This window comes from Sphingopyxis sp. (assembly GCF_035686825.1).
Lineage (GTDB): Bacteria > Pseudomonadota > Alphaproteobacteria > Sphingomonadales > Sphingomonadaceae > Sphingopyxis.
On record NZ_DASRYZ010000006.1, the window covers coordinates 57382 to 169003 of the forward strand.

The following is a 111622-nucleotide window of genomic DNA, read 5'->3' on the forward strand; positions in this document are numbered from 1 at the left end:
TGTTCGACCGGTCTTGGGATGTCGTCGTGCTTCAGGAACTCAGCACGCTCGACCGCGCGAAGCCCGGCGATCCAACCAATTATCTGCGCGACGTCGCCCGGCTGAGCGCGCTGTTCAGGGCGCGCAATCCCGCCGTCGACATCCGCCTCGTGTCGGCTTGGACGCGCGCCGACCAGACCTATAAGCCCAAGGGGCATTGGTACGGCAAGCCGGTCTCGGCGATGGCCGAAGACCTTCGCGCCGCCGCCGACCGCGCGCGCGCCGCCAACCCCGCCGTGGCGGGTGTGCTGCCGGTCGGACAGGCGTGGAACCGCGCGATGCGCGAGGACGTCGCCGATCCCAATCCCTATGACGGGATCGGCTATGGCCAACTCGACCTCTGGGCGTACGACCATTATCACGCGAGCGTCGCGGGCTATTATCTCTCGGCGCTCGTTACCTTCGGCGCCGTTACCGGCATCGATCCGACGACGCTCGGCCCGAAGGAAAAGGGCGCCGACGAGCTTGGCCTGTCGGATGCGCAGGCCGCGGCGCTGCAACGCGTCGCGCGCGACACGCTCGCGAACGCCGCCTAGATCGGACCCCGAAAGAGCGCCGCCGACCCCTGAACCTGCGGGAACGAACCACCGCGCCAAGCGTCCAATATGGGCTCTCGGCCGGTCGCGGCCGCGGCCGGGCAGGAGGATCGGATGCAGGCGCTCGAAGGATTGGAGGACGCGCGGCCCTCGCGCAGACGTTTTTGGGATCGGCACGCCAGCCCGATCTCGATCCTCCTCCTCGGCAGCCTGCTGCTCGCCGCCACGCTCGGGGTTACTGGCGGCCAGCCGAGCCCGCCGCGCACGGCCGATTTCGGCGATGCCCGCCTGACCGTCAAGACGCCGGTGGTCATCCGCAACGGCGAATTCTTCGAAACCGATGTGACGCTGACCGCCGGGGCTCCGCTCGATGATGCGGTGATCGCGGTGACGCCCGCGCTGTGGCACGACATGACGGTCAACACGATGATTCCGGCGCCCGGCGAGGAGAGCTTCAAGGACGGGCGTTTCCATTTCTCCTACGGCCCGCTTGGTGCCGGCGAGCGCCTGCACGTCAAGATCGACGGGCAGATCAACCCGCCGCTGTTCGCGGGCACGCGCGGCGAGATCGCGGTGTTCGACGGTGAGCGGCGCATCGGCGCGATGCCGCTGCGGATAAAGGTGCTTCCCTGATGGATATCGTCCTTCGCGCCACGGTGATGTTCTTCGTCCTGTTCCTGCTGATCCGCCTGCTCGGCAAGCGCGAGCTCGGCCAGATGACGCCGTTCGAATTTGTCGTGCTCGTCGTGCTCGGCGACCTCATTCAGCAGGGGGTGACGCACAATGATTTCAGCCTGACCGGCGCGACGCTCGCGATCTGCACCTTCGCCTTCTGGGCGCTGGTGCTCAGCTGGACCGCCTATCTGGTCCCGCGCGCGAAGGATCTGCTCGAAGGAACGCCGCGCGTGGTCGTGCGCGACGGTGCGATCGTTACCGAAAACCTGCGCCGCGACCGGCTGACGCGCGACGAAATCCTCTCCGAAATGCGGCTTGCGGGGATCGGCCGGATATCCGATGTCGCCTGGGCGATCCTTGAGCCGCAGGGCAAGATGAGCTTTATCAAGAAGGACGAAGGCGCCGCCCGGCAACAGGACCGTGACGATCCCGCCAACTGATCGGCGGCCGCGACAACCATTTGCTAATGCTGTATTGGGACTGTAATACGGTGCCAAGCATGACCTGGTTTCGTAAACCCGACAGCCCCGACCCCGCCCTTGCAATGACGCCTGGCGGGCCCTTTGCCGACATGGCGCCGCCTGAGCCGCCGCCCGTTCCCGAAACGCGGCGGCGCAAATGGATGCGCCGCCTTTCGCGCGGCTTCGCGATCTTCTGCGTCACATTCCTTTTGCTCGTCGGCTGGCTCGCGCTCACCGCGCCGCTGTCGAAATCGCTCGAGCCGATCGCGCCGCCACAGATCACCTTGCTCGCCTCCGACGGCACGCCGATCGCGCGCGCCGGCGCGATCGTCGATGCGCCGGTCGAGGCGAAGAAGCTTCCGAAACATGTCACCGGCGCCTTCCTCGCGATCGAGGACCGGCGTTTCTACAGCCATTGGGGAATCGACCCGCGCAGCATCGCGCGCGCGGTGTGGAGCAACGTCACCGGCGGCCGCACGCAGGGCGGCAGCACGATCACCCAGCAGCTTGCGAAATTTACCTTCCTGACGCCCAAACGCACCCTCGGGCGCAAGGCGCGCGAGGCGCTGATCGCCTTCTGGCTCGAAGCCTGGCTGACCAAGGACGAGATTCTCGAACGCTATCTCTCGAACGCCTATTTCGGCGACAATACCTATGGCCTGCGCGCCGCTTCGCTGCATTATTTCTACCGCCACCCCGAAAAGCTGACCCCCGCGCAGGCGGCGATGCTCGCCGGGCTCGTGCAGGCGCCGTCGCGCCTCGCGCCGACGCGTAATCCCGACCTTGCCGAAAAGCGCATGAAGCTCGTCGTGAACGCGATGGTCGACACAGGCTATATGACCGAGCGCGAGGCCAAGGCGATCCGCACCCCGCGTATCGACGTGCGCACGCGCAATACGCTGCCCACCGGCACCTATTTCGCCGACTGGGCACTGCCCGCCGCGCGCAAATTGAGCGACGTCGGCTATTCGCGCCAGACGATCACGACGACGCTCGACGCGCGGCTGCAATCGATCGCGCGCCGCGTGACGGGCCGTGCGGGGCTCGGCAAGGCGCAGGTCGCGCTCGTCGCGATGCGCCCGAACGGCGAAGTCGTCGCGATGATCGGCGGCAAGGATTATGCCGCATCGCCCTTCAACCGCGCGACGCAGGCGCGGCGCCAGCCCGGCTCGACCTTCAAGCTGTTCGTTTATCTCGCGGCGCTCGATGCGGGCTGGGAACCGGACGACCGGATCGACAATAGCGCGATCGAAACCGGTTCCTACCGCCCCAAAAATTCGGGCGGCGCCTATTCGACGGACATCAGTCTCGAAGACGCCTTCGCTTCGTCCAGCAACGTCGCCGCGGTGCGCCTTTTCGGCGACGTCGGCGACGAAAAGGTGATCGCGATGGCGCGCGACCTGGGCGTCACCGCGCCGCTGCCGAAGGGCGATCCCAGCCTCGCGCTCGGCACGTCGAGCATGACGCTGCTCGAACTCACCGCCGCCTATGCCGCGGTCGCGGCGAACAGCTATCCAGTCGAACCGCACGCCTTCAAGGAGGCCGAAATGGGCTGGTTCGAAAATCTGATCTCCGGACCGTCGCGGTTCGGATCGAGCGAGCATGAGGATATCGAGACGATGCTGCGCGCCGCGGTCAATCGCGGCACCGGCCGTGCCGCGCGATTGCCGCAGGCCAATTATGGCAAGACCGGCACGACGCAGGACAATCGCGACGCGCTGTTCGTCGGTTATGCGAACGACCTCGTCGTCGGCGTGTGGATCGGCAACGACGACAATACGCCGCTTCGCGGCATATCGGGCGGCGGCATGCCCGCGCGCATCTGGCGCGATTTCATGACCGAGGCATCGGGCAGGAAAGCGGCGCCGCGTCCCCGACGCGCCGATCCCGCGGGTCCGGTCGAACCGCTCGATATCCCCGATATCAGCGACATCCCGATCGGCGACCGGACGCGCGTCGGCCTCGAAGGCGGCGACGCCGTGATCTCGACCGAGATCAACGGCAGCCGCATCGACCTGCGTCTGCCGATTCAGGACCGGGAGCCCGAACCGGTCGAAGTGGAGCCGCCGCCGCCCATGACGACGCCTCCATAGGCTGTGGCATCAGTTCGGTAACAAGTCGAAGGCCGCAGTCGCCATCGTCCGGCCGTTGACGATCAACTCGACCTCATGCCGCCCCGGATGATGGCGCCGCGTGCTGAAATCGCGGATCGTCTGCCCGATACGGATGGTGGCGGCGGCGCCCGGGGCCAGCTCGAAACTCTTGAGCTTGAACACTTTCGGCGCCGTCTTCCCGCCGGCGCGGGCGTAATGAATGCGGTAATCGATTACGAGGGGCTGGTTGTCAGGCGAATCCGACACAATGTCCGCGCTGATCGAAATCCGGTCGCCCAGCCGCACCGTCGCGGGAGTGATGGCGAAATCGCGCACGAGCACCGCCGCGCCATGCCCGACGCCGATCAGTGCGAATGCGCCGGGATCGCCCTTCTTGATCAGCGTGCGCAACGCGTGGCGGACGATCCATGCGGTGCGCGGGTCGCCCTGCGGCCAGGCGGCGAGGCGCGCCAGCAGCCAGTCGGGCTGGTCCTTGGCGATGTCGTTCAGATGGTTGGCGACCGATTTGCGAACATAAAGGCTGGTATCGGCTTTGAGCGCCTCGAGGATCGCCGCCGCCAAGGTCGGATCGGCCTTGAGCGCCGGCACACGCGCCGCCCAGGGCAGACGCGGCCGGGCGCCTTCGCTCGCGAGCCGGCGCAGATGCTCGTCGTCGCTGCCGGTCCAGCGGGTCATCGCCGTCAGCGCGCGAGGAGTATCCGCCGCCAGAAAGGGGCGGATCGCGAATTCGGCGGATCCAAAGCGCGTGAGGTCGGCGAGCGCCTCCATCGACGCGTCGAAATCAACGAGGCCATGGCGCGCGACATATTCGGTGATCGCGATCGCCTGAAACCCGTGGGTCAATCGCGGCGCCATCGCCCGAAGGATATCGAGGCGGCCCCCATAATCGCCAGGCAGCGCGGGATGGAGCGCATCGGCGATATGGCGCACGCGCTCCATGATCGACAGCGCGTCGAGCCCATCCGACGCGGCGCGCAGAAAAACACCGCGGTCGAAGCGCGGCGACGCCGCCGACCCCGCATCGGCAATGGTCTCCAGCGCCCGCGGCCCCAATATGTCCTTGAGCAGGGCCGGGGTTTCGGCGCTCACGATGCCGCTCTTACCGGCGCTCGACCAGCCCGCCGCCGAGCGCGACATAGAGCGTGACCAGATTGTCGACCTGCGCGCGGCGCGTCTCGATCAGCGTCTGTTCGGCAGCGAACAGGTTGCGCTCGGCGTCGAGCACTTCGAGGTAGGTCGACACGCCTTCACGATAGCGTTTGCGCGCGAGGTCGGCGATCTGGCGGGTCGCGAGCGTGCCGCGCTCCTGCGCTTCGACCTGTTCGGCGAGGTAGCGGCGCCCGGCAAGCGCGTCGGCGACCTCGCGAAAAGCGCCTTGCACCGCGCGCTCATAGGTCGCGATCGCGATATTCTCGCGCGCTTCGGCGACGGTCAGATTGCCCTTGTTGCGCCCGAAATCGAAGATCGGCAGGCTGATCGACGGACCGAAGCTCCACGTCATGCTGTCGTCGGTGAACAGATTGTCGAGCGACAGCGACGCGAAACCGAGATTGCCGGTCAGCGAGATCGACGGGAAGAAGGCGGCGCGCGCAGCGCCGACATTGGCGCGCGCGGCGCGCAGCCGCTCTTCGGCCGCGAGAATGTCGGGCCGCGCGACGAGCAGATCCGACGGCAGCCCGGCGGTCAGCGTCGGCGATTGCGCCTGCGCGACGAGCGGCAGCGGGGCGGGCAGGGGCCCCGCGACCGGCCCGCCGGTGAGCACGGCGAGGAAATTATCGGCCTGCGCCTTGCCGAGCTTCAGGCTCGCGAGCTGCGTCTCTGCCTGCGTCAGCAGCGTCTCCGACTGGCGATAGTCGAGCGCCGAAGTCACCCCCGCGTCGAGGCGGCGCTTGGCGATGCGCAGCCCTTCCTTGCGGCTCGTCACCGTCGCTTCGGCCAGCTCGATCTGCTCCTCGGCGCCGCGCGACGAGAAATAGGTCGAGGCGACGTCGCGGACGAGCGCGAGGCGGAACGCCCGCTCGGCCGCTTCGGTCGCGAGATACTGGCTGCGCGCGGCTTCGGACAGATTCTTGACCCGCCCCCAGAAATCGAGCTCGAACGAGGTCACGCCGACGCCGACCGAATAGCGGTTGGTCGTCGCGGGGTCCGTGTTCGGGACCAGCTGGCTGCGCGTCCGCGTCGCATCGGCGCTCGCGCCCACCGTCGGCAGGCGATCGGCGTCCTGGATACGATAAAGGCCGCGCGCTTCCTCGATCTGCGCCACCGCCACCGCAAGGTCGCGGTTGCGAGCGATCGCCTGTTCGATCAGCACCTCGAGCTGCGGGTCGGCGAAGAAGTCGCGCCACGCGACGTCGGTGGCCCGCTGGCCGAGCGTCACGTCGCCGGCGAATTCGGCCGGATAGTCGGCGGCGGTCGACAGCGGCGGGCGCTCGTGCTTCGGCGCCATGTTGACGCAGCCGGCGAGCGTCGTCGCCGCGGCGAGCGCGATCAGGTTACGCATGGCCGGGCTCCTCATGATGGCCTTTCTCGGCGGGGGCAGGGGGCCGCTTGCGGCTGAGCCATTTGCGCACCGACAGATAGAAGAGCGGGATGAAGAAGATGCCGAGCAGCGTCGCGGCGATCATGCCGCCCATCACGCCCGATCCGACCGCGATGCGGCTGGCGGCGCCCGCGCCGCTCGCGATGACGAGCGGCACCATGCCGAGAATGAAGGCGAGGCTGGTCATGATGATCGGACGGAGGCGGAGCTTGACCGCTTCCATCACCGCATCGAGCGTCGACTTGCCCTCGGCTTCCTGCTCGATCGCGAATTCGACGATCAGAATCGCATTCTTCGCCGCGAGCCCGATGATCGTGATCAGGCCGACGTTGAAATAGATGTCGGCCGAAAGCCCGCGCAGCATCGAGAAGAGCACTGCGCCCAGCACGCCGAGCGGCACGACGAGCAGCACCGCGACCGGCACCGACCAGCTTTCATAGAGTGCTGCGAGCAGCAGGAAGACGACGACGAGCGACAGCCCGAGTAACATGCCGATCTGTCCCGCCGACTGCTTCTCCTCATAGGAGATGCCGGTCCATTCGAACGAGAAGCCGGCGGGAAGCTGCTGCGCGAGCCGTTCCATTTCGGCCATCGCCTCGCCGGTCGACTGGCCCGGCGCGGGCTCGCCCGAAATCGTCATCGCGGGATAGCCGTTATACCGCTGGAGCTGCGGCGCCTCGGCCGACCATTCGGCGGTGCTGAACGATCCGAAGGGCACCATGCCGCCGTTCGCGCTGCGGACGCGCAGGTCGAGCACATCCTGCGGGGTCATCCGGCTCGCGGCGTCGGCCTGGAGCAGCACGCGCAGCACGCGGCCTTCGCGGGTGAAGTCGTTGGCATAGGCGCTGCCGAAACTGATCGCGAGCGTCGCATTGACGTCGCCGATCGACAGGCCGAGCGCGCGCGCCTGGATGCGGTCGATATCGACCTTCAGCACCGGCGCATCCTCCTGGCCTTCGGGGCGGACGTTGGCGAGCAGCTTGCTCTGCATCGCGCCGCCGAGCATCTGGTTGCGCGCGGCGATCAGCGCGTCGCGCCCGTTGCCGCCGCGGTCCTGCAGCTTGAAGGTGAAGCCGCTCGACGTGCCGAGTTCGGGGATCGACGGCGGGCTCAGCGAGAAGACGAACGCCTCCTTGATCCCCATGAACACGCCCATCGCCTTGCCCGCGATCGCATCGGCGCTGTTTTCGGCGCCCTTGCGCTCGTCCCACGGCTTGAGCGGCGTGAACATGATCGCATTCGCCTGGCCCTGGCCAAAGAAGCTGAAGCCGTTGACCGACACGACATTGGCGACCTGCGGCTGTTCGGCGAAGAAGGCTTTGACCTGTTTGGTTGCCTCGCCGGTGCGCTGCGTGGTTGCGCCCGGCGGCGCCTGGATGACGGTGATCAGATAGCCTTGGTCTTCCTGCGGCAGGAAAGAACCCGGCAGGCGGAAAAAGAGCAATGCGGTCACCGCGACCATCGCGATGAAGACGCCGAGCCAGCGCAGCGGCGCTGCCAGCATCTTGCCGACGCTGCCCTGATAGCGATCGGTCGTGCGCCCGAACCAGTCGTTGAAGCGGCCGAAGAAACGATCGGCGAAGGCCCCGATACGGCCCTTGCGCTCGGTCTGGTCGTGCGGTTTCAGAAGCGTCGCGCACAGCGCCGGCGTCAGAGTGAGCGCGAGCAGCGCCGAGAAGGCGATCGAGATCGCGAGCGTCATCGAGAATTGGCGATAGATGCCGCCGGTCGAGCCGGGGAAGAAGGCCATCGGGATGAACACCGCGATAAGCACGAGCGTGATGCCGACGATCGCCGAAGTGATCTGGCCCATCGCCTTCACCGTCGCCTCATAGGGCGGCAGATGCTCCTCGTTCATGATGCGCTCGACATTCTCGATCACGACGATCGCGTCATCGACGAGGATGCCGATCGCGAGCACCATGCCGAACAGCGTCAGCACGTTGATCGAGAAACCGAACATCCAGAGCCCCAGGCACGCGCCCGCGAGCGCGATCGGCACGACGACGGTCGGGATCACCGTCGCGCGCCAGTTCTGGAGGAACAGGAACATGACGAGGAAGACGAGCAGCATCGCCTCGGCCAGCGTTTTCACCACCTCTTCGATCGACAGGCTGATGAAGGGCGTCGTGTCATAGGGGATCGACCAGGTGACATCGGGCGGGAAGCCCTTCGCCAGTTCCTCCATCTGCGCGCGAATGCCCTCGGCGGTCGACAGCGCGTTGGCGCCGGGGGTCAGCTGGACCGCGAGGCCCGCCATCGGCTTGCCATTGAGCTCGGACGAGAAGAGATAGCTCGCGGCGCCCAGCTCGACGCGGCCGACGTCGCCCAGCGTCACGGCCGACCCGTCGGGGTTGGCGCGCAGGATGATGCTTTCGAACTGCTCGGGCTTGGTGAAGCGGCCCTGCGTCGTGATCACGGCGTTGAGCTGCGCACCCTTGGCGATCGGCTGGTCACCAAGCTGGCCGCCCGGCGTCTGGCTATTCTGTTCCTGCACCGCCCCCAGCGCTTCGGCGGCGGAGAGGTTATAGGAGGCGAGCTTTTGCGGATCGAGCCAGATGCGCATCGCATATTCGGGTGCAAAGGCCTGAACATTGCCGACCCCGTTCACGCGCCGCAGCTCGTCGAGCACGCGCGTGTTGGCGAAGTTGTTGATCTCCATCGGGTCGGTGTTGCCGGTCTTCGAGGTGATCGCGACGATGAGCAGGAAGCCCGAATTGGCTTCGGTCACCGAAATGCCCTGGCGGCGGACATCTTCGGGCAGGCGCTGTTCGACGCGGCGCAGGCGGTTCTGCACCTCCATCTGCGCATTGTCGATGTCGGTCCCGGCCTCGAAGGTCAGGGTGATCGAGGCGGTGCCATTCGATTCGCTGGTCGAGGCCATGTAGAGGAAGCCCTCGACCCCGTTCAGTTCCTGCTCGATGACCTGCGTGACATTCTGTTCGAGCGTGCCCGCGTCGGCGCCTGGATAGGTGACGCTGATCGTCAGCGACGGCGGCGCGACCGACGGATATTGCTCCACGGGCAGGCCGCGCAGCGCGATGATCCCGGCGAGCAGGATGCCGATGGCGATGACCCAGGAGAAGATGGGCCGGTCGATGAAGAAGCGGGGGGTCATATCAGGTCAGCGCTTCGCCGCGGGGGCGGGCGCCGCTCCCTTGGGTTGGGCGACGCGGACCGGCGCGCCCGGCTGGACCTTTTGCAGCCCGTCGACGATCACGCGGTCGCCGGGCTTCAGCCCTTCTAGGATCGCCCACTGGCCCGCGACCATCGTGCCCAGCTTGACCGGGCGTGGCGTCGCGACATTCTTGGCGTCGAGCACCATCACGCTCGCCGCATCCTCCGCCAGTTTGACCGCGCGCTGCGGGATCAGCACGCCGTCGGCGCGATTGCCGGCAAAGATGCGCGCGCGGACGAACTGGCCGGGCAGCAGCGCCGAGTTGGGATTGGGGAATTCGGCGCGCAGCGCGGCGGTGCCCGTCGCTTCGTCGATCGACAGATCGAGGAAGTCGAGGTGGCCGGTTACCGGATAGGCGCTGCCGTCCTCGAGGATCAGCTGGACCTCGACGCGTTCGAGTTCCGGCACGCTGACCTTGCCCGAACCCATATCGCCGCGGATCGCCAGAAGATCGGAGCTCGACTGGCCGAAATTGACGTAGACGCGGTCGATCTGCTCGATCGTCGTCAGCAGCGTGCCTTGCGCTGCGCTGACCAGCGCGCCTTCGGTGACTTCGGCGCGGCGCGCGCGGCCCGAAATCGGTGCGGTGACCGACGCATAGCCCAGATTCAGGCGCGCCGATTCCAGATTGGCCTGTGCGGCGGCGACGTCGGCCTCGGCGGTGCGCTGCGCGGCGACCGCGGCGTCATATTCCTGCTTGCCGATCGCCTGGTCGGCGAGCAGCGGCTGGTACCGGCCGACGACCTGCCGGGCGTTGGCGGCGGTCGCCTGCGCGCGGGCAAGCTGGGCGCGCGCCGCATTGGCGGTCGCGATCAACTCGCGCGGATCGATCCGGAACAGCGGCGTGCCGGCGCGGACATAGCTGCCCTCGTTGAACAGCCGCCGCTCGACGATGCCATTGACGCGGGCGCGCACTTCCGACGTGCGATACGCCTGCACCCGGCCCGGGAGTTCGATGACGTTCGGCACGGCTTGCGTGCGGATCGTCACGATATTGATCTCGGGCGGCGGAGGCGCGGGGGGCGCTTCCGCCGAGCAGGCGGCCAGCAGAAAGGCCAGCGCAGCGCCGGCGGCGCAGCTGAGAGGACGGACGCGACTCATAAGGACCCCTGAAAAATCGCAGTTGTGCGGGATTGTTATATACGCAAAAGCTTGCGCTGAGGGGCCGTGTAATTTAAATTACAAAAAAGGGCAAGAGACGGGGAGCACAATTGGGCATGTCGGAATCGACTTTATGTCAAATGGATAGGTATTCAACACCACGCGAGCGGCGGCAAAGCGCCATTCTCGACGCGGCCGAGTCGCTGTTTCTGGAACAGGGCTATGAACGCACCAGCCTTGCCGAAATCGTCAAACGTTCGGGGGGGTCGCTCGCGACGCTTTATGAGTTGTTCGGCAACAAGCAGGGGCTGCTTCGCGCGATCGCGACCCGCTGGTGCGACGAAGCCATGCTCAGGTCGCTCGACGGCGACGCGATCCGGGGGCTGTCGAGCGTCGAAATCCTGAAACGTTATGCGCATCGCCAGAGCGAATTGATGGAATCGCCGCACGCCGTCGCCCTGATGCGCATGCTGATATCCGAAAGTTTGCGCGATCATGAATTCGCGATGCAGATCTACCTCGACCTTCATGTGCCCGCGCTCGAGGAACTGATCGAACTGTTCGCCGAATGGGCGGCCACCGGCAAGGCCGAGATCGATCGCCCGGACGCCGCCGCGCGCCTGTTCTTCGATATTGTCGTCGGCGATTCGATGCTGAACACGCTGATGGGGATCGAGGTCGAATGGCTGGACAGCGAGCAGATTGACTGGCGGCTCCAGCCGTTCCTCTCGCATTTCAAGATCCGGTAAGGCGTTTGCGCCGCGCATTGGTATTGACATGATTGTTAATAGCTGAAAACCTGCGGCTTCCGTTTCGGGAGCTTCGCATCTTGGCCAGTACCGCCCTGCCATCAGCCGCTGCGGCCTCTGAAACCTCGGACTTGCGGCCGCGCACTGTCGCCGCCTATGCCGCGACCGCGGGGCCGACGGTCATGCTCGGCCTGCCGTTCAGCGTCTATCTGCCGCCCTATATCGCCGAGGGCGGAGCGATTTCGGTCGCGCTGGTCGGGCTGCTCTTTTCGCTCACGACGATCTGGGACGGCGTCGTCGATCCGCTGATCGGAACGATGGTCGACCGCGTGCGCACGGGGCTCGGTGCGCACCGGCGCTGGATGCTGCTGGCGCTGCTTCCCCTGTCGCTGCTGCTGCTCGCGCTCGTCACCATCGGCAATCAGCTGCCCTTCGCGGCGCTTTTCCTGATGATGGTGCTCTTCTATTCGAGTTACAGTCTCTATGAGGTTGCTCAGCTGTCGTGGGGATCGGCGCTCGTCCGTTCACCGGCGGACAGCGCGCTCCTCTACGGCATGCGCGACTGGTTCGCGAAAATCGCGTTGATCCTCGCTTTCGCCGCGCCGGCCGCGGCGCAGCTTCTAATCCCGGGGCTCAGCCTGCAAGGGCGGATCATGGCTTATGCCAGCCTCTTCCTGCTGCTGGTGCCGATCGCGCTTTTCGCGATCCGCCGCGTGCCGCCGCGCACGGTGGTGGCCGAATCCGGCTTCGGATGGCGGCACGAAATCCGCGCGTCGCTATCCTTCCGGCCGTTGATGCTGCTGCTCGGGGTGCAGTTTCTCAACAGCTTTGCCTTCGGGTCGCTGACCTCGCTCTTCGTCTTCTTCGCCGCCGCTGTGCTCGACCTCGATGCGCAGAGCGCCGTCCTGCTGTTCGCGAGCTTCATCGGCGGGGCGCTGGCGTCGCCGCTCTGGACCTTCCTCGCGCGCCGCTTCGGCAAGCCGCCGATGATGATGGCGATGGGGCTGCTGATCGGCGGCCTGCTCGTCGCGACTCTGGCGCAGCAGCCACGCGGGCTCGGGCAGGCGGTCGGCTTCTCGCTGATGCTCGGCACCGGCTTCGTCGGGCTGCTTTTCACCTACTCGATGCTCGCCGATCTGATTCCGCGCGATAGCGAGCGTTGCGGGCGAAACCGGTCGGCCTTCCTCTTCGCGCTGTTGAACCTGATGGCCAAATTCGGCGTCGCCGCCGCGATCGCGGTCAGCTATGCGGCGCTCGATCTCGTCGGTTTCGACCCGCAGAACGGCAAGGCGGCGGCGCGCGAGCTGCATCTGATCTTCGCGCTGCAACCGACCGCGAGCTGGATGATCATGGTGGGTCTCTTGCTCTGGATGCAACGCGAACTCACCCGTGCGCCCGCGCTTGCAATCCCGGCGCCGCCCAAGTAAAGGCCGCTTCATTCGGACAGATGCGCCGTTCCCTTTCCGCCTTTCGCCGACATGCTCGGGGAGGGTGGGCGGACTATTGCCCAAAGCGCGCTTGACGCGCGGGCGGCGGCAACCCATCTGGCCCGGATCATTGACGTTGCAAGGACAGGACGATCGACATGGCCAAGACCAGCCCGGCTGAGTTCATCAATCAGGTGCGCGCCGAAGCTCGCAAGATCGTTTGGCCGACGAGCCGCGAAACGGTGCAGACGACGATCATGGTGCTGATCATGACGACGATCCTTTCGCTCTTCTTCCTTGGCGTCGACACGGTTTTCAACGCGATCGTCAGCTGGCTGACGTCGCTCGCGCGCTAACGCCCGCGGTTACAGGGACAGGATACGGATAGACATGGCGCGCTGGTACATCATTCACGCCTATTCGGGTTTCGAGAACAAGGTTCGCGATTCGGTGCTTTCCGAAGCCGAACGCATGGGCCTGACCGACTTCGTCGAAGCGGTCGAGGTGCCGGTCGAGACCGTCACCGAGGTCAAGCGCGGCAAGAAGGTCCAGGCCGAACGCAAATTCTTCCCCGGCTACGTCCTCGCCAAGCTGACGATGACCGACGATGTCTATCACCTGGTCAAGAACACGCCAAAGGTCACGGGCTTCCTCGGTTCGTCGGGCAAGCCGCAGGCGATCAGCGAAGCCGAAGCCGCGCGTATCCTCAACAGCAAGGAAGAGGCCGCAGCGCGTCCGAAGACCGAAATCCGCGTCGATTATGAAATCGGCGATCAGGTCAAGGTGCTCGACGGTCCCTTCGCCAGCTTCAACGGGCTGGTCGAGGAACTCGATTTCGAAAAGGCGCGCGTCAAGGTGTCGGTGTCGATCTTCGGACGCGCCACCCCGGTCGAACTCGACTTCGAACAGGTCGAACGCTTCAAGTAACGTCGCTGCGCCCACGCGGGCGCGGGCGGTCCCAGCCCGGGGGAATTGCGCATGAGCCTTACGCCCGAAGAGCTGCAGGCGCGCCTCGATCTTGCGCGTGAAATCAACAGCAGCACGCCCGCCGACAAGGTGGTCGGCGCGGTCGCGCGTCTGTTCGACCTCGACGCCGTTCCGGGCGTCGACGATGAATTCACCTTTCCGGCGCGGCCGACGACCTCGCGCGACCGGATTTTCGGCGGGCAGGTCATCGCGCAGGCGATGACCGCCGCGGCGCGGACGGTCGATCCCGACAAGCAGGTGCATTCGCTGCACGCCTATTTTCTACGCGGCGGCGACGAGACGAAGCCGCTGCACTTCCGACTCCACCGCGACTTCGACGGCCGCAGCTTTTCGAACCGCCGCGTCGTCGTCCGTCAGGACGGCAAGGTGATCTTCAACCTGACCGCCTCGTTCCAGATCCCGGCCGAGGGGCTGTCGCACCAGGTCGCGATGCCCGAACTGCTGCCGCCCGAGGAATGCTGGGATTTCACCGACTTCATCGCGGCGGACCCGCATATTTCGGACCGCCAGCTCGCGCATATGGCGCGCAGCCGCCCGTTCGAGGTGCGCAGCTTTCGTCCGCCGGCTTCGGACCGCGCGACGCAGCATTATCAATGGTTCCGCGTCGCATCGCCGATCGGCGACGATCCCTTGCTGCACCGCGGTTTCCTCGCCTTCGCATCCGATATGGGGCTCTTGTCGTCGGCGATGCTGCCGCACGGCGTCAGTTTCTGGACCCCGGGCCTGGTATCGACCAGCCTCGATCATGCGATGTGGTTCCACGGCGAAGTGCGCGTCGACGATTGGTTCGTCTTCGTGATGGACAGCCCGTGGACGGGCGGCGACCGGGGCCTGTGTCGCGGATCGATCTACCGCCGCGACGGCACGCTGATGGCGACCGTCGCGCAGGAAGGCCTGATCCGCTACCGCCCCCAATAAGGCTTGTTTTCCGGCGCCTTTGGCTCTAAAGGCGCCGCTTCGCATCAGACACGGTTGCGATTCCGCGCGGGAGGAAGGGGTGATGCCCTTCTGCTTGACCGCTTATTTTGAGCCCCGAGCCAAGGCCCGGGGCGACAGAAAGAAAGGAGGCCATCATGGCCAAGAAGATCAGCGGCTACATCAAGCTGCAGGTGCCCGCCGGCACCGCCAACCCGTCGCCGCCGCTCGGGCCGGCGCTCGGTCAGCGCGGCGTGAACATCATGGAATTCTGCAAGGCGTTCAACGCCGCGACCGACGGCATGGACAAGGGCACCCCGACCCCGACCATCATCACCGTCTTCGCTGACAAGAGCTTCTCGTTCGTCACCAAGACGCCCCCGGCGACCTATCTGATCAAGAAGGCCGCGAACCTGAAATCGGGTTCGAAGGAGCCCGGCAAGATCAGCGGCGGCAAGATCGCGCGCTCGAAGCTCGCCGAAATCGCCGAGATCAAGATGAAGGATCTCAACGCCAACGACATCGAACAGGCGACGAAGATCATCGAAGGCAGCGCCCGCTCGATGGGCCTCGAAGTGACGGAGGGCTGAACCCATGGCTAAGCTGACCAAGAAGCAGAAGGCCCTCGAGGGCAAGGTCGACGCGCTGAAGCTGCATGGCGTCGACGAAGCGATCAAGCTGGTGCGCGACCTCGCGACCGCCAAGTTCGACGAAACGCTCGAAATCGCGATGAACCTGGGTGTCGATCCGCGCCACGCCGACCAGATGGTCCGCGGCGTCGTGACGCTGCCCGCCGGTACCGGCAAGGACGTCAAGGTTGCCGTGTTCGCGCGCGGCGACAATGCCGACAAGGCGCTGGCCGCCGGCGCCGACAAGGTCGGTGCCGAAGACCTGATGGAAGACATGCTCGCGGGCAACCTCGACTATGGCCGCGTCATCGCGACGCCGGACATGATGGGCATCGTCGGCCGCCTCGGCAAGACGCTGGGTCCGAAGGGCCTGATGCCGAACCCGAAGCTGGGCACCGTCACCCCGAACGTCGCCGAAGCCGTGAAGGCCGCCAAGGGCGGTCAGATCGAATTCCGCGTCGAAAAGGTCGGCATCATCCACGCCGGTCTCGGCAAGCTGTCGTTCGGCGAGGAAAAGCTCCGCCAGAACTTCGACGCTTTCGTCGACGCGATCGTCAAGGCGAAGCCGGCCGGCGCGAAGGGCAAGTATGTCCGCAAGGTCGCGCTGTCGTCGTCGATGGGCCCGGGCGTGAAAATCGATACGACCGAAGTCGTCGGCGCCTGATCGGCACCATAACGATTTAAGGGAAGGGTCGGGGGAAACTCCGGCCCTTTTCTTATGGGCCGCTTTGGCGTGGTTAGCGGACAATGCTCGTCCAGCTTTCGTCATCCCGCTCCACGAAACTCGATCAAATCCCACTTGTTGCCGTAAAGGTCGAGGAACACCGCCACGGTGCCATACTCCGCCTCCATCGGCTCGCGCTCGATCCGCACGCCCTTATCGAGCAGCCGCCGATAGTCGCGCGCGAAATCGTCGGTCTGCAGGAACAGGAAGACGCGCCCGCCCGCCTGATCGCCGATAAATTCCGCCTGCTCCGCAGTCGCCGCGCGCGCGAGCAGGATCGTCGCGCCGCCCGGCGGGTTGCCCGGCGGCGCCACCAGCACCCAACGCTTGTCCTGCGCCGGCTGATGTTCGTCGGCGACGAGTGTGAAACCCAGCGTCCCGACATAGAAGTCGATCGCCTCGTCATAATCGCGCACCACGAGCGCGACATGCGCGAGCGATTGGCGCGTCATTCGCGCAGGCCCCGCAGCGCCGCACCCGCCGCGAACGGCCCGATCACGGTCAAAAGCAGGCTCGTCGCCGCGAGCAGCTTCACCGCGCCGCGCCCCGACGGGTCGAGCATCCCGGCGCCGAAGATCAGCAGCGGCACCGCGAGCGGTAGCACAAGCAGCCCGCCGATCGCGCTGCCGCCCTTGTGGTTCGCGGTCAGCGCGGCGCTCAGCACCGCGAGCGAGGCGAGCGCCGGAACCGCGATGGCAATCCCCGCCGCGAGCGTTTCGACGCGCGCCGCGTCCTGCGCGAGCAGCGCCGATGCAGGAAGAAGCGCGATCAACAAAGGCAGCCCGAAACCAATAGCATGCGCACCGATCTTCACGGCCGCGATCACCTCGTCGGCAAATCCTCGGACCGCCAATTGGTCGAGAACACCCGCATCCTTGTCGGGGCGCACGAGCCGGTCGATCGGGAGCAGCGCCGCGAGGAGCGCCGCGACCCAGACCATCCCGCCACCCGCGCGGCGCAGCAGCGGCGCATCGGGCCCGACCGCGAACGGAAACGCCGTCGCGACGAGCAGGAAGAACAGCACCGGCAGCCACAGCGCCCCGCTGCCCCACGCGCGGCGAAGATCGCGCCAGAAGAGGGCGATGAGGGCGGTCAAGCGAGTGCCCCCATGTCGAGTTCGGCTAGATCGGCAATCCCGAGCGCGAAATGCGACGCCAGCATCACCGCCCCGCCATTCGCCCGATGTTTCGCAACCGCGGCGACCAAGCGCGCCTGCGCCGCGTCGTCCATGCCGTTCGCGGGCTCGTCGAGCAGCCAGATCGGCGCACCGCTCGCGATCACCCGCACCATCGCGGCGCGCTTGCGCTGCCCGGTCGACAGCATTGCCACGGGCACCTCGGCAAGCGGCGCGAGCGCCATCGCGTCCATCGCGCGGTCGACGCTATGCCCGTCGACCGTATCGACCCGCGCCCAGAAATCGAGCGCGCGGCGCAAGGGAAGCTCGGCATCGAGCGCCGCCGCCTCGTCGATCAGCGCGACGCGTTCGCGGCGCTCGACGGTCCCGGCGGCGGGACGCAAAAGGCCAGCCGCCAGCCGGATCAGGCTCGACTTGCCCGCACCATTGGGACCGCGCAGCGACAGCGCGTCGCCGCGGTTCAGCGTCAGCGACAGGCTTTCAAAGAGCAGCCGGTCGCCGCGAATACAGGCGACGTCGCCCAGCCGCAGCAATTCAGTCACGCCATATCTTCCAGCGCGTGCATATCCTCGTCGGAAAAACCGAAATGATGGCCGATTTCGTGGATCAGCACATGGCGCACCAGCCATTCGAGCTTCTCGCCGGCCTCGATCCATTCGACGAGGATGGGGATGCGATAGAGCGTCACCCGGTCGGGCATCCCGCCGCTTTCGCCGATGCTGCGCTCGGTCAGCGGGCGGCCTTCGTAGAGGCCGGTCAGGTCATGGGGATGCTCGATGTCGAGCGACGCGAGCACCTCATCGTCGGCGAATTCCTCGATCGAAATAACCACGCCCTCGATATGCGGCTTGAACACGTCGGGCATCGTTGCCAGCGCAGCCTCGGCCATCGCGAACAGTGCGTCGGCGTCGGGGGCAGTGCCGGTCCAGCCGGCAGGTAAATCGGGAAGGGCACTCTTGTCGCTCATCGCGCCCTTCCTTATGGCGGCGACGCGATATTGACCAGCGGGAGATAAATCATGGTGCAGAAACTCGACGAAGCCGAGCGCAACGCGCTCCTCGCCCGCTTTCCCCAATGGACGCACGAACCGTCGCGCGACGCGATCACGCGCCAGTTCAAATTCGCCGATTTCGCGCAGGCCTTCGGCTTCATGACGAGCGTCGCGATCATCGCCGAAAAGATGGACCATCACCCCGAATGGTCGAACGTCTACAACCGCGTTGACATATTGCTGACGACGCACGACGCCGACGGATTGTCCGAGCGCGACGCGAAGCTGGCCGAAGCGATCGAGGCGCTAGTCTGAAGGGCGGTGGCGGCAGGTATCCGACCGATTGCAGACATCGACGATAGCGTTATGTTTGAGTGCATGACGGGCTTTGCAGACCGCGTGCGCATCAAACGCACCGAAGAGACCGAACGGCTTGGCTTGGCTGGACGTGAAGGCCAAGTATTTGGGTATACCACGCCATCCGTCACTGACGTGGCAGTGGTGGGCATTTTAGCGGATGACTATGCCGTCAACGTTCACTTCGATGAATTGGCTGAGGGATTCTGGTTTGCGGACCACCTTGTTGAACAAATTGATCATGCACCGAGAACGGTGATCTCCCTTGAGGGACAAGATACGGAGTGGGTGCGCCTGCCGAATGGAGAGTGGCAGGAAAAGTCGTCACTAGGCTAACGTCTGCTTCCCACCCCAAAGCCGACACTCGCCATCCCTATCACGCATCTTGCGCTCACCCCCCACGCCCTTACAAGCAGCCCAAACATATCCAGCGCCCAAAGGGGGAGCCCACCGCATGACCGACAGCCTGTTTCGCCGCAAACCGATCGTTCCGGAACGGCGGGAAGGGGAGCAGACGCTGGTGCGGACGCTCGGCTGGCCGCATCTGATTGCGCTCGGCGTCGGCGCGATCGTCGGCACGGGCATCCTGACGCTGATCGGCGTCGGCGCCGACAAGGCGGGGCCGGCGGTCATCCTGTCGTTCGGCATCGCGGGGCTGATCTGCGCCTGTGCCGCGCTCGCCTATGCCGAAATGGCGACAATGATCCCTGCGTCGGGCAGCGCGTACACCTACTCCTATGTCGTGATCGGCGAACTGCTCGCGTGGATCGTCGGGTGGAGCCTCATCCTCGAATATTCGCTCGTCGTCAGCGCGGTCGCGGTCGGCTGGTCGGGCTATGCCGCGCCGCTGCTCCAGGCGTGGGCGGGATTTCCGATGGCGCTGATGCAAGGCCCCGAACTCGGCGGCATCGTCAACCTGCCGGCGATCGCGATCATCGCCGTCGTCGCGGGGCTGTTGCTCATCGGTACGCGCGAGAGCGCGACGCTCAACGCGCTCCTCGTGCTGGTCAAGATCGCCGCGCTGGTGGTCTTCGTCGCGGTCGCCTTGCCCGCCTTCGACGCCGCCAATCTCGAACCGTTCAGTCCCTATGGCTTCGCCAAGCATATGGGACCCGACGGCGTCGAACGCGGGGTGATGGCGGCGGCCGCGATCATCTTTTTCGCCTTCTACGGCTTCGACGCGATCGCGACCGCGGCCGAGGAAGCGAAGAACCCCGACCGCGACCTCAAGATCGGCATCGTCGGCTCGATGATCGCCTGCGTCGCCATCTATATCGCCGTCGCGGTCGCCGCGGTCGGCGCGATCGCCTACACGCGCTTCGCCAACAGCCCCGAACCGCTCGCGCTGATCCTGCGCGAACTCGGCAGCCCGCTCGCCGCGCAATATCTCGCGGTCTCGGCGGTCATCGCGCTGCCCACCGTGATCCTCGCCTTCTTCTATGGGCAAAGCCGCATCTTCTTCACCATGGCGCGCGACGGGCTGCTGCCCGCGGGCCTGGCCAAGCTGTCGGCGCGCGGCACGCCGGTGCGCATCACCATCTTCACCGCGCTCGTCGTCGCGGTGCTCGCGGGCTTTATCCCGCTCGGCGAACTCGCCGCGCTGGCGAATGCCGGAACGCTCGCGGCGTTCACCGCGGTGTCGGTGTGCATGCTGATCATGCGCCGCCGCGCTCCCGACGCGCCGCGCACCTTCCGCACGCCGCTGCCCTGGGTCGTCGGCGGCATCGCCGTGCTCGGCTGTATCTATCTCTTCTTCAGCCTGCCGGTGCAGACGCAGCTCTGGTTCGTTGCGTGGAATATCGGCGGCCTCGGCGTCTATTTCCTCTATGCGCGCCGTAACGCGGTCGTGGGCTGACCGCTGCCGACATGATCCGTTTCGATCGGTCGCAACAGATGTTGGCAGCCGGCGTTTCGGCGCTTGCGGGCTTCGTCGACGCGATCGGCTTTGTCGAATCGGGCGGCTTTTTCGTGTCCTTCATGACCGGCAACTCGACGCGGCTCGCGGTCGGAGCGGCCGAATGGGCCGAGGCGGGGCTGATCGCGGGCGCGATCATCGCGTTGTTCCTTGCCGGAGTCGTTGCCGGATCGCTCATCGCGGCGCGCGCCGCCGACCGGCGGAGCGGGGTGATCCTCCTGTTTGTCACCGTGCTGCTCGCCATCGCGGGGACGCTTCGCCTGCTCGACCTCGTATGGCTTTCGGTCGCCTGCCTCGCGCCGGCGATGGGCATGGTCAACGCGGCGATCGAGGGGCGGGGCGGGGCTGTCGTCGGCGTGACCTATATGACGGGCACGCTTGTCCAAATGGGCCAAAAGATCGCCAACGCGCTGCGCGGAAACGGCGATGCGCGCTGGTTGCCGCATCTGGCGCTGTGGACGATGCTCGTTGTCGGCGCGATCGCCGGCGCGCGCGCGGTCATCTGGTCGCCGCCGCTGACTTATGGGTTGGCGGTCCTGTTTTCGGCGGGGCTGGCGGCGCGCGCGCCATGGACGCGGCGGGACACCTGACGGCGCCCCGCCGCCGGTTCAGTCGAACAATTCGCTGAGGAAGCTCTTCTTGTAATTCTTCTTGTACGGCTTGCCGTAATGGCGGTCGTCATAGCCGCGCTCGCGATATTCGGGCTGCGGCGGCGGGGGAGGGGCTGACGCGCGCGGCGCGGGCGCGCTCGCGGCTTCGCTGCGCTCGATGATCTTGTCGAGTTCGCCGCGATCGAGCCATACGCCGCGGCATTGCGGGCAATAATCGATCTCGATCCCCTGACGTTCTGACATCGTCAAATTCACGCGGCAGGTCGGGCACAGCAGGCCTTGGGGGTCGGACACGGATATTCCTTTCTTCACAGCGGCCGCCGGGAGGGGGCGGCACCGGTTCAACGTGCCACCGCCGACGTGCGTTCCGCAAGCGCGAAAGGCGCGCGCCGACACAAGGGTGGCGGAGCGGGCGGGGTTCAGGCGGGCGTCCAGTCGAACGCCAGCGGGGCTTCGCGAAAGGCGAAGCGGTCGAGGTGGCGCGCGACGACACCCTCCATCGCTTCGACATGCGCGTTGCTGCTCGCGTCGATGCGGACCGACAGCGCGTCGGCGCCGGCATCGAAGGTGACGAGCGCATCGCTCGCCCAGGTGGCGCCGCGCGCATCCTTGGGGAAGGTCACGGTGCCATGCTCGGGGGTGAATTCGACCGCGAGATTATGCTGCCAATGCTTGCACAATTGCTGCAGATATTTGCTCGCGTGCGCGGTCGGGACTTTTGCGATCATGCTGGTCATCACAGGCGCTCGATCTTCTGCGCCGCCTCGTCGATCAGCGCGACGATGTCGTGCAAGGTCGCGTCTTCGAGGTCGTGCTCGCCGAGCCGGTTCATCAGCACCGCCTTCAGATTGCCCATCGCGCGGCGGACCGAGGCGCTGTCGGTGCGCTGGCGCTCTTCGCCGATGTCGACCAGCCGCGCGATCAGGCGTGCGGCGCTCTCCTTGTTGGCCTCCAGCTCGGCCGTGCCCGCCTCGGTGATCGCGAACAATTTCTTCGCGCCTTCGCTCTGCTGCGCCTCGACCAGTCCCATGTCGTCGAGCAGGGTGAGGGTGGGATAGATCACCCCCGGGCTCGGCGCATAGGCGCCGCCGGTCAACTCCTCGATCTGGCGGATCAGGTCGTATCCGTGGCGCGGTTCGTCGGCGATCAGTTTGAGCAGCACGAGCCGCAGCTCGCCGCTGTCGAACATTCGCTGGCGGCGGCCGCGGCCGTCGTCGTCATGTCCGTGGCGTCCGCCGAAACCGCGGCCAAACCCGCGCCCGCCGCGACGCATGGCCTCGCGCATCGCGTGGTGCCTATCGCGGCGGTGGCCGCAACCCCGTCCGCCCATATGGCCGTAAAACATCATATATTCTCCTTCGAGCGAGTCTCGATAGAGCTAAGATATATCTTAATATATTTTATGCAAGGGGCGATGATTTAATCACCGCAGCCAAGCCCCGATCAGTTTTGTGGCTGGAAGCGGAGGTGGATCAGGGGGTAGGGGCGGCCCTGACCGTCGTGCTCCGACCGGCCGGTGGGGACGAAACCTATGCGTTTGTAGAAGCCGACCGCCTGATCGTTCTGCTCGTTCACCTCGGTGGTAATCGCGCCGTGGAGTGCAATGGCATGTTCGACGAGCGCCTTGCCGACGCCCTGTCCGCGATGGACGGGATCGACGAACAGCGCCTCCATGCTGCTGCCGTCGAGCAACATGAAGGCAAGGGGGCGATCGCCGGCATCGACAGCGAGCCATAACGGCGCCAGCGGCAGAAAGCCCTTCACCTCTTCCTCGATCGCGATCCGGTCCTCGGGCGTCAGAAAATGGTGCGTCGCATCGACCGCGGCGCGCCAGATCTCGACGGCGCGATCGCCATCGGCGGGGGTCGAGAGGCGGATCCGGATCATGCCTGGTGCCGTAGAGGCCCGGAATGTCCACGCCAAGCCCGATTTTCGGCCGCTTACAGCTTGACTCGGTGGGCTTTGTCGCTATTAGCCCGCCCGTGTTGCCGCAGGTTCGCCTACGGCAATTCCGTCCGAGACAGTTGGTGAAGGGGATTTGCCCTTCTTAATTTCCAGCCGAGACGGGGACAGTCTTTTATCGGTCGCCCGCCTGCAATGCAGGCGCAAGCGGCTTGACCGACCCCATCGGACATCGTTGCGTAAAGGACAGGCGAGCCTTGGCTCGCATGGCTTTTGCGTGTGTTAGCGGCCCGGCCGCGCACGCTTTTGTCTTTGGGCAGGGGCGCATGCGTATTCGGGCATGAGTGGAGAAACAGGCATGGATCGTGCTGAAAAGGCCGAAGCCGTATCCTCGCTGAACGCTACGCTGTCGAATGCAGCCTCGGTTGTGATTGTTCGCAACCTGGGTCTTACCGTCGCCCAGTCGACGGTGCTTCGCCAGCAGATGCGCGATGCGGGCGCGAGCTATAAGGTCGCGAAGAACCGCCTGGCCAAGATCGCGCTCGATGGCACCTCCTACACCGGTATCAGCGATCTGCTGACCGGCCCCACGGCAATCGCCGCTTCGACCGATCCGGTCGCGGCTGCGAAGATCGCGGTGGAATTTGCCAAGACCAACGACAAGCTTGAAATCGTTGGTGGTGGCATGGGGGATGTGGTCCTCGACGTGAATGGCGTGAAGGCGCTTGCATCGCTGCCGTCGCTTGACGAACTGCGTGGCAAGCTTGTCGGTCTGCTCCAGGCTCCGGCCACCAAGGTTGCGCAGATTGCGGCAGCCCCGGCTGGTCAGCTGGCGCGGGTCTTTGGTGCCTATGGCGCCAAGGAAGCGGCATAAACTTTTACCTACCGTAACAATTCACCGGGCTTTCCCGGTTCTGATGGAGAATGAAAATGGCTGATCTCGCAAAGATCGTTGAAGACCTTTCGGCGCTGACCGTTCTGGAAGCTGCTGAACTTTCGAAGCTGCTCGAAGAAAAGTGGGGCGTTTCGGCTGCCGCTGCCGTCGCCGTTGCTGGCCCGGCTGCTGCCGCTGCTGGCCCGGCTGCTGAAGAGCAGACCGAATTCGACGTCATCCTGACCGGTGACGGCGGCCAGAAGATCAACGTGATTAAGGAAGTCCGTGCGATCACCGGCCTGGGCCTGGGCGAAGCCAAGGCGCTCGTCGAAGGCGCGCCGAAGGCCGTCAAGGAAGGCGCCAGCAAGGCGGAAGCCGAAGAGCTGAAGAAGAAGCTCGAAGCTGCCGGCGCGACCGTCGAACTGAAGTAATTCGGTTCGGGGCTGCGGCCGGTTCGTCGGCCGCGTTCCAGCGAAAAAGAAAGGGCGGTGCCGCGAGGCACCGCCCTTTTTCATTTGGCGCGGGATTTCCCGTCAGTTGCGGGCAAAGCCGGGACGGAGACCGGGGTTGCCGCGGCCAGGCTCGGGACGGCGAACCTCCTGCTTTTGCTCCGGCGGGGTCGCCGGGCGCTGGGAGATTTCCCATGCGCTGACGGGCTTGCGCGTCATATCCTGCTGCTGGGCCAGCGTTTCGTCGTAAGCGGTGCGTTCCTGACGATCGAGGAAGCGCGCGCGCTTCAAGCGCTTGCTGAGCGTGGCAAAGGGATTGTCGGGCGTCGGACCCGCGAGCGCCATCGCTTCATGGCGACCCATGCTGCCGCTCGGCGCCGCAGCGAAGGCCGGGGTGGTGCGCGGCGCCTCGACACGTTCGCGGGGAACATAGGCGGGGGTAATCCACGCCTGCGCCTCGGCGGGCTGCGCTTCGGCCGCGACCGGCGTCGTAGCGATCGCCGGCTCGTCATCATAAGCGCGGTCTGCAAGCGCGCGGTCGTTGCGGCGACGGCGAGCAAAGGCCAGGCCGGCACCGCCAACGATCAGCAGCGCGGCTGCACCGCCAGCGAGCTCCCAGGGAAAATCGCTGCCGCCGGTGTTGGCGGTTTCGACGGGCGGCGGCGCGACCTCGGCTGCCGGCTCGGCAGTAGCGGTCATCGGCGCGGCGACGGGGGCGATGTCTTCCACGGGCGCGGTATCGGCGGCAGGCGTCTCGGGGGCCGGCTCCGAAGCTGTCGGAGCGGCGACCGTCCGGGCGCGCGGCGCGGCGCGTTCGCTCTTGGGCTGGGCGGGCTCGGCTCGCTCGGCCGCCTTCGGGGCGGGAGCGGCTTCGGCCGGCTCGATTTCCAGCGGTACGCGGATCACCGGCTTCGGCGCCGGCGGCTGCGTGGCCGGGGTCTGCGCGGTTTGCGGCGCGGCCACCGGGGCCGGGGCGCTCGGTTCGGGCACCGTAGGCGGGGTTTGGGGCGTGGGCGCAGCGACCGGCGGGGTCATCGTGATCGTCGGCGCTTCCTGAGCGAAGGCGGCGGGGGTGGACAGAACCAGAAACGCGGCAATCGCGCTCGTGGCGGGGCGGGAGAGGGCGATATTCTTCATCATAGTGAGAAAGGAACGAGCCACGGATTGAAAGTGCTGCCGCGAAGGGGGCGCTTCCACGACGAGCCGTGCGCCGCGAACGGCGCGGCGAAGATTCTCCAATGAGAGATCGCGGTCGGCGAACCATTTTTGAGGTGGGCGCTGGAGGTGGTCGACCGTCTGCGCGAGACAAGAAAAACCCGCTTTGCCCGGACGCTCGATAAGAGCGTGACAGTGATTTTGCGCTTTGATGTCGGTCGCGTCACCAATACGTCATTCCTGCGCAACCTTGGCATGATCAACGCCGCGCATGAAGACGACCGATCTCGCGCCCACCCGGCTGCCCGACCATCTGCGCGAAACGCAGCGCCTGCTTTTCATCGCCAAACATGCGCGCTGGACGGGCGGTCTGCATCCCGATGATGGCAACCATGCGCCCTATCACCGCGAGATGCGCGAAACGCTCGAGGGGCTTGGAATGGCCCTGTCGATTGCCGACAGCTATGCCGCGCTGTTCGACCGGCCGGCGGTCGACTTCGTCTTTCCGCTCCTCAACCGCGGCGGCTTCTTCAATTCCGAAATGCTGCTTCCCCTGCTGTGCAACCAGCATGGCTTGCCGTATCTCGGCGCCTCGCCAATCGTTCGCGGCCTGTCCGACGACAAGCATCTGACCAAGCTCGAGGCCGCGGCGCGCGGCGTGCCTACCGCGCCCTGGGCGTTGTTCCGACGCGGAGCGCCCGTCGATGTATCGCGCTGCCCGCCGGCCCGGCGCTGGGTGATCAAGCCGAACAACAGTTCGGCCTCGTGGGGCGTCCGCGATGCGCACGATCGCGCGCAACTTGCGCAGGCGGTCGTCGAGATTCACGCGCTCGATCACGACGCGATCGTCGAGCCCTTTATCGACGGCAGCGATATCGAAGTGCCGGTGATCACGCTCGATGGTGCGCCCGCGATGCTGCCGATGATGATCTTCGAGCAGGCCGACCCGACGCAACTGCGCACCTATCAGGAGAAGCGCGATCTGGTCGGCCATGTCGGATATGCGGTCAAGCGGTTCGATGATTCGTCCATCGCCGGGCGGGTCGCCGACTATACGGCGCGGATGGCGGACGTCTTTCATCCGTTCGATTATGGCCGCTTCGAATTCCGCTTCGACCATGCGACCGGCGAGGTCCGGCTGCTCGAGGTCAATCTCAATTGCAACCTGTGGTCGGAAAAGCTGTTTTCGCGCTCCGCCATACTCGCCGGCTTTACGCATGCCGAACTGATCGAGACGATCGTGACCGAAAGCATGCTCCGCCAGATCGCGCCCGCGGCGGCGCGGCGGGATGCGGCGTGAGCGGATCGATCCTGATCCTCGCCGGCCGCAGGTCTGGTGCGGAGGACCCGCTTGCGAATGCCCATGGCGTGGCGGACAAATGCCTTGTCCCCGTCGCGGGAAGGCCGATGATCGCGCATGTACTGGAAAGCGCGGCCGCCAGCGCGGCGACGCATATATTCGTCTCGACGCATCACGCCGACTTGTTGGGCGATCTCGATGACCCGGTCGTGAAATCGCTGGGCGACCGGCTGATCGTCGTGCCGGCTGCGGACAATCTGGCGGATTCGGTCGTCGCGGTCGCCGGGGTCGCGGAGTTCCCGCTTCTTGTCACGACGGCGGACAATTGCCTGCTGACACCCGCGACGATCGCCGAAATCGGCGTGGAGGCGGCGCGCCTCGGGGTCGAAGCGGGGGTGGCGCTCGCGCGGCGCGAGGATGTGCTTGCGGTCCATCCCGAAGGCCAGCGGCGCTTTTACGAGTTTTCCGACGTCGCCGTGTCGAACTGCAACGCCTATTGGATCGGCCATCCGGGTGCCTTGAAAGCGGCGAAGGCATTTCGCGGCGGGGGGCAGTTCGTCAAGAAGCCGCTTCGGGTTATGCGGGCGTTCGGTGTGCTCAACCTGCTGCGCTTCCGCTTTGGGCTAGGGCCGATCCACCATGTTTTCGCTCGTATTTCACGTCACCTGAAGGTCGGGATTGCCCCGTTACTGGTCAGCGACGGGGCGACGGCGATCGACGTCGACAATGAACGGTCGCTGCGGGTGACCGAGGCGTTGATGGCGCGCCCCGATAGCGTCAATCCGCCACCCAGTTGCCGTGGAACCCCGGAGGAACCCGGTGCGGCAGGTGAACTACAGCTTGCGCTGACCCGGTAAAGTCGTCGGCGTTCAGGATGACGAGGTCGGTGGTCTCGTCATTCATGTTGACGACGAGGCCGATCAGCCAGCCGTCGTCTTCGGCTCCATCGATGCTCCGCGGCACGAAAACGAACTCGCCGGGATGGCGGCCGGGGCCGAAGTCGTGGATCGCTGTCGACCCGTTGTCGAGATCATGTTTGAACAGGCGCGTTTCGGCGAGCGCCCATTCGGCCGTCTCTCCATCGGGGATCGCGACGCTGTAGGCGTAGCGATAGGGCCGGGTCGTCAGCCGCTCGTCATAGCGCGGGAATTCCTGCGCATGGTCGTGGATGACGGTGCGCGTCGTCATGCCCGCGGCGGGATCTATCGTCCAGCGTTCCATGCGCGATTTCTGGCTGTCGGGCCCGCGCTTCGATTCGGCGAACATCGTTTCGTGCGCGACGACGTCGACGATGACCTTGCCATCGGCGGTTTCGAACGCGTTGGCGGGATGGAAGACATAGCAGGGCTCGACCGGGACCCAGGCGATGCTGTCGCCGCTGCCATTCCTGGGAAGGAGGCCGACCCGCGCCGGGTGCGCATCGTTCCATGCGTAGGGGAAGCGATAGCCGGCGAGCAGCATCTTCATCGAGAAGGTGACGGGAAGGTCGAAGACCAGCACGTAATTTTCGGTGATCGCGCAATCGTGGATCGAAGGGCCGTCGCTCACGGCTATCGCTTCCTCGCGGATGACGTGCGCCTGGCTGTCGAGCACGACGTGCCAGACCTTGTTGGGCTCGTCGCCGCGATAGGTGATCGCGTGCATTTCGTCGGTGAAGGGGTCGTGATGTGGGTGCGCCGTATATCCGCCGAGCAGCGTGCCGTCGAACGGGTTGTGCGCGATCGTGTTCAGCTCGTAACCGAGCTCGACGGGCTTTCCGCCCGCCTCGACGATCGCGAAGGTGCGGCCCGCGAGGCCAACGACATTGGTGTTCGGCGCGTCGTTGCGGCCTTCGCGCGGGCCGGGAGGGAGTTCCTCGCCGAGCATTTCGCACGCCTCGCTGCCGCGCACCCAGCGGTTGCGATACCAGTCGGCCTTGCCGCCTTCGATGCGGATGCCGTGGACCATGCCGGCCCCGGTGAACCAGTGGTAGCTCGCGGGATCGGGCGCGGCGGCGGGGTTAGGACCGTTGCGGAGGTAACGGCCCTTGAGCTGCGCCGGGATCTCGCCGTCGACCTGCAGCTCCTCGAGCGTGAATTCCCGGGTCATCGGTTTGTGGATGCCGGTGAGGAAGGGGTGGGCGTCGGTGGGGCGGGGGAGGCGCTTGCGGTTGAAGTCGGCGACCTTGCCGATGCCTTTGGCGACCGCGCTGCGGATCAGGGTTTCGACGTTGCTTGCCATGGCGATGCTCCTTACGGAAGTTGGCGAAGGTGCCGCGGAGGGTTGCGCGGACGACTCGATATGTTTACAGTGGCAACATTATGGCGAGCAAAGATAACAGTGTCAACATAAAAAGCGGGGGCGGCGGCAAGGCCGCGCGCGCCTATCATCACGGCGACCTGCGCGCGGCGGTGATCGCGGCGGGGCTCGATCGGCTCGCGGAGGGCGACGGCGCCGAGCTGGGGCTGCGCGCGCTGGCGCGCGACGTCGGGGTCAGCGCGACCGCGCTCTACCGCCATTTCCCCGACAAGGAGGCGCTGCTCGACGCGCTCGCCGACGAGGGTTTGCGGCGATTGGGCGCGCTGCAGGCGCAGGCGTGGCTGAAGGCGGGCGGCGGCGTCGCCGGCTTCAAGGCGACGGGGATCGCCTATGTCCGCTTCGCCCACGACGAACCCGCACTCTTTCGCCTGAGCTTCACGCGCCAGATGCCCGACCGCAAGGAAGGCGGCGACGGCGGCGAGGTCGCCTATAATCTGCTGCGCGCGGGGGTCGGCGAAGCGCTGCCCGGCGTGGCGAATGTCGATACCGCCGCGACGCACGCGTGGGCGCTGGTGCACGGTCTCGCGATGCTGATCCTCGACCGGCGCATCGACTGGGACGAGGCAAGGGTCGCGGAAGTCGTCGGCCTGACTTTTGGCGGCGTCGGCTGATCGCCGCAAAGGCCCGGCCGCGGCATCGGCATATATATTAGCGGTTTATTTCCCCCTTTTGGGTTAACTGGTCGCATGACCCAATCGCTGTCCCCCAGAGTCGAAGCGGTCTTTTGGTTCCTGTTGACCGCAACGGGATATTTTCTGCTGGCGAGCCTGTCGCTGCACACGACCAAAGGTGCCGACAATATCGCCGCGGTCTGGCCGCCGAGCGGCTATTTCCTCGCGCTGTTGCTCTTGATGCCGGCGCGTGCGCGGCCGCGGATTTCCGCCTTTGCGGGCATGGCGCTGGCGAGTCTCGCGGCGAATATGTGGGGCGGCGTGCCGCCGCTGTCCTGCCTTGCCTATACTTTGGCGAACGGGTGCGAAGCCGCCATCGCGCTGCGGCTGATCCGCCGCGACCGGACGGAAGACCTGTCGTTCATGGTCCCGCGATCGGTCGTCAGCTTTTGCGGCGCGGCGCTGGGTGCGAGCGTGACGGGCGCGGCGATCGCGGGGACACTGGTCGGCGCGGGCGTCGATTTTTACCTGTCGTGGCTGACGACGGTGCTGCTGGGGATGCTGATCGTCACGCCGCCGATCGTGATGCTCGCGCGAATGGTCGAGACAAAGGCCATGGGCAACGCGCCGCCGAGGATGAAGGCCGAGGCGACCGCGATCCTGACGGCCACCGGACTGGTCACGATCGCCGCGTTCAGCCAGGCCGAATTTCCCGCCACCTTTCTGCCGTGCATGGCGGTGGTCGCGGCCGCCTATCGGCTGGGCCCCTTTGGCGCGGCGGCGGGAATATTGATCGTGACGATCATCACATCGCTGCTCAGCGGGCAGGGCTATGGCCCGATCGCCGCGATCGATGAACCCGCGAAGGTCAAAGTGCTGTTCCTGCAATTCTACCTGCTGTCGCTTTTGTTCACGACGCTGCCGCTGGCGTCGTTGCTGATCGTGCGCCAGCGGCTGGCGAAGCGGCTGGAGCAGAGCAACCGCTGGCTGCTGCAGGCCGAGGCGTCGGCGCTCGTCGGCCATTGGCGCGTCGACATCATCGGCTGGACGATCCACTGGTCCGATCAGGCCTATCGGATCCACGGGCTGGTTCCCGGCACACCGGTCGACGTCAATTACAGCGTCAAGCAATATGTCGCCGAAGACGGGGCCGCGGTCCGCAAGATATTGGAAGAGGCGGTCCGCACCGGCGAGCCTTTCGAATTCCAGGGGCGCATCGTGCGTGCCGATGGCGAGATTCGCCATGTGAAGTCGCACGGATCGATCGAGATGGGGCGCGGCGGAAAGGCGATCGCGATTTTCGGCACCGTGCAGGATGTGACCGAAACGGTCGAGAATGCGCGGATATTGGAAGCCGCGCGCAGCGCCGCCGAGCGCGTCGCGAACACCGACATGCTCACCGGGCTGCCCAACCGGCGGCACACGCTGGCCTTTCTTGAAAAGGCGCTGGCGGGCGCGCGCGAACATGGCGCGCCGCTCGCGGTGGCGATTTTCGACATCGACCATTTCAAGCGGATCAACGACGCCCACGGCCATGCGATCGGCGACCGCGTCATCCACCGCGTCGGGCAACGCGCCAAGGCGGCGCTGCGCGACGAGGATATGCTCGGCCGCATCGGCGGCGAGGAATTCGTGTGTATTTTGCAGCGATCGAGCGCGCAGGCGGCCGAAATCGTCGCCGAGCGCGTGCGCAAGGCGGTCGAAACGGGCACCGCGGCCGAAGACGGCGTGCCGCAGGCGACGATCAGCATCGGGCTGGCGGTGTTCGACGGCGAGCTCGACATCGAGGAATTGCTGCACCGGGCCGATCAGGCGCTTTACGCGGCGAAGCGCGAGGGGCGGAACCGGCTGCGGATGGCGGCGTGAGGGGAGACGGCTGAAGCTTGTCGGTTTAGGGGTGGGAAGCAAACGTTAACTAGCAGGTATGACTTCTGAACCAAGCTTCCAATCGGCTACATCTGCGACCTCGAAAACTCGGCCTGTCTCCTCTTCCACCGCATACCATCCCATCAATACGCTGCCGCATATCGCTTCGTGGCAGTATCCATTGACACGGGCTATCCGGAAACTGGGCGGATTCGAGCTATCGATTATTCCGTCGCAACCAGCGATATCTTTTGCTTGAAAATCGCCGCTGGCTACGAGCATCGTTTTTAGCCAATCGCATGTTTTGGCGTCCGCAGAGGTATCGAAATAAGCTTCGGCTTCGATAGAAGCGGCTTTTTCATGTTCTGCCATTCCGCAGCTCGGCAAGCACAACGCCAAGATGATGGTTGGAAGAATTTGAGGCTTCGACATCGTTTCAAATTAGACAAAATTACGATGTCCGCAATCGGTCGTTTCCGGTCATTCGATCCAGATCGGCGGCGAACGATCGAAACGGGTGGTGAGCTACCTTGGCATATTTTCACTTCCGTCATCCCGGGCTCGATCCGGGATCCATTCTCGCAGCGTTGAACGAATGGACCCCGGAGCAAGTCGTACGAGTCACGTGCCTCGTACGAGGATGACGAGGAAAGAAATATCCTCCCTGTGCCGTAGGCATGGGGAGGGGGACCGTCGCCGTAGGCGATGGTGGAGGGGCGGCGACCTCGCGCCATTATAGCCCCTCCGTCAGCGCTACGCGCTGCCACCTCCCCATGGCTTCGCCACAGGAGGATCGTGCGGTAACTAACGGTCTTTCCCGACGCTCGTTACAACGTGCCCGCCAAGCCACGGGCCACGGCGGGTTCGGGGCGCAAGTCTTCGCCCTTGACCGCGGCGGCGTGGCGGGCGGCGATGGCGTTGCTGCCGGCCATGGTCAGGGCGAGCAGCCCGACGACGAGCGCGTCGAGGATCAGCAGCGGCCAGTCGAGGATCGCGGGGGCGAAGATCGCGCCGAAGCTGAGCGCATAATGAACGATCATCAGCGGCAGCACGCCGGCGAGGAGGAGAAGCACGGTGCGCCAGAAGCTGCCCGCCATGATCCGGACCGAACGGATCGGGCCGATCGCGGTATTGCCGAGCGTCCAGGCGACGGTCCATGCCATGAAATAGATGCCGGCGACGCCGCCGATCAGCGCCAGCGCATAGCCGGTCCATTGCGCGGCGGTGCCCGAGAGGCCCATCAGGCCGGTGAGCGAGGGACCGAAGAGCGTCCACCATTGTTGCACGCCGTTGAGCGCGAACAGGATGAGCCACAGGCCGATCGCGGGCCATTCGATGCGCACGGCGCGCCGCGCGTCGAAACCGAAGAGGATATAGCGCGTGAACCAATAGCCGGGCAGCAGCAGCGCGAGCGTCTTCGCGAAACCGAATTGCAGGCGCAGCGGGTCGGCTTCGGCCGCCTTGGCGCCCGCGATGCCGTCGTACATGCCCGCTTGCCATTCGACGATATGCTGCGCGAGTTCGACCAGCACGGGAATGAGGAAGAGCAGCGGGCAGGCGAAAGCGAAGGCCCAGGCGCTGCGATAGACGGTAGCAATATCACTCTTCATCGGCCGGTTCCTCCGGGTCGAAGGCGATCAGGTCGCCGGGTTGGCATTCGAGCGCGCGGCAGATCGCGTCGAGCGTCGAGAAGCGGATCGCCTTGGCCTTGCCGGTCTTGAGCACCGACAGGTTGGCGACAGTGATATCGACGCGCTCGCTGAGTTCGGTCAGCGTCATCCGCCGCCGCCACAGCATGTCGTCGAGCTGGATGCGGATTGCCATCAGATCGTCTGCTCGAGCTCTTCACGCATCGCCGCGCCCTGTTCGAAGATGCGCGCGAGGATGAAGAGGAGGAGGACGGCGAGCCAGGCGGTGAGGCTGGGCTGCCAGCCGAACACCTCGCCGCTGGTGCGCGACATTTCGAACGACAGCCAGCCATAGCCCGCGTCGATGACCTGCGTCGCGAGCAGCCACCAGCCGATCGCGCGCAGCCGCCGGGCATTGTCGAGGGTGAAGGCCGCTCCCGCCTTTGTCGCATCGATCATCGCGATCAGCCGGGTGAAGATCGCATGCGCGGCGATGGCGACCGGAATGCAGAGCAGGAGGGTGATACGGAAAAGATCGAGCATATAGCCGCCGTCGATCGCGGGCTTGGCGCCGGCGATCGCGTCGAGGACCAGATCGGGCCGCAGGCTGATCGCGACCAGCGTGATCAGGAACAGCGCGAGGAAGGCCCAGTTCAGGATATTCAACCCCACGAGCAGCCGGCGGCTCCATTGCAACATCGCGAATCCCTCTTCGATACTCGATACGAGATATATCGATAATCGATAAAAAAGATATCGCAAGGCGATAATTTTGATATGATTGGCGGTCGCGGGACGCGGCGACCGCGCACGAAAAAGGGCGCGGAAGCGATGCTCCCGCGCCCTTGTCCGAAGTGCGAAGCGGCTTAGTTGGCCGGCTGTTCCGCCGCTGCGTCGGCGGCAACGGCCGCATCGGCCTGCGGTGCCGGTTCGCCCGTCGCCTGCGCGACGGCGGCGGCGAACTGCTCGGCGGTGTAGGCCGCGGCGAGGCCGGCGGGCGACATCAGGAAGGCGCTGCGCGGCAGGCTGACGTCGTCGCCGCCGGGGGTCGTCACGACGACCGCGTCGGCGCTCGCCGACTTGACCGTGCCGAGCACGGCCGCGCCCTTGAGGCTGCGGACGTCGGCGCCGGCGACGAGCGCGGCGGCGACCGCGGCGTCATCGGCGGCGGCGGCGGTGTTCACCTGCTGCATCGCGGCGGCGAACTGTTCCGCCGTGAAGCTGGTCGCGAGACCGGCCTGGCCGATGAAGAAGGCGGTGCGCGGCAGTTTCACGTCGCCGGTCGGGGTGGTGAGAACCACGCCGTCGGCGGCGACGAGCTTGACCTTGCCGAGGATGGCTTCGCCATTGACGCCGCGCACGTCGGCGCCCGGCTGGATCGCGGCGGTGAGCTTGGCTTCGTTGCCGGCTGCGGCCTGATCGACCGCGGCGACGACCTGCGCCCGCGTGGCGCCGATCGTCGGGCCCTTTTCGAGCTGGCCGAAGGAATTGGCGGGAAGGGTGACCTGCTTGCCTTCGCCGAGGTCGACGACGACGTTCGCGCCCTGCGCGCTGGTGACGGTGCCGAGTTCAGTGCCTTCGGAATCGAAAACCTTGGTGCCGACCGAGAGGTCGACGGTCGCCGCGGCGGCGTCCTGCGCCATTGCGGGGGCGGCCACGACGGCGGCCATGCCGAGAGAGAAAGTTGCAACAAAGCCTGCGAGTTTCCGCATCGCTTGGGGTCTCCTTGATGAATGATGATTGAAACGGATGAATCTTGAACGCGTATAAGCGCGCAAGGGCCACGCCAAGGCTGACGAACCGTGCAGGGGATGGGATGAGGCGTTGCTGCACGCGCGATCGGAAGAAAGTTGTGCCGTTGCGGGCTTGAAGCTGAGTCGTTCGGGGAGGCGGGTGAGCCTACATCGTCATTCCCGCGAAAGCGGGAACCCAGAGCGTGCGCAGGCTGATCCCGCTCTGGGTTCCCGCTGTCGCGGGCACACCTTTGTTATAACTCGCTCAAAGTTGTCATTTGAAGCTCGTCCAAAGGCAAAGACGACGGTTTTGCGCCGCATGCTGGCCCTTACATCGTCATTAGGAGATTCCGTAAAGCGATCAACGCGACATGGTGATTGAGACCGCTCGGCGAATCTGTTCGCCTGCCGATGATAGCAGACTATTACCCCTCATATATCTCCCGAATGGCGCGGGGTATCTGCGCGGTCGGGCAATGAGTGTATCGCGTAGTGGAACTGCCCATGCTGTCCTTTGACATGGCGGTGAAGCTGGTACGGCTGTTGATGACAATATCCGTCCTGGAAGGAACCGGGATCGGGTCGCCATTGCCATAGGATGCCTGTCCATGCAGGCGATAGCGGTTGCCGCCCAAAGCTTCCTGTCGTTTGACCGCGAGCGCCCCGAGGTAGTCGATTTTCTCATCGAGAAGCGTGAACGGTATATCGTCGGAGATGCCGTTGGGATCGGCTTCGCGGATCGCCTGCGCGCAATTCATGTCTATCGCCCAATACCCCTTCTCGATGGGCAGGGTGGCGACCGTGCCGGGCGCCGGCGCGCCGGCACCCGGCTGCGGAGCGGCGGCGCTTGCCAGTTGCGGACGGTGCTGCCGCACGGTCGCCTGCATCTGCGCAGGGAGCTGCGCAAAGGCGCATTTCTGGTAGGTGGTATCGAACACCTCCATCCGGTGGGCGCTGGGGCTGCCCTCGCGCCATATGAAGCGCCCGGGCCCGGTCGCTTTCGCGCCCTGAACCTCGCCGCCCGCATCGTCGGCCTTCCAGACGCGCATGAACCCCGTAAAATCCGCGTCCGCATCTTTGCCGCCGCGCCCCACGCGCTGGATTTTGTGGACTTCCGCGCCCATCGTCTGGCTGACGTTTCCGATATTCGTCCCGTCATAGAAGAATATATACGGGGCGTTCGCGCAGCCTCCGGATTCAACATCGGCATAGATGCCCTGTGCGATCGGCAAAGCCATCTGCGACGCGGCGGCAGGGGCAGTTTGCGCCGCCTGTGTCGGGACGGCAGCGCTTGCAGCGCTTCCTTTCGCCGGAGCGGTTGCGTCGGCGTTGTCGCTGGCGGCCGACTGCGAACCGCAGGCCGTCATCGCGAAGGCCGCAAGGCCAAAGACCGTGCCGGCACGTATTGCGTTGGATATAATAGGCATATTTCTTCCCCCTTGGGTTAGTTTGCCCGCGCCGATGCGCGCACCTCGTTTGCCGGGCACCATCGCATCGTCTCAACGCCGGTATTGGGATCGCCAACGGTGATCTTGTCTGCCGCCTGCACATGCAGGGTTTCACCCGTCATGGCGTCTACGACCCAATCCGCACCGCGCCGCCGTGCGCTTACGACAGGCTCCATGCGGTTCGCCGCGAAGGGCGACAGGTCGATCCAGCCCGCGCGCCGACCGTCGTAGTAGAAGATCATATCGCTCGTCGTGCCGCAGGCCGCTCCAACCGGTATGTAGTGGCCGGGGCGGATGTTGAAGGGCGCCACAGGAACTGGAAGCGATGCCGACCCGCCAGCGCTGCCGGCAGGGGCTGTTCCGCCCGCCAATTGTGGACGCTCTGCGCGGATCGCCGCCTGCATCCGGGGTGAAAGCTGCGCAAAGGAGCATTTCTGAAATGTCTCTTCAGAGAACATATCTCCTTTGGGCCCGCTACTAACCGCGATGCTCCTGATCCGGCCATTCCCTTCCGCTTTTATACCTAGAATATCCTCTTCGGCTCCTGCATTCTCCGTAGTCCAGACAAGGGTGTATCCACGGTAGTAGTCGTAAAAATCGCTTCCCCGTGCTGGTGGACCCACGCGAGCGATGCGATTGATCTCAAAATATGCGGTGTCGTTCCAGCCCGGTTCGGCCGGGGAGACATAACCGTAATTTGTCCCGTCATAGAAGAAGGCTCTCCTGGCGCGGACGCAGCTTCCCCGTTCGACATCGCCGTAAATACCTTGTTCGATGGGCAATGCCATAGCGGCTGGCGCGGCCTGCGGCCTGGCTGTGGGTTGCGCTGACGCAGCGGCGCTCATAGCCGCGTTCCCCTGCGCGGTGTTGGACGCAGCGGTGGACTCCGACCCACAGGCCGTCATTAACATTGCCAGGCACAGAATGGCTGCCCGACGCGGCAGGTTGAGGTGGCGCGTATAATACATGGCCTTATCTTCCTCTTTAGTCGTTACAGATCACCGCCGCATTCGGCCTGGAGACGCTCGCGCAGCGGGAAATAGGCATCCCTGAACTCGGCTTGGGCCGATTTCATCTGTTGCCGGTCCGCAGGGTCGATCCCCGCTGCGCGCAGCATCGCGCCGTTGACCGCATCCCGATCGGCGGGGTCCGGCTTTAACGGCCAGAGCAACGCGAAGAAGGCGGGTTTCAGGCGATCGGGAAATTCGGCATCAAGCTGCTTGGCGATGCAACTGCAATCCCGGCCGGGCGTGGCGCTTTCATTTCACACGGCGGCGATTTGCTGTGCGAACTCGGACTGTCCGCAGGCCGCCAAGGAGGCGGCTGCGACGATCAGGGTGATGTGACGGCCAACGCCGATACGGTTTACGTCGCGCTGCATGGAGTTACTCCTTTCCGCCTGTGGGGACGCAGTCATGCCATATCTCCCTTTGATGGCGTTGCATCGCGGACGCTGCCGCTAATGAGTTCACGCGCTTGGCGGTCTAATTCTTGGTCGAGAGCACGGAGCTTGGGCGATTCAACGAGCAGGGTGTAACCCGTATAAGCGGCGGCGATGACGAGAAATAAGGTCCATGATTGCGCAAGAATGCCGAGCGTTATGGCGAGAGCCATGACGCCAAGAAATAGCACGACATTAGGGTTGCCCCGTATCTTGCGATAAGCCGACTGCATTGTAGCTGACTTTTCCGCGTTGTGGTTATGCAGGCGCGTGAGCCACCACCAGTCGTCGCTCTGGTGTCCAGCGTAGATCGCTGTCACATAGTGGCCATCGCGGACGTTGAACGGGACATCAGCAAGTTCGATCCCAACCTCTTTGCCTCCCTCTTCGACGAGGAAGAAAGCATTGTGCGTCGTGTTGCTGCTGGAAATCTTTGCGGCCTCCACACGCCGGCCATAAGGGCCTATATGACCGCCGCCGCCCGATGAATGAACCTGCGTGGATGTCCACGTTTTCGACCCGTGCACGATGCCGGATCGAGCGTAAATTTTAATATCGGCAGGTGATTTGACAATTGTCGTGCGCTTGCTGCCCATACTCTCTGACCTCCTGACCCCATTCTTCTGGCAGGAGCTAATCTTGGCGTTTCGCAAAGTCTTGATGGATTTCTCAAGAAATTCTGAAGCTTCAGGAATGAAGCTTCAGGAAAATGCCGAAGCTCGCTGTCCCCCGCTCGAATCCGTTGCAATGCTCGCCCCGATCCATACGCCCCTCCCAGCGCGGCAGGAACGGCGGGATCGCGACGGCGATGGCGCTGGGCGGTACGATGATCGTCCCCGACAGCACCGTCTCCATCTCGTTCAACCTCGCGACCTATCGCGGCGAACAGGGTTTCTCGGGCGCCGCCGTCGTCCGCCTGACGCCCCGCGTCTATGTCAGCGGCGGCATCGCGGGTTCGACCGTCAAGGGATCGACTGGCGGGCGCGTCGGGGTCGCCTTCGGTTTTTGATCGGCCTACCGGTGCTCCGCCGCGCGCAATATCGTGGCTGCCGTCCGGCCATGTTGGCTCGCGATCGGGCAGCGATGGAGGCGACGCTGCGATCAAGGCCAGTCTGTGTCGACTTACGCATCGTTCGTCTTTCGAGTGCATGTAGAGGGATGTATCGAGGGGCACGGCAACATTGGTGGCCTCCCCTTCGCGGGAATGACGAATATTTGGTGGGTCAGCTCCCCTATCCCAAAGCCGACGCAGGCGACCGCCTCCGCTCGCGAACGGTCTGCCTCAAGCAGTGGAACATATGCGTCGGCACCTCGTTGGTTCGGCAAGAGGCGCGTCCCCTCCGCCTCTTTAAAAGCAAGGAGATACCCCATGGGTGAATTCACCGAAAAAGCCAAAGGCCTCGCGAACGAAGCCGCCGGCAATGTGAAGCAGGCGACCGGCAAGGCGACCGACAACGAGCGTCTGCGTGCCGAAGGCGAGGCGCAGGAGCGCAAGGGCGAAGCCCAGAATCTGAAGGGCAAGGTCCAGGGCGCGCTCGGCGACAAGATCTGACCGTTCAGATCGGACGGCTTGCTCGTCATGCAAGCCAGGAAAAAGGCTCCGGGAACCCTCTCCCCGGGGCCTTTTTCACGCGGTCGGAGGATTTGACCTATTTGCCGCCCGAGGCGACGAGGTCGACGTCGGTCATTCCACCATCGCGGCGCATCATCAGCACATAGGCGAGATCGCCCTTGGTGCCGCCGAGCATATGCTCGTTGCCATTGACGCGGTGGTCGCTGGTGTAGCCGGCGCGGATCGCCATCGTGTGATAATAGTCGAGCACCGCCTGCATCGAGGCGGCGGTCTGGAAATTGACGACGCGGATATTGCATTTGCCGCCGGCGATCCCGGCCGCCTCGCGCAGCGTCGCCCGCGGGTAGACCTTGAACGCGGCGGGCAGGCGGTTCGCCCAGGCGTTGCTGTAGGTCAGCTTGGCGTCGCAGCCGCCGCCCTTTTGCTGATCGCGCGCGAGGGCGCCGATGGTGACCGGGCGGGCCTCCGCCTCGCAGCCGTTGCAGCCGGCCTCCATCGGGAGCGCCCGGGGCGCGGTCAGCAGCTTGCCCGCCTTGAGCGCCGCGGCGGCTTCGGCGGCGGTCGCGGCCTTGCCGCTCCGGACGCCGGGGACGCCGCCGTCGATCGGCCGGTTGCCCGGGCCAACGGCGTTGCGGTTCGATTGGCCGGTGAGCCCCGGATCGACCATGATCTTGTCTTCGAGCGAGCCCTTGATCGCGGGGTCGGCGCTGGTCAGCCCGTCGTCGAGCGGGGCGAGATCGGCCTTGGCATCGGGGTTGTCGCGGCATCCGCCGAGCGGCGCCGCCGCGACCAGCAAACCGGCAACGAGCCATTTTCCGCGCAAGATCATCGCTAACACTCCCTTAATCCTTTACCGGGAATGCCCGATCCTGGTCAAAAAGGCCCAAATAAAATGCGTTAACGCGCGGGCTTTATTGGCCGAAACCTGTCTCGGAGCGAGACGCTTTTGCATATTCGGCCGCGGTCAGGGCTGGAATTCCCTGCGTTTGATGCGCCACGCGTCGGCGCTCTGCGTCCAGGCGTCGACGGGTGCGTCCTCGAACGGGGCGGGGAGGCGGGTCGGGCCGCTGTTGGTCGCGCCGAGGCGCTGGGCGAGCGCTTGCGAGCGGGTGTTGGCGGGGTCGATGCTGTGCATCAGTTCGGGCCATTTCAGAAATTCGACCGCGAAATCGCAGGCCGCGACGCTGCCTTCGAACGCATAACCCTTGCCGGCGAAGCGCGCGCTGACGCCATAGCCGATCTCGGGCGCCGGCCAGCCGTCGGGCTCCCACGGGCCGAGGCGGCCGACCCATAAGCCGGTGTCGCGCTCGATCACCGAGAACATCGAGAAGCCGCGGATATGCCAGGCGCCCGCGAGCGTGCACCACTGGCGCCACGCCGCCGATCGCGGGCAGGCGCCGCCGATGAACCGCATCGTCTCTTCCTCGGCGCACATCGCGGCGAAGGCGTCGAAATCCTCCGCCGCGGGCGGGCGGAGGATCAGACGCTCGGTAACGAGCAGGGGGCCGTTCAGCATGATATGTCACTTTCCCGCAGCGGTGGACGACGCTTGTGGGGCAAGAACGGCCGGGGGACAAGGCGCACACGCTTGAGGGCACCGGCGTTAACCGGTGCCCTCGCCATCAGCGCGTGCGGGTGGAGGGGTCTCGAACCCGCACTCGAGACGGTTTCTGTCTCACTTAGCGGCAGCGATATTTGTCGCGGTCGATCTCGCGACCGAGCAGCGCGCCGCCCGCGGCGCCGAGCACGGTGCCGAGCAGCTTGTCGCCGCCGCCGGCGATTTCATGGCCTGCGAGGCCGCCGACGGCGCCGCCGATCAGCAGGCCGGTCGTTCCATTGTCCTTCTTGCAGCGATAACGGCCGTCGTTGTCGCGCCAGATGCGGGTGTCGCGGCCGACGCGCTCGTCACGCGAATAATGGCGGCGATCCTTGCGCTTGCGATAGAAATCCGACGACTGTTCGAATTCATGATAGCCCGGCGCCTTGGCGGGGGTGGTCACGCCGGCGTGGAGCGGCGTGGTGCCGAGGACGCCAGCGGCGACGAACGCGCCGATCAGGCTTTTGGTGAAGATACGCATGTTAAGTCCTTTCCTGGTTCCGCGCTCCGTCCCTTGGGCAGGGCCGGGCGCTTCGAGGGGAAAACGACCCGGCTCCCGATCGCGTTGCATGAACCCAAGGCAACAAGACGAAGCGAGCGCGACCATCGACGAACCGAAAGGCTCTTGCCGCATCGCGGGCGGCGTGCGAGAACCATGTCCATGCTCAATATCGGATCGCTCATCATCGGCGCCATCGCCTTGGTTCTGGCCGTTTTTGCGTTCATTCCGCTGCTCGGCTGGGCGAACTGGGTGATCATCCCTTTCGCGGTTATCGGGCTCGCGCTCGGTGCGATGTCGGACAAGACGAGCGGGCGGAACCTCAATATCGTCGTCATCGTCATCGGCGTCATTCGCCTGATGCTCGGCGGCGGCATCATCTGATCCTTTAGCAGCCCAAATCCTTTAGAGGCTCAAAAGCCATGGCACAGACACCGGCCCCCGCGGGGAGCAACGAGGGCGGGCTGCCCTATGCGATCGCGGCCTATGGCATCTGGGGCTTCGTCCCGCTCTTCTTCAAGCTGATCGCGAGCGTCCCGCCGGTCGAGGTGCTCGCGCAGCGGATCATCTGGTCGCTGCCGCTCTGTTTCGTGATCATGCTCTTCCGGCGGCAGATCGGCGAATATCTGGCGGTGCTCAAGGATTGGCGGACGCTGCGGCTGCTGCTCGCGAGCGCGCTGCTGATCGCGGTGAATTGGCTCGTCTATATCTATTCGATCTTCACCGACCATGTGCTCGCGGCGAGCCTGGGCTATTATCTCAATCCGCTCGTCAATGTGATGCTCGGCATGATCTTCCTCGGCGAGCGGCTCTCGAAGCTGCAACTTCTGGCGGTCGTGATCGCGGGCATCGGCGTCACGATCCTGCTCGCCGGCGCGCTCGATACCTTGTGGATCAGCCTGACGCTCGCTTTCTCGTTCGGCATCTATGGCCTGATCCGCAAGGTCGTGCCGGTGGGCTCGCTTCCCGGGCTGGCAGTCGAAACGACGGTGCTGCTGGTGCCGTCGATCGTGATTTCGGCCTGGTATCTGCTGGCGGCCGACGGGCGCGGCTTCGGATCGGACGGAACGGTCAGCCTGCTGCTGATGGCGGGCGGCGTCGTCACCGCGGTGCCGCTGCTGCTCTTTGCCACCGCGGCGCGGCGGATGAGCTATGCCGCGCTCGGCTTCGTCCAGTTCCTCGCGCCGACGCTTCAGTTCCTCTTGAGCCTGTTCGTTTTTCACGAGCCGCTGAAGCCCGCGCAGCTCGCCTGCTTCGTGCTGATCTGGGCGAGCATCGCGGTGTTCAGTTTCGACATGCTGCGCAAGATGCGCGCCGAGCGGATGATCGAGGTGGCTTGATCAGCGTCGCCCCCGCGAAGGCGGGGGCCGCTTGCGGTCTGCTACCATGGCTGCGTAAAACGACAGCGGCCCCCGCCTGCACGGGGGCGACGGGTCAGACCAGCCGCCAGCCCAGCGTTTCGCCGGCGTGGAAGGGGACGACTTCGCCGATGCGGTCGGGGACGAGCGTCTCGCCGCGTTCCAAGGTCATCGTGCCTTCATTCAGCGGCAGGCCGTAGAAGCGCGGGCCATGCTCGCTGGCGAAGCCTTCGAAATGGGCGAGCGCGCCATCCTCGTCGAACGCCTTGATATAGGATTCGAGCGCATAGGGGGCGTTGAAAATGCCCGCGCAGCCGCACGAGGCTTCTTTCGTATGCACCGCGTGCGGCGCGCTGTCGGTGCCGAGGAAAAATTTGGGCGAGCCCGAGGTCGCGGCGGCGCGCACCGCGAGGCGGTGATGCTCGCGCTTCGCGACGGGCAGGCAGTAAGCGTGCGGACGAATGCCGCCGACGAGCATCGCGTTGCGGTTGATGTGGAGATGCTGCGGCGTGACCGTCGCGGCGACATTGGCGGACGCGTCGGCGACGAACTGGGCAGCCTCGGCGGTGGTGATATGTTCGAAGACGATCTTGAGGCCGGGCAGCGTCTTTACCAGCGGTGCGAGCGTGCGTTCGATGAACACCGCCTCGCGGTCGAAAATGTCGACGTGCGTGTCGGTGACTTCGCCGTGGATGAGGAGCGGCATGCCGATGTCCTGCATCCTCTCGAGCACGCCCATGATGTTCGCGACGTCGGTGACGCCGTGCGCGCTGCCGGTGGTCGCGTGCGCGGGATAGAGTTTGGCGGCGGTAAAGACGCCCTCTTCATGGCCGCGCGCCATTTCGTCGGCGTCGCTGTGATCGGTCAGATAGGCGACGATCAGCGGGGTGAAGTTGAGCCCGGCGGGCACCGCCGCGTTGATGCGGTCGCGATACGCCCGGCCTTCGTCGGCGGTGGTCACCGGCGGCGACAGGTTCGGCATGACGATCGCGCGCGCGAACTGGCGCGCGGTATATTGCGCGACATGTTCGAGCATCGCGCCGTCGCGCAGATGGACGTGCCAGTCGTCGGGGCGGCGGATCGTCAGGCGGTCGGTCATCGAAAAGACTCGTCGTAGGTGGGCTTGGCTTTGGCTGGGGCGTCCCTAAATTATCGCCATGGCTAATACCACCCTTCACGACCGCGCGCTCCTCCGTCTGTCGGGGGACGACGTCCGCGGCTTTCTGCAAGGTCTCGTTACCAACGACACGTCGGGCAATCTGCCCGTTTGGGCGGCGCTGCTCACCGCGCAGGGCAAGGCGCTGTTCGATTTCCTGATCTGGGCCGACGAAGAGGATGTGCTGATCGATTGCGAGCGCGATGCGGCAGAGGCGCTGGTCAAGCGCCTGACCCTCTATCGCCTGCGCCGGCCGATCACGATCGCGATCGAGCTCGGTCTCGCGGTGCATTGGGCGCCGGCGGGCGACCTGGGGGCGCCCGATCCGCGGCTGGCCGGGCTCGGTCAGCGCTGGCTCGCCCCGGCGGACGAAGGCGAGGGGGCCGACGCCGCGTGGCGCGCGCACCGGCTGGCGCTGGGTGTTGCCGAAGGCCGCGCCGAACTCGGCGACGGGGCGGTGCTGTGGCTCGAATGCAATGCCGCCGAACTGAACGGGGTGAGCTTTACCAAGGGCTGTTACGTCGGGCAGGAAAATACCGCGCGGATGAACTGGCGCCAGAAGGTCAATCGGCGGATCGTCGTAGTGCCGATCGCCGAGGCCGATGAGAAAAGGCAGATGGTCGCCTATCCCGAGCTCGGCTGGTCGGTCGAGCATCGGCGAGTGGAGGCGATCGACGCCGCCGCAGCGCCCGGATGGATGCGAGAGGGCCTCGCCTCGGGTTCATGACAGGTGCAGGCTTTGCTGCTAGGGTGCGGCCATGCGCGCCCTGCTGATTTCGTCGGCGCTTGCCGCCGCTTTCGCCCTGTCCGCCGCCGCTGCGGCGCCGACCTCCTTATTGCCCGTCGCGCCCGAAGCGCCCGCGCCCGCCGCCGCCCTGGCGCCGCTGGCGAAGGAGTCGGTCTGGACGCCGCGTTTCGAGGCGGCGGCCGGCGAGCTTGCCGATGCGCTGCGCTCGGGTGACGAGGCGCGGTGGGGGCCGCTGCTGGGCGGGAAATGGCTGGCCGCCGCCGATCGCGAGCGCATAAAGCGCCTGCTCGGCGACCGCGACAGCCCCTTCCGTCATGCGCTGCTGTCGAAGGGATTTCGGCATCGCGCCATCCTCGGCTGGGACGCATCCGCGTCGATGAGCGCCGCCGATCGCGCGGCGATCGAGGCGGGACAGGAGGCCGAGGCGCTCGTCTGCTGGTCGGCGGGTGGAAGCGGCGAGGGTGTGTGGCCGACGACGGCGCGCGAGGCCGACAATCGCCCCGGGCGTCCCTATGCCTGCGCGCGGATCGCCTACAGCATCCGTGGCGACGCGCCGACCTGGCGCGCCTTCATCGAGCGGCACGAACCCGCTTAACCAATCTCCAACCCGAATCTGCGACAAGTGTGCCCATGATCGGGCGTTTTCTTGGCTTGGCGATCGCCATCACGGCGGTGTCGGTCGGCGTGGCGAGCGTCGCCAGCCGTTCGGCCGGCGACGGTGACGGCGCGCGCGTGCCGGCGGAGACGCAGCACGACAGCAACTGGACGACACGAAAGCGCGAGCGCGGCGCTTGGTCGTCGGGGTCTTCGGCGCCGGGCGCAAGGGCCTCGGGCGGCGAAGTGCGCCTCGGCCGGTCGGGCGATTCGCATTTCTATGCCGATACCGAGGTCGACGGCACCAACATCCGGATGCTGGTCGACAGCGGCGCGTCGATCGTCGCGCTGACGCGCCGCGATGCCGAGGCGATCGGCATCGACGTCGACAGCCTGCCGATCGGCGGCATGGCGCGCACCGCGGGCGGCGACGTGCCGATGCGCACCGTGACGCTCGGCAGCGTCGTGGTCGAAGGGATCGAGGTGCGGCAGGTTCCGGCGGCGGTGATCGACGCCGATATGGGCGTGTCGCTGCTCGGGCAGAGCTTTCTGGCGAAGCTCGATACGGTGAATGTCGAGGGGGATACGATGACGCTGCGGTGAGGGGCGGTGGCGGTTTCTGGGTGGGCGCGGACCTCCCCTAATTCGCCATCCCGGGCTTGACTCGGGACCCGCCTTCTTCCTGCTCAACGTCGAAAAGACAGGGCAGGCCCCGGGTCAAGCCCGGGGTGACGAGGAATATGAGGGCCGCTACCGGCCCGAATGCCGCTACCCTTGCCATTCGCGCCGCTTTTCCCCACATCGAGCGCCATGAACGCTCCCAATCCTTCCCCCAATCCTCCGATGCGCGCGGCGATCGTGCCGGTCACCGCTTTCCAGCAGAATTGCACCTTGCTGTGGTGCACCGCGACCAACAAGGCGGCCTTTGTCGATCCCGGCGGCGACCTCCCCAAGCTCAAGGAAGCGGTCAAACAGACGGGGGTCGAGGTCGAGAAGATCCTCGTCACCCATGGCCATATGGACCATTGCGGGCAGGCGGGGATGCTCGCGAAGGAACTGGGCGTGCCGATCGAAGGGCCGCACGAGGACGACCGTTTCTGGATCGAGGCGTTTGCCGAGGATGGCGCGCGTTTCGGGATGGTCGGCGAGACGTTCGAACCCGACCGCTGGCTGGTCGATGGCGACACGGTGACCGTCGGCAATCTCGAGATCGACGTGATCCACTGCCCGGGGCATACGCCGGGGCATGTCGTGTTTCACCACGCGCCGTCGAAACTCGCGATCGTCGGCGACGTGATCTTTCAGGGATCGATCGGGCGCACCGATTTTCCGCGCGGCAATCATCAGCAATTGCTCGATTCGATCACCGGCAAGCTGTGGCCGCTCGGCGGCGACACGACCTTTCTGCCGGGGCACGGCGCGCACAGCAATTTCGCGCACGAACGGCGGACGAACCCGTTCGTGAGTGATATGGCGCTGGGCGGCTAGGCCCGATCAGCGCGGCGTCGCTGCCACCGTTTCGACCTCGGTCGCCGTAATGCTCACCGGCGTGAGATAGACGATCGCGAGCGCGGTGAGCGCGAGGCCGAGCTGGGTGAGCATGGTGACGACCGTGCCGACCATGCGGGCCCACATCATCCCGTCCATGCCGAGCGCGTGGAGGATGCGGCCGACGAGATAGAGCGCGCCGACGCCCCACAGCCACATCGACGAGCCGAAGCCCAATTCGACGAGCGCGAGCAGGATCAGCACGAAGGCGGTGTTTTCGACGAAATTGCTGTGCGCGCGCATCCGGCGGGTCAAAAGATCGTTGCCGCCGTCGCCAATGAAGACCTTTTCGCGGGTGCGCACGCGGCCGACGCGGAGCGCGAGCCACAGGTTGAGCAGCGCCGCGCCGGCGGCGATCGTCAGGCTGATCGGCAAGATGATCATTTACTTTCCCCCTTTGGCCGGCTGGTCCGGCGGTGGGAGAGATGTGGCATTGCCGGGGGAGCAGGGCAAGCTTGTGCCGTCGAATGAAGTCGCAGCCGTTCGTGCGCGCAATGGGCTTGCCTTTGCGGGCAAAAACGCTATAGCCGCGCCCGATCCGGCACCCGACACCATCTGGCGTTGAGGCACCTTCCGGCGGAAGATTTTTCCTGCGTCATCTGGGCGGGAATGGGCTTCGGCGCGGCGGGCGGGCCAGTCATTTCCGGCAACGGGAAGGACAAATCCGGGTAGCCGATTCGTGACACAACATTTGAGAATGCAGGAAAAATCATGGCCGTTCCCAAGCGAAAAACCTCGCCCTCGAAGCGCGGCATGCGTCGCAGCCACGACAGCCTGAAGGTCGAAGCCTTTCAGGAATGCCCGAACTGCGGCGAGCTGAAGCGCCCGCACAACCTTTGCAACGCCTGCGGTCATTATAACGGCCGCGAAGTGGTGTCGGTCGGCGCGTAATAAACAGGCCGGAGGGCATTAGATGGCAATGACACCGCGAATCGCAATCGATGCGATGGGCGGTGACGTCGGCGTGCGCATGATGCTCGCCGGCGCCGCGATGGCGCGCCACAAGCACGACGGCCTCCGCTTCATCCTCGTCGGCGACGAGGAGCAGATCAAGGCGGCGCTCGACCATCACCCGAACCTGCGCGCGGCGTCGGACATCCTCCACACCGACGGCGTGGTGTCGGGCGAGGACAAGCCGAGCCAGGCGCTGCGCAAGGCGAAGGGCACCTCGATGGGGCTCGCGATCGACGCGGTGAAGCGCGGCGACGCCGGCGGCGCCGTGTCGGCGGGCAACACCGGCGCGCTGATGGCGATGGCGAAGCTCGCGCTGCGCACCATGCCGGGGATCGACCGGCCGGCGCTCGCGGCGCTGCTGCCGACGCTCGGCGACAATGACGTCGTCATGCTCGACCTGGGCGCCAACACCGATTGCGATGCCAACAACCTGATCCAGTTCGCGGTCATGGGCGCCGCCTATGCGCGCACCGCGATGGGGCTCGAACGCCCGCGCGTCGCGTTGCTCAATATCGGCACCGAGGAGCTGAAGGGCACCGGCGAGATCCGCGACGCCGCGGCGCGGCTGCGCGAGGCACACGGGCTGCCGATGGAGTTCACCGGCTTTATCGAGGGCGACAAATTGTCGCGCGGCAATGTCGACGTGATCGTCCATGACGGGTTTTCGGGCAATATCGCGCTGAAGACGATCGAGGGGACGGCGCGCTTCGTCACCGACCTGCTCCGCCGCGCCTTCACCAGTTCGACGCGCTCGAAGATCGGTTTCCTGATCTCGCGCCCCGCAACCGAATTGCTCAAGCATCACCTCGACCCCAATAATCACAATGGCGCGGTGTTCCTCGGCCTCAACGGCGTGGTGCTCAAGAGCCATGGCAGCGCCGATGCGAAGGGGGTCGCGAACTGCGTCCACCTGTGCGCCGAGCTCATTGAAAAGGATATCACGCGCCAGGTGACCGAGGATCTCGCGAATTTCCGCAGCGGCGACGCGGCATGACGCTGCGCGCGATCCTCGCCGGCACCGGATCGGCGCTGCCGCGCACGCGCGTCTCGAACGCCGAACTCGCGAGCCGCGTCGACACCAGCGACGAATGGATCGTCGAGCGCACCGGCATCCGTTTCCGCCATATCGCCGAACCCGACGAGACGACCGCGACACTCGGCGCCGATGCGGCGAAGCAGGCGCTCGCCGCCGCGGGGCTCGAACCTTCGGACATCGGGCTGATCATCGTCGCGACCGCGACCCCCGATAACACGTTTCCGGCGAGCGCCACCAAGGTGCAGGCGTTGCTCGGGTCGCCCGACTGCATCGCCTTCGACGTCGCCGCGGTCTGCTCGGGCTTTCTCTATGCGGTGTCGGTCGCCGATTCGATGCTGCGCACCGGCGCGGCGAAGCACGCGCTGGTGATCGGCAGCGAGACGTTCAGCCGCATCCTCGACTGGGAGGACCGCACGACCTGCGTGCTGTTCGGCGACGGCGCGGGCGCGATCGTGCTGTCGGCCGAAGAGGTCGCCGACGACCGCGGTATCCTCGCGACGCGGCTCCATGCCGAGGGCAAATATTCGGACATGCTCTATGTCGACGGAGGGCCGTCGACGACGGGCACGGTCGGCCATGTCCGGATGCAGGGCCGCGAAGTGTTCCGCCACGCGGTCACCAATCTGGCGTCGGTGCTGGCCGAGGTGATGGAAGAGATCGGCCTGTCGGCCGAGCAGATCGACTGGGTCGTGCCGCATCAGGCGAACAAGCGCATCATCGACGCGACCGCGAAAAAGCTGGGTTTGCCGGCCGAACGCGTCGTGCTGACGGTCGACCAGCACGCCAATACGTCGGCCGCATCGGTGCCGCTCGCGCTCGACCTCGCGGTGCGCGACGGGCGGATCAAGCGCGGCGACCTGGTCGTGCTCGAAGCGATGGGCGGCGGCTTCACCTGGGGCGCGGCGGTGCTGCGCGTCTGAACCTTCGTTCCGGCGCGTCAACTTCTCCTTCCATCCGTTTCAGTTTGGCGGATTAATTCGGATTTGTTACATATGCGTAACGGGACTCGTGACGGTGGGGGCTGTTAGAGAACCGGCAGCATATTTTCGCTTCAGAGGGGGAAGGGATCAACATGACCGCAGGGACGCTTACGCGAGCCGATATCGCCAGCCGCATCAACCAGCAGATCGGCTTGTCGCGCAATGAATCGGCGGCGATCGTCGAATCGATTCTCGACCATATGTCGGACGCGCTCGCGGTCGGGCAGAATGTGAAGATTTCGGGCTTCGGGACTTTCGTGCTGCGCGACAAGGCGCAGCGGATCGGCCGCAATCCCAAGACGGGGATCGAGGTTCCGATCCTGCCGCGGCGCGTGATGACCTTTCGCGCCAGCCAGACGATGCGAGCGCGCGTTGCCGGCAAATAGGTTCCGCCTTATCGATGCCGCGGTCTGACATGGTCGGCGATGACGGCAAGGCGGCGGGTGCCATGCTGGCGATCGGCGAACTTGCGGTTCGCATCGGCGTGCCGACGCATGTGCTGCGATATTGGGAAACGCGTTTCCCGCAGTTGAAGCCGCTCCAGCGTTCGGGCCGCCGCCGCTATTACCGCGCCGAAGATGTCGCGCTCGCCGAGCGCATCCACCATTTGCTGCATGTACGGGGCTTTACCGTGGAGGGCGCGCGCAAGGCGCTGTCCGAACCGGCATCCGAGGCAGGCGCGGCGCCCGCGCCGCGCGCGGCCTCGATGCGCGAGACGCCCGATGCCGGTGCGCCGGCGCGGGGGGCGGGGATTCCGGTCGAGGCGCTTGTCGCGCTGCGCCAGCGGCTGGCCGCGGCGCTGGATTGAAAAAGCCCCGTCGCACGGCGATGTGGGTTCGGGGTGGGAAGCGGACAAGAAGTCAATCGCACCCTTTCACTATCGTCTGTCGGTTTGATACTGGCTCGCGGTGGCTGCGTTTATGCCTTCGGCGGCCGACACCACTTCCTTGGAAAAGATACGCCACTGCCCTCGACGGCGCTCGCAAACATATCGCGCTTTTGAAACCGTATACTCGCCGGTGTATCGGCCATCCATATCCACGCGACGGACAATCTCTTTCACCGTCACAATTTGTCGGTTTTGGATGACGTCCGATATCCGCCACTCTCGCGGCGTCGTGCTATATTTGGGGCAAGGTCCATTAAGCTTTACGGCGTTCCAGCTTTGGCGTGGGGTGGAGGTGCCTTTGGAGAAGCCATCGGCCCACGTCAGTGGGGAAATCGCCTCGCTTATCTGACAATCGACAGCCTCATTCCAGTATCGGATTGCGCTAGGGCAATTTGGGGCGGGTAGTTGCATTGCAGCCGCGTCCGCCGAGAGAAGGGCAACTACGGAAACAGTGAAGCAGACCGTCCGCATTTCGGAAGATTTGCAGATAAGATTGAAGTCCGCAATCCGGTCGAAACCGACCGTTTCGACCACGCAGGCTGCGGAATTTCCTCGGACGAATCGCCACGCCATCTTAACGCTTCGCTGCTAATCTCTTGCCGATGACGGTCCATCCCGCCTTTTCGACGAGCGCCGGCGAAGCCGCGCCGCTGACGGTGCGCGTCGTCGATCCGCTGTCGCTTTCGGGCGATCTCGCGGCGGCGTGGGACGGGCTCGCGAGCGAGGCGAGCGAACCCAATCCCTTTGCCGAACGCTGGTGCCTGCAATCGGCGCTCCACTTGCTCGATCCCGAGCGGAATGCGCGGCTGGTGCTGGTACGCGACGGCAACGACGGGCCGGTGATCGGCGTGATGCCCGTCGCGTCCGCACTCCATTACGGACGCCTGCCGCTGCGGCATGTGACCGGCTGGGCGCACCCCAATCATTTCCACGGCGCCCCGCTGGTGCGCGCCGGCTTCGAAAGCCTGTTCTGGTCGATCCTGCTCGGCTGGTGCGATGCCGCGCCCTGGGCGCGGACGCTGCTGCATGTGCCGCGCCTGACCGAGGACGGCCCGCTCCACCGCGCGCTCGTCGATGTCGCGCGGGTGCGCGGCGGCGAGGCGAGGACGGTGCACCGCGAAGAACGCGCGCTGCTCGAAAGCCCGCTGTCGCCCGACGATTATTGGGATGCGGCGGTGCGCGCGAAGAAGCGCAAGGAATTGCGGCGCCAGGCGAACCGGCTCGCCGAACAGGGCGCGGTCGGCCTTCGCCGCTGGCAGGCGGGCGAGGGGCTCGACCCGTGGATCGACGCCTTCCTCACCCTCGAGGCGCGAGGCTGGAAGGGGCGCGCCGGATCGGCGCTCGCCAGCCATGGCGAGACCGAGGCATGGTTCCGCGCGGTGCTGACCGGCGCGGCCGATGCGGGCAAGCTCGACATGCGCGCGCTCGATCTGAACGGCCGCCCGCTGGCGATGCTGGTCAACTTCCTTTGCTCGCCCGGGGGCTTTTCCTTCAAGACCGCGTTCGACGAGGATTATGCCCGCTTTTCGCCCGGGGTGCTGCTGCAGCAGGCGAATCTCGATCTGCTCGACGATCCGAAGATCGCGTGGGTCGACAGTTGCGCCGCGGCCGGCCACCCGATGATCGACAGCGTCTGGCGCGAACGCCGTTCGCTGGTCTGGGTCAATGTGCCGCTGTCGGCACCCGCCGACCGGCTGCGCTTTGCGATGCTGGACAAGGCCGAGCGCCTGTGGCGGCGCTGGAAGGGTGCCGCCGCGCCCGCAAATGAAGTAGAAAGCCCGACATGACCGCGCACCAGCCGATCGACCGCGCCGTATTCCCCGCCGAAACGCTCGAGCGGATGGCGGCGCTCTATCCGCAGCGCGCGGGATTGCTCCACCACCGTCTTCCCGACCATCCCTTGCTGTCGATCGAGGCGCTCGCGGTGCTCGGCGAAAGCCTGCCCGCAAGCGAGGTCGAATATAATCCGGGCAATGTGCCGATCGGCATCCGGCCCGAGGATGTGCCCTCGAACGGCCTGTCGATTGGCGAGACGATTCGCACGATCGACAGCAACGGCAGCTGGGCGGTGCTCAAGAATATCGAGAATGTCGCGGCCTATCGCACGCTGCTGATGGATCTGCTCGGCGAACTCGACCCCGTTGTGACCCCGCGCACCGGTGCGATGCTGACGCCGCAGGGATTCATCTTCATCTCGTCGCCGGGGTCGATCACCCCGTTCCACTTCGACCCCGAGCATAATATCCTGCTCCAGCTCAAGGGACAGAAGGTGATGAACGTCTGGCCCGCGGGCGACGAGCGCTTCGCGCACCGCCGCGAGCACGAACGCTATCACACCGGCGGGCACCGCAATTTGCCGTGGGAAGAGGCGTATAAGGACGACGCGGAGCAGGTGCCGCTCGGTCCCGGCGACGCGGTGCTGATGCCCGTGATGGCGCCGCATTTCGTCGCCAACGGCGACGCGCCGTCGATTTCGCTGTCGATCACCTGGCGCAGCGAATGGAGTTATCGCGAGTCCGAAGCGCATGCCGCCAACGCCGCGCTGCGCCGCATGGGGCTCGACCCCGCCATGCCGCCGCGCTGGCCGAGCTATGCCTGGATGAAGACCGTCGGCTGGCGCGCCGCGCGCAAGCTGCGCCTCGTCGAATGACGCCTGTGACAGATTGCTTTCAATTGCCGCAAATTGCGGTTATGGGCGCCCATCCCGATATTTCGAGCCCATAGAGGATTGATGGCGAAAGAAGAACTTCTGGAAATGCGCGGCCAAGTGGTCGAACTGCTGCCCAACGCGATGTTTCGCGTCAAACTGGAAAATGATCACGAGATTCTGGGCCACACGGCCGGCAAGATGCGCAAGAACCGCATCCGCGTTCTCGTGGGCGACGAAGTGCTCGTCGAACTCACCCCCTATGACCTGACCAAGGGTCGGATCACCTATCGCTTCAAGTGAGCGCGGCGGCATGGGTTTGAACCCTAAATCGCCCGCGCTGGTTCTGGCTTCGACTTCGCCGCGCCGGCGCGAATTGCTGGGGCGGATCGGGCTGGAGCCCGCGCGGATCGCGGCCCCCGAAATCGACGAGACGCCGCTGAAGGGCGAGCTGCCGCGCGACTATGTCGCGCGGCTCGCGCGGGGCAAGGCGCTCGCGGTCGCGCGTGCGCCGGACGAAGTTGTCCTCGCGGGCGATACGACGGTGGCGGTCGGGCGCCGCATCCTCGGAAAACCGGCCGACGAAGGCGATCTGCGGCGGATGCTCGCCTTGCTGTCGGGGCGGCGCCACCATGTCTGGTCGGGCGTCTGCGTCGTCGGCACCGATGAGCGTCCGCGCGTCCGCGTCGTCGACACGATCGTCGCCTTCAAGGCGCTGAGCGCCGCCGAGATCGACTGGTATGTCGAAACGGGCGAGGGGATGGGCAAGGCGGGCGGCTATGCGATCCAGGGGCGCGCCGAAACCTTCGTGCGCTTCCTGTCGGGCAGCCATTCGAACGTCGTCGGCCTGCCGCTCTTCGAAACGCGGGCGCTTTTGACGAGCGCGGGAATCGCGCTTGGCTGAGTGGCTCTATGAAGCCGGGATCGGCGAAGCGCGCGCGGCGCTGATCGAGGATGACGAAATCGTCGAGGCGCGGATCGAGCGCGAAGGCGAAGGGCCGCGTGTCGGCGCGATCGTCGGCGCGAAGCTGGTCGAGGCGGGCAGGAGCGGCAAGGGCGCGTTGATCGCGCTCGACTGGCCGGGCGCGCCGCAGGCGACGCTGACCGGTCTGCCGCCGTCGACCTCGACCGGGGCGCGGCTGACGGCCGAAATCACCCGCATGGCGCTGCGCGAGCGCGCCCGCGACAAGCCGGCGCGGGCGCGGATGGCGGAGATGGATGCGAAGGTCGGTGACGGTCCCGACCTTCGGACGCGCATCGCGGCGACGGGCATCGCCGTCACCGAGCTGCAACCGGCCGGCCCCGACCGGCTCGAACAGGCGGGCTGGTCCGAATTGATCGACCGTGTCCGCTCCGGGCACTGGCCCTTTGCGAGTGGTGCGCTGTGGGTCGATGCGACCCCCGCGATGCTGCTGATCGACATCGACGGCGAGGGGGACGCGCTGGCGCTTGCGCGGGCGGGTGCGCGGCAAGCGGCGGGCCTTATCCGTCGCTGCGACATCGGCGGATCGATCGGCATCGACTTCCCGTCGGTGCCCGATCGCGCGGGGCGGCAGGCGATCGACGCCGCCATCGACGCCGCGCTGCCGCAGCCTTTCGAGCGCACCGCGGTCAACGGCTTCGGCTTCATGCAGATCGTCCGCCGCCGCGAGCGGCCGTCGCTGATCGAACAGGTCCGGTTCGATCCGGTCGCGACCGATGCCGTGCTGCTGCTGCGCCAGGCGGAACGCGCGATGGGCGCGGGCGACTTGACGCTGACCGCGCGTTCCGGGGTGATCGACCATATCGTCGCACGGGCACACTGGATCGAAACATTGCAACATCGCACCGGCCGCGCGGTCCGCCTGATCGCGGATCCGGCCGTCAAAGGAGCGGGCCATGCCCAGTAAACCTCCGCGCTGCCCGCTGTGCGGCAAGCCGCGCGACCCCGAATATAAGCCCTTTTGCAGCCGCGGTTGCCGCGACCGCGATCTCCTCAACTGGTTCGGCGAGGACTATCGCGTGCCGGCCGATCAGGCGCCCGACGGCACCGCCGACGACGATCGTTTCGACGAGGGATAAATCGCCAAGAAAGATGCTGGACAGGACGCAAAGCCCTGCCTATAGCCGCCGCTCGCCAGCGCGGCCGACCGGCCGCCGCGGTTCGCCTGGGTAGCTCAGTTGGTAGAGCATGCGACTGAAAATCGCAGTGTCGGCGGTTCGATCCCGTCCCCAGGCACCACCTTCCCCTTATCGTTGTTCGGCATATTTTTGTGACGGTCCGATTACGCCTTCCGTAGCGTAAACTGTTGCTTTTGTGCCACTAATAGACGGAAAAGCCCGATGCTCACGCGCGCGCGCGTTGACGCGGCGGGGCGGTGCGTTAGACCGATCAGTCACTACCGGGCATCTCCCGATAAGCCTTTGGCTGCGCTGCGGTGGTTTTGGAGAGAGAGAGAGACATCATCATGACTTTGCGCAACATCCTGTTGGGCGCCACCATGCTGTGCGCCGCCACCACCCCCGCTTATGCTTTCGCCCAGGATGCCGCCGCGCCGGCGGATGCCGGGACGGCCGTCGACGATACCGATTATGGCAACGACATCATCGTCACCGCGAGCAAGCGGTCGCAGACCCTGCAGGACACGCCGGTCGCCGTCTCGGTGACGTCGGCGGCGCAGCTTGAAGACGCGCAGATCCGCGACCTGATCGACCTCCAGACCGCGGTGCCCAGCCTGCGCGTCTCGCAGCTCCAGTCGAGCGCGAACACCAACTTCATCATCCGCGGCTTCGGCAACGGCGCGAACAATGCGGGCATCGAGCCGTCGGTCGGCGTCTTCATCGACGGCGTCTATCGCTCGCGTTCGGCCGCGCAGATCGGCGACCTTCCGAACGTCGAGCGCATCGAAGTGCTGCGCGGCCCGCAATCGACGCTGTTCGGCAAGAACGCGTCGGCGGGCGTGATCAGCATCGTCACGCAAAAGCCGCAATATGAATTCGGCGGTTCGGCCGAAGTCACCTATGGCAATTACGACGCGATCACCGTCAAGGGCGACATCACGGGCCCGATCAGCGACACCGTCGCCTTCTCGATCGGCGGTAATTACAACCGCCGCGACGGCTATGCGCAGGATCTGAACCTCGACACCGACGTCAACGACCGCAACCGCTGGGGTGTGCGCGGCCAGCTCTTGTTCGAACCGACCGACGCACTCTCGATCCGCCTGATCGGCGACTATGACAAGATCGACGAGAATTGCTGCATCGCGGGCAATGTCATCGCCGGGCCGACGGTGGCGATCACCGACGCACTCGCCGGCGGCACCAGCGTCGATCGCGAAAACCCCTTCTCCTACGACGTCTACAATAATTTCCTGTCGTCGAATAAGATCGAGAATTACGGCGGTTCGGCGCAGATCGACTATGATCTCGGCAATCTCGCGCTGACTTCGATCACCGCCTATCGCCAGGTGCGCGCCGACACGAACCAGGATTCGGACTTCACCGCCGCCGACCTGATCGGCGAGAAGAGCGACTATGTCGACATCGACACCTTCACGCAGGAAATCCGCCTGACGTCGGACTTCGACGGCCCGATCAACTTCCTGCTCGGCGGCTATTATTTCAATGAAAAGGTCAACCAGCAGAGCGCGATCAAGTTCGGCGACGATTTCCGGCCCTATGCCGACGCGCTGATCCGTGCATCGACGGCGAATGCGCTGAACGTCAACTCGCTCGAGGCTATTCTCGGCGCGGCGAACGGGGCCGATTATACGGGCGACTTCTTCCGCGCGGGTGACGGGCTCGACGAAGCCTATAAGATGAAGAACGAGGCCTTCTCGATCTTCGGCACTGTCGATTTCGAAGTCACCGACCGCCTGACGCTGACGCTGGGCGGCAATTATACGAAGGACCGCAAGCGCTTCTCGACGAATGTCGTCAGCAGCGACACCTTCTCAGGTATCGACCTGCGCGGCAGCGGCGGCCGCGTCATTGCGGGACAGGCGCTTGCAACCGGTGTCGGTCAGGCGCTCGGCCTTCCGGCCGGCACGCTTGCGACCCCTGCCCAGATTCAGGCCTTTGCCGGTGCCCAGCCGGCGATCTTTGGCCAGATCAACGCGCAGGCGACCGCTTTTGGCCAGCTCAACGCCAATCTGACGACGGCGCAGGCCGCCGCCGACGGCAACCCGTTGACGGTCGGCAACCCCTTCCTCGCGCTGACGCCCTTCCAGTTCCTGCCGCCTTTCCTCAACGTTCCGAACGCGGTCGAGAGCGGCAAGACGAACGACGGCGACTTCTCGTACAGCGTGCGCGCCGCCTATGAACTCACCGACACGGTCAACGTCTATGCGACCTATGCGACGGGCTTCAAGGCGAGCTCGATCAACCTGTCGCGTGACAGCCGTCCGACCGCGGAAGACCTGCCGGCGATCATCTCGGGCGGCCTCGGCCTTCCGAACCTGGTTTCGGGCTCGCGCTTCGCGAATCCCGAGGAATCGACCGTCTACGAATTCGGTCTGAAGGGCCAGTGGGACGTCGCCGCGGTGAACGTCGCGGTGTTCAAGCAGTCGATCAAGGGCTTCCAGTCGAACGTCTTCACCGGCACCGGCTTCGCGCTCGCCAACGCGGGCAAGCAGTCGACCTTCGGGATCGAGTTCGACGGATCGGTGCGCCCGGTCGACGGGCTCAACCTGACGCTGGCGGCGACCTATCTCGACGCGAAGTATGACAGCTTCGTCAATTCGGCGTTCGGCGATATCTCGGGCACCACGCCCGCCGGTATTCCTGAACTGTCGCTGTCGATGGGTGGCACCTATACGCACGAGTTCGCGGGCGGGACCAAGGCGATCGCGCACGTCGACTACAGCTATGAGAGCCCGGTCCAGATCGTCGAAGGCCTGTCGGGATTCCCCGCGAGCGTCGCGCAGAACCTGAAGCGCGAAGTGAACTCGCTCAACGCGTCGTTCACGGTTCGCCTGACCAACGGGATCGACGTCGGCGTTTGGGGCCGCAACCTCACCAACGCCCAGTATCTGACGACGATCTTCCCGGCGGTCGCGCAGGCGGGCAGCGTCTCGGGCTATCCGAGCCAGCCGCGCACCTATGGCGGAACCATCCGCTACAAATTCTGATCGCGCGGCGCCGGGCGGTCAGCGCCCGGCCCCCGCGGCAGCAGGACAAAAGAAACCCCGGCCTCTCGATGAGAGGCCGGGGCTTTTTTGCGTTGCCGCCTAGGTGATCAGAATCGCACGCCCGCCGCGATGCCGTAGCGGCGCGGTTCGAGGGTGAAGATATTGGTGTAATTGCCCGACGACTGGTCGGTGATGTAGAGGCCGGTGACGCTGTTGGCATCGAAGACGTTCTGGATGAAGCCTTTGACATACCATTTGTCGTCGGGACCGTTCAGCTGCAGCTGGGCGTTGACCTGGGCATAGCCCTTGATGCGGTTGACGTTGCCGTTGAAGATGCTGCCATAGCTTTCACCGGTATAGGCAAGGTCGACGCGCGGGACGAGGCTCATGTCGCCGCCGCCCAGCCGCGCGGTATATTGGATACCGGCGCTGAACTTGTAGTTCGGCGCCTGCGGCAGCTGGTTGCCCTTGATATTGACCGGAACGCCGGCGGAGAAATATTCGATCCCGCCGAAGGCCGCCGGATCGAGCCCTGCCGGGGCGAAAGCGCCGGCGGCGGCAGCATCCATGACGGAACAGATGCTGAAGGCGCCGGTCGATGCGATGCCGCCGTCCGCCGGGAAGGTCGTCGTCGGTTGCAGGTTTGCGCCAGCGGCTACGCCGGGGACGAAGCCGCCGTTGATCACCTGCTGGACCCCGTTCACGAAGGCGTTGACCCCCGCGGCGTTGCCCGAGGTCGATGCCACGGCGCAGTTGGCGGCGTTGGTGATGTCCTTGATGATCACCGCATCGCTGCGGCCGCCGCCGAAGTCGCGCGGGTTGCTCGTGAATTTGTCGTCGGTGACCTTGCTGTGCAGATAGCTGAAGCCGAGGTTGACGACGACATCGGGGTCGGGTCGGACAATGGCTTCGGCCTCGAACCCATAGATGTCGGCGCTGACATTGTCGTTGACCGCGGTGCGTGCGACGATCTTGCTGAGCTGCAGGTCCTTGTATTTATAATAGAAGGCCGTGAGGTTCAGCTGGAGCGCGCCGTTGCCGAAGGTGTTCTTCGACCCGATTTCGAACGCGTCGACCTGTTCCGGCTTGAAGCTTTCGGGCACTTCGAAGATCGGCTGCAGCGGCGGGTTGATGCCGCCCGATTTATAGCCGCGCGAATAGGAGGCATAGAGAAGATTATCCTCGGTGACCTTGAAGTCGAGCACCGCGCGGCCGGTCAGCTTGTTGAACTTCACCGTGCGTTCCTGGATGATCTGATTGCCGGGCGTGCCGGGGTCGGCGTCGAACGAGCCGACAAACGGCGAATCGAACGCGCTGCCCGTTCCGCCATGCGGCGCGAGGAAGCTCGCCAGCGTCGAACGCGCCCTGACGCTCTTCTTGTCGTTGTTGTAACGCAGGCCGGCGGTCAGTTTGAGGCGGTCGCTGAACTCGAAATAGGCCTCGCCGAACAGGCCGTACGACGTGATCTTCAGGTCGTCGGTGTTGTTGCGGAAGAAAGGCGTCGCGAGGAACGAGGGCGGCAACGGCGCGGCGATCGTCTGCCCGGGATTGGCCGGGTCGGGCACGCGGTTGGTCGCCGCGGTAAAGGCTCCCAATACGCCGGTCAGATAGTCGATCGGAAAGGCGTTCACATAATAGCTGTTCTCGGTCAGATGATAATCGGCATAGATGCCGCCGACCAGAAAGTTGAACGGTCCATCGAGGTCGCTCGACAATATGGCTTCGGCGGACCAGCTGCTGTTATACTGGTTCGACCGGTCGAACTGGAGCGACTGATCGCTACAGATCTTGTTGCCGCCAAAGCTGCCATAGCCGCTTTCCTCGGCGAGCGAGGTGCAGAGCTGGCCGTTCGGGCCGTCGGGAATGATCGCCGCGGCGACCGGGCCGAAATAGGTGTTCGACAGGATCGGGTTGCCGCTGGAGTCCACCCCCAGCGGAATGGGGTTCGCGGCGAAGAAGGCGAGCGTGTTGAGGCCGCCCGCGTAAAGCGAGCGGTCGCCGACATTGCTGTTATAGTCCTGCGACGCGTCGAGCTTGACCTTCTGATACTGGCCCGAAACCTGCAGCGACACCGGGCCGAAATTATGCTCGATCTGGCCCTGCAGCGTCAGCTCGCTGGTGAAATAGCTTGGCGTATAGGCGGTGTTCACCGTCCGCGGATCCGACGGGATCGTCGTATTGGCATAGACGTCGGGGCCATAAAGGCTGCCGAGCGCAAAGCCCTGCGGAATGCCGCGAATGGCGAGGAATTCGCGCGAGGTCAGGGCGGCGGTGAAGGTCGCGTTGCCGTTGAAAGGTTGGTTGTCGAGGCGGCCGTTCAGACAGCCGAGGATGCCGGTGGGGTCGCGCTGGCAGAGCTGTTTCTGGATGCGCGTGCGCTTGTCCTTTTCGCGGAAATAGGACGCGAGCAGGTCGATGGTGGTATCCTCGGTCGGCTCCCAGCGGAAAGAGCCGCGGACCGAATAGAGGTCGCGGTCGTCGATGCGCGTGTCGAGGAACTCATTCTTCGTATAGCCGTCGCGGTTGAGGTAGATGCCCGCGACGCGGATGCCCGCGGTATCGCCCAAGGGGATGTTGATCATCGCCTTGCCCTTCATGGAATCATAATTTCCATATTCGGCTTCGGCGGCGGCTTCGAAGACGCCGAGCTTCGGCTTGGCGGTGATCACGTTGACCACGCCCGACGTCGCGTTGCGGCCGAACAGCGTGCCCTGCGGCCCGCGCAGCACTTCGACGCGTTCGAGGTCAAAGAATTCGGTTTCGAACAGGCGGGTCGAAAACAGCGGATCGCCGTTCAGATGGATCGCGGTCGCGCTGTCGCAGGTCGTGCCGACGCAAAGGTCGCCGATGCCGCGGATCGTGAAGCTGGCGCCGGTGAAGTTGGTCTTGGTGAAGGTGACGTTGGGCAAGGTCAGCTGAAGATCCGACGGGGTCTTGATCTGCTGCGCTTCGAGGGCCTCGGTCGAAAAGGCGCTGACCGCGATCGGCACGTCCTGCAGACGTTCCGACTGGCGCTGCGCCGTGACGACGATTTCGCCGCCGAAAGCATCGCGTTCCACTTCATCCGCCGCGTCCTGCGCATATGCCGGCGTCGCCACCGTCATCGCAAGGATCGACGTTCCGATCAGTGCCTTGAACTTCATCTATAGCCTCCCTTTTTCGACCCCGCGAGGTGCGGGGCCGCCCAACTTTCAAATTGTGGTAAGGGGAGGGGAATCGACCATACATGGCAAAGGGCACCCGGCCAAAGCGGCCATGTGCCCTCGTGTATCCCACTTGCCAGCTGCGCTGGTCATCGTCCTCTCCCACCGGCGTCGGGGAATACGCCGGCCTCTCCGGAATACGACCCGCTTGAGCGAGTTCTGTATGGCGTCAAAGGTGCGCCGAGTTGACGAAAGCGTCAAGTGACTTGTTCGGCCCAAAAAAGGACGCGAAACCGCGCCTCTCCGGAAAGAGAAAAAGTCAAGATTCCGCAACGTAAAGTTGATGAGGGAGGACAATTTCTTTTCGTCCGGCCCTTGCGTATCGCCATCGGGACGTCGAAATGTGCGACATGATGGCAACAGTGAAAGCGGGGCGATGAGCGACAAAGTCGAGTTGGGGCCGGATGGCAAGGTGGTGGTTCCGGACCATGTCGCCGACGCGGTGCGGACCTTGATCGAGTGGGCGGGCGACGATCCGGCGCGCGAAGGGCTGCGCGATACGCCGCGTCGCGTCGCGCGCGCGTGGAAGGAATATTGTTCGGGCTATGCCGACGATCCCGCGCTCCATCTGTCGCGCACCTTCGAGGAGGTCGGCGGCTATGACGAGATCGTGTTGCTGCGCGACATTCCGTTCCAGTCGCATTGCGAACATCATATGGCGCCGATCACCGGCAAGGCGTCGATCGCCTATCTGCCGAAGGACCGCGTCGTCGGCATTTCCAAGCTCGCGCGCGTGCTCAACGGCTTTTCACGGCGGCTGCAGGTTCAGGAGCGGCTCACCGCAGAAGTCGCGAAGTGCATCTGGGACAATCTCCAGCCGCACGGCGTCGCGGTGGTGATCGACGCGCAGCATGGCTGCATGACCGGGCGCGGCGTGCGCACGCCGGGCGTGGGCATGGTGACGAGCCGCCTGCTCGGCTGCTTTCTCGACGACGAGCGCAGCCGCAAGGAAGTGCTGAGCCTGATGGGCTATTGATCAGCGCCGCCACATCCTGAGCAGCTGATACTGAACCGCCTGAAGCCGCGTGAAATTCGCGGGTTCCATCTTGGCTCCCTCCAGCGCCGCCACCTCGTTGAGTTCGTACATCAGGCCCCGGTGCTGGACGTCGGGGATCAGGCTCTGGATGAAGGTGATCGCGACGAGCCGCTCGCCGCGCGTTACCGGCTCGACCTCGTGCAGCGTGTGCGAGGGATAGATGATCGCGACCCCGGGCGCTTCCTTGAAGCGCAGGTCGGCGCTGCCCAGCCGCACGTGCAGCGCGCCGCCGTCATAATCGGCGGGGTCGTTCAGGAAGACGGTGCAGCTGACGTCGGTGCGCAGCTGGCCGTCGGGGAGCGGAATATAGGCCGCGTCGGGATGCAGGCCATAGTGCATGCCCGGGGTGTAGCGCGTCAGTAGCGGCGGGGCGATGCGCGCCGGAAAGGAGAATTCCATAAAATCGGGATTCTGCACCATCGCGTCGAGCAATATCTTCGACGAGCGTTCATAGGCGCCCGCGTCGTGAAGCTGCAGATTGTTCTTCACCTTCGAATGCGGGTTGCTGATCTTGCCGTCGACGAATTTTCCGCCGGCGGCGATCTCGCGCAGTGTGCGCACCGCATTGTCGTCGAGCAACTGGACTAGCTTGAACATCTAAGGCTTCCTATCGGCCGTGATCGGCAGGTCGCCAAGGCTTGTATAGCGCGCGGCGAGTGCTTCAACCCATGCGATCGCTTCGGCGATGGCGGGCGCGTGATCGGCAGCGGCCTGCGCCTGCAATTCGCGGCGCAGGTCGGGGCTATAGCCATGCTCGGGCGCCTTCGAATATTGGCGCATGATCGGCCCGGCGAGCGCGGCGTCGATGCGGGCTCCGTCGACGGGCAAGCCGAAATGCGTCGCTTGCGCCGCGAGTGCGGCGGCGGGATCTGCCAGCATCGCTTCGAAATCGACCCACAGATAACGCGGATCGCCGGGCGGCAGCCTGCGCTGCGCGGTCGCCATTTCGCAAAGCCAGCTCATCGCGACGCGCGTGACCGGCGGCAGTTGCCACAGCGCGTGCGGAAAATCGGGAAGCAGGGCCGCGAGCCGCGCCATGCGCGCGGGCGCCTGCGCGAGCGTTTCGGCCATCGACGCCTCGCCCGCGAGGATCGTCTCGATGTAACGGGCGAGCGGGACGTAGAGGAAGAGCGCGCGGCCATCCGGACCCGTCAGATCGCCGGCGATGGCGGTGATCACGCTCGACGCCTTGATCGTCGCGCGCTGGCCGGGCGCGAAGCCGCGGCCCAGCCAGCCGAGGGTCTGCGCGAGGCGCGTGCGGTAGAGGTCGGGCGACCAGAGCGATTCGGGCCGGTCGATCCGCTCGGCGACCTGCGCCAGCGTGCGCAGCAGCATCGGTTCGCGCAGCGGCAGCGCGCCGCTCGCCTCGGCGAGCAGGCGCGACACCAGTGTCGAGCCGACATGGCCGATATGAAAGATGAAATCGGGGCGCGGCGCCGAGGCGCCGAGGTCGGGCAGCGCGCTCCATGCCATCCACTCGCGCCCGATGCGATCGGTGAGCAGCCGCTGGTCGAGGAAGCTCGCGGCGCGATAATCGGCTTCGCCGAGCAGCGCGATCAGCACCCGGTCGTTCGCGAGGTCCGCCATATGCGGCAGCAGGCTCGCATCGGCGGCGAAGCGGGACTGGAAGCGATCATCGGCCATCGTCCGCCGCCATAGGCGGGGCGGGGCGGGTTGGCCAGACGGGATGGGGGCGGCGATCCCGACGTGACGCCGGGGATGGCTCAATCGTCGTCCATCGCCGGGGCGAGCGTGGGGTCGAGGTCGCGGGGGCGGATGAAGTCCGCGAAGCGCGCCATGTTCACGTCGAGATCGTGCCAGTCGGTGATGTCGAGATCGAGGCGAGCGAGGGCGGAGGTCGGGAGCTTTTCCTCGACCTTGGTGCGCAGCTCGTCGCCCGCCGTTTCGGGAACGAGCATCAGGATCAGGTCTTCGAGGCCGGGGTTGTGGCCCGAGATCAGCAGATGCTGCGCGTCGCGGCCGGTGTCGCGGATCACGTCGATCAGCGTCGCGGCCGAGGCGAGATAGATGCGGCGGTCCCAATGCGGTTCGAGCGCGTCGAGGCCGGCGGCGGGCTGGAAGATGTCGAGCGTTTCGGTCACGCGCACCGCGGGCGAGGCGATGATACGGTCGACCGGCAGTTTCCGCCGTTTCAGCCACTGGCCGATCAGTTCGGCGCCGCGCTGGCCCCTTTTATTAATCGGGCGGTCGAAGTCGCGCTCGACGGCCACGTCCCAACCCGACTTGGCGTGGCGCAGGATGGTCAAAGTTTTCAAAATATCTCCCCGCGATCCCGCGCTTATGCCCTCGTTCGCGGGCCTTGTGCCGCAAACTTATGACGGTGAAAAGGCGGGAAAGGCGCTTTTTCGCCTTTCGACATTCGCCGCGGCGACATGGTTGACCGCTTCGTCGAGCGGCAGGCGGCGGATGGGGGTGCCTTCGGGGAAAGCGCCGAGCAGCCGCGAGGGAAAGCTGGGCGAGAGCATCACGAACTGGCCGAAATCGTCGGCGCGGCGGATCAGGCGGCCGAACGCCTGCCCGATGCGCGCGCGGATCACCATGTCGTCATAGGCGCTGCCGCCCTGCGCCGCGCGCCGCGCCGCGTGAAGGATCGTCGGGCGCGGCCATGGCACGCCCTCCATCACCACCAGCCGGAGCGAATCGCCGGGGACGTCGACGCCGTCGCGCAAGGCATCGGTGCCGAGCAGCGAGGCATGCGGATCGGCGCGAAAGATGTCGACGAGCGTGCCGGTGTCGAGCGGGTCGACATGCTGCGCGAAGAGCGGCAGCCCGGCACGCGCGAGCCGGTCGGCGATGCGCGAATGGACGATGCGCAGTCGCCGGATCGCGCTGAACAGGCCGAGCGCGCCGCCGCCCGCGGCCTCGATCAACCGGCTGTACGCGCCGGCGAGCGCGGGCAGGTCGCCGCGCGCGATGTCGGTGACGATCAGCACTTCGGACTGGCGCGCATAGTCGAACGGGCTCGGCACCGCGAAATGCTGGACGCCGCCGTCCATGTGGCGCGCGCCGGTGCGGATGTCGGCGTCGGTCCAGCCGCCGTTTCCTTTGGCGCCCCGGCCATGCCCGCCGCCGCGCAAGGTCGCCGAGGTGACGAGCACGCCTTGCGCCGGGCGATAGACGACCTCGGCGATCGGGCGTGCGGGGTCGAGCCAGTGGCGGTGGAGGCCGCAATCATATTCGCGCCCGTCGTAGCGGTCGACCGCGAGCCAGTCGACGAAGTCGGGGTCGGCGGGACCGCCGACGCGCCCGAGCAGCGACAGCCAGCCGCCCAATGTGTCGATCCGCGTGCCGAGGCTGTGGCGCGCGCCGTCGACCCTTGCCCGCGCTTGCCCGTCGAGCCAGTCGGGCGGGTCCTCGATCAACGCCTCGAGCCGTTTGCCGAGCGCCATCAGCGGACGGAGCAGCGCCTCGATCGCGTCGCCCGCGCTCGCGGCGGCGGTGACGAGTTCGGGGTCTGGATCGGCGAGTTCGGTTTCGAGGCCATAGCCGGTGTCGGCGGTGCGGCTGTCGATGCCGCGCGCATAGACCATGGCGCGCACCGCGACGAGCAGCCGTTCGATCGCGCCCCACGGCTCATTCTCGGAAAGACGGCCGAGCCAGCCGTCGCCGGGGAGTTCGGCGGCGGCGTGGATCGCCGCCTGAATCGCCTTGTCGCCGGCCTCGTCATAGCTTGCCACATCGGCGAGACGCGCGGCGAGCCCGCGCCGCCGTCCACGCGACTTGCCCTCGGGCCCGAGCACCCAGCGGCGGATTTCGACCGCTTCCTGTCCGGTGAGCGCGGCGGCGAACATGCTGTCGGCGGCGTCCCACAGATGATGGCCCTCGTCGAAGATCAGGCGGGTGGCGGGGGCGCCACCGTCGCGCGGACGCGCCGCCTGCACCATCGTCAGCGCATGATTGGCGATGACGATGTCGGCCTGCGTCGCGGCGCGCGCCGAATGTTCGATGAAACATTTCCGGAAATGCGGGCAGCCCGCATAGATGCACTCGCCGCGCCGGTCGGTGAGCGCGGTGGTGCCGTTGCGGCGAAAGAGCGCGGGGAGCCAGCCGGGCAGGTCGCCGCCGACCATGTCGCCGTCGCGGCTGTAGGCGGCCCAGCGCGCGACGAGTTGCGCGAGGATCGCGGCGCGGCCCGAAAAGCCGCCCTGCAGCGCATCCTCCAGGTTGAGCAGGCAGAGATAATTTTCGCGGCCCTTGCGCACGACGACTTTTTCGCGGTGGGTCGCGGCGTCGGGGTAGAGCCGTTCGGTCTCGCGCGACAATTGGCGCTGCAGCGCCTTGGTGAAGGTCGAGATGCAGACGCTGCCCGCCGACTGGTCGATCCATTGCTTGGCGGGGGCGAGGTAGCCGAGCGTCTTGCCGATGCCGGTGCCGGCCTCGGCGACGAGCATCTGGGGCGCGTCCTTGCGCTCGCGCGGGGCGAAGATCGCGGCGGTCGCGCGCGCATAGTCCTGCTGTCCCGGGCGGCGTTCGGCGCCGTCGCCGGTCAGCTGATCCAGCCGCGCGGCGACGTCGGCTTCGTCGATCGTCACCTGGCGCGGGGCGCCGCGCGGCGATTGCTCCTCCCATTCGGGGAGGCGCGCGAAGAGCCACCGATCATTGGCGTCGGGGCGGGCGAGGCGCGGCTGGACGAGCGGCGCCCACGACCAGCGCTGGCGCGACAGTGCCTCGACGCCGTGCCACGCGCCTTCGCGTTCGGGCCAGTCGGGATCGTTCAGGCTCGCGAGCATCGCCGTGGCGGCCTGGGGCAGGAAGGCGGCGATATCTTCCTCGGCCTTGGGCGGCGTCAGTCCAACGGCAGCGGCGATTCCCGCCGGGGTCGGCACCGCGAAGCGTGCGGGATAGAGGAAGGCGAACAGTTCGAGCAGGTCGAGCCCCGAGAGTTCGGGATAGCCGAGCCGGTCGCCGGTCAGCGTCGCGTTCAGCAGCAAATGCGGGGTCGCCGCGACCGCTGCGATCGCCTCGCCGCGCCCGACGCGCTGGATGCGGCCGTGCGTGTCGGCGATCCAGATGCCGATGTGGCTCGCGTGGATCGCGGGCAGGGTGAGCGGATCGGGCGCCATCCTCCCTAGCTAGGGACAAAAGAGGAACGCGGCAAGGCGGATGGGAGCCCGGCTAGGCTCAGCTCAATCCGCGGCGCCCGAATACCGCCGGGCGGTTGCGGTGGAAAATCTGCGCGGGTTCGATCATCGCCGCGCTCCGTGCGCTCTGGAGCGCCTTGTGGAGCGCGCCATGCGTCAGTTCATAGGGAAAGCGCACGCCCATGCGGTCGAATTCGGACCACATGACGACGGCGTAGGTGACTTCGCCGCCATAATGGATTTCGCAGCGCGAGCGCGCCGGCATGCTCGCCCCGTCGACGCGTGCGCCGCCCTCCGACAGGTCGGTGATCCGGCCGTCGACGAAGTTGAGGATGCCGTTGACGGTGACGTCGATCGACACCGGGGTGCGTTTGTGGCCGCGGGGTGCGGGAAGGCGGAAATTGTCCATGGCCGGGACATTATGGCTTCATGGTAAATTTTCCGGTAACGATGTTGGGCCGCGGCGGGACAATTTTGCCTTTCGATTTGGCCTCGCTTGCCGCTATGGGCGCGGCATGACCGACTTGCACCTTCACCCTTCGCTGCGCGAGCCCGCGCAAACGTCCAAGGCCTGGCCGTTCGAGGAAGCGCGCAAGCTGGTCAAACGCTATCCGGAGGGCAAGCCGGGAGGCGACCCTGTATTGTTCGAGACTGGCTATGGCCCGTCGGGGCTGCCGCATATCGGCACCTTCAACGAAGTGCTGCGCACGACGATGGTGCGGCGTGCCTATGAGGCGCTGACCGGTGGCGCGGCGACGCGGCTCGTCGCGTTCAGCGACGACATGGACGGCCTCCGCAAGGTTCCCGACAATGTGCCCAACGGCGACATGCTGCGCGAATATCTGGGCAAGCCGCTGACCGCGATCCCCGATCCGTTCGGCAAGTTCGAAAGTTTCGCGCACCATAACAATGCGATGCTGCGCGAGTTTCTCGACCGTTTCGGCTTCGAATATGAATTCGTGAGCTCGACCGAACAATATAAGGCGGGGGCGTTCGACGACGCGCTGAAGAATGTGCTGCGCCACAATCAGGATATCCTCGACATCATGCTGCCGACGCTGCGCGCCGAGCGCGCCGCGACCTATTCGCCGATCCTGCCGGTCAGCCCCAAGTCGGGGATCGTGCTGCAGGTGCCGGTGACGGTCGTCGATGCCGATGCCGGCCTCGTCTCGTTCGAGGATGAGGGCGAGACGATCACGCACAGCATCCTTGGCGGCGGTGCGAAGCTGCAGTGGAAGGTCGACTGGGCGATGCGCTGGGTCGCGCTCGGCGTCGATTACGAGATGTACGGCAAGGACCTGACCGACAGCGGTGTCCAGTCGGGCAAGATCGCCAAGGCGCTCGGCGGGCGCAAGCCCGAGGGGCTGATCTATGAGATGTTCCTCGACGAGAAGGGCGAGAAGATTTCGAAGTCGAAGGGCAATGGCCTGTCGATCGAGGAATGGCTGAGCTATGGCAGCGAGGAAAGCCTCGCTTTCTTTGCGTTTCGCGAGCCCAAGGCGGCGAAGCAGCTCCATATCGGAGTCGTGCCGAAGGCGGTCGACGAATATCTGCAGATGCGCGGCAATTATCCGGCGCAGGACGGCGACAAGAAGCTCGGCAATCCGGTGCATCACGTCCATGTCGCGCGCGGGCAGGATGTGCCGGGTGCCGAGCTGCCGGTGACCTTCGGGCTGCTGCTCAATCTCGTCGGGGTGATGGGCGCCGATGCGTCGAAGGAACAGATCTGGCGCTACCTCGGCCAATATGTCGACGGTGCCGATGCCACGACTTATCCCGAGCTCGACCGGCTGATCGACAATGCGATGGCGTATAACCGCGACTATGTCGCGCCGACGCTGAAGCGCCGCAAGCCGGCGGGTGGCGAGGGCGCGGCGCTCAAGGAACTCGACGCCAAGCTCGCGGCGCTGCCCGCCGATGCGTCGGCCGACGATATCCAGAATATCGTTTACGAGATCGGCAAGAATGAGGCCTATGGCTTTGAAAACCTGCGCGATTGGTTCAAGGCGCTCTACGAGACCTTGCTCGGATCGAGTGCCGGGCCGCGCATGGGCAGCTTCATCGCCCTGTTCGGGATCGACAACACGCGGCGGCTGATCGCCGAGGCTTTGGCATGAGCGATGTCATCGACATTTTCACGACCGGCGGGACGATCGACAAGGTCTATTTCGACGCCTTGAGCGAGTTCCAGATCGGCCCCGCGGCGATCCCTGACATGCTGCGCGAGCACAATGTTCATGTTCCGCACCGGGTGACGCAGCTGATGCGCAAGGACAGCCTCGAATTGGACGATGCCGACCGCGAGGCGATCCGCGCCGCGGTCGCGGCGAGCGACGCGTCGCGTATCCTCGTCACGCATGGCACCGACACGATGGTCGTCACCGGGCGCGTGCTCGCGGGGATCACCGGCAAGACGATCGTGATGACGGGGGCGATGCAGCCCGCCTCGGTGCGCGCGAGCGATGCCGAGTTCAACGTCGGATTCGCTTTAGCCGCTGTGCAGACGCTGCCGCCCGGCGTTTATGTGGCGATGAACGGGATGATTTTCGACCCAGAAAAGACGGTCAAGGATCGCGCCGGGTCGCGCTTCGTGCAGGAAGGCTGATCAGCCGGCGGCCGTGACCCGCTGCAGCACCGCGGCGTAATTCGGCGCGATCGTCATCGCATCGTGCTTGCCCGCGCGGCCGAGCGCGGCGTGGACCTGCGGCAGGCGGTAGCAGGGCACGCCCATGAACAGATGATGTTCGGCGTGATAATTCACCCAATATGGAGCAACCGTCGCGCGCGCGAGCCAGCCCGCGTGGGTGGTGCGCGCATGGGTGAACGGATCCTCGCTGCCCGTCGTCGTGCAGGCATGTTCGGCGATGTTGCGGATGCGAAGGTAAAGCTGGAAGGTCGTCGCGAGCCCGGCGAGCCAGAGCAGGTAAGGCGTCCAGCCATAGAGCGCGAGCGACAGCGCGAGCAGCACCGCCTGGACGATCAGGAAACGCCCGACCGCGCGCGTCACCGCCATCGCGCCGGCGACGTCGATCGTCGGTGACGTCATGCCGTCGTCCGATTGCTTGTTGAACGGCGTTCCGGCCTTGGTGCTCGCGCGGCTTTTCTGCGCCTGCTCGCCGCGCAGCATCGCCTTGAGGCCGGCCAGCGCGAAGGCGAATTGCGCCATGCGCTGCTTGAAGAAGGTCTGCCCGGTGAGGTCGCGCAGCATCTTGCGGCGCAGGCTGGCGCGCGTCGTGGGGAAAGGCTTCGACAGCGACAGGTCGGGGTCCTCGGGCTGCTGGGTGAATTTGTGATGCTGGAGGTGATAGGTGCGGTAGGCGATCAGGTCCGACCCGACCGCCGCGCCGGTCAGCCATTGGCCGAGGAAATTGTTGATTTTGCGGTTCGGGTGGAGCGCGCCGTGCGCCGCGTCGTGCATCAGGATCGCGAGCCCGAGCTGGCGTCCGCCGACGAAGATCACCGCGAGCAGCCATGCGAGCGGGTTCTGCGACCAGGCGGCGAGGCCGACGAGCGCGATGCTGACGATCCACGCATGCGCCACCAGCCAGATGCCGCGCCACGACGAGGCGCGCGTGATCGCCGACCATTCGGCGCGGTCGAAAAAGCGGTCGGGCGGAAAAAGGCGGACGGCGGGCATGGCCCATCTATAACAAGTTGCGAACCGAAACGTAACCCCTTCCGTTTTGGCACAATATCGGCGGAAATCAGCGCGTCGCGGTAAGGATTTGGTTACCCCTTCCGGCCAGTGAAAACGGCGATCACAGAAGCGGGGAACGAGGGAAAGTTGGGGATAAGGCGCGCCACCATCGGACCGGGAGCGGGCGATCCGGCGACGGGCGAATCGCTGTTCGATTCGCCCGAGTTCGTCACCGCCGTCATGCGCGTCGCGAAGCTGTGGCATTATGTGCTGATCGGCCGCGTCCTCGCTTTTCTGAGCTTTGCCTTCCTGCCGGGCGCCGCCGGCTTCCTCGACCATCTCTCGCACTGGCTGGTGATGGCGGCCGGGCTGCCGTGCGACGTCGCGCTGATGGTGATCGGCCAGGCGATGCGCCGGCCGCGACCGATCACGCACCAGCGCGTGCGGACGATGGCGATGCTGTGCATGGCGCTGATCGCGCTCGGTTCCTTGCTCAACGCGGCGGCGATGTTCGCCGCGATCGCGGTTCCCGACGAGGGCAGCTATTTCGACGCCTTCACCGCGATCCATGTCGGGTCGCTGCTGGTCGCGGCCTCGGCGGCGGCGATCGTGCGGCCGGCCTTCTTCACCTTTGCCGGGGCGACGGTGCTCGGCGGCGCGATCGGGGTCGCGTCATGGCCGTTCGGGGTCGCCGGTTTCATCTTCCTTGGCTTGCTCATCGCGATGATGCGCGAGGATGTCCGCCATCAACGGCGCGCGACGCGCGCGGCGCGCCTCGCGATCGGCGACCAGCAGCGCGCTCTCAACCTGATGCGCGATTTCGAGCGCGCGGGGCGCGGCTGGTTCTGGGAAACCGATCGCGACGGGCGGCTCGTCTATATCTCGCCGACCGTCGCGGCGCGCCTAGACCGGCCGCTCGCCCACCTGCTCGGCCATCCCTTTACCGACATCATCCGCAAGCGCGTCGGCAAGGACGAAAGCGAGGAACGCACGCTGGGGTTCAGCCTGTCGTCGCGAACCCCGTTCAAGGAGCTGACGGTGCAGGCGGCGGTGCCCGGCGAGGAACGCTGGTGGTCGATCTCGGGCCAGCCGATCAGCAACGAGTTCGGCAATTTCCAGGGGTTTCGCGGCAGCGGGACGGACCTGACCGACCAGAAGAGGTCGGAGCGCGAGATCAACCAGCTCGCGCGTTATGACACGCTGACCGGCCTCGCCAACCGGCGCCACATCACCGACCTGCTCGAACGCGCGCTGAAAAGCCACAGCGGCCAGCCGCAGCCGTGCGCGCTGCTGCTGATGGACCTCGACCGGTTCAAGGCGGTGAACGACACGCTGGGACACCCGGTCGGCGACCAGCTGTTGCAGCAGGTCGCGGGCCGGCTGACCCAGATCATCGGCGACAAGGGGCAGGTCGGTCGCCTCGGCGGCGACGAGTTCCAGATCGTCGTGCCGCAGATGAGCCAGCCCGAAAAGCTGGCGGGCATCGCCAATGCGATCATCCTGAGCCTCGCCAAGCCCTTCGCGATCGAGGGCGAGCAGGTGCGGATCGGATCGTCGATCGGTATCGCGGTTTCGGACGGGCAGGGGGTGAGCGCATCGGCGCTCGTCCGCAACGCCGACCTCGCGCTCTATGCCGCGAAGGATGCGGGGCGCGGTGTCTATCGCTTCTATGCCGATGCGATGCACAATCAGGCGAGCGAGCGCAAGGCGATCGAGGACGCGCTACGCGACGCGCTGGCGAAGGACGAGCTGCAACTGCTCTATCAACCGATCGTCGACGTCACGAGCGAGCGCATTTCGGGGTTCGAGGCGCTGATCCGCTGGCATCATGCGACCGCGGGCACGATCAGCCCGTCGAAGTTCATCCCCATCGCCGAGGAATCGAACCTGATCGTCCCGATCGGCGAATGGATCATCCGCTCGGCCTGCGCCGCGATCGCAGAGCTCGGCCCGGGCTACCGCGTCGCGGTGAATGTCTCGCCGCGCCAGTTCGCCAACGAAAAGTTGCCCGCGACGATCGTGAACGCGGTGTCGGCGGCGGGCATCCGGCCCGAGCAGCTCGAGCTCGAGATCACCGAGGGGGTCTTCCTCGACGAAAGCGCCGAGAATCTGGGGATGTTCCAGAAATTGAAGCGTACCGGGGTGCGGCTGGCGCTCGATGATTTCGGCACCGGCTATTCGGCGCTCGGCTATCTGAAGAAAGCGCCGTTCGACAAGATCAAGATCGATCAGAGCTTCGTTCTGGGCGCCGCCGACAAGAACAGCATGAACGCCGCGATCATCTCCTCGATCGTCGGCCTTGCGACCGCGCTCGACATGGAGACGACCGCCGAGGGGGTCGAGACGCACGACGATCTCGCGCTCGTCCGCGGCCTCGGGTGCAGCCATGTCCAGGGCTATATCTATGGGCGGCCGATGGACCTCGCCGAAGTGCTCGAAATGCTCCGCGAGGGCGGCGGACGCGTCGAGGCCAAGGGGTTCAAGAGCGCGCGCGAGGCGCGGCTGACGGTCTTCCGCACGATCCAGATCGAAAGCGGCGGACATCGTTACGAGGCGATCGTCCGCAACATGTCGTCGCGCGGCGCACTGATCGAGGGACTGTGGAACGTGCCTGCGGGAACGCCACTGACGCTCGAATTCGGGCCTGGCCAGCCGGTCGATGCGACGGCGCGCTGGTCGGCGGGCAACCGCGTCGGCGTCCAGTTCGCCGACGCGGTCGAGATCGAGGCGCTGATCGGGCCGAAGACCACCGCGCCGGCGCGCGGACGGGTCCGCCGCGCCGCTTGACCCCTGCCGCGCGCCGCAGCAGTCAGGCCGCGAGGCCGCGCCGCAGATCGAGCCCGCTCGGTTCCTGGAAAGCACGGAGGCCGAATTCGGGCAGGATCGCCAGCAGATGGTCGAAGATGTCCGACTGGATATCCTCATAGGCGTTCCACGCGGTCGTGTTGGTGAAGCAATAAATTTCGATGGGCAGCCCCTGCGGGGTCGGTGCGAGCTGGCGCACGATCATCGACATGCCCTTGGCGATGTGTGAATTGGCGCGGAGATACTCGACGATATAGGCGCGCAGCGTCCCGATGTTGGTGACGCGGCGGATGTTGACGGGGTCGCGTCCGGCCCGTTCCGCGGCGGCGTTCCATTCGCCGAGTTCGGCCTGCTTGTGCCCGAGATACTCGTCGAGCAACTGGAAGCGGCGCAGCGCCTGCTTTTCGTCGGGTGTCAGAAAGCGGATGCCGTTCTGGTCGATGAACAGCGAGCGCTTGATCCGCCGCCCGCCCGATTCGGACATGCCGCGCCAATTCTTGAAGCTTTCCGAAATCAGCCGGTGGGTGGGGATGGTGGTGATCGTCTTGTCCCAATTCTGTACCTTGATCGTGTGGAGCGCGATGTCGATCACGTCGCCGTCGGCATTGAGCGCCGGCATTTCGATCCAGTCGCCGACGCGCAGCATGTCGTTCGACGTGAGCTGCACCGAGGCGACGAGCGACAGGATGGTGTCCTTGAACACCAAGAGCAGCACCGCCGCCATTGCGCCGATGCCCGACAGGAGGAGGAGGGGCGACTGGTCCATCAGTGCGGCGATGATGAGGATCGCCGCGCCGCCATAGAGGATGATCTTCAACAGCTGGACATAGCCCTTGATCGGCCGGCTCGCCGCATCGGGGCGGTGGTCGTAAATCTGGTTGCCGAGGCTGAGCGCGCGGCTGATCGCCATCGCGACGAACAGGATGATCGACGCGGCGGCGACATTGCTGATGACGGTGACGACGGCGAGCGGCAGGTGCGGAACCGCAGCGATGCCGTTCGATATGATGAACGCCGGGACGATATGGGCAAGCCGCGCCGCGACGGGCAGCGGGGTGAGCCCCTCGTGCGGCAGCCACCGGGTGACGATGCGCAGCACGATATGCTTGACGATGAAATTGGCGACCCAGGCAAGAAACAACAGGATGCCGAGGCCGATCAGCGTTTCGGCCCAGGGCGGGAGGTCGGCGAGGAAGGGGATGGAATTGGCGGTCGAAAGGCTTTCAATCGTGAATTGGCGCATAGCGTCATGCCCGCAAGGCGGCGGGTCGATCTCCTTTGGCTGTGAGTGAAGGCGCGAGGGTGGACGACGCGGCCCGCCGTGTCAAACGACCTAGCGCGAGGCGCGGGCGCGACGGCCGATGATCAGTCGGCGATGCGGCCGCGCGCCATTACCCAGTCGACCTTTTCGAGCGTCGTGACATCGGCGAGCGGGTCGCCGCTGACCGCGATCATGTCGGCCGACATGCCCGGCGCGATCCGGCCGATCTCGTTTTCCATCGACAGCAGCTTCGCGGCGACCGTCGTCGCGCTGGCCAGCGCTTCGCGCGGGGTCAGGCCATATTTGACGAGCAGCGCGAACTCGCCGCCGTTGCGGCCATGTTCGAACACGCCGGCGTCGGTGCCGAAGGCGACCGGGACGCCGAGCGCCTTGGCGCGCGTCACCGCCTTGCCGACATCGTTCAGCGTCATGCGCACCTTGTCTTCGACCGTCGGGGTGTAGATGCCCTTGCCGAGCCGCTCGCGGATCCCCTCGAACGCCATGAGGGTGGGGACGAGATAGGTGCCCTTGGCCTTCATCACCTTCAGCGTCGCATCGTCGGCGAAGGTGCCATGCTCGATGCTGTCGATGCCCGCGGCGGCCGAGGCGGTGATGCCGCCGGCGCCATGCGCGTGCGCCATGACTTTCAGCCCGAGCGAATGGGCGGTGTCGGCGATGCTTTGCAGCTCGGCGCTGGTGAAGTGGCCTTCGAGCCCGCGCGCCTGTTGCGACAGGACGCCGCCGGTCGCGGTGATCTTGATGACGTCGGCGCCGGCGCGCGACGCCTTGCGGACCTTTTCGGCGCATTCGAGCGCGCCGGTGCAGGTGTAGCCCATGTCGAGCACGTCGTGGACATCCTCGCGAAAGCCGGTGACGTCGCCGTGGCCGCCGATAATCGACAGCGCCGGGCCCGCGGCGACGATGCGCGGCCCTTCGATAAAGCCGTTCGCGGTGCCGCGGCGCAGCGCATAGGCGGTATATTGCGCCGACCCCGCCTCGCGCACCGTGGTGAAGCCCGCGCGCAAGGTGATCGCGGCGTTTTTCGCGCCGACGACGACGCCCCATTCGTCGGGGTCGACCGCCGCGGCGCGGTAATCGTCGCCGGGATCGCCGGTCAGGTGGACGTGGAGGTCGACGAGGCCGGGGAGCAAAATCTTGTCGCCGAGATCGACGATTTCGGCGCCCGCGGGGGCATCGGCGCGCCCGGGGGCGATCGAGGTGATGCGGCCGTCGGTGACGATGACGGTTGAGGGGCCCTGCGCGGGCTTGCTGGCGTCGGTGATGACGCGAGCCGCATAGACCACCGTGGTTTTCGCGTGCGCCGTCGTTCCGAGCAGCGCCAGCGTCGCTGCCGCGACCATTCCCAGTTTACGCATGAAGTCTCCCCCTGTCTGATCCCGCCATCGTGGCGGAGCGGGCGGGGGAGGGCAAGGGGGAACGCAGCGTCGGCATTGGGGTGGGGAGCGGACGGCAAACTACCCTCGCTTCGTCATCCCGGACTTGATCCGGGATCCACGACGACGGCGCAGCTATGGATCCCGGATCAAGTCCGGGATGACGATGAAGGAACGTCCGCTCCCAGTCGAAAAGCAGCCATGCAAAAAAAGGGGCCGGTCAAGCCGGCCCCTCAGTTTGTCATCTGATAACCGAAAGGAATATTACCAGAAGAAATCGTAGATCACGTCGACCACTTCGCCCGAATAGGTATCGACCAGAAGCGCGTCGTCATAATAGCGGACCCAGCGATAGCCCCCGTAAGCAGGCGGCAGGCGGTAATAGCCCGGATCGTTGATCCAGTAGCGCTGGCTGTAGAAGAGCGAACCGAGCGTGAAGCCGATGCTGAACCGCGAATAGCCGCGCCCGCGATACGGGTTGTAATAGCGCGGCAGGCGGTAATAGCTGCGGTTCCGGTCGCGCCAGCTGCGCCAGTCGTAGCGGCGGTCGCTGCGCCAGTCGCGGTTCCAGCGATTGTGGCCCCGATCCCAGCGATCGTTGCGGCCATCGCGATAGCGCCGGTCTACGCGGTCGTTGTTGTTGCGGTCGTACCGCCGATCGATCTGGCCGTCGCGGTTGCGATCGTAACGCCGGTCGCGCTGGTCGATGCGGTTGTTGTTGTTGCGATCCCAGCGGCGATCGAGGTCGCCGTTGCGATTGCGGTCATAACGCCGGTCGACGCGATTATTGTCGTTGCGGTCGTACCGCCGATCGACCTGACCATTGCGATTACGGTCCCACCGGCGATCGATGCGGCCGTCGTTGTTGCGGTCGTAGACTCCGCTACGCTGGCGCTGAGCCTGGCGCTGCTGATCATTGCCGCGCTGTCGCCATTGCTGGCGCTGCTCATTATCGCCGCGCTGTCGCCACTGCTGGCGTTGCGCCTGACGCTGCTGATCATTGCCGCGCTGACGCATTTCGCTGCGCTGCTGACGCTGGACCTGCCGTTGCTCGCTGCGCTGGCGCTGCGGGCGGGCTTCGCCGCCGCGGTTGCCGCCGCGCCGCACTTCGGGGCCTCGCGGGCCCCGGTCGCCACGCTGCGCGATCTGGATCCTCTCGCCAGACGCCTGCGCGGCGGCCGGGGCAATGGGGGTCAAAATCGTTGCTGCGATCAGCAACCCTCCGAACATCTTCTTCATCTCGCCATTCTCCAACTCATGTCCCGTTTGCTGGAGACGCCAGCCGGGATGATGAAGCGATTCTTACCATTGGCAAGATGATCGATGGCTGACCGCGCCGTTGCCTATTGTTCAGCTAGATGAACGGGGGCGTTCAGCTGCCGCGCGGCGGGCGCAGCGCGGGGACGGCGCGCGCGGCGTCCTCGGGGCGGATGCCGGGGGGCGGCGCGGCGGCGATGCGCTCCTCGCCGCGGATCACCCGGCCGGCGAGGCGGATCGCGGTGCGGATACGCGGATAGGTGCCGCAGCGGCAGATTCCCGTCATCGCGCCGTCGATCTCGGCATCGCTCGGGTTGCTGTTCGCGCGCAGCAGCGCCGCCGCCGACATGATCATCCCCGACTGGCAAAACCCGCATTGCGGCACCTGCTCGGCGACCCACGCCTGCTGCACCGGATGGCTGCGGTCGCGCGACAGGCCTTCGATCGTCGTGACGAAGCGGCCTTCGCATTCGGCAATGGTGACGAGGCAGCTGCGAATCGCTTCGCCGTCGATGTCGACGGTGCAGGCGCCGCAATCGCCGGTGCCGCAGCCATATTTGGTCCCCGTCAGGTTCGACGCGTCGCGCAGCGCCCACAAGAGGGGCGTTTCGGGGTCCATGCGATATTCGACCGGGCGGTCGTTGACCGAGAATCGCGTCATGCCGCCCCTGTTAGCGCGTCGGCGCGATTAGTCACGCCAGCTCGTGTCGATCTTGTCGACCTTGCGTACCATCGCGTCGAATTCGGCTTTGCCCGCCTGGCCGGGGATCGAGGCCATGAACAGGTCGCGCTGGTGGACCGCGATCACCTCCTGCGGCACGGTGATCGGCTTGCCCATGCTCATCGTCGCGAGCTGGATTTCGCACGCGCGCTGGAGCGCCCAATATTTGATGAAGGCCTCGGTCAGCGTCTTGCCCATCACGACCGGGCCGTGGTTCTTGAGCATCAGGATGCGCTTGTCGCCGAGGTTCTGGACGAGGCGCTCGCCTTCCTCCTCGCGCACCGTCACGCCCTCGAAATCATGGTAGGCGAGCTGGCCAGCGAAGTTGCAGGCGTAGAAATTGACCGGCTGGAGTCCGCCTTCGAGCGCGCAGACCGCCACCGTCGCGGTGGTGTGGGTGTGGATGATCGCGTGCGCGTCGGGAAGGACGCGGTGGAACAGGCTGTGCTGGACGAAGCCCGCCTTGTTGACGTGCCAGGGATTGTCCTCGTCGACCTTGTTGCCGTCGATGTCGATCTTGATCAGGCTCGACGCGGTCACTTCGCTGAAGTGCATGCCATAGGGGTTGATGAGGTAGCTGCCCTCCTCGTCGGGGACCTTCACCGTGATGTGGTTGAAGATCATCTCGTCCCAGCCCATCATCGCGAAGATGCGATAGCAGGCGGCAAGCTCCTGCCGCGCCGTCCATTCGGCTTCGCTATATTTGCTGTTGCGCTTGAGCTGGGTCGCCATGGCCTGTCCCTCATTATGATGTTAGTTTCGTCCTGCTACCTATGCCATAAGGATGGGGCGCGGCACAATCCCGGGGAGGGCAGGGCGGTCCGACAGCGCGGCGGGCGCGGCTCGCCGCGCAGGGGCTTGCATTTTGGCGCGAATCTCTCTAGTTGGCGCTTCATCGGAACGTCGCGTCATCGCGGCGCTCTTTTTATTGCCCGAATATCGGCGATTTACGGCAAACCGGCTTCCCGGTGCCCAAATCGTTTTGACGAACAGGAGACGACACGGCGTATGCAGATCATCGTTCGCGACAATAATGTCGACCAGGCCCTTCGCGCGCTCAAGAAGAAGCTGCAGCGTGAGGGCGTGTATCGCGAAATGAAGCTGCGCCGTCATTACGAGAAGCCCAGCGAAAAGCGTGCCCGCGAGCACGCCGCCGCCGTCCGCCGCGCCCGCAAGATGGAGCGCAAGCGGATGGAGCGCGACGGTATCAAGTAAGACCGTCTCCCGTTCGGGATCCTGATCGAGAAAAGGGCGCCGCGGCAACGCGGCGCCCTTTTTCGTTATGCGTGGATGCATATTGTCTATGGACCGTTCTGCGCCGCTCCGCCTATAGGCCTCGCCAGCATTTTCGCCCCGGCCGGGGCAGCGGAAGGATTAGCCAAGATGAGCGTAACGACGGTTCCATTGCGTCCGGTGAGCAAGGGTGGGCTGTGGCTGATGTGGTTCGGCCTCGCGGCGCTGCTGGTCGCGGGCGCGGCCTTTGCCTGGCATATGACCCCGCGCATCGGGTTCGAGGTCGTCAAGGAAGGCACCGGGCCCAGCCCAACCAAGGCCGATGTCGTGCTGGTCAAATATGAAGGCAAGCTCGACGACGGCACGGTCTTCGATTCCAACGAACAGGCGCCGATGCAGGTTGCGCAGGTCGTCCCCGGCTTTTCCGAAGCCCTGACCCGCATGAAGAAGGGCGGCGAATACAAGATCAGCATTCCGCCGCAGCTCGGCTATGGCGACCGCGCCGTGGGCCCGATCCCCGCGAACAGCACGCTGCACTTTGCCGTCACTTTGCTCGACTTCCGCTCGGAAGCCGAGGTTCGCGCGATGCAGCAGCAGATGCAGCAAATGCAGCAGCAACAGATGATGCAGCAGCAGGGCGGTCCGGCCGGCCCGCCGCCGGGCGTGCCGCAGCCGTAACCGGCAAACAGGTTTAGCCAAAGCGGCGGTGGGCTTAGGGGCCCGCCGCCGTTTTCGTTTTGGCGGCGCCGGCGTTGCGCTCGGCCTCGCGTTCGAGCGCGACCTTGATCATCGCGACGATCGGGTCGGCGAGGAACAGTCCCATCAGGCCCAGCAGCGCGCCGAACAATATCTGCGCGCCGAGGACGAGCGCGGGGGCGAGGTCGACGGTCTTTTTCGCGACCATCGGGACGATCAGATAGCCGTCGACCGTCTGGACCACGAAATAGATGGCGATCGCCCAGAGGCCGGTGTCCATCCCCGCCGAAAAGCCGACGAGGACGAGCAGTACGCCCGAGACGATCGCACCGATATTGGGGATGAAGGCGAGCAGGCCGGTGAGCAGCCCCATCAGCGCCGCCATCGGAATGCCGACCGCGAGGCAGGCGAGCCAAGTGCCGATTCCCTCGACGAGCATGCCAAGCAGGCGCCCCGCCATCAGCCGCCGCAGCGTGAAGCCCATGCGCGCGGTGGTGATGTAGAAATTCTCGCGGCTTTTCATCGGCAGCATCCACGCGACGCCGCGTTCGTAAAGCCGCGGTTCGATCGCGATGAAGATGCCGAGGACGATGATCATCACGAGGCTGGTGAGCCCGCCGAGCACGGTGCCGACCGCGGCGGTGACGCGGCCGACGGTGCCCGCGATATTGTCGGTGATCGTCTTGGTATCGAGCTGGAAATTGCCCATGCCATGATTGCTCGCCCAGGCGGCGATGCGCTCGATCTGTGCCATCACGACGGTCTGCAGCGTCGCGGCCTGATCGGCGATCTGCGAGCCCGCGAACATGATCGTCCAGCCGAGGAAGGCGAGGAGCGAGAGGCAGACGATCAGCAATCGCCAGCCGCGTCCGATCGGCAGGATGCGGCCGAGCAGGCGCGTGCCGCCGTCGAGCATCGACGCCATGACGATGGCCGCGAAGATCAGCAGGATGGGCTGGATCAGGACGATGCACACGCCGATGAGGAGCGCGAGGCCGAGCCACACGCCCGCCTTCAAAAGCTCGGAGCGGACGAGATGGCTGCGGATTTCGGTGGGGCCGGGGGCTTCGCGGTGCGCCTCGGCCTTGGCGGCGGCGGAGGCGGCGGTGCGCGTTGCTGCTGGTTTTCGTGTCGCCGCCATGCCTGTTCCCCGTTGTGCTTAGTCTAGTTGCCCTGACGCTCGGGCCGCAGGTCGGTTCCGGCGCGTCCCGACCGGAGGGCGATAAACCAGCTCAATGGGTTATACCACTCGGCGGTTCCATCGGTCGAAAAACTGACGATCTCCGCGCGCCCGGCGATCGCGTCGAAGGGGACGGGGCCGCCGAGCCCCTTCTGGCTGGTGTCGACGCGGCTGTCGGCGCTGCCGTCGCGGTTGTCGCCCATCAGGAAAACATGGTTCGCGGGCACCGTGACGGGACCATAATCGTCGGTCGCATAGCCCGGGCCCATATCGATCGTGTCGAAAGTGGCGCCGCCGGGCAGCGTTTCGCGCACGATCGGCAGTTCGAGCACTCGCTTGCCGCCCGCGTCGCGGTTCACGAAACGGTACAGGCTGCTGTCGGGGCCGGGCAGGTTGGGATCGACCGGAATCGACAGCATCGGCTGGACCTCGCGCTTCACCGGCTTGCCGTTGATGCTGAGTTCGCCGTTGCGGAGCGCGATCGTGTCGCCGGGCAGGCCGATCACGCGCTTGATATAGTCGATGCGCGTCACCGGATGTTCGAGCACGACGATGTCGCCGCGTTCGGGCAGCTTGCCGAAGATCCGCCCCTCCACCTTGGGCGCGAGGTGGAAGCTGACCGACGAATAGGACCAGCCATAGGGATATTTGCTGACGATCAGCCGGTCGCCGTTGCGCAGGATGGGCATCATCGAATCGGACGGGATATAGAAGGGCTTGGCGACGCAGCTGTGGATGCCGAGCACGAGCAGCAGGATCACCACGACATCGCGGATCAGCTTGCCCCAGCCGTCGTCCTTCGCCCTGTTTTTCGAGCCACGCTTCGCCATGAAAATGTCAGTCCTTGATTGCTTCGATGATGACGAAAGCCTGCGCCCAGGGATGGTCGTCGGTCAGCGTCAGATGGATGTGCGCGCTGTAACCCGGCGGGATCATCTGCGCGAGGCGCTCGGCGGCGCCGCCGGTGAGCGCGAGCGTGGGGGCGCCCGAAGGGGCGTTGACCACGCCGATGTCCTTCATGAACACGCCGCGCTTGAAGCCGGTGCCGACGGCTTTCGAGAAAGCCTCCTTGGCGGCGAAGCGCTTGGCATAGGTTCCTGCGCGGGTGTAGGGGCGCCGCGCCGCCTTGGCGCGCTCGACGTCGGTGAAGACGCGATTTTCGAAGCGGGTGCCGAAACGGTCGAGCGACGCCTGGATGCGCTCGATATTGCAGAGGTCGGAGCCGAGGCCGATGATCACGCGCCGCGCGCCTCGTCCATCAGCGCGCGCATCCGGCGCACCGCATCTTCGAGCCCGGTGAAGATCGCCTCGCCGATCAGATAATGGCCGATGTTGAGTTCGGCGAGCTGCGGGATCGCGGCGACGGGAACGACATTCTCATAAGTCAGGCCGTGGCCGGCGTGCGGTTCGATGCCGTTCTTCCACGCGAGCGCGGCGGCGTCGGCGAGGCGGCGGAGTTCGGCGGCGCGTTCCTCGCCCTCGACATGCGCATAGCGGCCGGTGTGGAATTCGACGACGGGGGCGCGGAGGCGCATCGCGGCCTCGATCTGGCGGGGGTCGGGTTCGATGAACAGGCTGACGCGGATGCCCGCGTCATTGAGGCGCGTGACGATCGGCGCGAGATGGTTGTGCTGGCCCGCGGCGTCGAGCCCGCCCTCGGTCGTGCGCTCCTCGCGCTTTTCGGGGACGATGCACGCGGCGTGCGGTTTGTGGCGCAGCGCGATCTCGAGCATTTCGTCGGTCGCCGCCATTTCGAGATTGAGCGGCAGGTCGGTCGCGGCCTGGATGCGCGCGAGGTCGTCGTCGCGGATATGGCGCCGGTCCTCGCGCAGATGCGCGGTGATGCCGTCGCCGCCAACCGCCGCGACGATCTCGGCCGCGCGCACCGGATCGGGATGTTCGCCCCCGCGCGCGTTGCGGATCGTCGCGACATGGTCGATGTTGACGCCGAGCCGCAGGCGCGAAGGGGGGTTATCGGTCAAGCCGCGACGCTCCGGCTGCCGGGCTTGATCGCTTCGGTTCCGGCGAGCGTCTCGGGCAGTTCATCCTCGGCATAGGTCGGGAAGTTAATCGCGACGAGCGGATAGAAAGGCACGCCGAGGTCGATGTTGCTGCCCGCCGAGCGGTCGACGAGCGCGGCTTCGGCGATCACCTCGCCGCCCGCGGCGCGCACCGCGTCCATCGCTTCGCGCGACGAGAGGCCGGTGGTGACGACATCCTCGACCATCAGTACCTTGGCGCCGGGATCGATGTCGAAGCCGCGGCGCAGTTCGAAGGTGCCGGTCGGGCGCTCGACGAAGATCGCGGGCTTGCCGAGCGCGCGGCCCATTTCATGGCCGATGATGACGCCTCCCATCGCGGGCGAGACGACGATGTCGATCGTCTGGCGCAGATCGCGCGGCAGCTTCGCGGCGAGCGCGGCGGCGAGCCGCCCGGCGCGCTCGGTGTCCATCAGTACGCGCGCGCACTGCAGATAATATTCGCTGTGGCGGCCGGAGGAGAGAAGGAAATGCCCTTGGAGCAAGGCGTCGGCGGCACGGAATTCGGCCAGAATTTCATCGTCGGTCATGAAGGATTATTCTTTTGTCCTGTGCGCCGCCCATGGCGGGCGAGCGGGTTTGCGCGGCGAAGATTTGCCAGCCGCAAAATAGTGTTAGAGATGCTTGAGGCAAGCGGCAAGCGGGTCTATAGCGCCCGCGAGATTCAGCCTGTCCGAATGGCTGCGCGGGCGCATGTCCGGCAGCGGGGAGGGTAGGCTGGGGCATCATAAATACAACAGGCAACGGGCGGCACTATCCTTATGAAGAGCTTGAAAACCCTTGTAATTGCGGCGGCTTTGTCGCTCGGCGCGGTGGGCGCCGGTCATGCCCAAACGCCGGCAACGCCGGCTGCGGCGCCGGCCGAAGCCCCCGCCGCAACGGCTCCGGCGAATCCGGCTCCGGCCGCCACTGACGCAGCCGCTCCGGCGGCGGCGACCGCCGCGGCTCCGGCGGGTGACGCGACTTATGTCCCGATGAAGCCGACCCCCGGCGTCGGCCAGCCCGTCGACGCGGGCATCGACTTCCAGCCGCAGGTCAGCCCGATCGGCGAGCAGGCCTATTGGTTCAACCATGTCATCCTGCTGCCTGTCATCACGGTGATCACGCTGATCGTTCTCGGTCTCATGCTCTGGGCGATGTTCCGCTATCGCGCCAAGGCGAATCCGGTGCCGTCGAAGACGACGCACAACACCTTCATCGAGATCATCTGGACCGCGATTCCGGTGCTGATCCTCGCGGTGATCGCGGTGCCGTCGATCCGCCTGCTCGCGGCGCAATATGAGCCGCCGTCGAAGGACGCGCTGACGATCAAGGTCACCGGCTATCAATGGTATTGGGGCTATGCCTATCCCGATCAGGGCATCGGCGAATATGTCTCGAAGATCCTGCCCGAAGATCAGGCGAAGGCGCGCGGCGAACCCTATCACCTCGCCGTCGACAACCGCATGGTCGTTCCCGTCGGCCGCCAGGTGAAGCTGATCATCACCGGCGCCGACGTCATCCACAGCTTCGCGGTTCCGGCCTTCTGGACCAAGATGGACGCGGTCCCCGGCCGCGCCAACGAAACGACCTTCACCGCGAACAAGGTCGGCGTCTATTACGGCCAATGTTCGGAACTGTGCGGCGTCGATCACGGCTATATGCCGATCGCCGTCGAAGTGCTTCCGGTCGACAAGTGGGAAGCCTGGGTCCGCTCGAAGGGTGGAAACCCGGCCGGTCCGGTGGTCGCGGCGCCTGCCGTCGCGCCCGCCACGACCACGACGGCGCCTGCCGTCGCGCCGGCCGCGGCGCCGGCCGCGACCACGACCGAAGCTGCGCCCGCAGCGGCTCCCGCCGCCGCGCCGGCCGCCAAGAATTAACAAGGGGTCCGACAGATGACCGATATCGCAGCGACTGCACCCGCGCACGGCCATGCCGATCACGCGCATGACGACCACGACACGCCGAGCTTTTTCGTCCGCTGGTTCATGTCGACGAACCACAAGGACATCGGCACCCTCTACCTGATCTTCGCGATCATCGCCGGCATCGTCGGCGGCGTGATTTCGGGCATGATGCGCTGGGAGCTGGCGGAGCCCGGCATCCAGCATCTGGCCGGCTGGGCGCAATGGTTCGACGCTTCGGCGGGCGAGGTGCAGGCCAAGCATTTCTGGAACGTGATGATCACCGCGCACGGCCTGATCATGGTGTTCTTCATGGTCATGCCCGCGATGATCGGCGGCTTCGGCAACTGGTTCGTGCCGCTGATGATCGGCGCCCCCGACATGGCGTTCCCGCGCATGAACAACGTCTCCTTCTGGCTGACGGCGGTTGCGTTCGTGATGCTCGTCGGATCGATGTTCGTCCCCGGCGGCAGCGGCCTTGGCGCCGGCACCGGCTGGACGGTCTATGCGCCGCTGTCGACCAGCGGTTCGCCCGGACCCGCGGTCGACATGGCGATCTTCTCGCTCCACCTTGCGGGCGCGGCGTCGATCCTCGGTGCGATCAACTTCATCACCACCATCTTCAACATGCGCGCGCCGGGCATGACGCTGCACAAGATGCCGCTGTTCGTGTGGTCGGTGCTCGTCACCGCCTTCCTGCTGCTGCTCGCGCTGCCGGTGCTTGCCGCGGCGATCACGATGCTGCTGACCGACCGCAACTTCGGCACTACCTTCTATGATGCGGCCGGCGGCGGCGACCCCGTCCTCTATCAGCATCTTTTCTGGTTCTTCGGCCACCCCGAAGTGTACATCATGATCCTGCCGGGCTTCGGCATCGTCAGCCAGATCATCTCGACCTTCAGCCGCAAGCCGGTCTTCGGCTATCTCGGCATGGCATATGCCATGGTCGCGATCGGCGTCGTCGGTTTCATCGTGTGGGCGCACCACATGTTCACGGTCGGCATGAGCGTGAACCTGAAGATGTATTTCACCGCCGCAACGATGGTCATCGCGGTCCCGACGGGGATCAAGATCTTCAGCTGGATCGCGACGATGTGGGGCGGTTCGATGAGCTTCAAGACCCCGATGGTCTGGTCCTTGGGCTTCATCTTCATGTTCACCGTCGGCGGCGTGACCGGCGTCGTGCTCGCCAATGGCGGTGTCGATACGAACCTGCACGACACCTATTATGTCGTCGCGCACTTCCACTATGTGCTGTCGCTGGGCGCGGTCTTCTCGCTCTTCGCCGGCTTCTATTACTGGTTCCCGAAGATGTCGGGCCGGATGTACAGCGAGTTCCTGGGCCAACTGCACTTCTGGATCTTCTTCATCGGCGTGAACGTCCTGTTCTTCCCCCAGCACTTCCTGGGCCAGCAGGGCATGCCGCGCCGTTATCCCGATTATGCGGAAGCCTATGCCTTCTGGCACCTGATCTCGTCCTATGGTTATGTGATCATGGGCGTGGGCGTGCTGATCTTCTTCGCGAACATCCTCTACTCGCTGTTCGCGGGCAAGCGCGCCGCCGACAATCCGTGGGGCGAAGGCGCGACGACGCTCGAATGGACGCTGTCGAGCCCGCCGCCGTTCCACCAGTTCAACGAACTGCCCCGGATCGCGTAACGTTATCGCCTGATCGGTTATGCCCCCTGCTGACAATCGGCAGGGGGCGTTTCCCTGACGGCCGGAGTGACCATGGCGCAGAGCCTGACCCACGGCGAAACGGCCTTACCCGCCGACTGGCGCGACCTGTTCGCGCTGACCAAGCCGCGCGTCATGTCGCTGGTGGTGTTCACCGCGCTGTGCGGGCTGCTCGCGGCGCCAGGCGAGGTGCATCCGGTGCTCGCCTTCTCGTCGATCCTCGCGATCGCGCTGGGGGCAGGGGCGTCGGGCGCGCTCAACCAATGGTATGAGGCGGGGCTCGACGCGAAGATGAAGCGCACCGCCGGGCGGCCGCTTCCCGCGGGACGCCTCGATCCGCAGACCGCGCTGCAGTTCGGCGTCGGGCTCGCGGCCTTTTCGCTGTTCCTGATGCTGTTCGCGTCGAACTGGCAGGCGACGCTGCTGCTCGCCGTCTCGATCCTTTTCTATGTCTTCGTCTACACGATGTGGCTGAAGCCGCGGACGCCGCAGAATATCGTCATCGGCGGTGCGGCGGGCGCCTTTCCGCCGCTGATCGGCTGGGTTGCGGCTACAGGGTCGATCGCGCCGCTGCCGGTGCTGCTGTTCCTGCTTATCTTCCTGTGGACCCCGCCGCATTTCTGGGCGCTCGCGCTGTTCGTCCGCTCGGACTATGCCGCCGCGGGCATTCCGATGATGCCCGTCGTCGCGGGCGAGCAGTCGACGCGGCGCCAGATCCTTTTCTATGCGCTGATCATGGCGGCGGCGGCGATCGCGCCCTGGCCGCTCGGCTATACCGGCGCGCTCTATGGCTGGACCGCGGTTGTCTTGTCGGCTGTGTTCGTGTTGCTGTCGATCCAGGTCGGCACGCGCCGCACCGGCGAGGGCGATACGATGCAACCCGAAAAGCGGCTGTTCGCTTATTCGATCGCCTATCTTTTCATCCTGTTCGGCGCTGTCGTCGCCGACCATTGGTGGCCGCTATGACCGACGAACCCAATCTTGAGCCCTTCGACGAAGCCGAATATCGGCGCCGCCAGCGCAGCCGCGCCAATCTGATGGCGTGGATGCTCGGCGCGCTCGCGATCCTCTTTTTCTTCATCACCATCGCCAAGATGCAGATTTTCGCATGATGGACCGGCTGTCCCCGAACGCGAAGACCGCGAGCCTCGCCTCGCTGATGGCGCTCGCGATGACCGGGCTCGGGTTCGCGGCGGTCCCGCTCTACGATCTTTTCTGCCGCGTGACCGGTTTCGGCGGCACGACGCAGCGGTACGACCCCGTCGCCGCCGCCGCCGAGCCGCAGATCCTGTCCGACACGATCTCGGTGCGCTTCGACGCCAATGTCTCGCCGAACCTGCCGTGGAAATTCTATCCCGAGCATCCGACCGACACCGTCAGCGTCGGCGCGCGCGACATGGCGATCTTCATCGCCGAGAATAATTCGTCGCAGCCGGTGGTCGGCACCGCGAGCTTCAACGTCACGCCCACCCAGGCGGGCCAGTATTTCACCAAGATCCAGTGTTTCTGCTTCACGCAGCAGCGGCTGGAGCCGGGGCAGCAGATGCGGATGCCGGTCCTGTTCTTCGTCGATCCGAAGATCAAGGACGATCCCGACGCGCGCGACGTGCAGGAAATCACCCTCAGCTACACCTTCCACCCTGTAGACGGGGATAAAAACGCGAGCTAAGGCCGCATCCGAGAGTCAATCAAAGACCGGCGGACGATGGGGAATCGTCATGCTGGGGCTGCAAAAAAACGGGAAACACGCCATGTCCGGTGCCAAACATCATGACTATCACCTCGTAAATCCCAGCGTCTGGCCGCTGATCGGTTCGGTCGCTGCGCTCGTGATGTTCTTCGGACTCGTCATGGCGATGCACGCCGACCATTTCGGCGGCGTCGGTAAATGGGTGCTCGGCCTCGGCTTCATGGGCGTGATCGCGACCTTCTTCAGCTGGTGGTCGGACGTCATCAATGAAGCCCACGCCGGCGACCACACCCCGGTCGTCCAGCTCCACCTGCGCTACGGCATGATCCTGTTCATCGCGTCCGAGGTGATGTTCTTCGTCGGCTGGTTCTGGGCGTGGTTCGACTTCTCGCTCTTCCCGGTTCCGATCGAATATGCCGAAGGCGCGGTGACCTCCTTCTTCGGCCAGGATGGCGCCGACGCGATCACCATGTGGCCGCCGAAGGGTATCGAAGTCATCGATCCCTTCTCGCTGCCGTTGCTCAACACGTTGATCCTGCTCTGCTCGGGCACGACGATCACCTGGGCACACCACGCGCTGATCCACGGCGACCGCGAGGGTCTCAAGAAGGGCCTGTGGCTGACGATCATCCTCGGCGCGGTCTTCTCGATGATCCAGGCCTATGAATATATGCACGCGCCGTGGGGTTTCGGGCAGAGCAACTATAGCTCGGCCTTCTATATGGCGACCGGCTTCCACGGCTTTCACGTTCTGGTTGGCACGATCTTCCTGATCGTCTGCCTCGTGCGCACCTATAAGGGTCATTTCACCCCGACCCAGCATTTCGGTTTCGAAGCCGCGGCGTGGTATTGGCACTTCGTCGACGTGGTGTGGCTGTTCCTCTTCATCATCGTCTATGTCTGGGGCGGCTGGGGCGCGCCGATCGCCGCGCACTAAATTGTCCACGGACAATCAACCGCAAAAGGGGCAGCCGCCGGTCTGGCGCGCTGCCCTTTTCGGTCTCTGCCCGCAGTGCGGCGCGCAGACGCTGTTCGAGGGGCCGGTGAAGTTCGCGCCGCGCTGTCGCGTCTGCGCGCTCGATTTCGAGGGCTATAATGTCGGCGACGGGCCCGCGGCGTTCCTGACGCTGATCATCGGCGCGCTGCTGATCGCGATCGCATTGACGCTCGATAGTCTGGTTCGGCCGCCCTTCTGGGTGCATGTCTTGCTGTGGGTGCCGCTGACCGCCGCCGCGGTCGTTTACGGCCTGCGCGTCGGCAAGGGTGCGTTGCTCGCGAGCGAGCATCAGCGCCAGGCCGGCGAGGGGCGCAAGGTGGAGAACAAGGATGACTGATCCCACCCGACCCGCGGACGTTGCCGCGTCTGCACGGCGCTGGCCGCTGATCCCGACCCTGCTCGTGCTTGCCGCGGTCGCGGTGATGATCGCGCTCGGCGTGTGGCAGCTCCAGCGCAAGGCCGACAAGGAAGCACTGATCGCGCTTTACCAGCGCAACATGGCGATGTCGTCGCTGGTGTCCTATCCCGAGCTGCCGCCGGTCGGGGACCGGTTCCTTTATCGCAAGAGCAGCGTCGTGTGCCTCGAACCGGTGCGCTGGGACCAGCGGAGTGGCACCGACCGCGAGGGCCGGTCGGGCATCCGCATGATCGCCGACTGTCGCACCGGCGCCGAGGGACCGGGCGTGCTCGTCGATGTCGGGATCGGTGACGATTTCGCTCCGCCCAAATGGATGGGCGGCACGGTGCAGGGGACGATCGTTCCGGGACCCGAGCAGCCGACGGTGATTGCGCGCATGACGGGCAAGGCGATACCCGCGCGCGCGATGCTGATCGCAGATACGCCGGTCGCGGGGCTGCGCGCGAGCGGGGTGCCCTCGGCCGACGATACGCCGAACAACCATCTCGCCTATGCGGTGCAATGGTTCCTGTTCGCCGCCGCGGCGCTCGTCATCTATATTTTGGCGGTGCGTCGCCGCTTGCGGCCTTGACCTTCGCCCGAAGATATTTTTCCGCGATTTCCGAGCCGCGAAATGTTCCATTTCGCTTGAAATCGCTCTAGGCGCTGGGCCGCCATGGAATATATCAGCACCCGCGGCTCTGCGCCGACCCTCGACTTTCGTGCCGCGACGCTTGCTGGGCTTGCCAGCGACGGCGGGCTTTATGTGCCCGCGAAATGGCCGCAGCTGAGCCGCGACGAAATTCGCGCGCTTGCCGAGCTCGACTATGTCGAAACCGCGGTGCGAGTGATGGCGCCGTTCGTCGCGGGCGCGCTGAGCGAGGACGAGCTGCGCGGGCTGTGCAAGGCCGCCTACGGCCGCTTCAGCCACGACGCGGTGACGCCGCTCGTCCAGCTCGACCATCGCCACTGGCTGCTCGAACTCTTCCATGGGCCGACACTGGCGTTCAAGGACGTCGCGCTGCAATTGCTCGGCCAGCTGTTCGAGAAGTTCCTCGCGGGCGGCGATACCGACATCACGATCGTCGGCGCGACCTCCGGCGACACCGGATCGGCGGCGATCGAGGCGGTCGCGGGGCGCGAACATATCCGCATCTTCATGCTCCACCCCGAAGGGCGCGTCAGCGACGTCCAGCGGCGCCAGATGACGACGGTGCTCGCGCCCAACGTCCACAATATCGCGATCGACGGCAGCTTCGACGACGCGCAGGCGATGGTGAAACGGCTGTTCGGCGACGAAGAGGCGCGGAGCCAGGTGACGCTGTCGGCGGTGAACAGCATCAACTGGGCGCGGCTGATGGCGCAAATCGTCTATTATTTCTACGCCGCGGTCCGGCTCGGCGGGCCCGACCGGCCGGTGGCGTTCAGCGTGCCGACGGGCAATTTCGGCGACGTGTTCGCGGGCTATGTCGCGGCGCAGATGGGTTTGCCGATCGCAAAGCTCGTCGTCGCGACCAACGTTAACGACATTCTCCACCGCGCGCTGACCAGCGGCGATTACAGCGCGGGCACGGTGACGCCGACCGCGACGCCGAGCATGGACATTCAGGTCAGCAGCAATTTCGAGCGGCTGCTTTTCGACCTCGCGGGCCGCGATGGCGCCGCGATCACCGGCATGATGGGCGAGTTCGACGCGAACCGCGCGATGACGATCCCCGCCGACATGCTCGCGGGGGCGCGCGACCTGTTCGCGAGCGCGAGCATCGACGGCGACACGATGGCGCTCGCGCTGCGCTGGGCGCAGGAACGCGGCGGGCAGGTCATCGACCCGCACAGCGCGGTCGGCCTCGCCGCGGCGCGGGCGCTCGAGATCGATGCCGACATTCCGGTCGTGACGCTCGCGACGGCGCATCCGGCGAAGTTCCGCGAGGCGGTCGAGCGCGCGACCGGCGTGCGCCCGCCGCTGCCCGCGCGGCTCGGCAATCTGTTCGAGCGCGAGGAACGTTATACGAAGCTTCCCGGCGACTATGACGCGGTGAAGGCGTTCATCCTCGCGGAAGCCGCGCGTGGCTGAGCTGCTGCCTCTCGTCACGCTCGTCGGCGAGGCGTGGGACGATTATGGGCTGGTCGACAGCGGCAATGGGCGCAAGCTCGAACGCTATGGCCGCTATCGCTTCATCCGCCCCGAGCCGCAGGCGATGTGGGCGCCCGCGCTGCCGCAAAGCGAATGGGACAAGGCCGATGGCGAGTTCATCCCGGCTTCGGACGACGATGGCGGGGGGCGCTGGTATTACAACAAGCCGGTTCCCGCCGAAGGCTGGCCGCTCGCGTGGCGCGAGGCGCGTTTCACCGCGCAATGCACGCCCTTTCGCCATCTCGGCTTCTTTCCCGACATGGCGCCGGTGTGGGACTGGCTGCGCGGCCAGGTCGCCGACAAGGCCGACCCCGCTTTCCTCAACCTCTTCGGCTACACCGGCGTCGGCAGCCAGGCGCTCGCCGCCGCGGGCGCGTCGGTTACCCATGTCGATGCGTCGAAGAAGTCGGTGGGGCAGGCGCGCGAAAATGCCGCGCTCGCCGGCATGGGCGACAAGCCGGTGCGCTGGATCGTCGACGATGCGGGCAAATTTACCGCGCGCGAAGTGCGGCGCGAACGGCGTTACGATGCGATCCTGCTCGATCCGCCGAAGTTCGGGCGCGGTCCGGGGGGCGAACGGTGGCAGATCGAGGAGGGGCTCGCGCCTTTGCTCGCCGACTGCCGCCAGCTCCTCGACGCGGACAGCCGCGCGCTGTTCCTCACCGTCTATGCGGTGCGCATGTCGGCGCTGGCGATCGGCGAGTTGCTCGCGCAGCTCTTTGCCGACCTGCCCGGCAAGATCGAGTGCGGGGAACTCGCGGTGCGCGAGGAAGCGCGGGAGCTGCTGCTGCCGACCGCGATTTTTGCGCGCTGGAGCCGCTGAAACCGCGATCGACGCGCCTGTTATGCTGCATACGTTTGCGGCACAAATTCTGTAATATTGTGACCGAAATGCCACGCTCGACGCGTTGACAATGAGAACGTTCCCATTTAGATAACGTTCACATAACGGGAATGCCGCCACCAAAAGAGAGCGGCTATGTGGGAGGAAGTGGGATGCGGGCGTCTCAAAAGCAGTGGCTTGCCAAATTTCTGGCCGGGACTTCGGCGCTGTCGATGATGGGCATGGCGCAGGTCGCGGTCGCGCAGGAAGCGCCGGCCGACAGCGAGGTCGGCGGCGACGAGATCGTCGTGACCGGCATCCGCGCCTCGCTCGCCGCATCGGCGGACATCAAGCGCGAGGCGCAGGGCGTCGTCGACGCGATCTCGGCCGAAGACATCGGCAAATTCCCGGACACCAACCTCGCCGAATCGCTCCAGCGCATCACTGGCGTGTCGATCGACCGCCAGAATGGCGAAGGACAGCTGGTCACCGTTCGCGGCTTCGGCCCCGAATTCAACCTGGTCACGGTCAATGGCCGCCAGGTGCCGACCGCGAACATCGGTGGCGGTGATGGCGCGCCGTCGTCGCGTTCGTTCGATTTCGCCAACCTCGCGTCCGAAGGCGTTGCATCGGTCGAGGTGTACAAGAGCGGCCGCGCTACGGTCGAGTCGGGCGGCATCGGTTCGACGATTAACATTCGCACGCCGCGCCCGCTCGACAATCCGGGGCTGCGTGGCAGCCTGGCGGTCAAGGGCGTCTATGACACGTCACGCAACGCAGGCGATACGATCACGCCCGAAGTGTCGGGCATCCTCAGCACGACCTTTGTCGACGACCGCGTCGGCATCATGATCGCGGGGTCGTACCAAAAGCGCAAATCGAGCACCAACAGGGCGAACGTCGGCTGGCGCGACGGCTATCTGGGCAGCGAGAACAACTGGGGTTCGCTGGCGCAGCCGGGCACGCCCCGCGCGGATAACATCACCAACCGGCCGGGACCGGACGATGTCTATCAGGTGCCGCAAAATGCGTCCTACGACCTCAATGACATCAACCGCGAGCGCATCAACGGGCAAGCGGTGCTGCAGTTCCGGCCGACGGACGAGCTAACCGCGACGGTCGACTATATCTATTCGCGCAACACCGTCCAAACGCGGAACAGCAATGTCGGCGTGTGGTTCAACCACGAAAACACGTCGAGTGCGTGGACCGACGGTCCGATCGCCGGGCCGATTTTCTATAGCGAGGAATTTGCGGCGCCGACCGGGACGCCCGGACCCGACGCGCTCTATGGCGGCAAGGATTTGTCGTACAGCGGCGCGCTGACCGAGAATCGGGCGGAGAACAAGTCGCTCGGCTTCAACCTCGAATGGAAGGGCGCGGACGGCGTGACCTTCGAGCTCGACGCCCATCATTCGACCGCCGAGGTCAATCCGGTCAATCGCTTCGGGTCGAGCGTGTCGCTGGGCAACGCGGTGTTCGGCGTGCGCACGCAGCGGATCGATTTCGAGAATGACCTGCCGGTCATCTCCTATGACATGTATCCGGGCATCGATCCGCTCGACGCATCGCTGATCACGCCGACGGGCAATGCCTTCCGCAACGCCTTTTTCCGCAACCGGATCAACCAGGTGCAGCTGCGCGGCCAATATGACCACGAGGGCGGCTTCCTCGACAGCATCGATTTCGGCGTGTCCTATGTCGACAGCAAGGTGCGTTCGGCCTTCGGCACGATCCAGAATGACGACACCTGGGGCGGTGCGGGTCCGGCGTCGGATATCCCCGACGATATTTTCAAGCTGGTCACGCTGCCGGACAAATTCCCGGGTCTCGCCCAACCGGGGATGATCGGAAGTTTCTATACCTTCGATTTCGAACGGCTGGCCGATCTGAACGAGCAGAATTATCAGGTGTGCAGCAACCCCGCAACGGGCGCCGCGCAGCCGGGCACTTGCCTGGCCGTGTTCAATACCGACCGGCGGATCACCGAAAAAACGCTGGCACCCTATTTGCAGGTGGGGACCGTTTTCGACCTGTTCGAGAATCCGGCGCACCTCACCGCTGGCGTCCGGTACGAAACGACCGACATTTCGTCGGCGGCGCTGGTGCCCGTGCCCGTTACCACGCGCTGGATCGGCGACAATGAACTCAACGTCGTCTTTTCGGGCGAGAGCGATTTCACCCGGTTCAAGGGCTCGTACGACAATTGGCTGCCCGCGGTCGATTTCGACATCTCACCGATGCAGGACGTCAAGCTGCGCGCATCCTACAGCCACACGATCACGCGCCCCGACTATGCAAGCATGCAGGGCGGACGGACGATCGATACGCTGTTCCGCGTCGGCGGCGGTACGGGCGCGCAGGGCAATCCGGGGCTGATCCCCTACAAGTCGAAGAATATCGACCTGTCGGCGGAGTGGTATTACGGCCGCGATTCCTATGTGTCGGTGGGCTATTTCCACAAGGATGTGAAAAACTTCATCTCCTCGACGCGGATCGACTCGAACGCCTTCGGGCTGACGACGCCGATCGGCGGGCCGCGCTGGAACGCCGCGATCGCCGCGCTCGGGGCGGACGCGACAGTGGCCGACATCCGCGAATATATCATCGACAACTTCCCCGATACGGTGACGGGCAACATCATCAACGCCGCGCCGGGCGATCCGCTGGTCAATTTCGAGATCACCACACCGGTGAACAGCGACCAGACCGCGTCGCTCAATGGCTGGGAGTTCGCGCTTCAGCATAGCTTTTGGGACACCGGCTTCGGCGTCATTTTGAACTATACGATCGTCAACGGCGATGCGACTTATGACAATACGCAGCCGTCGTCGGTGCCACAGTTCGCGCTGACCGGCCTCAGCGATAGCGCCAATGCGGTGGCCTATTATGACAAGAACGGGCTCCAAGCGCGCGTCGCGTGGAACTGGCGTGACGAATTCCTGACCGGAACGGGCCCCAATCCCTTCTATATTGAGGAATATTGGCAGATCGACGCGAGTGCGAGCTATGAGTTCATCCCTGGGCTCACGGGTTTTGTCGAGGCGATCAACCTGACGGGCGAGGGGCGCCGCGGGCACCTTCGCCACAAGAACAACGTCAACTTCGTCGAGCCGGGCTTCGCGCGCTATGCGGCAGGGGTCAGGTTCAGCTTTTAGGACGGTGGGCCATTTCCGCCGGGTCGCAGGCAAGAGGGTCGCGCCTTTCGGGGCGCGGCTCTTTTGCGTGACGGCGATGGAAGCTTGGCTTAGGATCGACGGCAATGAATAGCGCGATCGAGAGGGTTGTCATCGTGGGCGGCGGCACCGCCGGCTGGCTGACGGCGTCGCGCCTCGCCAGTTCGCCGCGGGCGAGGGCAGGCCGGCTTTCGGTCACGCTGATCGAAGCGCCCGATATTCCAACGATCGGCGTTGGCGAGGGCACTTGGCCGACGATGCGCGCGACCCTCGCGGCGATCGGCATCGGCGAGAGCGAATTCCTCGCCGCGTGCGACGGATCGTTCAAGCAGGGATCGCGGTTTGACGGCTGGGTCACCGGCGCGGCGGACGATCGCTATCTGCATCCCTTCACGCCGCCGCCCGCGGTGCCGACGGCCGAACTACTCGCGGCATGGCGGTCGGGCGCCCCCGACCTGTCCTTTGCCGCGGCGATGACGCCGCAGGCGCATGTCTGCGATTTGGGCCTTGCGCCCCGGCAGCGGGCGATGCCCGATTATCAGGGCGCGGCGAACTATGCCTATCACCTCGATGCCGGGAAATTCGCGGCGCTGCTCGCGCGCCACGCGGTGCAGCAGCTTGGCGTGCGGCATATTCCGGATCATGTCACGGGCGTCGATCCCGACGGCGCCGGCGGGATCGCGTCGGTCGCGACACGGCAGAACGGCGCGATCGCGGGCGAGCTGTTCATCGACTGCACCGGCCATGCGTCGCTGCTGATCGGCGGGCATCTGGGCGTCGACTGGATCGATCGTGGCGACATATTGTTCAACGACCGTGCGCTCGCGGCGCAGGTGCCGGTGACGCCCGGCAGCCCGGTCGCGTCGCAGACGGTATCGACCGCGCATGAAGCGGGCTGGATCTGGGACATTGGCCTCCCGGAACGTCGCGGCATCGGCTGCGTCTATGCGAGCCGGTTTATGGACGACGACAGGGCGGAGGCGGTGCTGCGCGCCTATATCGCGCGCGCGTTGCCGGACGCGCCGGAGGTTCCGGCGCGGCGGCTGAGCTTCCCGACCGGGCATCGTGCCCGCTTCTGGGAGGGCAATTGCATCGCGATCGGCCTGTCGGCGGGCTTCATCGAGCCGCTCGAAGCGTCGGCGATCGTGATGATCGAATTGTCGCTGAATGCGCTGATCGACAATTTTCCCGCGAGCCGCGCGGCGCTACCGATCCACGCCGCGCGCTTCAACGAGCTGTTCCGCTATCGCTGGGACCGCATCGTCGAATTTCTCAAGCTGCATTACGCGCTCAGCCGGCGCGAGGAGCCCTATTGGCTGGCGCAGCGCGAGGCGGCGCATATCCCGCCGCGACTGGCCGAGATGCTGGCGCTCTGGCGCGATCAGCCGCCATCGGCGTGGGACTTCCCACGCGTCGACGAGATTTTCTCCGCCGAGAGCCACCAATATATTCTCTATGGCATGGGCTTTCCGGTTCCCGCCGAACTGCCGACGGTGGGCGTGCGTGCGGAAGGCCTGCTTGCCGATACCCGCCAGCGCGCGCGTTCGCTTGCGGCTGCGCTCCCCGCCAATCGCGATTATCTCGACGCGCTGCGACCCGGCCCCCATGCCGCCGCGATGCGATAGGAAGGAATTTGATGACCCGCCACGCCGTCCTCGACAACATGACCCATCGCGAATTGCGTGTGCGCACCGACGCGGGGGCCGAACTGGGCGACGACATCATGGCGACGCTGACCGTGCCGAGCGAATTCCGGCGCGTGCAGGCGCATTTCCCGATCCTGTTCCGCCGCGAAACGGGGCGCGACGATTTCACCGCGCTGGCGATGTTCGGATTCCAGAATGGCGAGAATCTGTTCCTCGAAGGCGGGCGCTGGGACGCGCGCTATCGCCCGCTGTCGCTGGCGATCGGGCCGTTCCTGATCGGGCGTCCGGCGGGCGGCGAGGGGGTGGGGCAAGTTCATATCGACCTCGACCATCCGCGGATCGCCGATGCGAGCGAGGGGGTGCGGCTGTTCGACGGCGAAGGGAAGGCGACACCCTATCTGGACGAGATCGCCGAGCGGCTTGGCGACCTTGACGAAGGCTATCGCGAGAGCCGCGCCTTCTACGATGCGCTGCTGGTTTATGACCTGCTCGAACCCTTCAGCCTCGAGGTCACGCTCGACGACGGTTCGGTCCACTCGCTCGTCGGTTTCCACATCATCGACGAGGCGAAGCTGCGCGCGCTCGACGCCGAGGCACTCGGCGCGCTGCACGCGGCGGGGCATCTGATGCCGATGTTCATGGCGCTCGCGTCGCTGTCGCAGCTGTCGGCGCTCGTCGCGCGCAAGAACCGCAGGCTCGGCGGTGGCTGAACAGCCCGGCGCCTTTACCGACCGCCTCGCGCGGGTGCCCGAGCGTGACTGGGATAAGGGGGCGGGGCTCGACGCGTTGCTCGAAGGCGCGCGCGAGCCCTTTGTCCTTCGCGGGCTCGTCGCCGGCTGGCCGCTCGTCGAAGCGGGCAAAGGGTCGGCGCGCGATGCGCGGCGCTATCTGCTGGGTCATGCGCGCGACCGCCCGTTCAAGGTGTCGATCGGCCCGCCGGGGCACGACGGGCGCCTCTTCTACGACGACGAAATGCAAATGAATTTCCGCGTCGGGACGGGCAAGCTCGCCGATATTTTCGCCGGTATCGATACCGCCGAGGAACGCGGCGAGGCGCGCACCGTCTATCTGGCATCGATCGATATTCCGTCGCATTTCGACGGGCTCGACGAAGCGAACGGGGTCGAGCTTGGCGACCGCGATCCTTTGAAGAGCATCTGGATCGGCACGCGGACCAAGATCGCGGCGCACAACGACTTTCCCGACAATCTGGCGTGCTGCGCGGTCGGGCGCCGCCGCTTCACGCTGTTTCCGCCGGGCGCGTTCCGCGACCTTTATCTGGGGCCGATCGACAATACGCCCGCGGGGCGCGTCGTCAGCATGGTCGATTTCGACGCGCCCGACCTCGCGAAGCATCCGCGCTTTGTCGACGCAATGGCCGAGGCGCTGACGGTGGAGCTCGAGCCCGGCGATGCGATCTTCATCCCGTCGATGTGGTGGCACCATGTCGAGGGGCTCGCGGAGTTCAACATCCTCGTCAATTACTGGTGGCGCCGCACCCCCGCCTGGCTCGGCCAGCCGCAGGCTGCGCTCAACCATGCGATCCTCGCGATCCGCGACCTGCCGGCGGAAGACAAGGCGATCTGGCGCGAACAGTTCGACCATTATGTCTTCGAAAACGACACCAGCGTCACCGACCATATCCCCGAAACCGCGCGCAGCATCCTCGCCCCGCTCACGTCCGAGACGGCGGGACGGCTGCGCGCCTTCTTGCTGAGGGCCTTGAGTAAATGAGCGACAGAAAACCGGTTCAGCGCGTCGTAATCGCGGGTGGCGGCACCGCGGGTTGGATGATGGCCGCGGCGATCGCGCGCACGATGGGGCATACGGTCGATCTGACGCTCGTCGAGTCCGAAGCGATCGGGACGATCGGCGTCGGCGAATCGACAATCCCGCCGCTCGTCAATTTCAACCGCATCCTCGGCATAGCCGAAACCGAGTTCATGCGCGCGGCGCAGGCGACCTTCAAGCTCGGCATATTGTTCGATAACTGGAAGCATGACGGCGACAGCTATTTCCACAGCTTCGGCCTCAGCGGGAAGGATCACTGGTCGGCGGGCTTCCAGCATTTCTGGCTCAATGCGCGCGAGCGCGGGCACGAGCAGCCCTATGCCGATTATTGCCTCGAGCTCGTCGCGGGGATGCAGGGCAAGTTCGCCCACCTTCCCGAAGAGCGCATGAACTATGCCTATCATGTCGATGCGACGCTCTATGGCCGCTATCTGCGCAAACTGGCCGAGGCCGACGGCTGCAAACGTGTCGAGGGCAAGATCGCGCGCGTCGAACTCGATGGGGAGAGCGGTGACATCGCGGCGCTGCACCTCGACGGCGAGCGGCGGATCGAGGGTGATATGTTCGTCGACTGCACGGGCTTTCGCGGCCTGCTGATCGACGGGGCGCTGCACGCCGGGTTCGAGGATTGGGGGCACTGGCTGCCCAACGACAGCGCGATCGCGGTGCAGGCGAAGCATCAGGGGCCGCCGATGCCCTATACGCAGGCGATCGCGCACGACGCGGGCTGGCAATGGCGCATCCCGCTGCAGCATCGCATGGGCGCGGGGATCGTCTATTCGAGCGGCTATCTGTCGCGCGACGCCGCCCATGACCGGTTGATGAGCAGCGTCGGCGAGCCGCTGATCGAACCCTTCGATATCAAGTTCCGGGGCGGGGTGCGGCGCAAGCAATGGTTCCGCAACTGCGTCGCGGTGGGCCTCGCCGGCGGCTTCGTCGAGCCGCTCGAGGCGACGACGGTGCATCTGATCCAGCGCGCGGTGCTACGCTTCATCCGGCTGATGCCGAACGGCCGCGTCAGCGAGCGCGACGCGATGGAGTTCAACGACCAGCAGCGGCTCGACATCGAGCAGATCCGCGACTTCGTCGTCCTGCACTATAAAGCGACCAACCGGCGCGACAGCCCCTTCTGGCGCCATGTCGCCGCGATGCCGATCCCCGATTCGCTGCAGCAGAAGATCGAGCTGTTCCGCGAAACCGGCCGCGTCTTCCGCAAGAATGAGGAGCTGTTCGCCGAGAATAGCTGGGTGCAGGTGATGATGGGGCAGGGGATCGAGCCGCAGACCTATCACCCGATCGCCGCCAAGCTGCGCGACGACGAGGTCGAGCGCCTGTTCCAGACGCTGCGCGACAATATCGAGCAGACGGTCGCGACACTGCCCGAGCATCATGCCTATGTCGCGCGCTATTGCGGCGCCGAGGAGCCGAAGGCGGCCTGATGCGCGCCGCGGCGATCCTGATGCTGGCGGCCGCGCCGGCCGCCGCCGCGGCGCAGCAGCCCGCGGACGCCGGATGGCGGCTCGTCTGGTCGGACGAGTTCGACGGCGGCGCGATCGATCGCGGCAAATGGGATTTCGACGTCGATTGCTGGGGCGGCGGCAACGACGAGCGCCAATGCTATACCGACCGGCCGCGCAACGCCGCGGTCAGGGACGGCAGGCTGGTCATCACCGCGCGCAAGGAGGCGATGACCGGGCCCCGCTTTCCGCTCTCGCAGCGCGGCGACCCAGAAAAGGCGGCGGCAGAGGCGACGAAGCCCTTTACCTCCGCGCGGCTCGTGACGCGCGGCAAGGCGGCGTGGACCTATGGCCGGATCGAGGTGCGCGCGAAGCTGCCGCAGGGGCAGGGGACGTGGCCCGCGATCTGGATGCTGCCCGAGACCAATCATTATGGCGGCTGGGCGGCGTCGGGCGAGATCGACATATTGGAGGCGGTGAACCTCGGCGTGCGATGCGACGAATGCGCGGGCGGGGTAGAGAACCGCATCCTCGGCACGCTGCATTTCGGCGGCCAGTGGCCGGGCAACAAGCATAAGGGCGACGAGACCGCGCTCCCGGCGCCGCTCGATGGCTTTCACGTCTTTGGCATCGTCTGGGAAAAGGGGAAGATCGTCTGGACCGTCGACGGCAAGCCCTATGCGACGCGCGTCGCGAGCGAGTGGTCGACGAGCGGATCGAACGATCCTGCGGCGCCGTTCGACCGGCCCTTTCACCTGATCCTCAACCTCGCGGTCGGCGGCGGGCTCGCCGAGGGACGCGGGCTGAAGGGAGTCGACGAAAGCGGATATCCGAAAATTATGGAAATAGATTGGGTTCGCGTCTGGCAATGTGGCGATGATGCCGTTAGCGATTGCCGCACCACGGGGGATCAAGAAGAATAATGGGGCGTCGGCGGCAGTCGGTCACGATCAAGCATGTTGCAGCCGACGCGGGGGTGTCGCTGCAGACGGTGAGCCGCGTCATCAACGACGAGCCCAATGTCCGTCCCGAAATGAAGGAGCGCGTCCAGGCGTCGATCGACAAGCTTGGCTATGTGCCGTCGATCGCGGCGCAGCGGATGAGCGGTTCCAGATCCTATCTCATCCTCGCGATCAACGACCGCGAACGCACGATCGCCGACTGGCAGGGTCGGCAGGGCATCGACTGGGTCGACCAGATGCTGCTCGGCGGAATGCTGAAATGCGCCGAATATGGCTATCGCATGATCTTCGAGCTGGTCGACACGCATAACGACCATGTCGAGCGCGAGCTGCGTGCGGCGATCGCGGCGCTCCAGCCCGACGGCGTGATCCTGACACCGCCGCATTCGGACAATCCGCTGATCGTCGGCCTGCTCGACCAGCAGAAGATTCCGTTCGCGCGCATCGGGTCGCGCGGCGGCTCGGCCGGGATCGCGCTGACGATGGACGACGAGGGGTCGGCGCGGCGCGCGGCGCGCCACCTGATCGACCTCGGGCACCAGCGCATCGGCTTTATCGCGGGGTCGCCCGAATATAGCCTCAGCCGCTGGCGTATCGACGGCTGGATGGGCGAAATGGCGGAGGCCGGGCTGGCGACCGAAGGCCTGCTCGTGGAGGGCGATTTCACCTATGCCTCGGGCGCCGCCGCCGCGCGGCGGCTGCTCGATGGTGCGAGCCCGCCGACCGCGATTATCGCGAGCAGCGACCAGATGGCGCTCGCGACGCTGGAGGTCGCGCGCGAAAGGGGGCTCGACGTGCCCGGGCAGCTTTCGATCGTCAGCTTCGACAATACCCCCGTGGTGCGCTTCACCCAGCCGGCGCTGACCGCGGTCGACCAGCCGGTCGCCGAGACCGCATCGCGCGCGGTCGAGCTGATCATCGCGGCGCAGCGCGGCGCCCCGCGCCCGACCGAGCCGACGCGCGTGCAGGGCGGGCTGGTTCCGCGCGGGTCGACCGCCGCGCCGGCCGCCGTTCATGGCTGACGCCGGCCCGGTTCGCCGCCAGTCTCTCCCGTTCCTGCTTCTCTATGCGCTCGCCGCGGCGGGCGGCGCGATCGCCTATGTGCCGTTCCTGACGATCTGGCTGCCGTCGCGCATGACCGAGCTGGCCGGGCCGGCGGACGTCCAGACGCTAGGCTATGTCACCTTCTTCGGCGCGATCGCCGCGAGTGTCGGCGGAATCCTGTTTGGCTGGCTCAGCGATCGCACGCGCAGCCGCCGCGCGTGGGTGCTCGCCGGGCTGATCCTCAGCATCACCTTGCTGCTCCTCGTTCCGCTGGCGGAGGATGTCTGGACGCTGGTCGGCATCATCATCGCGTGGCAGCTGACGCTCAACATGATGCTCGGGCCGCTCGCCGCCTGGGCGGGCGACTGCGTTCCCGATGCGCAGAAGGGGCTGCTCGGCGGGCTGCTCGCTTTCTCGCCCGCGCTTGGCGCCTGGTCGGGCGCGCTCGTGACCTGGCCGGGGCTGGTGTCGGGCGAGAACCGCCTGATCGTCATCGCGCTGCTCGTCGCGGGCGCGGTGCTTCCCGTGCTGCTGCTCGGCCGGCCGCGTGCCTTTCCCGAACTGACCGCACCCCCGGCGCGCGCTGCCGATGCGCCTCGGCAGCGCCCGAGCGGGCCGGCGGTGCGGATGTGGCTCGCGCGCCTGCTCGTACAGATCGCCGAGGCGGCGCTTTTCGCCTATCTCTATTTCTGGTTCCGGTCGATCGATCCCGATATGCAGGACAATGAAAAGGCGCGTATCTTCGGGGTCGCGCTGACGCTTGCGATCCCGATCGCGCTGGCGAGCGGCCGCTGGGCCGACCGCAACGACCGGCCCTTCCTGCCGCTGGTCGCCAGCGCGGCGGTATCGGCGGCGGGAATGATCGGCATGGCCTTTGCGACCGAGCTCGACACGGCAAAGGCGAGCTATCTTGTGTTCGGCGTCGCGACGACGGTGTTCCTGTCGCTCCATGCCAGCCAGACCTTGCGCATATTGCCGCGTTCGGACCGGCGCGGACGCGACCTCGGCATCTTCAACCTGACCAATACGATGCCGTCGCTGATCATGCCCTGGCTGACCATTTCGCTTGTCCCCGGCTTCGGATTCGATGCGCTTTTCCTGTTGCTTGCGGGGCTCACCGCGATCGCGGTGCTCCTGCTCGCGACGATGCCGCGTCCGCGCTGATCCAGCTTTCAAAACATCCCGAACTGAGTGCTTGATTTCATTCGGTCGCTATGCGACATCAAATCTTGATAACGTTCACATATGAGGGATGGGAGAGACGATGCGCCGACAGGCAATGGTGATCGCGACTGCGCTGCTTCTGACGGGAACCGCAATGGCAGCAACGCAGGACGCAGGTGAGGCCGCGGCCGTCCATCCCGAACTCTGGCCCGCGGCGAAGAGCCCCGCCGCGATCACCGACGCCGCCACCGAGGCGCGCATCGATGCGCTGCTGAAGAAGATGACGATCGAGCAGAAGGTTGGCCAGCTGATTCAGGGCGACATCAGCACGATCACGCCCAAGGATCTCGAAACCTATCCGCTCGGATCGATCCTCGCGGGCGGTAACAGCGGGCCGAACGGCAACGAACGATCGAGCGCGGCCGACTGGGCGAAGCTCGTCGGCGAATTTCGCGCCGTCTCGATGAAACCGCAGGCGAACGGCGTCGCGATCCCGATCATTTTCGGTGTCGATGCGGTCCACGGACATAATAATATCCCGGGCGCGACGCTGTTCCCGCACAATATCGGGCTCGGCGCGGCGCGCGATCCCGAATTGATCCAGCGCATCGGCGCGGTCACCGCGGCCGAAATCGCGGGCAGCGGCATCGAATGGACCTTCGCGCCGACGCTCGCCGTGCCGCAGGATCTGCGCTGGGGCCGCAGCTATGAAGGCTATGCCGCCGACCCACAGCTCGTCGCCGAATATGCGAAAGCGATGGTGCTGGGGCTGCAGGGGCCGCTCTTGGCAGGTAAGACCATCGATGCAAGCCATGTCGCCGCGACCGCCAAGCATTTCCTCGCCGACGGCGGGACGTTCGAGGGCAAGGATCAGGGCGATGCGAAGATCGATGAAAAGGAACTGATCGCGAAGCATGGACAAGGCTATCCCGCCGCGATCGACGCCGGCGCGCTGACCGTGATGGCGAGCTTTTCGAGCTGGCAGGGGATCAAGCACCACGGCAACAAGGGGCTGCTCACCGACGCCCTCAAGAAGAAGATGGGCTTCGAAGGCTTCGTCGTCGGCGACTGGAACGGCCATGGGCAGGTCGCGGGGTGCAGCGTCACCGATTGCGCGCAGTCGATCAACGCCGGGCTCGACATGTTCATGGCGCCCGACAGCTGGAAGGGTCTTTACGAAACGACGCTGAAACAGGCGAAGGACGGCACGATCCCCGCCGCGCGCCTCGACGATGCGGTGCGCCGTATCCTGCGGGTGAAATACAAGCTCGGCCTGTTTCCCGAGGGCCATGTCGACCGCAGCGTCGTGAAGGCGGTCGGCACGCCCGAGCATCTGGCGGTGGCGCGCGAAGCGGTCGCCAAGTCGCTGGTGCTGTTGAAAAACAACGGCAGCGTCCTGCCGGTGAAGCCCGGCGCGCGGGTGCTCGTCACCGGGCCCGGTGCCGACAATATGGCGATGCAGTCGGGTGGCTGGACGATCAGCTGGCAGGGCACCGACGTCGTGCGCTCCGATTTCCCGAACGGGCAGACGATCTGGGAAGCACTGAACAAATCGGTGCGCGATGCGGGCGGGGTCGCCACGCTGTCGGAGGATGGCGTTTTCAAGGAAAAGCCCGACGTCGCGATCGTCGTGTTCGGAGAGGCGCCCTATGCCGAGTTCCAGGGCGACGTCGCGACGCTCGATTATCAGCCGACCGAAGCCAGTGATCTGGCGACGCTCAAGAAGCTGAAGGCCGCGGGTATTCCGGTCGTCGCGCTCTTCCTGTCGGGGCGGCCGATGTTCACCAATCCCGAAATCAACGCCGCCGACGCCTTCGTCGCGGGCTGGTTGCCGGGCTCGCAGGGCGCCGGTGTCGCCGACGTGCTCGTCGCGGGCAAGGACGGCAAGACGGTGCGCAGCTTTACCGGCACCTTGCCTTTTGCCTGGCCCTCCGACGCGCGCTCGCCGGTCGAAAAGCCGCAGTTCGCAGTCGGCTACGGGCTGAAATATGGCGATACGACGACGGTGCCGCAGCTTTCCGAAGAGCTGGGCGTCGACATTTCGGCGGCGCTGAACGTCGAGAATTTCTTCTCGGGTGGCCGCGCGCGGGCGCCGTGGGCACTTTCGATCACCGACGCGGGCGGCAAGCGCCCCGTCGAGTCCGCACCGATCGCGAGCCCCGGCGGCATGCTCGCGGCGCGCTCGGTCGACGTGCGCGCGCAGGAGGACGGCAAGAGCTTCACCTGGACCGGCCCCGCGACGCTCGAATTGACCGGACCCTATGCCGACCTGTCGCGCCAGCTGAACAACAGCTTCGCGCTGCGCGTCGACTGGCGGATCGATGCCGCCGGCAGCGCGCCGGTCAGCCTCGCGCTCGGCGGCAGAGCATTCGACGTTTCGGCGGCGGTCAAGGCGGCGCAGGGACAGGTTTCGACGATCAAGATACCGCTGCGCTGCTTCGCCGATGCGGGGGCCAATTTGCGGCAGGTCGACAATGCGGTGACGGTCAAGGCGGACAAGGGCTTTGCCGCGACGCTGCTGAATACGAATGTCGAGGCGGTCGGCGAGAATCTGCCTTGCCCGCCCGCCGCAAAATGACAAGACCGGGCGCGGGTTAGCCTGAAAAAAAGGTTGGGGAGAGTGAAATGGCACTAGTGCCGAATGTCGCAACGAGTGCGGAACCGAACGCGGCCGGACAGCCGGGCAGGAGCGGTGGCAGCACCCGGGTGGTGCTGATCCTCGCTTTCGCGGTGTTTTTCCTGCTGGGCGGGGTGACGAATATCAACGACCTGCTCGTCGGTAAATTCAAGCCGATGTTCCACCTGACGCATGCCGAGGCGAACCTCGTGCAGATGGCGTTCTTTATCGCTTATGGCGCTTTTTCGATCCCCGCCGGCATCATCATGTCGAAGCTCGGCTATATCCGCACCTTCGTGCTCGGATTCATCATCGTGGCCGCGGCCGCTTTCCTGTTCATCCCGGCTTCGGCGGCGGCGTCCTATCCCGGTTTCCTCGCGGCGCTCTTTTGCATCGGTGCGGGGATCACGGTCCTGCAGGTTGCGATGAATCCGGTGATCACGACGCTGGGACCTGTCGAGACCTCGCACAGCCGGCTGACCTTTGCGCAGGCATTCAATTCGATCGGCGTGTTCCTGATGGTCTATGGCGGCGCGGCCTTCCTGCTCGGCGATGAGCAGCCGATCGACGCCGAGACCTCCACCGAGGCGCAAATTCAGGCCTATCGCGTCGCGGAGGGAGCTTCGATCGGGACCGCCTATATGTGGCTCGGCGTGCTGATGCTGGCGATCGCGGCGGTGTTCTGGATGTATCGTTCGGCGATCGACCACGCCAAGACCGACGCGGTGAAGCTCGAGGGCACCTGGGGCCTCTTGACCCACAACCGCCGCGTCCAGTTCGGCGCGCTGTGCATCTTCGTCTATGTCGGCGCCGAAGTGGCGATCGGTTCGAACCTGATGGCCTATCTCGCCGAGCCGAGCGTGATGGGGCTGGGGCTCCAGGCGGCGGGCAAGCTGGTTGCGATGTACTGGCTGGGCGCGCTGGTCGGCCGGTTGCTCGGCGGCTTCATCCTGCGACTGGCGAAGCCGGGGCGGGTGCTCACGACCTTTGCGGCCGGCGCGATTTCGCTGATCATCCTGTCGGCGGTGACCACGGGAGCGCTGTCGGGCTGGGCGCTGATTCTGGTAGGCTTCTGCAATTCGCTGATGTTCCCGACGATCTTCAGCCTCGCAACCGAGGGATTGGGCGAACGGACGCCGCAGGGATCGGGCATCATGTGCACCGCGATCATCGGCGGCGCGATCGTCCCGTTTCTGTTCGGCACGGTGGCCGATCTTAGCGGCGACATCCGTCTCGCGCTGGCGGTTCCGCTGATCTGCTATGCGATCATTGCGAGTTTCGGGGTGTGGACGACGACGCGTCCGGCGACGACGGCGTAACAACTGCCACGGGCGGCCGGCTCTGGTGCCGACCGCCCGCGGGCTCCCGCCCCCTCGCGGGAATAGGTGTTTCAGGCCGGGTCGGCGATGCGGATGCAGTTCCGGCCCGCGGCCTTGGCCTTGTAGAGCGCCTCGTCCGCGGCCTTGAGCGCGGCGCGCGTGTCGCCATAGCCGAAGACGTCGGCGACGCCGCCCGAGAAAGTGATCTGGCCGAAGGGCTCGTCGGTCTTGCGGTTGATCAGCCGCCGGTCTGCGAGCGCCTCGCGCGCGTCGTCGAGCTTCGCGGCGGCCTCGGTCGGGGTCAGGCCGCGAAACAGCATGACGAATTCCTCGCCGCCGTGGCGCGCGACATGGCAATGATCGTTCGAGATCCGCGCCAGCGTGTCGGCGATCGCCTTGATCACGCGGTCGCCCGCCTCGTGGCCGTGGATGTCGTTGACCTTCTTGAACTCGTCGATGTCGCAAAAGGCGACGCTCAGCGGTTCGACCGCGGCACGCGCTTCCTTGTGGTGGCGATCGAGCAGGACCTCGAAGGCGCGGCGATTGGGCAGGCCGGTCAGATAATCGAGCTCGGCGTCGCGCTTGGCGCGTTCGAGGCTCCGGCGCAGCGCTTTCGCCTCGTCCTCGCTCTTGCGCATGTCATCCTCGGCCTTGCGCGTGCGGTCGAGCATCACTTTCGCGAGGTCGGCGAGGCTGGAAACGATGCGGCCGGTCTTTTCGAGCTGTTCGAGGTCGGTGACATGCTGTTCGAGCTCGGTCCCATAGTCGCTCGTGACGGACCGGGCTTCCTTGGTGTTCGCCTGAAAGGCCTCGATATTGGTTTCGAGCCGCGTCATCAGCCGGTCGAGTTCGACGCGGTCGGGCTGGCCCGCTTCCTGATCATCGAGTTCGTTGAGCCATTTCTGGCTGATACCCTCGGCGGTCTGCGCCTGCGCGACGATCTGGCGGGCGAGCCGCGGGTTGCGCCCCGAAAAGGCGCCGTGCGCGATCAGGAGGTTCGTCGGCGAGACGTCGAGGTCGTTGTCGACGAGGAAGGAGGTGATCGAAGCGGCGAGCTCGTAACGCGCCTCGCGCGCGAGATGGCGCGGGCCGCCGGGGTCGGGGGGCGCAAGGCCTCCATCGGGGGCGCTGCCGCGTGGGTGGCGAAGCCCCAGCCAACCCAGGAGCCGCCCTACCGGCTCGTTCGATGCTGTCGCTTTGGTGGTCATGCGACATTTAACGAGCGTCGCCGAACAGGTTTAAGGCCGACACACCTCGTGGCAGCGGGATTTTCCAACCGAATCGGACCTGTTCCGGCGACGATCCGTGCAATCGGCGCGTCAAAACAGCGGTTTAGCGCGCGAGGTCGCGTGAATGATTGCGCGGGCGGCGCATTTTCTGGCACTTAGCGGGGCGATTTTCGAAGGAGCGAGCTTTGCTGGGCTGGATTTTATTCGCGCGCGACCTCGACCCCGCCTTGCCCGAGGTGCCCGAGATTCTGCGCTTTCAGGAAAGCGCCGCGGCGCGCGGAATCGAGCTCCACGTCCTGAAGCCGCACAATTTCGATATCGTCGCGGCGCCGGTCGACGGCTGGTCGGTCCATTATGAGGGCCATTCGCTCGAACGGCCCGACTTCATCCTGTGCCGGACGGGGGCGGAAACCGACTATTTCACGCTCGCAGTGCTTCGCCACTTCGAGCGTCGCGGCGTGCGGCTCATCAACGGCCCCGAGGCGATCGACCTTGTCGCCGACAAGCTGCACACGATGCAGCGGCTCGCGCGCGCCGGGCTGCCGATCCCCGCGACGATCCTCGGCAAATTCCCGATCGGGGTCGATGTGGTCGAGGAGGAACTGGGTTTTCCGGTGATCGTCAAGACGCTGCGCGGCACCCGCGGGACGGGCGTCCTGAAATGCGAGGATCGCAGCCAGTTCGAAGATCTTGCGGGGCTGCTCGAAAGCGCCGAAGCCAAGGCCGATTTCCTGTTCCAGCATTATGTCCGGTCGAGCCACGGCCGCGATGTGCGCGTGCTCGTGATCGGCGGGCGGGTGATCGCCGCCATGGAGCGGCGCTCGCCTGCGGGTCATTTCAAATCGAACGTCTCGCTGGGCGGTATGGGGGTCGCATACACGCCGACGGGCGAGATGGCCGATCTTGCCGCGCATGCCGCCGACACGCTGGGGCTGGAGGTCGCCGGGATCGACATTTTGTTCGACGACGAAGGGTACCGGATCTGCGAGGCAAACAGCGCGCCGGGGTTTCAGGGGCTCGAGCGCGCGTGCGGGATCGACGTCCCCGATGCGATCTTCGACTGGATCGAGGCGAGTCATGCGGCCGAGGCGCGGCCGATCAGGGGGGTGACCGGCGACGCGCTGATCGACCTCGTCTTCGGCGGCCGGCTCAGCCTGCGCTCGATCGGCGACCGGCTCGACGAGCCGCGCGCCTTTGCGCGCGCGGTCGGCGTCCGGCTCGTTGGCGCGGGGCTGGGGTCGGTCGTCTCGTCGCTGACGCCGGGGCGCCGCGCGACGCCGCACAGCCCCGTCGCACGGCGGCTCGAGGCGTTGCGCGCCGATGCGCGCGGCGTGCCGCTCGGGCTCGATAGCGACATCGATCAGGAGCAGACGCTGCTCACCATACTCGGCGTTTCGATCTGGGCGGCCGTACTGCCATGGCTGGCGGGCGCCGAGCCGGTGTTCGCGGGGGTGCTGTCGCTGATCGCGCTCGGCTTTCCCGGGGCGTTCCTCCTGACGCGCAGGACCGGCAAGGCGGCGCGCCGGCGGAAAGCCGCGCCATGACCGTCTTCGACGGGCTGACGCTCTGGGTGT

The 111622-nt window shown here is 65.7% G+C and carries 115 protein-coding genes and 1 tRNA gene (2 of these 116 running past the window's edge); 70 read left to right on the forward strand and 46 right to left on the reverse strand.

Annotated elements, in window-relative coordinates; genetic code table 11:
• The 4 genes from VFG17_RS13660 to VFG17_RS13675 all read left to right on the forward strand — a co-directional run.
• Positions 1-575: the 3' portion of a DUF4886 domain-containing protein gene (locus tag VFG17_RS13660; protein ID WP_414712954.1), read on the forward strand. Its footprint begins 334 nt before the window's first position; 575 of the gene's 909 nt are visible here — the last part of the coding sequence; the start codon falls outside the window, past its left edge; its stop codon occupies positions 573-575.
• 69 nt (positions 576-644) lie between these two features.
• Entirely contained in the window at positions 645-1208 is a 564-nt protein-coding gene (locus VFG17_RS13665) for a hypothetical protein (RefSeq protein WP_325029940.1), read from the forward strand.
• Positions 1208-1690 (forward strand): DUF421 domain-containing protein, encoded by a 483-nt coding sequence (locus VFG17_RS13670; RefSeq protein ID WP_325029941.1) that lies wholly within the window; start codon positions 1208-1210, stop codon positions 1688-1690. Before VFG17_RS13665 ends, VFG17_RS13670 begins: the two co-directional genes overlap by 1 nt.
• Positions 1691-1749: 59 nt before the next feature.
• Positions 1750-3804 (forward strand): transglycosylase domain-containing protein, encoded by a 2055-nt coding sequence (locus VFG17_RS13675; RefSeq protein ID WP_325029942.1) that lies wholly within the window; start codon positions 1750-1752, stop codon positions 3802-3804.
• Positions 3805-3813: 9 nt separating this feature from the next.
• On the opposite strand, the gene VFG17_RS13680 is transcribed toward VFG17_RS13675, so the two are convergent.
• The 4 genes from VFG17_RS13680 to VFG17_RS13695 are packed head-to-tail and all read right to left on the reverse strand — an operon-like array spanning position 3814 to position 10643.
• The gene (locus VFG17_RS13680) at positions 3814-4914 is read right to left on the reverse strand and encodes a DNA alkylation repair protein (protein WP_325029943.1); all 1101 of its coding nucleotides are present in this window, start codon (positions 4912-4914) and stop codon (positions 3814-3816) included.
• Between the two features lie 10 nt (positions 4915-4924).
• Complete coding sequence (locus tag VFG17_RS13685; protein WP_325029944.1) at positions 4925-6325, reverse strand: efflux transporter outer membrane subunit; 1401 nt, start codon at positions 6323-6325, stop codon at positions 4925-4927.
• Positions 6318-9482 carry an efflux RND transporter permease subunit gene (locus VFG17_RS13690; RefSeq protein WP_325029945.1) on the reverse strand — a complete coding sequence of 1055 codons (3165 nt, stop codon included), beginning with the start codon at positions 9480-9482 and terminating at the stop codon, positions 6318-6320. Before VFG17_RS13690 ends, VFG17_RS13685 begins: the two co-directional genes overlap by 8 nt.
• Positions 9483-9488: 6 nt before the next feature.
• Positions 9489-10643, reverse strand: coding sequence for an efflux RND transporter periplasmic adaptor subunit (locus VFG17_RS13695; RefSeq protein ID WP_325029946.1), 1155 nt, complete (start codon positions 10641-10643; stop codon positions 9489-9491).
• A 140-nt stretch (positions 10644-10783) separates the two neighbouring features.
• On the opposite strand from VFG17_RS13695, the gene VFG17_RS13700 reads away from it, so the two are divergent.
• The 7 genes from VFG17_RS13700 (at position 10784) to rplA (ending at position 16014) form a co-directional block, all read left to right on the forward strand.
• Positions 10784-11392 carry a TetR/AcrR family transcriptional regulator gene (locus tag VFG17_RS13700; protein ID WP_325029947.1) on the forward strand — a complete coding sequence of 203 codons (609 nt, stop codon included), beginning with the start codon at positions 10784-10786 and terminating at the stop codon, positions 11390-11392.
• Between the two features lie 80 nt (positions 11393-11472).
• Positions 11473-12819, forward strand: coding sequence for an MFS transporter (locus VFG17_RS13705; protein ID WP_325029948.1), 1347 nt, complete (start codon positions 11473-11475; stop codon positions 12817-12819).
• Positions 12820-12977: 158 nt separating this feature from the next.
• On the forward strand, positions 12978-13175 hold the full coding sequence (gene secE / locus VFG17_RS13710; protein WP_037554036.1) for a preprotein translocase subunit SecE: 198 nt from the start codon (positions 12978-12980) through the stop codon (positions 13173-13175).
• 34 nt (positions 13176-13209) lie between these two features.
• Positions 13210-13746, forward strand: a complete 537-nt coding sequence (gene nusG, locus VFG17_RS13715; protein ID WP_037554037.1) for a transcription termination/antitermination protein NusG — start codon at positions 13210-13212, stop codon at positions 13744-13746.
• A 51-nt stretch (positions 13747-13797) separates the two neighbouring features.
• On the forward strand, positions 13798-14724 hold the full coding sequence (locus VFG17_RS13720; RefSeq protein WP_325029949.1) for an acyl-CoA thioesterase II: 927 nt from the start codon (positions 13798-13800) through the stop codon (positions 14722-14724).
• A 155-nt stretch (positions 14725-14879) separates the two neighbouring features.
• On the forward strand, positions 14880-15311 hold the full coding sequence (rplK, locus tag VFG17_RS13725; protein ID WP_003049146.1) for a 50S ribosomal protein L11: 432 nt from the start codon (positions 14880-14882) through the stop codon (positions 15309-15311).
• Between the two features lie 4 nt (positions 15312-15315).
• Positions 15316-16014, forward strand: coding sequence for a 50S ribosomal protein L1 (gene rplA / locus VFG17_RS13730; protein ID WP_325029950.1), 699 nt, complete (start codon positions 15316-15318; stop codon positions 16012-16014).
• Positions 16015-16115: 101 nt separating this feature from the next.
• Here rplA and VFG17_RS13735 read toward each other — a convergent pair whose 3' ends face one another.
• The 4 genes from VFG17_RS13735 to VFG17_RS13750 are packed head-to-tail and all read right to left on the reverse strand — an operon-like array spanning position 16116 to position 18176.
• Positions 16116-16526, reverse strand: a complete 411-nt coding sequence (locus tag VFG17_RS13735) for a VOC family protein (protein ID WP_325029951.1) — start codon at positions 16524-16526, stop codon at positions 16116-16118.
• Positions 16523-17170 (reverse strand): heme exporter protein CcmB, encoded by a 648-nt coding sequence (locus VFG17_RS13740; protein ID WP_325029952.1) that lies wholly within the window; start codon positions 17168-17170, stop codon positions 16523-16525. The genes VFG17_RS13735 and VFG17_RS13740 overlap by 4 nt, the downstream gene beginning before the upstream one ends.
• Positions 17167-17751 (reverse strand): heme ABC exporter ATP-binding protein CcmA, encoded by a 585-nt coding sequence (ccmA, locus tag VFG17_RS13745; protein WP_325029953.1) that lies wholly within the window; start codon positions 17749-17751, stop codon positions 17167-17169. Before ccmA ends, VFG17_RS13740 begins: the two co-directional genes overlap by 4 nt.
• Complete coding sequence (locus VFG17_RS13750) at positions 17748-18176, reverse strand: metallopeptidase family protein (protein ID WP_325029954.1); 429 nt, start codon at positions 18174-18176, stop codon at positions 17748-17750. Before VFG17_RS13750 ends, ccmA begins: the two co-directional genes overlap by 4 nt.
• A 51-nt stretch (positions 18177-18227) precedes the next feature.
• Here VFG17_RS13750 and VFG17_RS13755 point away from each other — a divergent pair, with 51 nt between their 5' ends.
• From VFG17_RS13755 to VFG17_RS13770, 4 genes are all read left to right on the forward strand, one after another.
• On the forward strand, positions 18228-18515 hold the full coding sequence (locus VFG17_RS13755) for a 4a-hydroxytetrahydrobiopterin dehydratase (protein WP_325029955.1): 288 nt from the start codon (positions 18228-18230) through the stop codon (positions 18513-18515).
• Between the two features lie 6 nt (positions 18516-18521).
• On the forward strand, positions 18522-18893 hold the full coding sequence (locus VFG17_RS13760; RefSeq protein ID WP_325029956.1) for a hypothetical protein: 372 nt from the start codon (positions 18522-18524) through the stop codon (positions 18891-18893).
• Between the two features lie 118 nt (positions 18894-19011).
• The gene (locus tag VFG17_RS13765) at positions 19012-20412 is read left to right on the forward strand and encodes an amino acid permease (RefSeq protein ID WP_325029957.1); all 1401 of its coding nucleotides are present in this window, start codon (positions 19012-19014) and stop codon (positions 20410-20412) included.
• Between the two features lie 11 nt (positions 20413-20423).
• Positions 20424-21062 carry a YoaK family protein gene (locus VFG17_RS13770; RefSeq protein ID WP_325029958.1) on the forward strand — a complete coding sequence of 213 codons (639 nt, stop codon included), beginning with the start codon at positions 20424-20426 and terminating at the stop codon, positions 21060-21062.
• 18 nt (positions 21063-21080) lie between these two features.
• On the opposite strand, the gene VFG17_RS13775 is transcribed toward VFG17_RS13770, so the two are convergent.
• From VFG17_RS13775 to VFG17_RS13790, 4 genes are all read right to left on the reverse strand, one after another.
• Positions 21081-21326: a zf-TFIIB domain-containing protein gene (locus VFG17_RS13775; RefSeq protein ID WP_414712965.1), complete on the reverse strand. Its 246-nt coding sequence runs from the start codon at positions 21324-21326 to the stop codon at positions 21081-21083.
• 176 nt (positions 21327-21502) lie between these two features.
• On the reverse strand, positions 21503-21820 hold the full coding sequence (locus tag VFG17_RS13780) for a DUF2218 domain-containing protein (RefSeq protein ID WP_325029960.1): 318 nt from the start codon (positions 21818-21820) through the stop codon (positions 21503-21505).
• Positions 21820-22368 (reverse strand): PadR family transcriptional regulator, encoded by a 549-nt coding sequence (locus VFG17_RS13785; RefSeq protein WP_325029961.1) that lies wholly within the window; start codon positions 22366-22368, stop codon positions 21820-21822. Before VFG17_RS13785 ends, VFG17_RS13780 begins: the two co-directional genes overlap by 1 nt.
• Before the next feature lie 158 nt (positions 22369-22526).
• A complete protein-coding gene (locus VFG17_RS13790) occupies positions 22527-22970 on the reverse strand; it encodes an acetyltransferase (protein ID WP_325029962.1) in 444 nt (147 codons plus the stop codon).
• A gap of 373 nt (positions 22971-23343) precedes the next feature.
• On the opposite strand from VFG17_RS13790, the gene rplJ reads away from it, so the two are divergent.
• A complete protein-coding gene (gene rplJ / locus VFG17_RS13795) occupies positions 23344-23859 on the forward strand; it encodes a 50S ribosomal protein L10 (protein ID WP_325029963.1) in 516 nt (171 codons plus the stop codon).
• A gap of 56 nt (positions 23860-23915) precedes the next feature.
• Positions 23916-24290: a 50S ribosomal protein L7/L12 gene (gene rplL, locus VFG17_RS13800; RefSeq protein WP_325029964.1), complete on the forward strand. Its 375-nt coding sequence runs from the start codon at positions 23916-23918 to the stop codon at positions 24288-24290.
• Positions 24291-24392: 102 nt separating this feature from the next.
• On the opposite strand, the gene VFG17_RS13805 is transcribed toward rplL, so the two are convergent.
• Entirely contained in the window at positions 24393-25445 is a 1053-nt protein-coding gene (locus tag VFG17_RS13805; protein ID WP_325029965.1) for an LPXTG cell wall anchor domain-containing protein, read from the reverse strand.
• A 289-nt stretch (positions 25446-25734) separates the two neighbouring features.
• On the opposite strand from VFG17_RS13805, the gene VFG17_RS13810 reads away from it, so the two are divergent.
• Positions 25735-26763 carry a phosphoribosylglycinamide synthetase gene (locus VFG17_RS13810; RefSeq protein ID WP_325029966.1) on the forward strand — a complete coding sequence of 343 codons (1029 nt, stop codon included), beginning with the start codon at positions 25735-25737 and terminating at the stop codon, positions 26761-26763.
• Positions 26760-27620 carry an NTP transferase domain-containing protein gene (locus VFG17_RS13815; protein WP_325029967.1) on the forward strand — a complete coding sequence of 287 codons (861 nt, stop codon included), beginning with the start codon at positions 26760-26762 and terminating at the stop codon, positions 27618-27620. The genes VFG17_RS13810 and VFG17_RS13815 overlap by 4 nt, the downstream gene beginning before the upstream one ends.
• Here VFG17_RS13815 and VFG17_RS13820 read toward each other — a convergent pair.
• A complete protein-coding gene (locus VFG17_RS13820) occupies positions 27541-28983 on the reverse strand; it encodes a carotenoid oxygenase family protein (RefSeq protein ID WP_325029968.1) in 1443 nt (480 codons plus the stop codon). The genes VFG17_RS13815 and VFG17_RS13820 overlap by 80 nt on opposite strands.
• Positions 28984-29063: 80 nt before the next feature.
• Between VFG17_RS13820 and VFG17_RS13825 the strand changes: the two genes are divergently transcribed.
• Positions 29064-29672 carry a TetR/AcrR family transcriptional regulator gene (locus VFG17_RS13825; protein ID WP_325029969.1) on the forward strand — a complete coding sequence of 203 codons (609 nt, stop codon included), beginning with the start codon at positions 29064-29066 and terminating at the stop codon, positions 29670-29672.
• Between the two features lie 123 nt (positions 29673-29795).
• Positions 29796-31538, forward strand: coding sequence for a diguanylate cyclase (locus VFG17_RS13830; RefSeq protein WP_325029970.1), 1743 nt, complete (start codon positions 29796-29798; stop codon positions 31536-31538).
• A gap of 45 nt (positions 31539-31583) precedes the next feature.
• Here VFG17_RS13830 and VFG17_RS13835 read toward each other — a convergent pair whose 3' ends face one another.
• The 8 genes from VFG17_RS13835 to VFG17_RS13870 all read right to left on the reverse strand — a co-directional run bounded on the left by VFG17_RS13835 (position 31584) and on the right by VFG17_RS13870 (position 38384).
• On the reverse strand, positions 31584-31910 hold the full coding sequence (locus VFG17_RS13835; protein ID WP_325029971.1) for a hypothetical protein: 327 nt from the start codon (positions 31908-31910) through the stop codon (positions 31584-31586).
• A 455-nt stretch (positions 31911-32365) separates the two neighbouring features.
• Positions 32366-33148 carry a hypothetical protein gene (locus VFG17_RS13840; RefSeq protein WP_325029972.1) on the reverse strand — a complete coding sequence of 261 codons (783 nt, stop codon included), beginning with the start codon at positions 33146-33148 and terminating at the stop codon, positions 32366-32368.
• Positions 33138-33362, reverse strand: a complete 225-nt coding sequence (locus VFG17_RS13845) for a helix-turn-helix transcriptional regulator (RefSeq protein ID WP_325029973.1) — start codon at positions 33360-33362, stop codon at positions 33138-33140. The genes VFG17_RS13840 and VFG17_RS13845 overlap by 11 nt, the downstream gene beginning before the upstream one ends.
• Positions 33362-33865 (reverse strand): DUF2975 domain-containing protein, encoded by a 504-nt coding sequence (locus tag VFG17_RS13850; RefSeq protein WP_325029974.1) that lies wholly within the window; start codon positions 33863-33865, stop codon positions 33362-33364. Before VFG17_RS13850 ends, VFG17_RS13845 begins: the two co-directional genes overlap by 1 nt.
• A 167-nt stretch (positions 33866-34032) precedes the next feature.
• Positions 34033-34878, reverse strand: a complete 846-nt coding sequence (locus VFG17_RS13855; protein WP_325029975.1) for a PRC-barrel domain-containing protein — start codon at positions 34876-34878, stop codon at positions 34033-34035.
• 446 nt (positions 34879-35324) lie between these two features.
• Positions 35325-36389 (reverse strand): hypothetical protein, encoded by a 1065-nt coding sequence (locus tag VFG17_RS13860; protein WP_325029976.1) that lies wholly within the window; start codon positions 36387-36389, stop codon positions 35325-35327.
• Positions 36344-37315: a hypothetical protein gene (locus VFG17_RS13865; RefSeq protein ID WP_325029977.1), complete on the reverse strand. Its 972-nt coding sequence runs from the start codon at positions 37313-37315 to the stop codon at positions 36344-36346. The genes VFG17_RS13860 and VFG17_RS13865 overlap by 46 nt, the downstream gene beginning before the upstream one ends.
• 445 nt (positions 37316-37760) lie before the next feature.
• Positions 37761-38384 (reverse strand): hypothetical protein, encoded by a 624-nt coding sequence (locus VFG17_RS13870; RefSeq protein WP_325029978.1) that lies wholly within the window; start codon positions 38382-38384, stop codon positions 37761-37763.
• A 212-nt stretch (positions 38385-38596) separates the two neighbouring features.
• On the opposite strand from VFG17_RS13870, the gene VFG17_RS13875 reads away from it, so the two are divergent.
• Positions 38597-38797, forward strand: coding sequence for a YadA-like family protein (locus VFG17_RS13875; RefSeq protein ID WP_325029979.1), 201 nt, complete (start codon positions 38597-38599; stop codon positions 38795-38797).
• Between the two features lie 360 nt (positions 38798-39157).
• Positions 39158-39340: a CsbD family protein gene (locus VFG17_RS13880; protein WP_325029980.1), complete on the forward strand. Its 183-nt coding sequence runs from the start codon at positions 39158-39160 to the stop codon at positions 39338-39340.
• Positions 39341-39437: 97 nt separating this feature from the next.
• Here VFG17_RS13880 and VFG17_RS13885 read toward each other — a convergent pair whose 3' ends face one another.
• From VFG17_RS13885 to VFG17_RS13895, 3 genes are all read right to left on the reverse strand, one after another.
• Entirely contained in the window at positions 39438-40190 is a 753-nt protein-coding gene (locus VFG17_RS13885) for a hypothetical protein (protein ID WP_325030728.1), read from the reverse strand.
• Between the two features lie 135 nt (positions 40191-40325).
• Complete coding sequence (locus VFG17_RS13890) at positions 40326-40877, reverse strand: GNAT family N-acetyltransferase (protein WP_325029981.1); 552 nt, start codon at positions 40875-40877, stop codon at positions 40326-40328.
• Positions 40878-41040: 163 nt separating this feature from the next.
• Complete coding sequence (locus tag VFG17_RS13895; protein ID WP_325029982.1) at positions 41041-41439, reverse strand: glycine zipper 2TM domain-containing protein; 399 nt, start codon at positions 41437-41439, stop codon at positions 41041-41043.
• 180 nt (positions 41440-41619) lie between these two features.
• On the opposite strand from VFG17_RS13895, the gene VFG17_RS13900 reads away from it, so the two are divergent.
• Together VFG17_RS13900 and rarD are read left to right on the forward strand one after the other, a co-directional pair.
• On the forward strand, positions 41620-41841 hold the full coding sequence (locus VFG17_RS13900) for a hypothetical protein (RefSeq protein WP_136174006.1): 222 nt from the start codon (positions 41620-41622) through the stop codon (positions 41839-41841).
• Positions 41842-41879: 38 nt separating this feature from the next.
• Positions 41880-42797 (forward strand): EamA family transporter RarD, encoded by a 918-nt coding sequence (gene rarD, locus VFG17_RS13905; RefSeq protein WP_325029983.1) that lies wholly within the window; start codon positions 41880-41882, stop codon positions 42795-42797.
• Between the two features lie 94 nt (positions 42798-42891).
• Here the strand turns inward: rarD and pyrC are convergent, their stop codons facing one another.
• The gene (pyrC, locus tag VFG17_RS13910) at positions 42892-43914 is read right to left on the reverse strand and encodes a dihydroorotase (protein ID WP_325029984.1); all 1023 of its coding nucleotides are present in this window, start codon (positions 43912-43914) and stop codon (positions 42892-42894) included.
• A gap of 58 nt (positions 43915-43972) precedes the next feature.
• Between pyrC and VFG17_RS13915 the strand changes: the two genes are divergently transcribed.
• The 4 genes from VFG17_RS13915 (at position 43973) to VFG17_RS13930 (ending at position 46801) form a co-directional block, all read left to right on the forward strand.
• Positions 43973-44698: a folate-binding protein gene (locus tag VFG17_RS13915; RefSeq protein ID WP_325029985.1), complete on the forward strand. Its 726-nt coding sequence runs from the start codon at positions 43973-43975 to the stop codon at positions 44696-44698.
• A gap of 31 nt (positions 44699-44729) precedes the next feature.
• Positions 44730-45314 (forward strand): hypothetical protein, encoded by a 585-nt coding sequence (locus tag VFG17_RS13920; protein ID WP_325029986.1) that lies wholly within the window; start codon positions 44730-44732, stop codon positions 45312-45314.
• Between the two features lie 56 nt (positions 45315-45370).
• The gene (locus VFG17_RS13925; RefSeq protein WP_325029987.1) at positions 45371-45916 is read left to right on the forward strand and encodes a retropepsin-like aspartic protease family protein; all 546 of its coding nucleotides are present in this window, start codon (positions 45371-45373) and stop codon (positions 45914-45916) included.
• Between the two features lie 207 nt (positions 45917-46123).
• Positions 46124-46801, forward strand: a complete 678-nt coding sequence (locus tag VFG17_RS13930; protein ID WP_325029988.1) for an MBL fold metallo-hydrolase — start codon at positions 46124-46126, stop codon at positions 46799-46801.
• 6 nt (positions 46802-46807) lie between these two features.
• Here the strand turns inward: VFG17_RS13930 and VFG17_RS13935 are convergent, their stop codons facing one another.
• On the reverse strand, positions 46808-47245 hold the full coding sequence (locus VFG17_RS13935) for an MAPEG family protein (protein WP_325029989.1): 438 nt from the start codon (positions 47243-47245) through the stop codon (positions 46808-46810).
• Positions 47246-47572: 327 nt separating this feature from the next.
• Between VFG17_RS13935 and rpmF the strand changes: the two genes are divergently transcribed.
• From rpmF to VFG17_RS13960, 5 genes are all read left to right on the forward strand, one after another.
• Positions 47573-47752 (forward strand): 50S ribosomal protein L32, encoded by a 180-nt coding sequence (gene rpmF / locus VFG17_RS13940; protein WP_011541714.1) that lies wholly within the window; start codon positions 47573-47575, stop codon positions 47750-47752.
• A gap of 22 nt (positions 47753-47774) precedes the next feature.
• The gene (gene plsX / locus VFG17_RS13945) at positions 47775-48809 is read left to right on the forward strand and encodes a phosphate acyltransferase PlsX (protein WP_325029990.1); all 1035 of its coding nucleotides are present in this window, start codon (positions 47775-47777) and stop codon (positions 48807-48809) included.
• Positions 48806-49771 carry a beta-ketoacyl-ACP synthase III gene (locus tag VFG17_RS13950; RefSeq protein ID WP_325029991.1) on the forward strand — a complete coding sequence of 322 codons (966 nt, stop codon included), beginning with the start codon at positions 48806-48808 and terminating at the stop codon, positions 49769-49771. Before plsX ends, VFG17_RS13950 begins: the two co-directional genes overlap by 4 nt.
• 152 nt (positions 49772-49923) lie before the next feature.
• On the forward strand, positions 49924-50217 hold the full coding sequence (locus VFG17_RS13955; protein WP_037556786.1) for an integration host factor subunit alpha: 294 nt from the start codon (positions 49924-49926) through the stop codon (positions 50215-50217).
• 14 nt (positions 50218-50231) lie between these two features.
• Positions 50232-50639, forward strand: coding sequence for a MerR family transcriptional regulator (locus VFG17_RS13960; RefSeq protein WP_325029992.1), 408 nt, complete (start codon positions 50232-50234; stop codon positions 50637-50639).
• Between the two features lie 69 nt (positions 50640-50708).
• On the opposite strand, the gene VFG17_RS13965 is transcribed toward VFG17_RS13960, so the two are convergent.
• The gene (locus VFG17_RS13965) at positions 50709-51254 is read right to left on the reverse strand and encodes a hypothetical protein (RefSeq protein ID WP_325029993.1); all 546 of its coding nucleotides are present in this window, start codon (positions 51252-51254) and stop codon (positions 50709-50711) included.
• 68 nt (positions 51255-51322) lie between these two features.
• Between VFG17_RS13965 and VFG17_RS13970 the strand changes: the two genes are divergently transcribed.
• From VFG17_RS13970 to VFG17_RS14005, 8 genes are all read left to right on the forward strand, one after another.
• Positions 51323-52507, forward strand: coding sequence for a GNAT family N-acetyltransferase (locus VFG17_RS13970; RefSeq protein ID WP_325029994.1), 1185 nt, complete (start codon positions 51323-51325; stop codon positions 52505-52507).
• A complete protein-coding gene (locus VFG17_RS13975; RefSeq protein WP_325029995.1) occupies positions 52504-53370 on the forward strand; it encodes a transcriptional regulator in 867 nt (288 codons plus the stop codon). Before VFG17_RS13970 ends, VFG17_RS13975 begins: the two co-directional genes overlap by 4 nt.
• Positions 53371-53451: 81 nt before the next feature.
• The gene (infA, locus tag VFG17_RS13980) at positions 53452-53670 is read left to right on the forward strand and encodes a translation initiation factor IF-1 (protein ID WP_010162480.1); all 219 of its coding nucleotides are present in this window, start codon (positions 53452-53454) and stop codon (positions 53668-53670) included.
• A gap of 10 nt (positions 53671-53680) precedes the next feature.
• Positions 53681-54271: a Maf family protein gene (locus tag VFG17_RS13985; protein WP_325029996.1), complete on the forward strand. Its 591-nt coding sequence runs from the start codon at positions 53681-53683 to the stop codon at positions 54269-54271.
• Complete coding sequence (locus VFG17_RS13990) at positions 54264-55256, forward strand: ribonuclease (RefSeq protein ID WP_325029997.1); 993 nt, start codon at positions 54264-54266, stop codon at positions 55254-55256. Before VFG17_RS13985 ends, VFG17_RS13990 begins: the two co-directional genes overlap by 8 nt.
• A complete protein-coding gene (locus VFG17_RS13995; protein ID WP_037556792.1) occupies positions 55246-55428 on the forward strand; it encodes a DNA gyrase inhibitor YacG in 183 nt (60 codons plus the stop codon). Before VFG17_RS13990 ends, VFG17_RS13995 begins: the two co-directional genes overlap by 11 nt.
• Before the next feature lie 84 nt (positions 55429-55512).
• Positions 55513-55588, forward strand: a tRNA-Phe gene (locus VFG17_RS14000).
• A gap of 226 nt (positions 55589-55814) precedes the next feature.
• Positions 55815-58478, forward strand: coding sequence for a TonB-dependent receptor (locus VFG17_RS14005; RefSeq protein WP_325029998.1), 2664 nt, complete (start codon positions 55815-55817; stop codon positions 58476-58478).
• A 107-nt stretch (positions 58479-58585) separates the two neighbouring features.
• On the opposite strand, the gene VFG17_RS14010 is transcribed toward VFG17_RS14005, so the two are convergent.
• Positions 58586-61621 carry a TonB-dependent receptor gene (locus VFG17_RS14010; RefSeq protein ID WP_325029999.1) on the reverse strand — a complete coding sequence of 1012 codons (3036 nt, stop codon included), beginning with the start codon at positions 61619-61621 and terminating at the stop codon, positions 58586-58588.
• 436 nt (positions 61622-62057) lie between these two features.
• Between VFG17_RS14010 and folE the strand changes: the two genes are divergently transcribed.
• Entirely contained in the window at positions 62058-62657 is a 600-nt protein-coding gene (gene folE / locus VFG17_RS14015; RefSeq protein WP_325030000.1) for a GTP cyclohydrolase I FolE, read from the forward strand.
• On the opposite strand, the gene VFG17_RS14020 is transcribed toward folE, so the two are convergent.
• From VFG17_RS14020 to VFG17_RS14040, 5 genes are all read right to left on the reverse strand, one after another.
• Positions 62658-63314 (reverse strand): Fe2+-dependent dioxygenase, encoded by a 657-nt coding sequence (locus tag VFG17_RS14020; protein WP_325030001.1) that lies wholly within the window; start codon positions 63312-63314, stop codon positions 62658-62660. It abuts the gene before it with no gap.
• Positions 63315-64361 (reverse strand): hypothetical protein, encoded by a 1047-nt coding sequence (locus tag VFG17_RS14025; RefSeq protein WP_325030002.1) that lies wholly within the window; start codon positions 64359-64361, stop codon positions 63315-63317.
• Between the two features lie 80 nt (positions 64362-64441).
• Positions 64442-64993: a SixA phosphatase family protein gene (locus VFG17_RS14030; protein ID WP_325030003.1), complete on the reverse strand. Its 552-nt coding sequence runs from the start codon at positions 64991-64993 to the stop codon at positions 64442-64444.
• Between the two features lie 57 nt (positions 64994-65050).
• Complete coding sequence (locus VFG17_RS14035; RefSeq protein WP_325030004.1) at positions 65051-67801, reverse strand: ATP-dependent DNA helicase; 2751 nt, start codon at positions 67799-67801, stop codon at positions 65051-65053.
• 58 nt (positions 67802-67859) lie between these two features.
• Positions 67860-68228, reverse strand: a complete 369-nt coding sequence (locus VFG17_RS14040) for a PilZ domain-containing protein (protein ID WP_325030005.1) — start codon at positions 68226-68228, stop codon at positions 67860-67862.
• Between the two features lie 106 nt (positions 68229-68334).
• Between VFG17_RS14040 and VFG17_RS14045 the strand changes: the two genes are divergently transcribed.
• Both VFG17_RS14045 and VFG17_RS14050 read left to right on the forward strand, forming a co-directional pair.
• Positions 68335-69936, forward strand: a complete 1602-nt coding sequence (locus VFG17_RS14045) for a lysine--tRNA ligase (protein WP_325030006.1) — start codon at positions 68335-68337, stop codon at positions 69934-69936.
• Positions 69933-70424, forward strand: coding sequence for an asparaginase domain-containing protein (locus VFG17_RS14050; protein ID WP_325030007.1), 492 nt, complete (start codon positions 69933-69935; stop codon positions 70422-70424). Before VFG17_RS14045 ends, VFG17_RS14050 begins: the two co-directional genes overlap by 4 nt.
• Here the strand turns inward: VFG17_RS14050 and VFG17_RS14055 are convergent, their stop codons facing one another.
• Entirely contained in the window at positions 70425-71456 is a 1032-nt protein-coding gene (locus VFG17_RS14055; RefSeq protein WP_325030008.1) for a fatty acid desaturase family protein, read from the reverse strand.
• Positions 71457-71603: 147 nt separating this feature from the next.
• Here VFG17_RS14055 and VFG17_RS14060 point away from each other — a divergent pair, with 147 nt between their 5' ends.
• On the forward strand, positions 71604-74243 hold the full coding sequence (locus VFG17_RS14060; RefSeq protein WP_325030009.1) for an EAL domain-containing protein: 2640 nt from the start codon (positions 71604-71606) through the stop codon (positions 74241-74243).
• A 22-nt stretch (positions 74244-74265) separates the two neighbouring features.
• Here the strand turns inward: VFG17_RS14060 and VFG17_RS14065 are convergent, their stop codons facing one another.
• From VFG17_RS14065 to VFG17_RS14085, 5 genes are all read right to left on the reverse strand, one after another.
• Positions 74266-75504 (reverse strand): mechanosensitive ion channel family protein, encoded by a 1239-nt coding sequence (locus VFG17_RS14065; protein ID WP_325030010.1) that lies wholly within the window; start codon positions 75502-75504, stop codon positions 74266-74268.
• Positions 75505-75626: 122 nt separating this feature from the next.
• Positions 75627-76898, reverse strand: a complete 1272-nt coding sequence (locus VFG17_RS14070) for an amidohydrolase family protein (protein ID WP_325030011.1) — start codon at positions 76896-76898, stop codon at positions 75627-75629.
• 282 nt (positions 76899-77180) lie between these two features.
• Complete coding sequence (locus VFG17_RS14075) at positions 77181-78155, reverse strand: RcnB family protein (protein ID WP_325030012.1); 975 nt, start codon at positions 78153-78155, stop codon at positions 77181-77183.
• Between the two features lie 133 nt (positions 78156-78288).
• On the reverse strand, positions 78289-78834 hold the full coding sequence (locus tag VFG17_RS14080; RefSeq protein ID WP_325030013.1) for a (2Fe-2S)-binding protein: 546 nt from the start codon (positions 78832-78834) through the stop codon (positions 78289-78291).
• 27 nt (positions 78835-78861) lie between these two features.
• Positions 78862-79626: a class II aldolase/adducin family protein gene (locus VFG17_RS14085; RefSeq protein ID WP_325030014.1), complete on the reverse strand. Its 765-nt coding sequence runs from the start codon at positions 79624-79626 to the stop codon at positions 78862-78864.
• Between the two features lie 276 nt (positions 79627-79902).
• On the opposite strand from VFG17_RS14085, the gene rpsU reads away from it, so the two are divergent.
• The gene (gene rpsU / locus VFG17_RS14090; RefSeq protein WP_037510267.1) at positions 79903-80109 is read left to right on the forward strand and encodes a 30S ribosomal protein S21; all 207 of its coding nucleotides are present in this window, start codon (positions 79903-79905) and stop codon (positions 80107-80109) included.
• A gap of 168 nt (positions 80110-80277) precedes the next feature.
• Positions 80278-80805 carry an FKBP-type peptidyl-prolyl cis-trans isomerase gene (locus VFG17_RS14095; protein WP_325030015.1) on the forward strand — a complete coding sequence of 176 codons (528 nt, stop codon included), beginning with the start codon at positions 80278-80280 and terminating at the stop codon, positions 80803-80805.
• A 34-nt stretch (positions 80806-80839) separates the two neighbouring features.
• Here VFG17_RS14095 and VFG17_RS14100 read toward each other — a convergent pair whose 3' ends face one another.
• Genes VFG17_RS14100 through pyrE form a run of 5 tightly spaced genes read right to left on the reverse strand, consistent with a single transcriptional unit; the run spans position 80840 to position 84572 of the window.
• Positions 80840-81964: an AI-2E family transporter gene (locus VFG17_RS14100; RefSeq protein WP_325030016.1), complete on the reverse strand. Its 1125-nt coding sequence runs from the start codon at positions 81962-81964 to the stop codon at positions 80840-80842.
• Positions 81965-81987: 23 nt separating this feature from the next.
• A complete protein-coding gene (gene lepB, locus VFG17_RS14105; protein ID WP_325030017.1) occupies positions 81988-82833 on the reverse strand; it encodes a signal peptidase I in 846 nt (281 codons plus the stop codon).
• 7 nt (positions 82834-82840) lie between these two features.
• Positions 82841-83242, reverse strand: a complete 402-nt coding sequence (gene acpS, locus VFG17_RS14110; RefSeq protein WP_325030018.1) for a holo-ACP synthase — start codon at positions 83240-83242, stop codon at positions 82841-82843.
• Positions 83239-83985: a pyridoxine 5'-phosphate synthase gene (locus tag VFG17_RS14115; RefSeq protein ID WP_325030019.1), complete on the reverse strand. Its 747-nt coding sequence runs from the start codon at positions 83983-83985 to the stop codon at positions 83239-83241. Before VFG17_RS14115 ends, acpS begins: the two co-directional genes overlap by 4 nt.
• Complete coding sequence (gene pyrE, locus VFG17_RS14120; RefSeq protein ID WP_325030020.1) at positions 83982-84572, reverse strand: orotate phosphoribosyltransferase; 591 nt, start codon at positions 84570-84572, stop codon at positions 83982-83984. The genes VFG17_RS14115 and pyrE overlap by 4 nt, the downstream gene beginning before the upstream one ends.
• Before the next feature lie 231 nt (positions 84573-84803).
• On the opposite strand from pyrE, the gene coxB reads away from it, so the two are divergent.
• The 20 genes from coxB (at position 84804) to VFG17_RS14220 (ending at position 108819) form a co-directional block, all read left to right on the forward strand.
• Positions 84804-85901: a cytochrome c oxidase subunit II gene (gene coxB, locus VFG17_RS14125; RefSeq protein ID WP_325030021.1), complete on the forward strand. Its 1098-nt coding sequence runs from the start codon at positions 84804-84806 to the stop codon at positions 85899-85901.
• A 15-nt stretch (positions 85902-85916) separates the two neighbouring features.
• Positions 85917-87584, forward strand: coding sequence for a cytochrome c oxidase subunit I (gene ctaD / locus VFG17_RS14130; protein ID WP_325030022.1), 1668 nt, complete (start codon positions 85917-85919; stop codon positions 87582-87584).
• 72 nt (positions 87585-87656) lie between these two features.
• Positions 87657-88568 carry a heme o synthase gene (locus VFG17_RS14135; RefSeq protein ID WP_325030023.1) on the forward strand — a complete coding sequence of 304 codons (912 nt, stop codon included), beginning with the start codon at positions 87657-87659 and terminating at the stop codon, positions 88566-88568.
• Positions 88565-88714: a hypothetical protein gene (locus tag VFG17_RS14140; protein ID WP_325030024.1), complete on the forward strand. Its 150-nt coding sequence runs from the start codon at positions 88565-88567 to the stop codon at positions 88712-88714. Before VFG17_RS14135 ends, VFG17_RS14140 begins: the two co-directional genes overlap by 4 nt.
• Positions 88711-89271 (forward strand): cytochrome c oxidase assembly protein, encoded by a 561-nt coding sequence (locus tag VFG17_RS14145; protein WP_325030025.1) that lies wholly within the window; start codon positions 88711-88713, stop codon positions 89269-89271. Before VFG17_RS14140 ends, VFG17_RS14145 begins: the two co-directional genes overlap by 4 nt.
• 82 nt (positions 89272-89353) lie before the next feature.
• Positions 89354-90229: a cytochrome c oxidase subunit 3 gene (locus VFG17_RS14150; RefSeq protein WP_325030026.1), complete on the forward strand. Its 876-nt coding sequence runs from the start codon at positions 89354-89356 to the stop codon at positions 90227-90229.
• Positions 90189-90626, forward strand: coding sequence for a DUF983 domain-containing protein (locus VFG17_RS14155; RefSeq protein WP_414712955.1), 438 nt, complete (start codon positions 90189-90191; stop codon positions 90624-90626). Before VFG17_RS14150 ends, VFG17_RS14155 begins: the two co-directional genes overlap by 41 nt.
• Positions 90619-91278, forward strand: coding sequence for an SURF1 family protein (locus VFG17_RS14160; RefSeq protein WP_325030028.1), 660 nt, complete (start codon positions 90619-90621; stop codon positions 91276-91278). Before VFG17_RS14155 ends, VFG17_RS14160 begins: the two co-directional genes overlap by 8 nt.
• Positions 91279-91362: 84 nt before the next feature.
• Entirely contained in the window at positions 91363-92760 is a 1398-nt protein-coding gene (gene thrC, locus VFG17_RS14165) for a threonine synthase (protein WP_325030029.1), read from the forward strand.
• A 4-nt stretch (positions 92761-92764) separates the two neighbouring features.
• A complete protein-coding gene (locus tag VFG17_RS14170; protein ID WP_325030729.1) occupies positions 92765-93643 on the forward strand; it encodes a class I SAM-dependent methyltransferase in 879 nt (292 codons plus the stop codon).
• A gap of 173 nt (positions 93644-93816) precedes the next feature.
• Positions 93817-96801, forward strand: coding sequence for a TonB-dependent receptor (locus tag VFG17_RS14175; RefSeq protein WP_325030030.1), 2985 nt, complete (start codon positions 93817-93819; stop codon positions 96799-96801).
• A 104-nt stretch (positions 96802-96905) separates the two neighbouring features.
• Positions 96906-98444, forward strand: coding sequence for a tryptophan halogenase family protein (locus VFG17_RS14180; protein ID WP_325030031.1), 1539 nt, complete (start codon positions 96906-96908; stop codon positions 98442-98444).
• Between the two features lie 11 nt (positions 98445-98455).
• Positions 98456-99175, forward strand: coding sequence for a SapC family protein (locus VFG17_RS14185; protein ID WP_325030032.1), 720 nt, complete (start codon positions 98456-98458; stop codon positions 99173-99175).
• Positions 99168-100199 (forward strand): cupin-like domain-containing protein, encoded by a 1032-nt coding sequence (locus VFG17_RS14190; RefSeq protein WP_325030033.1) that lies wholly within the window; start codon positions 99168-99170, stop codon positions 100197-100199. The genes VFG17_RS14185 and VFG17_RS14190 overlap by 8 nt, the downstream gene beginning before the upstream one ends.
• Complete coding sequence (locus VFG17_RS14195) at positions 100196-101695, forward strand: tryptophan halogenase family protein (RefSeq protein ID WP_325030034.1); 1500 nt, start codon at positions 100196-100198, stop codon at positions 101693-101695. Before VFG17_RS14190 ends, VFG17_RS14195 begins: the two co-directional genes overlap by 4 nt.
• Entirely contained in the window at positions 101695-102636 is a 942-nt protein-coding gene (locus tag VFG17_RS14200; RefSeq protein WP_325030035.1) for a glycoside hydrolase family 16 protein, read from the forward strand. The genes VFG17_RS14195 and VFG17_RS14200 overlap by 1 nt, the downstream gene beginning before the upstream one ends.
• On the forward strand, positions 102636-103697 hold the full coding sequence (locus VFG17_RS14205; RefSeq protein ID WP_325030036.1) for a LacI family DNA-binding transcriptional regulator: 1062 nt from the start codon (positions 102636-102638) through the stop codon (positions 103695-103697). Before VFG17_RS14200 ends, VFG17_RS14205 begins: the two co-directional genes overlap by 1 nt.
• Positions 103690-104883, forward strand: a complete 1194-nt coding sequence (locus VFG17_RS14210) for an MFS transporter (RefSeq protein WP_325030037.1) — start codon at positions 103690-103692, stop codon at positions 104881-104883. The genes VFG17_RS14205 and VFG17_RS14210 overlap by 8 nt, the downstream gene beginning before the upstream one ends.
• Positions 104884-104983: 100 nt before the next feature.
• Complete coding sequence (locus tag VFG17_RS14215) at positions 104984-107461, forward strand: glycoside hydrolase family 3 protein (RefSeq protein ID WP_325030038.1); 2478 nt, start codon at positions 104984-104986, stop codon at positions 107459-107461.
• Positions 107462-107508: 47 nt separating this feature from the next.
• The gene (locus VFG17_RS14220; protein WP_325030039.1) at positions 107509-108819 is read left to right on the forward strand and encodes a sugar MFS transporter; all 1311 of its coding nucleotides are present in this window, start codon (positions 107509-107511) and stop codon (positions 108817-108819) included.
• A 71-nt stretch (positions 108820-108890) separates the two neighbouring features.
• Here the strand turns inward: VFG17_RS14220 and VFG17_RS14225 are convergent, their stop codons facing one another.
• Positions 108891-110027, reverse strand: coding sequence for a diguanylate cyclase (locus tag VFG17_RS14225; RefSeq protein ID WP_325030040.1), 1137 nt, complete (start codon positions 110025-110027; stop codon positions 108891-108893).
• 206 nt (positions 110028-110233) lie between these two features.
• On the opposite strand from VFG17_RS14225, the gene VFG17_RS14230 reads away from it, so the two are divergent.
• On the forward strand, positions 110234-111592 hold the full coding sequence (locus VFG17_RS14230) for a RimK family alpha-L-glutamate ligase (protein ID WP_325030041.1): 1359 nt from the start codon (positions 110234-110236) through the stop codon (positions 111590-111592).
• Positions 111589-111622 carry the 5' end (the start) of a sulfite exporter TauE/SafE family protein gene (locus tag VFG17_RS14235; RefSeq protein ID WP_325030042.1) on the forward strand. The gene runs 758 nt beyond the window's last position, so only the first 34 of its 792 coding nucleotides appear in the window; its start codon is at positions 111589-111591; its stop codon lies beyond the right edge, outside the window. The genes VFG17_RS14230 and VFG17_RS14235 overlap by 4 nt, the downstream gene beginning before the upstream one ends.

Excerpts from the sequence above, each read along its gene's own strand:
- VFG17_RS13665 (WP_325029940.1), top strand. The coding sequence starts at position 645 with ATGGGCTCTCGGCCGGTCGCGGCCGCGGCCGGGCAGGAGGATCGGATG.
- VFG17_RS13670 (WP_325029941.1), top strand. The coding sequence starts at position 1,208 with ATGGATATCGTCCTTCGCGCCACGGTGATGTTCTTCGTCCTGTTCCTG.
- VFG17_RS13675 (WP_325029942.1), top strand. The coding sequence starts at position 1,750 with ATGACCTGGTTTCGTAAACCCGACAGCCCCGACCCCGCCCTTGCAATG.
- VFG17_RS13685 (WP_325029944.1), bottom strand. The coding sequence starts at position 6,325 with ATGCGTAACCTGATCGCGCTCGCCGCGGCGACGACGCTCGCCGGCTGC.
- VFG17_RS13690 (WP_325029945.1), bottom strand. The coding sequence starts at position 9,482 with ATGACCCCCCGCTTCTTCATCGACCGGCCCATCTTCTCCTGGGTCATC.
- VFG17_RS13695 (WP_325029946.1), bottom strand. The coding sequence starts at position 10,643 with ATGAGTCGCGTCCGTCCTCTCAGCTGCGCCGCCGGCGCTGCGCTGGCC.
- VFG17_RS13700 (WP_325029947.1), top strand. The coding sequence starts at position 10,784 with ATGGATAGGTATTCAACACCACGCGAGCGGCGGCAAAGCGCCATTCTC.
- secE (WP_037554036.1), top strand. The coding sequence starts at position 12,978 with ATGGCCAAGACCAGCCCGGCTGAGTTCATCAATCAGGTGCGCGCCGAA.
- nusG (WP_037554037.1), top strand. The coding sequence starts at position 13,210 with ATGGCGCGCTGGTACATCATTCACGCCTATTCGGGTTTCGAGAACAAG.
- VFG17_RS13720 (WP_325029949.1), top strand. The coding sequence starts at position 13,798 with ATGAGCCTTACGCCCGAAGAGCTGCAGGCGCGCCTCGATCTTGCGCGT.
- rplK (WP_003049146.1), top strand. The coding sequence starts at position 14,880 with ATGGCCAAGAAGATCAGCGGCTACATCAAGCTGCAGGTGCCCGCCGGC.
- rplA (WP_325029950.1), top strand. The coding sequence starts at position 15,316 with ATGGCTAAGCTGACCAAGAAGCAGAAGGCCCTCGAGGGCAAGGTCGAC.
- VFG17_RS13735 (WP_325029951.1), bottom strand. The coding sequence starts at position 16,526 with ATGACGCGCCAATCGCTCGCGCATGTCGCGCTCGTGGTGCGCGATTAT.
- VFG17_RS13750 (WP_325029954.1), bottom strand. The coding sequence starts at position 18,176 with ATGAGCGACAAGAGTGCCCTTCCCGATTTACCTGCCGGCTGGACCGGC.
- VFG17_RS13755 (WP_325029955.1), top strand. The coding sequence starts at position 18,228 with ATGGTGCAGAAACTCGACGAAGCCGAGCGCAACGCGCTCCTCGCCCGC.
- VFG17_RS13765 (WP_325029957.1), top strand. The coding sequence starts at position 19,012 with ATGACCGACAGCCTGTTTCGCCGCAAACCGATCGTTCCGGAACGGCGG.
- VFG17_RS13770 (WP_325029958.1), top strand. The coding sequence starts at position 20,424 with ATGATCCGTTTCGATCGGTCGCAACAGATGTTGGCAGCCGGCGTTTCG.
- VFG17_RS13775 (WP_414712965.1), bottom strand. The coding sequence starts at position 21,326 with ATGTCAGAACGTCAGGGGATCGAGATCGATTATTGCCCGCAATGCCGC.
- VFG17_RS13780 (WP_325029960.1), bottom strand. The coding sequence starts at position 21,820 with ATGACCAGCATGATCGCAAAAGTCCCGACCGCGCACGCGAGCAAATAT.
- VFG17_RS13785 (WP_325029961.1), bottom strand. The coding sequence starts at position 22,368 with ATGCGCGAGGCCATGCGTCGCGGCGGGCGCGGGTTTGGCCGCGGTTTC.
- VFG17_RS13790 (WP_325029962.1), bottom strand. The coding sequence starts at position 22,970 with ATGATCCGGATCCGCCTCTCGACCCCCGCCGATGGCGATCGCGCCGTC.
- rplJ (WP_325029963.1), top strand. The coding sequence starts at position 23,344 with ATGGATCGTGCTGAAAAGGCCGAAGCCGTATCCTCGCTGAACGCTACG.
- rplL (WP_325029964.1), top strand. The coding sequence starts at position 23,916 with ATGGCTGATCTCGCAAAGATCGTTGAAGACCTTTCGGCGCTGACCGTT.
- VFG17_RS13805 (WP_325029965.1), bottom strand. The coding sequence starts at position 25,445 with ATGAAGAATATCGCCCTCTCCCGCCCCGCCACGAGCGCGATTGCCGCG.
- VFG17_RS13810 (WP_325029966.1), top strand. The coding sequence starts at position 25,735 with ATGAAGACGACCGATCTCGCGCCCACCCGGCTGCCCGACCATCTGCGC.
- VFG17_RS13820 (WP_325029968.1), bottom strand. The coding sequence starts at position 28,983 with ATGGCAAGCAACGTCGAAACCCTGATCCGCAGCGCGGTCGCCAAAGGC.
- VFG17_RS13825 (WP_325029969.1), top strand. The coding sequence starts at position 29,064 with ATGGCGAGCAAAGATAACAGTGTCAACATAAAAAGCGGGGGCGGCGGC.
- VFG17_RS13835 (WP_325029971.1), bottom strand. The coding sequence starts at position 31,910 with ATGGCAGAACATGAAAAAGCCGCTTCTATCGAAGCCGAAGCTTATTTC.
- VFG17_RS13840 (WP_325029972.1), bottom strand. The coding sequence starts at position 33,148 with ATGAAGAGTGATATTGCTACCGTCTATCGCAGCGCCTGGGCCTTCGCT.
- VFG17_RS13845 (WP_325029973.1), bottom strand. The coding sequence starts at position 33,362 with ATGGCAATCCGCATCCAGCTCGACGACATGCTGTGGCGGCGGCGGATG.
- VFG17_RS13850 (WP_325029974.1), bottom strand. The coding sequence starts at position 33,865 with ATGTTGCAATGGAGCCGCCGGCTGCTCGTGGGGTTGAATATCCTGAAC.
- VFG17_RS13855 (WP_325029975.1), bottom strand. The coding sequence starts at position 34,878 with ATGCGGAAACTCGCAGGCTTTGTTGCAACTTTCTCTCTCGGCATGGCC.
- VFG17_RS13860 (WP_325029976.1), bottom strand. The coding sequence starts at position 36,389 with ATGGTGCCCGGCAAACGAGGTGCGCGCATCGGCGCGGGCAAACTAACC.
- VFG17_RS13865 (WP_325029977.1), bottom strand. The coding sequence starts at position 37,315 with ATGTATTATACGCGCCACCTCAACCTGCCGCGTCGGGCAGCCATTCTG.
- VFG17_RS13870 (WP_325029978.1), bottom strand. The coding sequence starts at position 38,384 with ATGGGCAGCAAGCGCACGACAATTGTCAAATCACCTGCCGATATTAAA.
- VFG17_RS13875 (WP_325029979.1), top strand. The coding sequence starts at position 38,597 with ATGGCGCTGGGCGGTACGATGATCGTCCCCGACAGCACCGTCTCCATC.
- VFG17_RS13880 (WP_325029980.1), top strand. The coding sequence starts at position 39,158 with ATGGGTGAATTCACCGAAAAAGCCAAAGGCCTCGCGAACGAAGCCGCC.
- VFG17_RS13885 (WP_325030728.1), bottom strand. The coding sequence starts at position 40,190 with ATGATCTTGCGCGGAAAATGGCTCGTTGCCGGTTTGCTGGTCGCGGCG.
- VFG17_RS13890 (WP_325029981.1), bottom strand. The coding sequence starts at position 40,877 with ATGCTGAACGGCCCCCTGCTCGTTACCGAGCGTCTGATCCTCCGCCCG.
- VFG17_RS13895 (WP_325029982.1), bottom strand. The coding sequence starts at position 41,439 with ATGCGTATCTTCACCAAAAGCCTGATCGGCGCGTTCGTCGCCGCTGGC.
- VFG17_RS13900 (WP_136174006.1), top strand. The coding sequence starts at position 41,620 with ATGCTCAATATCGGATCGCTCATCATCGGCGCCATCGCCTTGGTTCTG.
- rarD (WP_325029983.1), top strand. The coding sequence starts at position 41,880 with ATGGCACAGACACCGGCCCCCGCGGGGAGCAACGAGGGCGGGCTGCCC.
- pyrC (WP_325029984.1), bottom strand. The coding sequence starts at position 43,914 with ATGACCGACCGCCTGACGATCCGCCGCCCCGACGACTGGCACGTCCAT.
- VFG17_RS13915 (WP_325029985.1), top strand. The coding sequence starts at position 43,973 with ATGGCTAATACCACCCTTCACGACCGCGCGCTCCTCCGTCTGTCGGGG.
- VFG17_RS13920 (WP_325029986.1), top strand. The coding sequence starts at position 44,730 with ATGCGCGCCCTGCTGATTTCGTCGGCGCTTGCCGCCGCTTTCGCCCTG.
- VFG17_RS13930 (WP_325029988.1), top strand. The coding sequence starts at position 46,124 with ATGAACGCTCCCAATCCTTCCCCCAATCCTCCGATGCGCGCGGCGATC.
- VFG17_RS13935 (WP_325029989.1), bottom strand. The coding sequence starts at position 47,245 with ATGATCATCTTGCCGATCAGCCTGACGATCGCCGCCGGCGCGGCGCTG.
- rpmF (WP_011541714.1), top strand. The coding sequence starts at position 47,573 with ATGGCCGTTCCCAAGCGAAAAACCTCGCCCTCGAAGCGCGGCATGCGT.
- plsX (WP_325029990.1), top strand. The coding sequence starts at position 47,775 with ATGGCAATGACACCGCGAATCGCAATCGATGCGATGGGCGGTGACGTC.
- VFG17_RS13950 (WP_325029991.1), top strand. The coding sequence starts at position 48,806 with ATGACGCTGCGCGCGATCCTCGCCGGCACCGGATCGGCGCTGCCGCGC.
- VFG17_RS13955 (WP_037556786.1), top strand. The coding sequence starts at position 49,924 with ATGACCGCAGGGACGCTTACGCGAGCCGATATCGCCAGCCGCATCAAC.
- VFG17_RS13960 (WP_325029992.1), top strand. The coding sequence starts at position 50,232 with ATGCCGCGGTCTGACATGGTCGGCGATGACGGCAAGGCGGCGGGTGCC.
- VFG17_RS13970 (WP_325029994.1), top strand. The coding sequence starts at position 51,323 with ATGACGGTCCATCCCGCCTTTTCGACGAGCGCCGGCGAAGCCGCGCCG.
- VFG17_RS13975 (WP_325029995.1), top strand. The coding sequence starts at position 52,504 with ATGACCGCGCACCAGCCGATCGACCGCGCCGTATTCCCCGCCGAAACG.
- infA (WP_010162480.1), top strand. The coding sequence starts at position 53,452 with ATGGCGAAAGAAGAACTTCTGGAAATGCGCGGCCAAGTGGTCGAACTG.
- VFG17_RS13985 (WP_325029996.1), top strand. The coding sequence starts at position 53,681 with ATGGGTTTGAACCCTAAATCGCCCGCGCTGGTTCTGGCTTCGACTTCG.
- VFG17_RS13995 (WP_037556792.1), top strand. The coding sequence starts at position 55,246 with ATGCCCAGTAAACCTCCGCGCTGCCCGCTGTGCGGCAAGCCGCGCGAC.
- VFG17_RS14005 (WP_325029998.1), top strand. The coding sequence starts at position 55,815 with ATGACTTTGCGCAACATCCTGTTGGGCGCCACCATGCTGTGCGCCGCC.
- VFG17_RS14010 (WP_325029999.1), bottom strand. The coding sequence starts at position 61,621 with ATGAAGTTCAAGGCACTGATCGGAACGTCGATCCTTGCGATGACGGTG.
- folE (WP_325030000.1), top strand. The coding sequence starts at position 62,058 with ATGAGCGACAAAGTCGAGTTGGGGCCGGATGGCAAGGTGGTGGTTCCG.
- VFG17_RS14020 (WP_325030001.1), bottom strand. The coding sequence starts at position 63,314 with ATGTTCAAGCTAGTCCAGTTGCTCGACGACAATGCGGTGCGCACACTG.
- VFG17_RS14025 (WP_325030002.1), bottom strand. The coding sequence starts at position 64,361 with ATGGCCGATGATCGCTTCCAGTCCCGCTTCGCCGCCGATGCGAGCCTG.
- VFG17_RS14035 (WP_325030004.1), bottom strand. The coding sequence starts at position 67,801 with ATGGCGCCCGATCCGCTCACCCTGCCCGCGATCCACGCGAGCCACATC.
- VFG17_RS14040 (WP_325030005.1), bottom strand. The coding sequence starts at position 68,228 with ATGGACAATTTCCGCCTTCCCGCACCCCGCGGCCACAAACGCACCCCG.
- VFG17_RS14045 (WP_325030006.1), top strand. The coding sequence starts at position 68,335 with ATGACCGACTTGCACCTTCACCCTTCGCTGCGCGAGCCCGCGCAAACG.
- VFG17_RS14050 (WP_325030007.1), top strand. The coding sequence starts at position 69,933 with ATGAGCGATGTCATCGACATTTTCACGACCGGCGGGACGATCGACAAG.
- VFG17_RS14055 (WP_325030008.1), bottom strand. The coding sequence starts at position 71,456 with ATGCCCGCCGTCCGCCTTTTTCCGCCCGACCGCTTTTTCGACCGCGCC.
- VFG17_RS14065 (WP_325030010.1), bottom strand. The coding sequence starts at position 75,504 with ATGCGCCAATTCACGATTGAAAGCCTTTCGACCGCCAATTCCATCCCC.
- VFG17_RS14070 (WP_325030011.1), bottom strand. The coding sequence starts at position 76,898 with ATGCGTAAACTGGGAATGGTCGCGGCAGCGACGCTGGCGCTGCTCGGA.
- VFG17_RS14075 (WP_325030012.1), bottom strand. The coding sequence starts at position 78,155 with ATGAAGAAGATGTTCGGAGGGTTGCTGATCGCAGCAACGATTTTGACC.
- VFG17_RS14080 (WP_325030013.1), bottom strand. The coding sequence starts at position 78,834 with ATGACGCGATTCTCGGTCAACGACCGCCCGGTCGAATATCGCATGGAC.
- VFG17_RS14085 (WP_325030014.1), bottom strand. The coding sequence starts at position 79,626 with ATGGCGACCCAGCTCAAGCGCAACAGCAAATATAGCGAAGCCGAATGG.
- rpsU (WP_037510267.1), top strand. The coding sequence starts at position 79,903 with ATGCAGATCATCGTTCGCGACAATAATGTCGACCAGGCCCTTCGCGCG.
- VFG17_RS14095 (WP_325030015.1), top strand. The coding sequence starts at position 80,278 with ATGAGCGTAACGACGGTTCCATTGCGTCCGGTGAGCAAGGGTGGGCTG.
- VFG17_RS14100 (WP_325030016.1), bottom strand. The coding sequence starts at position 81,964 with ATGGCGGCGACACGAAAACCAGCAGCAACGCGCACCGCCGCCTCCGCC.
- lepB (WP_325030017.1), bottom strand. The coding sequence starts at position 82,833 with ATGGCGAAGCGTGGCTCGAAAAACAGGGCGAAGGACGACGGCTGGGGC.
- pyrE (WP_325030020.1), bottom strand. The coding sequence starts at position 84,572 with ATGACCGACGATGAAATTCTGGCCGAATTCCGTGCCGCCGACGCCTTG.
- coxB (WP_325030021.1), top strand. The coding sequence starts at position 84,804 with ATGAAGAGCTTGAAAACCCTTGTAATTGCGGCGGCTTTGTCGCTCGGC.
- ctaD (WP_325030022.1), top strand. The coding sequence starts at position 85,917 with ATGACCGATATCGCAGCGACTGCACCCGCGCACGGCCATGCCGATCAC.
- VFG17_RS14135 (WP_325030023.1), top strand. The coding sequence starts at position 87,657 with ATGGCGCAGAGCCTGACCCACGGCGAAACGGCCTTACCCGCCGACTGG.
- VFG17_RS14140 (WP_325030024.1), top strand. The coding sequence starts at position 88,565 with ATGACCGACGAACCCAATCTTGAGCCCTTCGACGAAGCCGAATATCGG.
- VFG17_RS14145 (WP_325030025.1), top strand. The coding sequence starts at position 88,711 with ATGATGGACCGGCTGTCCCCGAACGCGAAGACCGCGAGCCTCGCCTCG.
- VFG17_RS14150 (WP_325030026.1), top strand. The coding sequence starts at position 89,354 with ATGTCCGGTGCCAAACATCATGACTATCACCTCGTAAATCCCAGCGTC.
- VFG17_RS14155 (WP_414712955.1), top strand. The coding sequence starts at position 90,189 with ATGTCTGGGGCGGCTGGGGCGCGCCGATCGCCGCGCACTAAATTGTCC.
- VFG17_RS14160 (WP_325030028.1), top strand. The coding sequence starts at position 90,619 with ATGACTGATCCCACCCGACCCGCGGACGTTGCCGCGTCTGCACGGCGC.
- thrC (WP_325030029.1), top strand. The coding sequence starts at position 91,363 with ATGGAATATATCAGCACCCGCGGCTCTGCGCCGACCCTCGACTTTCGT.
- VFG17_RS14175 (WP_325030030.1), top strand. The coding sequence starts at position 93,817 with ATGCGGGCGTCTCAAAAGCAGTGGCTTGCCAAATTTCTGGCCGGGACT.
- VFG17_RS14180 (WP_325030031.1), top strand. The coding sequence starts at position 96,906 with ATGAATAGCGCGATCGAGAGGGTTGTCATCGTGGGCGGCGGCACCGCC.
- VFG17_RS14185 (WP_325030032.1), top strand. The coding sequence starts at position 98,456 with ATGACCCGCCACGCCGTCCTCGACAACATGACCCATCGCGAATTGCGT.
- VFG17_RS14195 (WP_325030034.1), top strand. The coding sequence starts at position 100,196 with ATGAGCGACAGAAAACCGGTTCAGCGCGTCGTAATCGCGGGTGGCGGC.
- VFG17_RS14200 (WP_325030035.1), top strand. The coding sequence starts at position 101,695 with ATGCGCGCCGCGGCGATCCTGATGCTGGCGGCCGCGCCGGCCGCCGCC.
- VFG17_RS14205 (WP_325030036.1), top strand. The coding sequence starts at position 102,636 with ATGGGGCGTCGGCGGCAGTCGGTCACGATCAAGCATGTTGCAGCCGAC.
- VFG17_RS14210 (WP_325030037.1), top strand. The coding sequence starts at position 103,690 with ATGGCTGACGCCGGCCCGGTTCGCCGCCAGTCTCTCCCGTTCCTGCTT.
- VFG17_RS14215 (WP_325030038.1), top strand. The coding sequence starts at position 104,984 with ATGCGCCGACAGGCAATGGTGATCGCGACTGCGCTGCTTCTGACGGGA.
- VFG17_RS14220 (WP_325030039.1), top strand. The coding sequence starts at position 107,509 with ATGGCACTAGTGCCGAATGTCGCAACGAGTGCGGAACCGAACGCGGCC.
- VFG17_RS14225 (WP_325030040.1), bottom strand. The coding sequence starts at position 110,027 with ATGACCACCAAAGCGACAGCATCGAACGAGCCGGTAGGGCGGCTCCTG.